At 70.7% G+C, this 112,572-nt stretch carries 101 protein-coding genes and 4 pseudogenes (2 of these 105 cut by a window edge); 43 read left to right on the top strand and 62 right to left on the bottom strand.

Annotated features, from left to right (window positions below):
- A protein-coding gene (locus ABZ906_RS31870) for an amidase (RefSeq protein WP_361388696.1) crosses the window boundary here: on the bottom strand, nt 1-985 show its 5' portion. 416 nt of this gene lie to the left of the window's left edge; 985 of the gene's 1,401 nt are visible here — the first part of the coding sequence; the start codon lies at nt 983-985; its stop codon lies off the left edge, out of view.
- Nucleotides 972-1,199, bottom strand: a complete 228-nt coding sequence (locus ABZ906_RS31865) for a hypothetical protein (protein WP_361388693.1) — start codon at nt 1,197-1,199, stop codon at nt 972-974. Before ABZ906_RS31865 ends, ABZ906_RS31870 begins: the two co-directional genes overlap by 14 nt.
- A gap of 165 nt (nt 1,200-1,364) precedes the next feature.
- Between ABZ906_RS31865 and ABZ906_RS31860 the strand changes: the two genes are divergently transcribed.
- The 4 genes and pseudogenes from ABZ906_RS31860 to ABZ906_RS31845 all read left to right on the top strand — a co-directional run.
- Complete coding sequence (locus ABZ906_RS31860) at nt 1,365-2,282, top strand: MBL fold metallo-hydrolase (RefSeq protein WP_361388690.1); 918 nt, start codon at nt 1,365-1,367, stop codon at nt 2,280-2,282.
- Between the two features lie 63 nt (nt 2,283-2,345).
- Nucleotides 2,346-2,738, top strand: coding sequence for a hypothetical protein (locus ABZ906_RS31855; protein WP_361185053.1), 393 nt, complete (start codon nt 2,346-2,348; stop codon nt 2,736-2,738).
- Nucleotides 2,735-3,913: a hypothetical protein gene (locus ABZ906_RS31850; protein WP_361388687.1), complete on the top strand. Its 1,179-nt coding sequence runs from the start codon at nt 2,735-2,737 to the stop codon at nt 3,911-3,913. The genes ABZ906_RS31855 and ABZ906_RS31850 overlap by 4 nt, the downstream gene beginning before the upstream one ends.
- A 27-nt stretch (nt 3,914-3,940) precedes the next feature.
- Nucleotides 3,941-4,137, top strand: a pseudogene (locus ABZ906_RS31845) (GNAT family N-acetyltransferase); the annotation flags it as partial.
- A gap of 71 nt (nt 4,138-4,208) precedes the next feature.
- On the opposite strand, the gene ABZ906_RS31840 reads toward ABZ906_RS31845, so the two are convergent.
- From ABZ906_RS31840 to ABZ906_RS31800, 9 genes and pseudogenes are all read right to left on the bottom strand, one after another.
- Nucleotides 4,209-4,724 (bottom strand): GNAT family N-acetyltransferase, encoded by a 516-nt coding sequence (locus ABZ906_RS31840; RefSeq protein WP_361184323.1) that lies wholly within the window; start codon nt 4,722-4,724, stop codon nt 4,209-4,211.
- Between the two features lie 221 nt (nt 4,725-4,945).
- Nucleotides 4,946-7,024, bottom strand: coding sequence for an alpha-amylase family glycosyl hydrolase (locus ABZ906_RS31835; protein WP_361388684.1), 2,079 nt, complete (start codon nt 7,022-7,024; stop codon nt 4,946-4,948).
- 99 nt (nt 7,025-7,123) lie between these two features.
- Complete coding sequence (gene pulA / locus ABZ906_RS31830; RefSeq protein ID WP_361388681.1) at nt 7,124-9,829, bottom strand: pullulanase-type alpha-1,6-glucosidase; 2,706 nt, start codon at nt 9,827-9,829, stop codon at nt 7,124-7,126.
- 176 nt (nt 9,830-10,005) lie between these two features.
- Nucleotides 10,006-11,403: pseudogene (locus tag ABZ906_RS31825) on the bottom strand (alpha-amylase family protein); the annotation flags it as partial.
- A 400-nt stretch (nt 11,404-11,803) separates the two neighbouring features.
- Nucleotides 11,804-12,874 carry a LacI family DNA-binding transcriptional regulator gene (locus tag ABZ906_RS31820; protein WP_361388801.1) on the bottom strand — a complete coding sequence of 357 codons (1,071 nt, stop codon included), beginning with the start codon at nt 12,872-12,874 and terminating at the stop codon, nt 11,804-11,806.
- 2 nt (nt 12,875-12,876) lie between these two features.
- Entirely contained in the window at nt 12,877-14,526 is a 1,650-nt protein-coding gene (locus tag ABZ906_RS31815) for a glycoside hydrolase family 13 protein (RefSeq protein WP_361184331.1), read from the bottom strand.
- Between the two features lie 70 nt (nt 14,527-14,596).
- Nucleotides 14,597-15,493: a carbohydrate ABC transporter permease gene (locus tag ABZ906_RS31810; protein ID WP_361388798.1), complete on the bottom strand. Its 897-nt coding sequence runs from the start codon at nt 15,491-15,493 to the stop codon at nt 14,597-14,599.
- A 5-nt stretch (nt 15,494-15,498) separates the two neighbouring features.
- The gene (locus ABZ906_RS31805) at nt 15,499-16,518 is read right to left on the bottom strand and encodes a sugar ABC transporter permease (RefSeq protein ID WP_361388678.1); all 1,020 of its coding nucleotides are present in this window, start codon (nt 16,516-16,518) and stop codon (nt 15,499-15,501) included.
- Nucleotides 16,519-17,790 carry an extracellular solute-binding protein gene (locus ABZ906_RS31800; protein WP_361388675.1) on the bottom strand — a complete coding sequence of 424 codons (1,272 nt, stop codon included), beginning with the start codon at nt 17,788-17,790 and terminating at the stop codon, nt 16,519-16,521. It lies immediately after the preceding gene.
- A 335-nt stretch (nt 17,791-18,125) separates the two neighbouring features.
- On the opposite strand from ABZ906_RS31800, the gene ABZ906_RS31795 reads away from it, so the two are divergent.
- From ABZ906_RS31795 to ABZ906_RS31785, 3 genes are read left to right on the top strand one after another with little or no spacing between them, the layout of a single operon-like run.
- On the top strand, nt 18,126-19,160 hold the full coding sequence (locus ABZ906_RS31795) for a LacI family DNA-binding transcriptional regulator (RefSeq protein ID WP_361184338.1): 1,035 nt from the start codon (nt 18,126-18,128) through the stop codon (nt 19,158-19,160).
- 20 nt (nt 19,161-19,180) lie between these two features.
- Complete coding sequence (locus ABZ906_RS31790; RefSeq protein ID WP_361388672.1) at nt 19,181-20,098, top strand: adenosine kinase; 918 nt, start codon at nt 19,181-19,183, stop codon at nt 20,096-20,098.
- 53 nt (nt 20,099-20,151) lie between these two features.
- The gene (locus ABZ906_RS31785) at nt 20,152-21,096 is read left to right on the top strand and encodes an aldo/keto reductase (protein ID WP_361388669.1); all 945 of its coding nucleotides are present in this window, start codon (nt 20,152-20,154) and stop codon (nt 21,094-21,096) included.
- A gap of 66 nt (nt 21,097-21,162) precedes the next feature.
- Here ABZ906_RS31785 and ABZ906_RS31780 read toward each other — a convergent pair whose 3' ends face one another.
- On the bottom strand, nt 21,163-21,390 hold the full coding sequence (locus ABZ906_RS31780) for a hypothetical protein (RefSeq protein ID WP_361388666.1): 228 nt from the start codon (nt 21,388-21,390) through the stop codon (nt 21,163-21,165).
- Nucleotides 21,391-21,463: 73 nt separating this feature from the next.
- Here ABZ906_RS31780 and ABZ906_RS31775 point away from each other — a divergent pair, with 73 nt between their 5' ends.
- On the top strand, nt 21,464-22,411 hold the full coding sequence (locus tag ABZ906_RS31775) for an aminoglycoside phosphotransferase family protein (RefSeq protein ID WP_361388663.1): 948 nt from the start codon (nt 21,464-21,466) through the stop codon (nt 22,409-22,411).
- 18 nt (nt 22,412-22,429) lie between these two features.
- Here the strand turns inward: ABZ906_RS31775 and ABZ906_RS31770 are convergent, their stop codons facing one another.
- Nucleotides 22,430-23,932 carry an alpha/beta hydrolase gene (locus tag ABZ906_RS31770; RefSeq protein WP_361388660.1) on the bottom strand — a complete coding sequence of 501 codons (1,503 nt, stop codon included), beginning with the start codon at nt 23,930-23,932 and terminating at the stop codon, nt 22,430-22,432.
- 211 nt (nt 23,933-24,143) lie between these two features.
- On the opposite strand from ABZ906_RS31770, the gene ABZ906_RS31765 reads away from it, so the two are divergent.
- Complete coding sequence (locus tag ABZ906_RS31765) at nt 24,144-25,211, top strand: YncE family protein (protein ID WP_361388657.1); 1,068 nt, start codon at nt 24,144-24,146, stop codon at nt 25,209-25,211.
- Nucleotides 25,212-25,263: 52 nt separating this feature from the next.
- Here ABZ906_RS31765 and ABZ906_RS31760 read toward each other — a convergent pair whose 3' ends face one another.
- Nucleotides 25,264-26,487 (bottom strand): MFS transporter, encoded by a 1,224-nt coding sequence (locus ABZ906_RS31760; RefSeq protein ID WP_361388654.1) that lies wholly within the window; start codon nt 26,485-26,487, stop codon nt 25,264-25,266.
- A gap of 144 nt (nt 26,488-26,631) precedes the next feature.
- Between ABZ906_RS31760 and ABZ906_RS31755 the strand changes: the two genes are divergently transcribed.
- Nucleotides 26,632-27,951, top strand: coding sequence for an aminotransferase class I/II-fold pyridoxal phosphate-dependent enzyme (locus ABZ906_RS31755; protein ID WP_361388651.1), 1,320 nt, complete (start codon nt 26,632-26,634; stop codon nt 27,949-27,951).
- A 127-nt stretch (nt 27,952-28,078) separates the two neighbouring features.
- Nucleotides 28,079-28,621: a GNAT family N-acetyltransferase gene (locus ABZ906_RS31750; RefSeq protein WP_361388648.1), complete on the top strand. Its 543-nt coding sequence runs from the start codon at nt 28,079-28,081 to the stop codon at nt 28,619-28,621.
- Nucleotides 28,622-28,695: 74 nt separating this feature from the next.
- Here ABZ906_RS31750 and ABZ906_RS31745 read toward each other — a convergent pair whose 3' ends face one another.
- Entirely contained in the window at nt 28,696-29,550 is an 855-nt protein-coding gene (locus ABZ906_RS31745; protein ID WP_361388645.1) for an aldo/keto reductase, read from the bottom strand.
- 162 nt (nt 29,551-29,712) lie between these two features.
- Here ABZ906_RS31745 and ABZ906_RS31740 point away from each other — a divergent pair, with 162 nt between their 5' ends.
- A complete protein-coding gene (locus tag ABZ906_RS31740; protein ID WP_361388642.1) occupies nt 29,713-30,846 on the top strand; it encodes a hypothetical protein in 1,134 nt (377 codons plus the stop codon).
- A gap of 45 nt (nt 30,847-30,891) precedes the next feature.
- On the opposite strand, the gene ABZ906_RS31735 is transcribed toward ABZ906_RS31740, so the two are convergent.
- The gene (locus ABZ906_RS31735) at nt 30,892-31,701 is read right to left on the bottom strand and encodes an SDR family oxidoreductase (RefSeq protein ID WP_361388639.1); all 810 of its coding nucleotides are present in this window, start codon (nt 31,699-31,701) and stop codon (nt 30,892-30,894) included.
- A gap of 123 nt (nt 31,702-31,824) precedes the next feature.
- Nucleotides 31,825-33,303: an esterase gene (locus tag ABZ906_RS31730; protein ID WP_361388636.1), complete on the bottom strand. Its 1,479-nt coding sequence runs from the start codon at nt 33,301-33,303 to the stop codon at nt 31,825-31,827.
- Nucleotides 33,304-33,638: 335 nt separating this feature from the next.
- Between ABZ906_RS31730 and ABZ906_RS31725 the strand changes: the two genes are divergently transcribed.
- Nucleotides 33,639-33,929, top strand: coding sequence for a hypothetical protein (locus ABZ906_RS31725; RefSeq protein WP_361388633.1), 291 nt, complete (start codon nt 33,639-33,641; stop codon nt 33,927-33,929).
- 464 nt (nt 33,930-34,393) lie between these two features.
- On the opposite strand, the gene ABZ906_RS31720 is transcribed toward ABZ906_RS31725, so the two are convergent.
- Together ABZ906_RS31720 and ABZ906_RS31715 are read right to left on the bottom strand one after the other, a co-directional pair.
- Nucleotides 34,394-36,787: an excinuclease ABC subunit UvrA gene (locus tag ABZ906_RS31720; protein WP_361184374.1), complete on the bottom strand. Its 2,394-nt coding sequence runs from the start codon at nt 36,785-36,787 to the stop codon at nt 34,394-34,396.
- 171 nt (nt 36,788-36,958) lie between these two features.
- Nucleotides 36,959-37,369, bottom strand: a complete 411-nt coding sequence (locus tag ABZ906_RS31715; protein ID WP_361184377.1) for a VOC family protein — start codon at nt 37,367-37,369, stop codon at nt 36,959-36,961.
- Between the two features lie 107 nt (nt 37,370-37,476).
- Here ABZ906_RS31715 and ABZ906_RS31710 point away from each other — a divergent pair.
- Nucleotides 37,477-37,893, top strand: a pseudogene (locus ABZ906_RS31710) (SMI1/KNR4 family protein); the annotation flags it as partial.
- A gap of 344 nt (nt 37,894-38,237) precedes the next feature.
- On the opposite strand, the gene ABZ906_RS31705 reads toward ABZ906_RS31710, so the two are convergent.
- Both ABZ906_RS31705 and ABZ906_RS31700 read right to left on the bottom strand, forming a co-directional pair.
- Nucleotides 38,238-38,876, bottom strand: coding sequence for a cysteine hydrolase family protein (locus ABZ906_RS31705; protein WP_361388630.1), 639 nt, complete (start codon nt 38,874-38,876; stop codon nt 38,238-38,240).
- Between the two features lie 97 nt (nt 38,877-38,973).
- Nucleotides 38,974-39,966 carry a DJ-1/PfpI family protein gene (locus tag ABZ906_RS31700; protein ID WP_361388627.1) on the bottom strand — a complete coding sequence of 331 codons (993 nt, stop codon included), beginning with the start codon at nt 39,964-39,966 and terminating at the stop codon, nt 38,974-38,976.
- 300 nt (nt 39,967-40,266) lie between these two features.
- Here ABZ906_RS31700 and ABZ906_RS31695 point away from each other — a divergent pair, with 300 nt between their 5' ends.
- The 3 genes from ABZ906_RS31695 (at nt 40,267) to ABZ906_RS31685 (ending at nt 42,697) form a co-directional block, all read left to right on the top strand.
- Nucleotides 40,267-40,917: a hypothetical protein gene (locus ABZ906_RS31695; protein ID WP_361388624.1), complete on the top strand. Its 651-nt coding sequence runs from the start codon at nt 40,267-40,269 to the stop codon at nt 40,915-40,917.
- A gap of 150 nt (nt 40,918-41,067) precedes the next feature.
- Nucleotides 41,068-41,310, top strand: coding sequence for a DUF6411 family protein (locus ABZ906_RS31690; RefSeq protein ID WP_361184389.1), 243 nt, complete (start codon nt 41,068-41,070; stop codon nt 41,308-41,310).
- A gap of 184 nt (nt 41,311-41,494) precedes the next feature.
- Nucleotides 41,495-42,697, top strand: a complete 1,203-nt coding sequence (locus ABZ906_RS31685; RefSeq protein WP_361388621.1) for a cytochrome P450 — start codon at nt 41,495-41,497, stop codon at nt 42,695-42,697.
- Here ABZ906_RS31685 and ABZ906_RS31680 read toward each other — a convergent pair whose 3' ends face one another.
- Together ABZ906_RS31680 and ABZ906_RS31675 are read right to left on the bottom strand one after the other, a co-directional pair.
- Complete coding sequence (locus ABZ906_RS31680) at nt 42,698-43,315, bottom strand: TOPRIM nucleotidyl transferase/hydrolase domain-containing protein (RefSeq protein ID WP_361388618.1); 618 nt, start codon at nt 43,313-43,315, stop codon at nt 42,698-42,700.
- Nucleotides 43,316-43,398: 83 nt separating this feature from the next.
- Nucleotides 43,399-44,250 (bottom strand): LysR substrate-binding domain-containing protein, encoded by an 852-nt coding sequence (locus tag ABZ906_RS31675; protein ID WP_361388615.1) that lies wholly within the window; start codon nt 44,248-44,250, stop codon nt 43,399-43,401.
- A gap of 172 nt (nt 44,251-44,422) precedes the next feature.
- Between ABZ906_RS31675 and ABZ906_RS31670 the strand changes: the two genes are divergently transcribed.
- Nucleotides 44,423-44,785, top strand: a complete 363-nt coding sequence (locus ABZ906_RS31670) for a DoxX family protein (RefSeq protein ID WP_361388612.1) — start codon at nt 44,423-44,425, stop codon at nt 44,783-44,785.
- 6 nt (nt 44,786-44,791) lie between these two features.
- Here ABZ906_RS31670 and ABZ906_RS31665 read toward each other — a convergent pair whose 3' ends face one another.
- The 8 genes from ABZ906_RS31665 to ABZ906_RS31630 form a co-directional block, all read right to left on the bottom strand.
- Complete coding sequence (locus tag ABZ906_RS31665) at nt 44,792-45,442, bottom strand: dihydrofolate reductase family protein (protein ID WP_361184402.1); 651 nt, start codon at nt 45,440-45,442, stop codon at nt 44,792-44,794.
- A 55-nt stretch (nt 45,443-45,497) separates the two neighbouring features.
- Nucleotides 45,498-45,893, bottom strand: a complete 396-nt coding sequence (locus ABZ906_RS31660) for a hypothetical protein (RefSeq protein WP_361184404.1) — start codon at nt 45,891-45,893, stop codon at nt 45,498-45,500.
- 194 nt (nt 45,894-46,087) lie between these two features.
- Nucleotides 46,088-48,508, bottom strand: a complete 2,421-nt coding sequence (locus ABZ906_RS31655; RefSeq protein ID WP_361388609.1) for a phosphoketolase family protein — start codon at nt 48,506-48,508, stop codon at nt 46,088-46,090.
- 200 nt (nt 48,509-48,708) lie between these two features.
- Nucleotides 48,709-50,259 (bottom strand): MFS transporter, encoded by a 1,551-nt coding sequence (locus ABZ906_RS31650; RefSeq protein ID WP_361388606.1) that lies wholly within the window; start codon nt 50,257-50,259, stop codon nt 48,709-48,711.
- A 74-nt stretch (nt 50,260-50,333) separates the two neighbouring features.
- Entirely contained in the window at nt 50,334-51,830 is a 1,497-nt protein-coding gene (locus ABZ906_RS31645) for a sialate:H+ symport family MFS transporter (protein ID WP_361184413.1), read from the bottom strand.
- Between the two features lie 61 nt (nt 51,831-51,891).
- Nucleotides 51,892-52,590, bottom strand: coding sequence for a putative N-acetylmannosamine-6-phosphate 2-epimerase (locus ABZ906_RS31640; protein ID WP_361388603.1), 699 nt, complete (start codon nt 52,588-52,590; stop codon nt 51,892-51,894).
- Nucleotides 52,591-52,609: 19 nt separating this feature from the next.
- Nucleotides 52,610-53,566: an ROK family protein gene (locus ABZ906_RS31635; protein WP_361388600.1), complete on the bottom strand. Its 957-nt coding sequence runs from the start codon at nt 53,564-53,566 to the stop codon at nt 52,610-52,612.
- The gene (locus tag ABZ906_RS31630) at nt 53,563-54,522 is read right to left on the bottom strand and encodes a dihydrodipicolinate synthase family protein (protein ID WP_361388597.1); all 960 of its coding nucleotides are present in this window, start codon (nt 54,520-54,522) and stop codon (nt 53,563-53,565) included. The genes ABZ906_RS31635 and ABZ906_RS31630 overlap by 4 nt, the downstream gene beginning before the upstream one ends.
- A gap of 162 nt (nt 54,523-54,684) precedes the next feature.
- On the opposite strand from ABZ906_RS31630, the gene ABZ906_RS31625 reads away from it, so the two are divergent.
- Complete coding sequence (locus ABZ906_RS31625) at nt 54,685-55,377, top strand: FadR/GntR family transcriptional regulator (RefSeq protein ID WP_361388594.1); 693 nt, start codon at nt 54,685-54,687, stop codon at nt 55,375-55,377.
- Here the strand turns inward: ABZ906_RS31625 and ABZ906_RS31620 are convergent.
- From ABZ906_RS31620 to ABZ906_RS31610, 3 genes are all read right to left on the bottom strand, one after another.
- Nucleotides 55,367-56,806: an exo-alpha-sialidase gene (locus ABZ906_RS31620; RefSeq protein ID WP_361388591.1), complete on the bottom strand. Its 1,440-nt coding sequence runs from the start codon at nt 56,804-56,806 to the stop codon at nt 55,367-55,369. The two genes, ABZ906_RS31625 and ABZ906_RS31620, sit on opposite strands and share 11 nt — an antisense overlap.
- A gap of 58 nt (nt 56,807-56,864) precedes the next feature.
- Nucleotides 56,865-57,863 (bottom strand): acetylxylan esterase, encoded by a 999-nt coding sequence (locus tag ABZ906_RS31615; protein ID WP_361388588.1) that lies wholly within the window; start codon nt 57,861-57,863, stop codon nt 56,865-56,867.
- Between the two features lie 173 nt (nt 57,864-58,036).
- Entirely contained in the window at nt 58,037-58,774 is a 738-nt protein-coding gene (locus ABZ906_RS31610) for an FCD domain-containing protein (RefSeq protein ID WP_361184429.1), read from the bottom strand.
- A gap of 197 nt (nt 58,775-58,971) precedes the next feature.
- On the opposite strand from ABZ906_RS31610, the gene ABZ906_RS31605 reads away from it, so the two are divergent.
- The 6 genes from ABZ906_RS31605 to ABZ906_RS31580 all read left to right on the top strand — a co-directional run bounded on the left by ABZ906_RS31605 (nt 58,972) and on the right by ABZ906_RS31580 (nt 66,779).
- Nucleotides 58,972-60,567, top strand: coding sequence for an ABC transporter substrate-binding protein (locus ABZ906_RS31605; protein ID WP_361388585.1), 1,596 nt, complete (start codon nt 58,972-58,974; stop codon nt 60,565-60,567).
- A gap of 81 nt (nt 60,568-60,648) precedes the next feature.
- The gene (locus ABZ906_RS31600; RefSeq protein WP_361184434.1) at nt 60,649-61,599 is read left to right on the top strand and encodes an ABC transporter permease; all 951 of its coding nucleotides are present in this window, start codon (nt 60,649-60,651) and stop codon (nt 61,597-61,599) included.
- A gap of 1 nt (nt 61,600) precedes the next feature.
- On the top strand, nt 61,601-63,568 hold the full coding sequence (locus tag ABZ906_RS31595; protein WP_361388582.1) for a dipeptide/oligopeptide/nickel ABC transporter permease/ATP-binding protein: 1,968 nt from the start codon (nt 61,601-61,603) through the stop codon (nt 63,566-63,568).
- Nucleotides 63,565-64,572, top strand: a complete 1,008-nt coding sequence (locus ABZ906_RS31590; protein WP_361388579.1) for an ABC transporter ATP-binding protein — start codon at nt 63,565-63,567, stop codon at nt 64,570-64,572. The genes ABZ906_RS31595 and ABZ906_RS31590 overlap by 4 nt, the downstream gene beginning before the upstream one ends.
- A complete protein-coding gene (locus ABZ906_RS31585) occupies nt 64,569-65,507 on the top strand; it encodes a dihydrodipicolinate synthase family protein (protein ID WP_361388576.1) in 939 nt (312 codons plus the stop codon). The genes ABZ906_RS31590 and ABZ906_RS31585 overlap by 4 nt, the downstream gene beginning before the upstream one ends.
- A gap of 774 nt (nt 65,508-66,281) precedes the next feature.
- The gene (locus ABZ906_RS31580) at nt 66,282-66,779 is read left to right on the top strand and encodes a MarR family transcriptional regulator (RefSeq protein WP_361184444.1); all 498 of its coding nucleotides are present in this window, start codon (nt 66,282-66,284) and stop codon (nt 66,777-66,779) included.
- Nucleotides 66,780-66,836: 57 nt separating this feature from the next.
- Here ABZ906_RS31580 and ABZ906_RS31575 read toward each other — a convergent pair whose 3' ends face one another.
- Nucleotides 66,837-68,003, bottom strand: coding sequence for a PP2C family protein-serine/threonine phosphatase (locus ABZ906_RS31575; RefSeq protein ID WP_361388573.1), 1,167 nt, complete (start codon nt 68,001-68,003; stop codon nt 66,837-66,839).
- 305 nt (nt 68,004-68,308) lie between these two features.
- Between ABZ906_RS31575 and ABZ906_RS31570 the strand changes: the two genes are divergently transcribed.
- On the top strand, nt 68,309-69,157 hold the full coding sequence (locus ABZ906_RS31570; protein ID WP_361388570.1) for an RNA polymerase sigma factor SigF: 849 nt from the start codon (nt 68,309-68,311) through the stop codon (nt 69,155-69,157).
- On the opposite strand, the gene ABZ906_RS31565 is transcribed toward ABZ906_RS31570, so the two are convergent.
- Nucleotides 69,089-69,430 (bottom strand): EamA family transporter, encoded by a 342-nt coding sequence (locus ABZ906_RS31565; protein WP_361388567.1) that lies wholly within the window; start codon nt 69,428-69,430, stop codon nt 69,089-69,091. The genes ABZ906_RS31570 and ABZ906_RS31565 overlap by 69 nt on opposite strands.
- 68 nt (nt 69,431-69,498) lie before the next feature.
- On the opposite strand from ABZ906_RS31565, the gene ABZ906_RS31560 reads away from it, so the two are divergent.
- The 3 genes from ABZ906_RS31560 to ABZ906_RS31550 all read left to right on the top strand — a co-directional run bounded on the left by ABZ906_RS31560 (nt 69,499) and on the right by ABZ906_RS31550 (nt 70,923).
- A complete protein-coding gene (locus ABZ906_RS31560) occupies nt 69,499-69,651 on the top strand; it encodes a hypothetical protein (protein WP_361184456.1) in 153 nt (50 codons plus the stop codon).
- Nucleotides 69,652-69,751: 100 nt separating this feature from the next.
- Nucleotides 69,752-70,024 carry a DUF5133 domain-containing protein gene (locus ABZ906_RS31555; protein WP_361388564.1) on the top strand — a complete coding sequence of 91 codons (273 nt, stop codon included), beginning with the start codon at nt 69,752-69,754 and terminating at the stop codon, nt 70,022-70,024.
- Nucleotides 70,025-70,029: 5 nt separating this feature from the next.
- Nucleotides 70,030-70,923, top strand: coding sequence for an SDR family oxidoreductase (locus ABZ906_RS31550; RefSeq protein WP_361184462.1), 894 nt, complete (start codon nt 70,030-70,032; stop codon nt 70,921-70,923).
- 246 nt (nt 70,924-71,169) lie between these two features.
- Here the strand turns inward: ABZ906_RS31550 and ABZ906_RS31545 are convergent, their stop codons facing one another.
- Genes ABZ906_RS31545 through fdh form a run of 4 tightly spaced genes read right to left on the bottom strand, consistent with a single transcriptional unit; the run spans nt 71,170 to nt 76,682 of the window.
- The gene (locus tag ABZ906_RS31545) at nt 71,170-71,496 is read right to left on the bottom strand and encodes a plasmid stabilization protein (RefSeq protein WP_361388561.1); all 327 of its coding nucleotides are present in this window, start codon (nt 71,494-71,496) and stop codon (nt 71,170-71,172) included.
- A 31-nt stretch (nt 71,497-71,527) separates the two neighbouring features.
- Nucleotides 71,528-72,520, bottom strand: a complete 993-nt coding sequence (gene nrfD, locus ABZ906_RS31540) for an NrfD/PsrC family molybdoenzyme membrane anchor subunit (protein WP_361388558.1) — start codon at nt 72,518-72,520, stop codon at nt 71,528-71,530.
- Complete coding sequence (locus tag ABZ906_RS31535) at nt 72,517-73,437, bottom strand: 4Fe-4S dicluster domain-containing protein (RefSeq protein ID WP_361388555.1); 921 nt, start codon at nt 73,435-73,437, stop codon at nt 72,517-72,519. The genes nrfD and ABZ906_RS31535 overlap by 4 nt, the downstream gene beginning before the upstream one ends.
- Entirely contained in the window at nt 73,434-76,682 is a 3,249-nt protein-coding gene (fdh, locus tag ABZ906_RS31530) for a formate dehydrogenase (protein ID WP_361388795.1), read from the bottom strand. Before fdh ends, ABZ906_RS31535 begins: the two co-directional genes overlap by 4 nt.
- A gap of 372 nt (nt 76,683-77,054) precedes the next feature.
- Between fdh and ABZ906_RS31525 the strand changes: the two genes are divergently transcribed.
- Both ABZ906_RS31525 and ABZ906_RS31520 read left to right on the top strand, forming a co-directional pair.
- Entirely contained in the window at nt 77,055-77,903 is an 849-nt protein-coding gene (locus ABZ906_RS31525; protein ID WP_361184474.1) for a SigB/SigF/SigG family RNA polymerase sigma factor, read from the top strand.
- A 318-nt stretch (nt 77,904-78,221) separates the two neighbouring features.
- Nucleotides 78,222-78,686 carry a peroxiredoxin gene (locus ABZ906_RS31520; protein WP_361184477.1) on the top strand — a complete coding sequence of 155 codons (465 nt, stop codon included), beginning with the start codon at nt 78,222-78,224 and terminating at the stop codon, nt 78,684-78,686.
- A gap of 61 nt (nt 78,687-78,747) precedes the next feature.
- On the opposite strand, the gene ABZ906_RS31515 is transcribed toward ABZ906_RS31520, so the two are convergent.
- Entirely contained in the window at nt 78,748-79,041 is a 294-nt protein-coding gene (locus ABZ906_RS31515) for an alpha/beta hydrolase (RefSeq protein WP_361388552.1), read from the bottom strand.
- A gap of 263 nt (nt 79,042-79,304) precedes the next feature.
- Between ABZ906_RS31515 and ABZ906_RS31510 the strand changes: the two genes are divergently transcribed.
- The 3 genes from ABZ906_RS31510 (at nt 79,305) to uvrA (ending at nt 82,921) form a co-directional block, all read left to right on the top strand.
- Nucleotides 79,305-79,715 carry an ATP-binding protein gene (locus ABZ906_RS31510; RefSeq protein ID WP_361388549.1) on the top strand — a complete coding sequence of 137 codons (411 nt, stop codon included), beginning with the start codon at nt 79,305-79,307 and terminating at the stop codon, nt 79,713-79,715.
- Between the two features lie 167 nt (nt 79,716-79,882).
- On the top strand, nt 79,883-80,383 hold the full coding sequence (locus ABZ906_RS31505; RefSeq protein ID WP_361388546.1) for a hemerythrin domain-containing protein: 501 nt from the start codon (nt 79,883-79,885) through the stop codon (nt 80,381-80,383).
- A gap of 57 nt (nt 80,384-80,440) precedes the next feature.
- The gene (uvrA, locus tag ABZ906_RS31500) at nt 80,441-82,921 is read left to right on the top strand and encodes an excinuclease ABC subunit UvrA (protein ID WP_361388543.1); all 2,481 of its coding nucleotides are present in this window, start codon (nt 80,441-80,443) and stop codon (nt 82,919-82,921) included.
- A gap of 15 nt (nt 82,922-82,936) precedes the next feature.
- Here the strand turns inward: uvrA and ABZ906_RS31495 are convergent, their stop codons facing one another.
- Nucleotides 82,937-83,623, bottom strand: coding sequence for an NAD(P)-binding domain-containing protein (locus tag ABZ906_RS31495; protein WP_361388540.1), 687 nt, complete (start codon nt 83,621-83,623; stop codon nt 82,937-82,939).
- 40 nt (nt 83,624-83,663) lie between these two features.
- The gene (locus tag ABZ906_RS31490) at nt 83,664-84,500 is read right to left on the bottom strand and encodes an inositol monophosphatase family protein (RefSeq protein WP_361388537.1); all 837 of its coding nucleotides are present in this window, start codon (nt 84,498-84,500) and stop codon (nt 83,664-83,666) included.
- Nucleotides 84,501-84,716: 216 nt separating this feature from the next.
- Between ABZ906_RS31490 and ABZ906_RS31485 the strand changes: the two genes are divergently transcribed.
- Nucleotides 84,717-85,631 carry a LysR family transcriptional regulator gene (locus ABZ906_RS31485; protein ID WP_361388534.1) on the top strand — a complete coding sequence of 305 codons (915 nt, stop codon included), beginning with the start codon at nt 84,717-84,719 and terminating at the stop codon, nt 85,629-85,631.
- 39 nt (nt 85,632-85,670) lie between these two features.
- On the opposite strand, the gene ABZ906_RS31480 is transcribed toward ABZ906_RS31485, so the two are convergent.
- A complete protein-coding gene (locus ABZ906_RS31480; protein WP_361388531.1) occupies nt 85,671-86,378 on the bottom strand; it encodes a TetR/AcrR family transcriptional regulator C-terminal domain-containing protein in 708 nt (235 codons plus the stop codon).
- A gap of 135 nt (nt 86,379-86,513) precedes the next feature.
- Here ABZ906_RS31480 and entS point away from each other — a divergent pair, with 135 nt between their 5' ends.
- On the top strand, nt 86,514-87,800 hold the full coding sequence (gene entS, locus ABZ906_RS31475) for an enterobactin transporter EntS (RefSeq protein ID WP_361388528.1): 1,287 nt from the start codon (nt 86,514-86,516) through the stop codon (nt 87,798-87,800).
- A gap of 70 nt (nt 87,801-87,870) precedes the next feature.
- Nucleotides 87,871-88,449, top strand: a complete 579-nt coding sequence (locus ABZ906_RS31470; RefSeq protein WP_361388525.1) for a dihydrofolate reductase family protein — start codon at nt 87,871-87,873, stop codon at nt 88,447-88,449.
- A 52-nt stretch (nt 88,450-88,501) separates the two neighbouring features.
- Here the strand turns inward: ABZ906_RS31470 and ABZ906_RS31465 are convergent.
- The 3 genes and pseudogenes from ABZ906_RS31465 to ABZ906_RS31455 form a co-directional block, all read right to left on the bottom strand.
- Nucleotides 88,502-88,600, bottom strand: a pseudogene (locus ABZ906_RS31465) (ABC transporter ATP-binding protein); the annotation flags it as partial.
- A gap of 22 nt (nt 88,601-88,622) precedes the next feature.
- A complete protein-coding gene (gene rph, locus ABZ906_RS31460) occupies nt 88,623-91,265 on the bottom strand; it encodes a rifamycin-inactivating phosphotransferase (protein WP_361388522.1) in 2,643 nt (880 codons plus the stop codon).
- 218 nt (nt 91,266-91,483) lie between these two features.
- The gene (locus ABZ906_RS31455) at nt 91,484-92,140 is read right to left on the bottom strand and encodes a hypothetical protein (protein ID WP_361388519.1); all 657 of its coding nucleotides are present in this window, start codon (nt 92,138-92,140) and stop codon (nt 91,484-91,486) included.
- Between the two features lie 312 nt (nt 92,141-92,452).
- Between ABZ906_RS31455 and ABZ906_RS31450 the strand changes: the two genes are divergently transcribed.
- Nucleotides 92,453-93,751, top strand: coding sequence for a phosphatase PAP2 family protein (locus tag ABZ906_RS31450; protein ID WP_361388792.1), 1,299 nt, complete (start codon nt 92,453-92,455; stop codon nt 93,749-93,751).
- A 75-nt stretch (nt 93,752-93,826) separates the two neighbouring features.
- Nucleotides 93,827-94,744 carry an LLM class F420-dependent oxidoreductase gene (locus ABZ906_RS31445; protein ID WP_361388516.1) on the top strand — a complete coding sequence of 306 codons (918 nt, stop codon included), beginning with the start codon at nt 93,827-93,829 and terminating at the stop codon, nt 94,742-94,744.
- Between the two features lie 77 nt (nt 94,745-94,821).
- Here the strand turns inward: ABZ906_RS31445 and ABZ906_RS31440 are convergent, their stop codons facing one another.
- A complete protein-coding gene (locus ABZ906_RS31440) occupies nt 94,822-95,307 on the bottom strand; it encodes a carboxymuconolactone decarboxylase family protein (RefSeq protein WP_361388513.1) in 486 nt (161 codons plus the stop codon).
- 199 nt (nt 95,308-95,506) lie between these two features.
- Here ABZ906_RS31440 and ABZ906_RS31435 point away from each other — a divergent pair, with 199 nt between their 5' ends.
- Entirely contained in the window at nt 95,507-96,448 is a 942-nt protein-coding gene (locus ABZ906_RS31435; RefSeq protein ID WP_361388511.1) for an RNA polymerase sigma-70 factor, read from the top strand.
- An 85-nt stretch (nt 96,449-96,533) separates the two neighbouring features.
- On the opposite strand, the gene ABZ906_RS31430 is transcribed toward ABZ906_RS31435, so the two are convergent.
- From ABZ906_RS31430 to ABZ906_RS31395, 8 genes are all read right to left on the bottom strand, one after another.
- On the bottom strand, nt 96,534-98,633 hold the full coding sequence (locus ABZ906_RS31430) for an ABC transporter substrate-binding protein (protein ID WP_361388508.1): 2,100 nt from the start codon (nt 98,631-98,633) through the stop codon (nt 96,534-96,536).
- A gap of 3 nt (nt 98,634-98,636) precedes the next feature.
- Nucleotides 98,637-99,032: a hypothetical protein gene (locus ABZ906_RS31425; RefSeq protein WP_361388505.1), complete on the bottom strand. Its 396-nt coding sequence runs from the start codon at nt 99,030-99,032 to the stop codon at nt 98,637-98,639.
- 331 nt (nt 99,033-99,363) lie between these two features.
- A complete protein-coding gene (locus ABZ906_RS31420; RefSeq protein WP_361388502.1) occupies nt 99,364-100,038 on the bottom strand; it encodes a class I SAM-dependent methyltransferase in 675 nt (224 codons plus the stop codon).
- Nucleotides 100,039-100,057: 19 nt separating this feature from the next.
- Entirely contained in the window at nt 100,058-100,612 is a 555-nt protein-coding gene (locus ABZ906_RS31415; protein WP_361388499.1) for a GNAT family N-acetyltransferase, read from the bottom strand.
- A gap of 13 nt (nt 100,613-100,625) precedes the next feature.
- Nucleotides 100,626-102,209 carry an asparagine synthase gene (locus ABZ906_RS31410; RefSeq protein WP_361388496.1) on the bottom strand — a complete coding sequence of 528 codons (1,584 nt, stop codon included), beginning with the start codon at nt 102,207-102,209 and terminating at the stop codon, nt 100,626-100,628.
- 85 nt (nt 102,210-102,294) lie between these two features.
- On the bottom strand, nt 102,295-102,477 hold the full coding sequence (locus ABZ906_RS31405; protein WP_361388493.1) for a hypothetical protein: 183 nt from the start codon (nt 102,475-102,477) through the stop codon (nt 102,295-102,297).
- A 125-nt stretch (nt 102,478-102,602) separates the two neighbouring features.
- Nucleotides 102,603-102,743, bottom strand: a complete 141-nt coding sequence (locus ABZ906_RS31400; protein ID WP_361388490.1) for a hypothetical protein — start codon at nt 102,741-102,743, stop codon at nt 102,603-102,605.
- On the bottom strand, nt 102,737-103,099 hold the full coding sequence (locus tag ABZ906_RS31395; protein WP_361388487.1) for a hypothetical protein: 363 nt from the start codon (nt 103,097-103,099) through the stop codon (nt 102,737-102,739). Before ABZ906_RS31395 ends, ABZ906_RS31400 begins: the two co-directional genes overlap by 7 nt.
- A gap of 152 nt (nt 103,100-103,251) precedes the next feature.
- Between ABZ906_RS31395 and ABZ906_RS31390 the strand changes: the two genes are divergently transcribed.
- Entirely contained in the window at nt 103,252-104,601 is a 1,350-nt protein-coding gene (locus ABZ906_RS31390; protein WP_361388484.1) for a hypothetical protein, read from the top strand.
- Nucleotides 104,602-105,726: 1,125 nt separating this feature from the next.
- Here ABZ906_RS31390 and ABZ906_RS31385 read toward each other — a convergent pair.
- Nucleotides 105,727-106,797 (bottom strand): chitinase, encoded by a 1,071-nt coding sequence (locus ABZ906_RS31385; protein WP_361388789.1) that lies wholly within the window; start codon nt 106,795-106,797, stop codon nt 105,727-105,729.
- A 197-nt stretch (nt 106,798-106,994) separates the two neighbouring features.
- Here ABZ906_RS31385 and ABZ906_RS31380 point away from each other — a divergent pair, with 197 nt between their 5' ends.
- The gene (locus tag ABZ906_RS31380; protein WP_361388481.1) at nt 106,995-107,729 is read left to right on the top strand and encodes an ankyrin repeat domain-containing protein; all 735 of its coding nucleotides are present in this window, start codon (nt 106,995-106,997) and stop codon (nt 107,727-107,729) included.
- Nucleotides 107,730-107,753: 24 nt separating this feature from the next.
- On the opposite strand, the gene ABZ906_RS31375 is transcribed toward ABZ906_RS31380, so the two are convergent.
- The 5 genes from ABZ906_RS31375 to ABZ906_RS31355 all read right to left on the bottom strand — a co-directional run bounded on the left by ABZ906_RS31375 (nt 107,754) and on the right by ABZ906_RS31355 (nt 112,379).
- Entirely contained in the window at nt 107,754-108,962 is a 1,209-nt protein-coding gene (locus tag ABZ906_RS31375) for a GDSL-type esterase/lipase family protein (protein ID WP_361388478.1), read from the bottom strand.
- Between the two features lie 20 nt (nt 108,963-108,982).
- A complete protein-coding gene (locus ABZ906_RS31370) occupies nt 108,983-109,564 on the bottom strand; it encodes a TetR-like C-terminal domain-containing protein (RefSeq protein WP_361388475.1) in 582 nt (193 codons plus the stop codon).
- A gap of 216 nt (nt 109,565-109,780) precedes the next feature.
- Nucleotides 109,781-111,310: a DEAD/DEAH box helicase gene (locus tag ABZ906_RS31365; RefSeq protein WP_361388472.1), complete on the bottom strand. Its 1,530-nt coding sequence runs from the start codon at nt 111,308-111,310 to the stop codon at nt 109,781-109,783.
- 161 nt (nt 111,311-111,471) lie between these two features.
- On the bottom strand, nt 111,472-111,675 hold the full coding sequence (locus ABZ906_RS31360) for a cold-shock protein (protein ID WP_361184572.1): 204 nt from the start codon (nt 111,673-111,675) through the stop codon (nt 111,472-111,474).
- A gap of 275 nt (nt 111,676-111,950) precedes the next feature.
- Nucleotides 111,951-112,379, bottom strand: a complete 429-nt coding sequence (locus ABZ906_RS31355) for a MarR family transcriptional regulator (RefSeq protein WP_361388469.1) — start codon at nt 112,377-112,379, stop codon at nt 111,951-111,953.
- 79 nt (nt 112,380-112,458) lie between these two features.
- Here ABZ906_RS31355 and ABZ906_RS31350 point away from each other — a divergent pair, with 79 nt between their 5' ends.
- On the top strand, nt 112,459-112,572 hold the beginning of the coding sequence (locus ABZ906_RS31350; protein WP_361388466.1) for an MBL fold metallo-hydrolase. 801 nt of this gene lie beyond the right edge of the window; the window shows 114 of its 915 coding nt (coding positions 1-114); its start codon is at nt 112,459-112,461; the stop codon falls past the right edge of the window.

Below are 112,572 nucleotides of genomic sequence, written 5' to 3'. Positions count from 1 at the left end.
CCAGCAGGACTCGGACGTCCGCCGCGTACAGATCGGGCGTCGAGCGGAGCGTTCGCTCGTGGTACGAGGTCGCTTCGGGGACCATGTGGCCCCACTGGACGGCCTGGATGTAGCGCGTCATCGGGATCTCGACCTCGACGAGTTCGGCTCCCAGCTCCCGGAGCCGCCCGATGGCCTCGCGCACACTGGCCTCGACCTCCGGGCTGACGCGCTCGAAGTAGTAGTTGCGCGGCACGCCCACCCGCAGCCCCGTCAGGTCACCGGCCTCCGCGGCGGCGCCATCTCCCGGTGCGTGCCGCCGCGGTCCCTCCAGTGCCGCGAGGACGAGCGCCGCGTCCCGCACCGTGCGGGTGACGGGGCCGACGTGGTCCAGGGACCAGGAAAGGGAGGTCACACCCTGCCGGGAGATCAGGTCGTACGTCGGCTTGAGGCCGACCACGCCGTTCAGCGCCGCGGGCACGCGGATCGAACCGCCGGTGTCGGTCCCCAGGGCGAACGTGGCCTCTCCCGCCGCGACGGCGACGGCCGAGCCTCCGCTCGACCCACCGGCGACGCGGCCGTGGTCCCAGGCGTTGTGCGTCTGAGGGGTGGTGAGGCCGTAGGCGAACTCGTGGGTGTGGGTCTTGCCGAGCAGCACCGCACCGGCCGCGGACAGGTGCGCGGCGACGGCGCTGTCGCTTTCGGCGACATGGTCCGCCCTGACGCGGGAGCTCGCCGTGGTGGGCATGCCCTCGGCATCGATCAGGTCTTTCAGGCCCATGGGGATGCCGTGCAGCGGACCGCGCGACCGACCCCGGGCGATCTCCTTCTCGGCCGCGGCGGCGGATGTCCGGGCGGAGTCGGCGGCGACGGTGACGTAGGCGTGCAGGCGCGATTCCACCGCGTCGATGCGATCGAGGACGGAATCGGTCAGTTCGACCGGCGACAGCTCACCCGCGGACACCGCGCGGGCGGCATCGGCGAGCGACAGCTCATACGGCTGCATCGACGGCCTCCTGTCCCGCTGCGTCCGCCGTGCGCGCCGTGTAGGCCATCGCCGGCGGCGTGTCCCCGAAGTCCAGCTCCCGCAGGGTGGCGATGACGGAGTGGATGTGGTTGGCCGTCGCCGCCACCGCCTCGTGACGGTCGTCTTCCAGCGGCAGGCCCGCCCGGAGGGCCCCGCGGGCGGCCTCCTGCGGGGTGAGTTCGGCGGTGTTCATGGGCGCCCTCTCGACTCGGTTCGTCGCGCTGCGCGGGGCGGCGGCCCGCTCTCGGCAGCACTCAAAAGCTAACGGTTTGCTTTAGCGGCACGATAGGCCCTACGTTCGACTTAACGCAAACGCGTTGCTTTTAGACGCGGTAACGCACCACCCGGAGGAGCCCGCATGCCCAGCAACCCCCAGCACGCCAATACCGCCCCGACCTGGGCCGTGGGAGACCTCACCGTCGCCCGCATCGACGAGGTGCACCTGCCCCCGCAGACGGGCCCCTGGCTGCTGCCCGGAGCCACCCCGGAGGTCGTGGCCCGATCCCCCTGGCTGCAACCGGACTTCGCGGACGAGCAGCGCGTCCTGCGACTGGCGAGCCACAGCTTCGCGATCGAGGCCGACGGCTTGCGTGTGCTCGTCGACACCGGCATCGGCAACGGCAAGCAACGGGCCAACCCCGCGTGGCACAACCTGAACACCGACTACCTGACGCGCCTGACGGAGGCCGGCTTCGCACCCGAGACGGTGGACCTCGTCGTCCTCACCCACCTGCACACCGACCACGTCGGCTGGAACACCAGCGTGCAGGACGGCAGTTGGGTGCCCACCTTCCCCAACGCCCGCTACGTCACGACCCGCACCGAGTGGGACTACTGGGCCGGCGCCGACATGGACGAGGCCCGCCGCCAGATGTTCCGGGACTCCGTGCACCCCATCAAGGACGCGGGGCTGCTCGACCTCGTCGACGTGGCTTCCGAGGGCACCGACATCGCCCCCGGTGTCCGCCTGCGTCCCGCTCCGGGCCACACACCCGGCCAGGTGGCGGTGGAACTGACCAGTCGCGGCGAGAGCGCGCTCATCACCGGTGACTGCATCCACCACCCCGTCCAGTTGACCCACCCGGACCTGGGCAGCTGCGTGGACATCGACCCCGCGGCCGCGGCCGGGACCCGCCATGCGCTCCTCGCCTCGCTCTCCGGCACCCGGACCCTGCTCCTCGGCAGCCACTTCCCGCCGCCCACCGCGGGCCACGTGATCCCCGACGGCACCTCCTACCGACTCGTTCCTGCCGCCCCGGGGGCGGCAGTTGCCTAAGCTGAGAGGCGGAGTGCGGATACGGAGAACAGCGGGGAGCTCGTGGATCCTGAGATCGTGACCATGGCCGGAGCGGCCGGCTCTGCCGTGGTGGGCGCACTGGCCGGCGACACCTGGCAGCAGGCCGTCGACGGCGTGATCGCCCTGTGGCGCCGGTTCCGTCCGGAGAACGTCGACGCGGTGGGGCGGGACCTGGAATCGGCCCGCTCGACTCTGCTGCTTGCGGGCGACGGACCGGAGGCCGACAGGACGGCGGAGGCGCTGCGCGTGGCGTGGCAGGGGCAGCTGATGACCGTACTGCTTTCGGACCCGTCCGCCGTGCGGGAGCTGCGCGTCCTGCTCGACGAGCTCTCCCCGCCCGGGACGCCGGGCGCGGAAGTGCACCTGCGGGCGAAGGCCACCGGTCACGGCCGGGTCTACCAGGCGGGCCGGGACCAGCACATCACCGAGGGATGAGCTCCGTGAGCCCGGCCGGTGAGGGCGGTGCACCGCAGATGCGCGCGCAGGCAAGCGACGAGGGGCGGGTCTACCAAGCGGGGCGCGACCAGTACGTGACGGAGAACCACTTCCACTTCGCGGCGCCGGGGACGGGCCCGACGGACGACCCACCGGGCGGAGGAGGAACGGACCGCAGGGGATTCATCCAGCGGGTGGGCGGCCTCGCCGGCGTTCTGATGTCGGACGGAGTCAGCAGGAGCGGCAGCCAGGTCAGGGTCGACCCCGGGCTCATCGGCTCGCTGGCCATGCTGCGCCGGAACCTGGTCACCTCCGAGCGGTCCATGGGCCCCGCCCAGGTGCTGCCGCTGGCCCGCCAGCAGATATCGGTTCTCTCCCTCATGCGCAGGGACACCAGCGACCGGGCCCTCGGCAGGGACATCCTGAAATTGCAGGCCACCTGGATGGATTTCCTGGGCTGGCTCTGGCAGAGCAGCGGCGACTTCGAGACGGCAGGAACGTACGCGGAGAAGTCCGCCACGCTGGCCATGGCGGCCGGTGATCAGGTCCTCGCCGGGTACTTCCACGCCCGCAGGTCGCAGATGGCCACCGACGATTTCGACGCCCACGTCGGGCTCGGTCTCGCCGAGCAGTCCGTCGGCGGCGATCGACCGCCGAGCCGCATGCGGGCCTTCGGACACCAGCAGTGTGCCCATGCCTGGGCGCTGCTCGGAGACGAACGCAGGGCCCTGGCCGCCCTGGACACCGCGCAGCACATGATTCACGAGCCGGAGGCACCACGGGACCCGCTGGGGGTCTCTGCCGGCTTCATGACCGACAACTACCTGCGCGCCCAGCGGGCGGTGATTCTCCTCCGGGTGGGGCGCCTGGAGCAGGCGACGGACGAGATGCGCTCCAGCCTCGACGCCTGGGACACCGGCTTCAACCACGAGATGGGCCTGCACCAGGCCAACCTGGCCCACGCCTACGCCCTCGCCGGGGACACCACCACATCCTTCGAGTACGCCGAGGCAGCGCTGCGCAACGCGCTGGAGACGGGGTCGGGGCGGACCCTGCACGTCCTTGCGGCGGTCGTCCGCGAGCTCTACGACAAGGTGCGCTGGAGCGCGGAGTTCGAGTCGTTCGCACGCCGCGTGGAGTTCGCTCTGCGGCCGCCCGGCACCGTGGACGGTTGAGATGAGCGAAGCGATCTCCTGTGCGGCCTGGGCTGGGTGGGGGCCCGTGACGGTGCCGGTGTCCTGGTCGGCTTCGTGAACGTGGCGTGGGACGGCGCGGCCCACGCCTTCCTGATCGACACGAAAACCCGGGGCTCGAGCCCCACCTGCGCGGCTTCTACTTCGAGGCCTGCGGATTCCGGCCGACGGAAGCAGGTCTGATCCACCTGCCGTCCACGCCGTGACATGGCGGGGCCCCGAAGGCAAGGTGTTGCCTCCGGGGCCCCGGTTGTTCAGCTCAGCTCGTGGTCGGGCCTCACCTCACGGTGGTGAACCTGGCCACGTTCCCTTCGGTGGACTGCCGGTGGAAGCCCGCCTTCTCCAGCACGCGGACCGAGGGCGGGTTCGACAGTTCCACCCCGGCGGACACCGTGTGGACACCCGGTGCGGTCAGGGCGAACTCCACCAGGGCCCTGGTGGCCTCGGAGGCATAGCCCAGACCGCGGCGCGAGGCCACGATCCCGTACCCGATCTCCAGGACGCCCTCGCTGGGCGGCCAGAACAGGCCGATCGAGCCCACCACCAGGCCGCTCTCCCGCTCGATGACCAGACGGTGGCCGTAGACACCGAGCCAGTCGGGGTTCTGCTCGAAGAGGCTCGCGATCACACGGTCGCCTTCGGCGGGAAAGTCGTCCGCCCAGTGCGTGGACCTGGTGTCGCCGAGGACCGCGGCGGCCTCGCCCGGGGTCCAGGGCCGCAGGACGAGACGCTCGGTGCTCACGTCGGCGTGGGCAGGGGTGGATGCGGGTGTGGATGAAGAAGAGGAAGACATGTGTCTCTCCTGGTCGTTCGAAGTGACGACCCGGTCCGCGCTCGGCTAACGCGCGGCCCGGACGAGGGCATGCTGATGACGGCCTGCGGCAGCCATATTCATCAACCTCCCGGTCCGGTGACAGCGCGTCTCTCGCGCCTGCGGGACGATAACAACCGCCCCGCAGGCCGGGCAACACATTTAAAGAGCGCCTGCTCAGAAAGTGACTGCTCGATGAGCGGCTACTTCAGGTACGGGCCGTCCGCGCCGACCTTGCCCGGAGCCGGATTGCCCGGCAGGTCGAGCACATAGGCGCGCAGATTGCCCTTGCCCGGAGCGGCGACGGAGAGCTTGCCGTCGGTGACGGTCTTCGTCTCGCCGGTGACGGCGTCGGTGTAGGTGCCGTCGGGGATGCCGCTGTAGCTCGCCTCGCCGGAGACGGTGACGAGGGCGAAGCTGTCGACGGAGCCCGAGGTGTAGCGGCGCTTGTAGGCCATCGGTCCGGTGATGCCCTCGGTGGAGTACTGGCCCGACTGGAGCGCCGGCACGGCCCTGCGGATCCGGTTGAGTCGCTGCACATGCTTGACCAGAGGCTGGTCCAGGGTCTCGGCGACCTCGCCGCTCGCGCTGTCGACCGTGCCGAACTCCGTGGCGGTGACGCTGCCTTCGAGGTGGTCGCCGTAGTAGGCGCGCCCTGTACCGGCCAGCGGGCACTTGGGGCCGCAGTCGATCTGCTTGCCCTTCTGGAACTCGATCTCCGAGCCGTAGTACAGGGTCGGGATGCCGCGGAAGGTCCACATCAGGGCCATGTTCTCGGCCCAGGCGTCGGTGCCGCCCGCATAACGGGTGGAGGACTTGTTCGGTCCGTAGTCATGACTGTCGACATACACCGCGTTGTACGTGGCGTCGTTGACGGAGTCGTCGGAGTCCTTGCCGTTGTTGTAGGCGTTCGGGGCGTCGCCGAAGTTCATGTGCATGCGCATGTCGATGATGTTCATGCCGGAGAACTTCGTGCGGTCCGGCGCGTGGTAGGTGTTTCCGTCCAGGAAGGCGTTGTTGCTGGTGGGCTGGTTGCCGGTGCCCTGCGCCTGCTCGTACTCATACATTTCGAGGGCGGCCGTCGCGTCGTCGGCGCTGTACTCCTTGCGTTCCTTCCACGTGTAGAACTGTGCGGAGTGGTTGACCGAGCCGCGGTTCCACTTGTCGTTGACGAAGGCCGCGACCTCGCCGAACACATAGAAGTCGTCGGCCTTGTCCGCGCCGTACTTCGCCACCAGCTTGTCGTGCAGCGCGGGCAGGAAGCGGCGGTTCCAGGTGGTGCGCGGGATGTGCACGGCGGTGTCGACGCGGAAGCCGTCCACGCCCATGTCGATGTACTTGTTGTAGGCGTCGATCAGGTATTGCTGCACATCGGCGTTCTCGGTGTTGAAGTCCGCCAGGTCGTCGTGGAGCCAGCAGCTTCGTGAGTCCTCGCCCTCCCAGTTGCCGATCCAGCACTGGTGGTACGTGGCCTTGGGGAACATGCCCGAAGTAGGGCTCGGCCACTGGCAGTTGTAGATCTTCCGGCCGTCCGAGCCGGTGCCCGACTGCTTGCCCCAGTCCTTGCAGGTGTTGCCCGCCGGTTCCGCGGTGGACCAGCGGTCGCCGTTGTAGGGGTTGCCCTGCGCGTCCTCGTCGAGCGGGTCGTACTGCTTGCCCTCGACCTTGTCGTCGTAGTAGTCGCCCCACTCCTCGTCCTGGACGCCGAACGCGGTCGGGGTGAACAGGCCCTTGGCGCCCCAGCGCGAGCTGTGGTTGTAGACGACGTCCTGGTAGATCTTGATGCCCTTGGCGTGGGCCCGGTCGATGAGCTGCTGGTAGGAGACGCCGTCGGACTCCAGGCGCGGGTCGATCTCGTAGAAGTCGTATCCGTGGTAGCCGTGGTAGTCGTAGTCCGACCGGTTCATGACCACCGGGGTGATCCAGATCGCCGAGAAGCCGAGGCCTTTGATGTAGTCCAGCTTCTCGGCGAGTCCCTTGAAGTCGCCGCGGACCATGGGGTCGTCGTTGGCCGCGTTCCCCGACGACGTGTGCTGGTTGCCGCCGCGGTTGTTGGTCGCGTCGCCGTCGCTGAAGCGCGCGGTCATGGCGAAGTAGACGGTGTCCGCGCGCGGGTCCCCGCCGAGCATGCTCGCGGGCTCCGCCTCGGCGGCCACGCTTCGGGTGTCCTCCCCCGCCGCCCTGTCCGCGCCGCTGACGCCGGGGAGCAGTGTCAGGAACAGCGCGGCCAGGACGCCGGCCAGAAGCGCTCTGGGTTCTCCGGTGGCGCTGAGGTGCGTCATGGATCCTCCTGTACGTAGTGGGGTACGCGGGAGGGCCGACGCGCCATCAGCCCGGACGGGTGGAGGGGCCGGTCAGGCCCGTGCTCGCAGTCCCGTGACTCAGCCTCGCTCGAAGACGGCGACGCTCCGTGCGGGGACGTCGAAGGTGCCTGAACTCCTCTCGTACGAGGACGACTTGACCACGGGGTCGCCGCCCTTGGCCTGGACGGGGTGCAGCTTGTACGCGGCGCCCTTGAGGGCCGCGACGCTCTGCTTCTGCGCCTGTGGGGTCGCGTTGAAGACGACCACCAGGTCACCCACCTCCATGGTGATGACGCCGGGGGTCTCCGCGGAGGTGCCCGAGAGCGGGAAGGAGAGCCGGGACTGGACACGCCCGGCCGTGGCCAGGGAGAACGCGGGCTCGGTCGCGCGCAGCTTCACCAGGTCCCGGTAGGCGGCCGAGGTGCCGTTGATCTCCGCGCAGCCGGGGGTCAGGGACGCGGACGTCAGCAGCGGCTTTCCGTACGACCACTTGTCCTTGTTGTCGGCGGCCGGGGGCAGGCCGCGGCCGAAGCCGTTGCCCTCACGGCAGTCCCAGTGCAGGGCGTTGAACCAGTCGCCGCTGTCGTAGGAGTTGCGGTCCAGGGACTTGGAGCGCAGCAGGTCGCTGCCCGCCTGGGAGAGGGACGGGCCCTGCGCCAGGGTGGCGGTCGCCATGGCGAGCACCTGCATGCGGGAGCGCTCGGCGGCCGTGGTGTCCGCGGGCAGCTTGAAGGCGAGCGCGTCGTACAGCGCTTCGTTGTCGTGGGCGTCGGCGTAGGAGAGGGCGTCGCCGGGGGCGGCGGCGTATCCGGCCGGGGCGCCGTTGTAGTCGACCTCGGAGCCCTTGACCTTCTTTCCCGCGGAGTCGGTGAACGTGTAGTCGGCGAGGTTGCCGGTCAGGGCGACCTTGATCAGGTCCTGGTAGTGCAGGAGCCGGGCCTTCTGCTCGGCCGGGGTGCCGTTGGCCTTCGAGGCGTTGGGGTCGGTGAACAGGCCGCTGGCGAAGCCCTGGACGCCGGGGTCCTCGTCGAAGGGGCCGCCGCCGCGCACCGCGTCGCGGCCCCGGTCGGAGAAGGTGGCGATGCCCGTGCCCGCCATGTTCTTCTGGGTGGCCTGGACGAAGCGGGCGTCGTCCGCGATCTCGCCGAAGTTCCAGCCCTCGCCGTACAGGACGATGTTCTTGCCGTCGACGCCGTCCTTCTTGAGGGTCAGCGCGTCCAGCGCCTTGCGGACGGCCAGGATGTTGGCCTTGGGGTGGTGTCCCATCAGGTCGAAGCGGAAGCCGTCGACCTTGTACTCCCTGGCCCAGGTGACCAGGGAGTCCACCACGAGCTTGCCCATCATGGCGTTCTCGGGGGCGGTGTTGGCACAGCAGGTGGAGGTGGCCACCGTGCCGTCGGCGAGCAGCCGCTGGTAGTAACCGGGCACGATCTTGTCGAGGACGGACTTGTCGGCCTGACCGCTGGCGACGGTGTGGTTGTAGACGACGTCCATCACGGTGCGAAGCCCGGAGCCGTTGAGACCCTGGACCATCTCCCGGAACTCGACCGTACGACGGGTCCCGGCCGGGTCGCTCGCGTAGCTGCCCTCGGGCACGGTGTAGTGCAGGGGGTCGTATCCCCAGTTGTAGGCGTCCTTGGCCGCGGTCTTCGTGACGCAGGCCTGCTGCTCGTCGGAGTCCGGGGCGGACGCCGTCAGGTCGCAGTCGGGCTTCGACTGGTCGGCGGCGCGCTCGGGGATGGTGCCGATGTCGAACGCGGGCAGCAGATGCATGTAGGAGGTGCCGGCTTTGGCCAGCTCGCGCAGGTGCTTCATGCCGTCGGACGCCGTGTCGGTGAAGGCCAGGTACTGGCCGGGGTGCTTGGCGGTGCGGTCCTCGACGGAGAAGTCGCGGATGTGCAGTTCCTGGATCTGTGCGTCGCGCAGGGGTGTCGCCCCGGGCTTCCTCAGCTGCCCCCAGCCCTTGGGCGCGAGCTTCGGGTCGTCGAGGTCGACGGCGATGCTGCGCTGCGAGTCGGCGGTGAGCGCGGTGGAGTAGGGGTCGGTGACCTTGTTGGTGACGACCTTCTGGACGCTGGGCGCCCACACCTTCACGACGTACCGGTACTGCTTGCCCGACCAGCTTCTGGCGCCGGTGACGGACCACACGCCGCTGGCGTCGTCGCGCCGCATCGCCACGCGCTTGCCGTCCAGTTCGAGGCTGACGGACTGGGCGGTGGGCGCCCACACGGCCAGGGTGGGGCGGCCGCCGCGGAACTGCGGGCCGAGGGCGGCCTTGGTGGCCCTGGCGCCGTAGAGGTCGTCGAGTATGCCCTGCGTCTGGACGCCGGTGGCGCCGAGCAGGGTGCCGTCGGCGCCGCTGCGGGTGGCGACGAGCTGACCGGTGAGGGCGGTGCGGACGCGGTCCCGGTCGCGTGGGTCGACGGTGAAGGCCGCGTAGCTCTTGAGGTGCGGGTACTTCTTGCGCTGGGCGTCGGTGAGGCCGCCCCCGGCGGGGGTGAGGCGGATGCGCCGTCCCTCGCCGGCGAGTTCGCCGTCCTTGACGGTCAGCTGTCCGTCGCGGGCGTAGACCAGCTCCTGCGACGCGGCGTCGCCCTTGACGTCCCAGGCGAGGGTGTTCTTGTCGATCCACTGCGCCGCGGACTTGGACAGGTCTAGGTCGGCGGGAGCGTCGGCGGCGGCCGGTGCCCGGGGCGCCGCGGTGGCCGAGGACGTCAGGGGCGCGACGGCGGCGAGCAGGGCGAGGGCCGTGGTGACGAGGGTACGGCGGGGGGAGCCGGTCAAGGGGAGCTTCTCCTTGTGTAGTGCGGGGTCAGGGGGTGCGCGCCGGAGGGACAAGAAACAGCCCCTCCGGCGTTCGAGGAGCGGGGTCCGGGGCGGAGCCCCGAGTCGGGTGGGCCGCCCGGCGGCGGGGAAGCGGATGCCGGGCGGCCGGTCAGGCAGGGCGGGGTCTTCGCTCAGCAGCTCCTGGCACCCGCGTGCAGAGCGAGCGCGGTGTTCGGTGCCACGGCGGCCGTGAACTGGCCCGAGCCGTTGACGGTGACGCTCCTGCCGCTCTGGACGTCGCAGTAGCCGCCCGCGGCGAGGGAGGTCTGGAAGGTGCGGTCGACCGTGGAGCCCTCGTGGTTGATGACCACGTAGGCCTTGTCGCCGCGGCCGAACGCGATGGCATCGTTGCCGTTGTCCCACCAGTTGGTCATGCCGGTCCCGCGGGCGGTGTTGCGGAACTTGACCATGCTTCTGATCTCGGGCCAGGCGTGCTGGCACTTCCAGCCGTCGCTGTAGCAGGCGTTCACCTGACCGCCGTTGGGCGGTCCGGCGTCGATGTTGCTGAACTCGTAGCCCGATTGCACGTCGGGGGCGCCGTAGGGCAGGGCCAGCATGAAGACATGGGCGAGGGTGTAGTTCGCGCCGTCCTTGTAGTTGAGGGTCTGGCCGTGCCGCTCGGTGTCGTGGTTGGCGACGAACACGGCGGCCGAGGCGCCGGGCATGTAGCCCCAGCCCTCGCCGTAGTTCTTCAGATAGGCGAGCTTCTCGTCGTTGAAGACGCGCTTGAGGTCCCAGCCGTAGCGGAACTCCTGGGCGTCGCCGGTGGCGGTGTACTCGCTCGGCGATACCGCCTCGCCCGAGCCGTAGATCGTCTCCTGCTTGAAGTAGGCATTGGGGTTGGTCAGCCGGGACTTGATGTTCTTCAGGTCGTCCACGGCGATGTGCTTGGCCGCGTCGACCCGGAAGCCGTCGACGCCGAGGGACAGCAGGTCGTTGAGGTAGGCGGCGATCCTCCCCCGCACGTACTCCTCGCCGGTGTCGAGATCGGCGAGGCCGCCCAGCTCGCAGTTCTGGACGTTCCAGCGGTCCTGGTAGTTGCTGATGCTCGACCGGCAGTTGTCCATGTCGGCGCCCGAGTAGGTGCCCGGGTAGTCGTACTTGGTGAACGTGGAGCCGGCCGAGCCGGTGCCGGAGGCGTTGGTCATGTGGTTGATGACCGCGTCCGCGACGACCTTCACCCCGGCCTTGTGGCAGGTGTCGACCATGTTCTTGAACGCGGTCCGGTCGCCGAGCCGGCTGCCTATCTTGTAGCTGACGGGCTGGTAGGCGGTCCACCATGCCTCGCCCTGGATGCGTTCCTGGGGCGGGGAGACCTGCACGTAGCCGTAACCGTCGGGGCCGAGCTGCTGCGTGCAGGCCTTGGCCACCGAGTCGAACTTCCACTCGAAGAGCACGGCGGTGACGTCCTTGGCTCCGGGCGGGGCCGCCTGCGCCTGCGGGGCTCCGGCGACGATGCTGCCCGCGGCGCCCGCCACCAGGGCGAGGGCGCCGGCGACGGGTCTGCGGACTCTGGTCTTTCGGCCAGCCATGAGGGCCTCCTGCATGAGTGAGGTGTGACCTTGAATGGCAACGCGCCGTGCCCGTCAGGCCGTTGAAGGATGTTGCAGAAACATTTCAACGCCGATTTCAGCCGAGACCGTACGACCCCCGGGAACCGCGGTCAACCCTCCGCGCACACTCTCGCGTCAGATGCGGATTCCCGGGAGTTCATGCGCCGCAAAACCTTTCGCAAGACATTGCGACGGTGTTACGTTCAACCACAACTCCGGTCCGGACGGCCGGGGGACCCGGATAACGGGCCCCACGCGCCCGGCCGTTCGGGCCGGAGGACGGACGGAGAGGCCCCGGAGCCACATCAAGACCCCGCTGCCCCGAACAGGGCCGGCACCGGGCGCCTCTCTCCCGGCCCGGCGACTGCGCGGGCGTGCCTCAGCGCGGCGGCTGCGCCGTCGAGCCGCGCACCACGAGCTCGGGCTGGAAGACGAACTCCGTGTGCTGTACGGGGTTGCCGTGCAGCTCCTCGAGCAGCGCGCCCACCGCGGCGCTCGCCATGGCCTGCACCGGCTGGCGCACCGTGGTCAGCGGCGGGTCCGTGAACGCGATGAGGGGCGAGTCGTCGAAGCCGACCACCGAGACGTCGCCGGGCACCGAGAGGCCGCGCTCGCGCACCGCCCGTACGGCACCGAGCGCCATCATGTCGCTGCCGCAGACCATCGCCGTGCACCCCTGGTCGAGCAGGGCGCTGGCCGCCGCGTGACCGCCCTCGACCGTGAACAGCGTGCGCTGCACGAGCTGTTCGGCCTCCTCCTGCTCCACGCCGAGCAGCGCGTGCAGAGCGGCCTTGAACCCCTCCGCCTTGCGCAGCGAGGGGACATAGCGGGTGGGCCCGATGGCCAGGCCGATCCGCCGGTGGCCCAGGTCGACGAGGTGACGCACCGCCATCCGCGCCGCCGCGCGGTCGTCGGGCGAGACGAAGGACACCGGGATGTGCTCGTTGTAGCCGTTGATGAGCACGAACGGCACACCACGGGCGTGCAGTTCGAGATACCGCGCGGGATCGGCCGTGGTGTCGGCGTGCAGCCCCGAGAGGAAGACGATGCCGCTGACCCGGCGTTCCTCCAACTGCTCGACCAGCTCGTCCTCGCTGGCCCCGTCCGGCATCTGGGTGCACAGCATCGGCGTGTAGCCGTGCCCGGACAGGACCTGCTCGACGACCTGCGCGAAGGCGGGGAAGATCGGGTTGCTGAGCTCGGGGATGACCAGGCCGACCAGACCGGCGCTGTGCCGCTTGATCCGCATCGGCCGTTCGTAGCCGAGCACGTCCAGAGCGGCGAGCACCCGGCGCCGGGTGCCCGCGGCCACCCCCGGTTTGCCGTTGAGCACCCGGCTCGCGGTGGCCTCGCTGACGCCGGCCTGGGCCGCGATGTCCGCGAGGCGCGGGGCTCCCCGGTCCGGCCGGTCCCCCGCGCCTCCCCGGTCGGCGGACCGCGGCAGGGACAGGGTCACACCGCCCACCAGACGGTGGTGTCGGCGGGCAGCTCGACCTTGCCGTCCGCCGTCTCCACCCCGGCGTTGGCGAGCAGGAACCGGCCGGGGGCCGGGATCGTTACCGCCGCGCCCGTGGTGTTGGCCGTGCACACGAAACCCTCGCGACGGAAGGCCAGAACGCCCTCAGGGGCCTCCAGCCACTCCAGCGAGTCGCCCGCGCCGAGCCCGGGCTGCTCCCGTCGTACGGCGAGCGCGCTGCGGTACAGCTCCAGGGTCGAGTCGGGGTCGCCGGTCTGCGCCTCGACACTGAGCTTGCCCCAGCCCGCCGGCTGCGGCAGCCAGCTGCCGCCCGCGCCGAATCCGTAACTGGAGCCCTCGGTGGTCCACGGGATGGGCACCCGGCAGCCGTCGCGGAAGCCGTCCTGGCCGCTCGCGCGGTGGAACGAGGGGTCCTGGCGCACCTCGTCGGGCAGGTCGGTGACGTCGGGCAGGCCCAGTTCCTCGCCCTGGTAGACATACGCGGAGCCGGGCAGCGCCAGCATCAGGAGCGTCGCCGCGCGGGCGCGGCGCAGGCCGAGCTCGCGGTCGCCCGCGGTGCGCAGCTGGGTGCCGAGCCCTGCCGGGTTGGCGAACCGCGTGGCGTGCCGTGTGACGTCGTGGTTGGAGAGCACCCAGGTGGCCGGGGCGCCGACGGGGCGCATGGCGGCCAGCGACACGTCGATGACCTCGCGCAGCTCCGCGGCGTCCCAGTGGGTGCCCAGGTACTGGAAGTTGAAGGCCTGGTGCATCTCGTCCGGGCGGACGTAGGCGGCGGCGCGCTCGACGGTGGGCGTCCACGCCTCGGCGACGAGGATCTTGTCGCCCGCGTACTCGGTGAGGACCTTGCGCCAGCTGCGGTAGATCTCGTGCACGCCGTCCTGGTCGAAGAACGGCATGACATCGTTGCCCAGGAGCTTGAGCTGGTCGTGCATGCCGATGTCGGGCAGACCTTCGGCCTTGACCAGGCCGTGGGCGACGTCGACGCGGAAGCCGTCGACGCCCATGTCGAGCCAGAAGCGCAGGATGGAGCGGAACTCGTCGTGGACGGCGGGGTGTTCCCAGTTGAAGTCGGGCTGCTCGGGCGCGAAGAGGTGCAGGTACCACTCGCCGTCCTCGACCCGGGTCCAGGCGGGGCCGCCGAAGACGGACTCCCAGTCGTTGGGCGGCAGTTCGCCGTTCTCGCCCTTGCCGGCCTTGAAGTGGTAGCGCTCGCGCAGGGGGGAGCCGGGGCCCTCGCGCAGGGCGCGCTGGAACCAGTCGTGCCGGTCCGAGGAGTGGTTGGGCACCAGGTCGACGATGACGCGCAGGCCCAGGTCGTGGGCGTCCCGCAGCAGGGCGTCGGCGTCGAGGAGGTTGCCGAACATCGGGTCGATCGCGCGGTAGTCGGCGACGTCGTAGCCGGCGTCGGCCTGCGGCGAGGAGTAGAAGGGGCTGAGCCAGACGGCGTCGACGCCCAGGTCCCTGAGGTAGGGAAGGCGGGCGCGGATGCCGTCCAGGTCGCCCATTCCGTCACCGTTGCCGTCGGCGAAGCTGCGCGGATAGACCTGGTAGATCACCGCGCCACGCCACCAGTCCGTGTGGGTGCCGGAGGCGGGGGCTGCAGGGGCGGCGAGATGCTGGGTCATGTCTTCCCTGAGATCGAGAGGTCGAGTGCGAGGGGGGTGTGTGCCGCGAACGACGCGGATGTGCGCCGTGTCAGGACTTCGTCGCGCCGGCCGTGAGGCCGCCGACGAGGTGGCGCTGGACGAAGCCGAAGATCACCGCGGCGGGCACCGCGACGATGACGGCGGCGGCCGTCAGCGAGCCCCAGTCGCTGGTGTACTGATTGACGAAGGTCTGCAGGCCGCCCGCCAGGGTGAGGTTCTCCTCGCCGGTCATGAAAGCGGAGGCGTAGGCGACTTCGGCCCAGCCGGTGATGAAGCTGTAGAAGCCGGTGACGGCGAGACCGGGCTTGGCGAGCGGCACGATGAGCCGCCAGAAGGTGCCGAACGGGTTGAGCCCGTCCACGCGCCCCGCTTCGTCGATCTCCACCGGGATGGTGTCGAAGTACCCCTTCATCATCCAGGCGCAGAACGGCACGGCGATCGTCAGATAGGTGACGACCAGGCCGATGGGCTGGTTGAGCAGGCCCAGGCTCGCCAGGAGGTTGTAGAGCGGCACGATGAGCACCGCGACGGGGAACATCTGCGTGATCAGCAGGAGCCACATCAGCGGCCGCATGCCGGGGAACTTGAAGCGGCTGACGGCATAGCCGGTGGTCGCGGAGATGAAGACGCCGATGACGGTGGTCAGTCCCACGACGAGCAGGGAGTTGCCGAGCCAGCTCAGGAACTCGGTGTCGTTGACGACGTGGTCGTAGTTGCGGAACGTGAAGTCCTTGACCAGGTCGGTGGAGAACGCCTCGCTCGTCGGCTTGAACGAGGTGATCAGGAGCCACAGCGGCGGGAGCACCGCGGTGGCGGAGGCGACGAGGAGGCCCACGTGCAGCGCGACGGAGGCGAGCGGCCCGCGTTCGCCGCGCTCCCTGACCTTCTTGGGCCGGGCCGGGGACACGGTCTTCCCCGTCGCCGTCGGGGTGTTCTCGTTGGTCATGGTGGTCACCACACTTCTCCCTGCTTGCGGAGCGCGCGGCGGTAGACGACCGCGAAGAGCGAAAGGAGGGCCAGGATGATGACGCCCCAGGCCGCGGATCCCGCGAAGTCGCGCGGGCTGACGACGAACGAGAGCCGGTAGGCGTACGTCACCAGGATCTCGGTGGCGTCTCCGGGACCGCCCCGGGTGAGCAGGAAGATCACCGGGAACATGTTGAAGGTCCAGATGCTGCTGATCAGGATCACGGTGCTGCTGACGGTGCGCAGGCCGGGCAGGGTGATGTGCCGGAAGCGCTGCCAGGCGTTCGCGCCGTCCATCTCCGCGGCTTCGTAGAGCTCGCCGGGGATGGACTGGAGTCCGCCGAGCATGGCGACCAGCATGAAGGGGACGCCGAGCCAGACGTTGACCGTGATCACCGAGAGCTTGGCCCAGGTGGGGTCGTTGAGCCACGGGATCGCGTCGATGCCGCCGCCGGCGAGGATCTTGTTGAGGATGCCGTTCTTCTCGTTGAAGAGCAGGCGCCAGGTGAAGACGGAGACGAAGGCCGGCACGGCCCAGGGCAGGATCAGTGCCATCCGGTAGAGGGAGCGTCCCGCCAGCTTGCGGTTGAGCATGTTCGCCAGGGCGAGGCCGAGGGCGAAGGAGATGGCGACACAGGAGACGGTCCAGACGATCGTCCAGGTCAGCCGGTCCCAGAAGACGCCGTCGGAGAGGACGGCGGTGTAGTTGTCCAGGCCGACGGACTTGTAGGTCGCCGGGATGTGGTTCATGCCGATGGTGCGCTCGACGTTCGCCTCGTTGGCATCCGTCGTCGACAGGTACAGGCCCCGCACCAGCGGATAGCCGATGATCACGCCGATCACGACCACCACGGGGGCGACCATGCTCCAGGCGTACCAGTGGGTGGACAGCGACCTGCGCAGCCGTCCGGGGGTCTTGCCGGAGTCGCCGGTCCGCCGGCCGCGGCCGCGGGCGCCCGGGGCGTCCGCGGCCTTGGCCAGTGACTGGCTGCTGTCAACAGCCATTTACTTGTAGTCCTTCAGGAGCTTGCGGTAGGCGTCGCCGACACCCTTCGCCCCGCTGTCGGGCGAGGTCTTGCCGCTGAGCACCTTCTCCATCTGCAGCCGGATGGGCTCGAACAGGGCGTTGGCCTCGGGGATCCAGGGCCGCTCGACGGACTTGTCCACGGCCGGCTTGAAGAACTGCACCATCTGGTTGTCCTTGACGGACTTCACGTCGTAGACGGAGGTGCGGGTGGGCAGCAGGCTCAGCTTCTCGGTGGTCTGCTGCTGCACCTTGGCCGAGCTCATGTACTTGATGAACTCGTAGCTCGCGTCGAGGTTCTTGGAGCCCGCGTAGGCCGCGAGGTTCCAGCCGCCCTGCGGCGATGCCTGCCGGTCGCTGCCGCCGGGGACCGGGGCGATGCCGAGGTTGTCCTTGTCGCCCTTGAACTGCTTGCCCTGGAGGGCGCCTTCGATGGACCAGGGTCCGTCGAGGGCCATCGCGACGTCGCCGTCCTTGAAGGCGTTCAGTTGGTTGTTGTAGCCGTCGCTCGCGTCGGTGGTGGCCGCCTTGGAGTCGACCAGGTCCTTCATGACCTTGAAGGCCGCCGCGCCCTCGGGGTCGTCGACGGTGACCTTCTTGCTCTTGGTGTCGAGGAGGTCGCCGCCCTCGCCGTACAGGTACGGGAGGTAGTAGTACGGGTCGTCGCCGCGCAGGTAGAGGCCGGTCTTGCCGGACTTCGACTTGATCTTCTTCGCGGCGCTCTTGACCTCGTCGAAGGACGTGGGCACCTCGACACCGGCCTGCTCGAGCATCTTCTTGTTGTAGAAGAGCGCCAGGGTGTCGATGGTCTGCGGGGCGGCGTAGGTCTTGCCCTTGAACTTGGTACTGGCCGCGGCCTGCGGGAGGTAGTCGTCCGCCTTGTCGAGGGCGGGGGTGCCCTCCAGCGGGGCGAGGTAGCCCAGGTTGGCGAAGTCCGCGACCCAGGCGACCTCGGTGCGCATGACGTCGGGGGCGCCGGAGTTGCCGCCCGCGGCGTTCTTGAACTTGGCGTTGGCCTCGCCGAACGCGACGCTCACGTAGTTGACCTTGACGTCCGGGTGGAGCTTCTCGAAGCCCTTGGCGAGCTTCTCGTAGGTCCCCTTCTCCGCGTCGTTCGAGGTGTCCCAGAAGGTGACGGTGCCGGACAGCTTGCCCGAGCTGTTCTTGCCGCTGTCACCGTCGTCGCCACCGCACGCTGCCGCTGTCAAAACCAGGGCCCCGACCATTGCGGTGGCCGCTATGCCACGCCGCATGTGCACTCCTTCAACTGATCCCGGAACAAGGGGAGGCGAAACCCCCGACAGAGCTGCCTCCTGCGAGCCGCACCGACGCGGCACCGGGTTGCCAGGGAACGTAACAGGATTGAAAAGCGCCCGAAAGACCTTGCGAGAAATTTCTGCAAGGGCTGCTGATCGTTACCGCCGTGTGTCCTTACGGTTGCTCTTGCCGCGCTTGACAGGCGCCTCAGGTGGCGGGCTCACTCCCCTGTCACCACACCGATCCCCCGCAAGGAGCTTGCAAGGCCGGAGCTTTCTGCAAGCTTTCGCAACCGGTGTGCAATCCGGCAGATCACCGGTACAGTCCCTGCATGACCGCACGGCTCGTCGACATCGCAGCGCAGGCGGGGGTGAGCGAAGCCACCGTCAGCCGTGTGCTCAACGGCAAGCCCGGCGTCGCCGCGGCCACCCGCGAATCCGTCCTCGCCGCCCTGGACATGCTCGGCTTCGAACGTCCCACGCGGCTGCGGCAGCGCAGCAGCGCGGGCCTGATCGGCCTGATCACGCCCGAGCTGGACAACCCGATCTTCCCCGCGCTCGCCCAGGTCATCGCCCAGGCCCTGACCCGCCAGGGCTACACACCGGTCCTGGCCACCCAGACGCCCGGCGGCTCCACCGAGGACGAGCTGACCGAGATGCTGGTGGACCGCGGCGTCTCCGGGATCATCTTCGTCTCGGGGCTGCACGCCGACACCACCGCCGACATGGAGCGCTACGAAGTGCTGCGCGGCAAGGGCGTGCCCTTCGTCCTGGTCAACGGCTTCTCCCCCAAGGTGCAGGCCCCCTTCGTCTCCACCGACGACCGGGCCGCGGCGCGCCTCGCCGTCACGCATCTGGCCTCGCTCGGCCACACCCGCATCGGGCTAGCGGTAGGCCCCAAGCGCTTCGTGCCCGTGCTGCGCAAGATCGAGGGCTTCCAGATCGGCATGCGCGAACGCCTGGGGATGTCGCCCGCGGACTCCGAGGAGCTCATCGAGCACTCCCTCTACACCCTGGAGGGCGGCCAGGCCGCGGCGGGCACACTGATCGGCCGGGGCTGCACGGCGATCGTGTGCGCCAGCGACATGATGGCGCTCGGCGCCGTCCGGGCCGCCCGCGAGAGGGACTTGCAGGTCCCGCGCGACATCTCGGTGGTCGGCTACGACGACTCGCCGCTCATCGCCTTCACCGATCCCCCGCTGACCACCATCCGCCAGCCGGTCCAGGCGATGGGCCAGGCCTCGGTCCGCACCCTCCTGGAGGAGATCGGCGGAACCCCCGCCCCGCACAGCGAGTTCCTCTTCATGCCGGAACTGGTGGTCCGCGACTCGACCGCCTCCGGCCGCCCGGAGCAGCGCTCGGCCTAGCCGGGACCCGAGGAGTATCCGTGCCCACTGCCGAGACCGAGATCGACGTCCTGGTGCTCGGCGGCGCCGGTGTGGACTCGATCGTGTACGTCCCCGAGCTTCCGCTCCCCTACGCCGACAGCTACATGGTGCCCGCGATCGACATGCGGGCCGGTCAGACCGGCGACTTCGTGGCGATGGGGGTGCAGGCCCTGGGGCTTCGCACCCATCACGTCGACCTGATCGGCGACGACCACGAGGGCGACCTGGTCCGCGCGCTGCACCGCGAGCGGGGCATCCCGTTCACCGAAGTGCCCCAGCGCGGCGGCACCAAGCGCGCGGTGAACCTCGTCGGCCCCGACGGGCGGCGCCTGTCGCTGTACGACAACAGCCGCTCCCTGGAAGCCGACCGGCTGCCCCCGGCGTTGATCGAATCCCTCGCCGCGGTCAGCCGGCACGCCCATGTGTCCCTGACCTACCCGTGCGCCTACGCCCTGCCCGTGCTCCGCGCGAAGGGCGTGACCATCTCGACCGACCTGCACGACTGGGACGGCGTGGAGACCTACCACGAGGCCTTCGCGTACGAGGCCGACCTCGTCTTCCTCTCCGCCACCGCCCTGAAGGACCCGGAGAAGACCATGCGGCAGATCGCCGCGCGGGGCCGGGCCGGGGCGGTCGTCGCGACGGCCGGAGCCGAAGGGGCCCACCTCCTCGCCGGGGGCGAGCTGACCCACGTGCCGACCGTCACGCCCCCCGCACCGGTGGTGGACTCCAACGGCGCCGGGGACGCCTTCGCGTCGGGCTACCTCTTCGGCTGGCTGGCCGGCGAGTCCCCTCGTACGTGCACCCGCTACGGCGCGATCGCCGGTACGTACGCCTGCACCGTCCCGTCCACCCGCACCGACGTCATCAGCAGGGACCAACTCCTCGCCATGGCCGCCGACACACAACGAGGATGACCGGGTTCGGCACGGCCCGACACATCAGCAGGGCCCGACACGAAGGAGGAGACATGGCATCGCACACCGACGTACAGCCCAGCCGTGTGCTGTACGGGTGCATGGGACTCGGCGGCGCCTGGGACACCTCTCCCCACACCGCCGAGGACATCGCCGCCGCCGAGGCGGCCGTGGAAGCGGCCCTCGACGCGGGCATCACGGTGTTCGACCACGCCGACATCTACCGCCACGGCAAGGCGGAGGCGGTCTTCGGCGAAGTCCTCGCCAGAACACCCGGGCTGCGCGAGCGCATCATCCTTCAGACCAAGTGCGGCATCCGCCTCGCCGAAGGCGAGCGGCCCGGTCTGTACGACCTGCGGGGGCCGAGCATCGTCCGGCGCGTCGAGGAGAGCCTCACGCGGCTGCGGACCGACGTGATCGACGTACTGCTCCTGCACCGGCCCGATCCGCTGACCGGGCCCGAGGAGATCGCCAAGGCCCTGGCCTCGCTGCACGGGCAGGGCCTGGTGCGGCGGTTCGGCGTGTCGAACATGAGCGGCGCGCAGATCGCACACCTCCGGGCGCACCTCGACGTACCGCTGGTCGCCAACCAGCTGGAGATGAGCCTGGAGCGCCGCGACTGGGTCGAGTCCGGCGTCCTGGTGAACACTCCGGCCGCGGCCGACAGCGGCTTCCCGCACGGAACACTGGAGTACTGCACGGCCCACGGCATCCAGGTGCAGGCCTGGGGTTCCCTCGCCCAGGGCCGCTTCACCGACGGCGGCGACTCCCCGGCCGCACGGCTCGTCACCGACCTCGCCGCCCGCAAGCAGACGACACCGGAGACGATCCTGCTGTGGTGGCTGCAACGCCACCCGGCCCGCATCGCCCCGGTCATCGGCACCAGCCGCCCCGAACGCATCCTCGCCTGCCGGGACGCCGTGCACCGCGAACCCGAACTGACCCACGAGGAGTGGTACGACCTGTGGATCACGGCGCGCGGGGCGCCACTGCCCTAGGCGTCCCTACAGCCGCCGGACGATCTGCGCCGCCACCCTCTCCACCGGCGTACGGCTGTAGGTCCTTCAGCCGGGCGTAGTAATGGGCGCTCCACGCTTGTCGATGTCCAAGACGAAGGCGAGGAGTTCGAGCGAGTACTCGTGCGGTTCGACGGCCAGTTCCTCGCGCATGCCGCGTGCGGAGCGTGTGCGCAGCCGGTACAGGCCGTTCTGTAACGGCTGCTGGAACAGCACCGCGAACAGCATCCCCAGTACGGCGCCGACGACTCCGTTGGCCACATCTATCCCGCCCATGTCAGGCAGCCTAGAGGGATGTTGATCACGCCGGGGGCCGATCCCGCCCGTTCCCGGAGCCATAATCGACGCCGTGACCAAAGCGGCCGTCGAAGTGCAGCCCCTCGTACGCCAGAAGGCCCTGAGTCTGGGTGCCGCCGGGGAGCGGTGGCTCGCGGGGCTGCCCGGTCTCGTCGGGGATCTGGAGCGGCGGTGGTCCATTGTTGTCGGGCGGCCGTTGCCCGGCGGGTCCTCCTCGTACGTGGCCCGGGCGCGGACCGGTGACGGCAGGGACGCGGTGCTCAAACTCTCCCTGCCCGCACCGGACTTCGCGGGCCAGGTGCAGACCCTGCGCCTCGCGGAAGGGCGCGGATACGCGCGACTGCTCGCCCACGACCTCCAGCGCCACGCCATGCTCCAGGAGGCCCTCGGGCCGTCCCTCGACCGGCTCGGCCTCACACCGCGGCAGCAGATCGAGACGCTGTGCGCCATGCTGCGCAGTGCCTGGCGCGTGCCCCGCGCTCCGGGGATGGCCGTCGATCCGGCCCGGGAGAAGGCCCGCGCCCTGGGCGAGATGGTCGGGCGGCTGTGGCAGAGCCTCGGCCGGCCCTGCTCGGAGCGGGTCGTGAGCCGGGCGCTGGCGTACGCCGAGCGCCGCGCCGCCGCGTTCGATCCCGGCCGTTGCGTCGTGGTGCACGGCGACCCCCACCCCGGCAACGCGCTGCGGGTCACCGCACCGCGGGCCGGGGCAGGGGCGGGCTTCGTCTTCGTGGATCCCGACGGCTTCCTCGCCGATCCCGCGTATGACGCGGGTGTCGTACTGCGCGACTGGTGCACGGAGTTGCGGGGCCTGGACGCGGCGGCGGGCCGTCGGCTCATCCACTCGTACTGCGCGCTGCTCGCGGAGCTGACCGGGCTGGATCAGCGGGCGATCTGGGAGTGGGGCTTCCTGGAGCGGGTGTCCACCGGGCTGTATGTGCTCGACTTCGGCGCGGAGGAACTGGGCCGGCCGTTCCTGGACACCGCGGAGTTGCTGGCCTGAGGGGGTGGAGGACCCGCTCTAGTCGCAGTACATGTCCTGGTCCGGCCGCTCCCCTGTCGCCAGGTAGTGGGAGACGGTCCGGTCGCCGCACGCGTTGCCGTTGGCGAGGTAGGCGTCGTGGCCGGTCGAGTTCACCGTCACCATGACGGCTCGCCCGCCCAGGGCCGCGCGGAGCCCCCGGGCTCCGGCGAGCGGGGTGGCCGGGTCGCGCTCGTTCTGGACGAGGAGGACGTTGGACGGGCCGTCGTCGGTGATCCGCACGGGGGCCTCCTTCGGCCGGAACGGCCAGGCCGCGCACAGCATCGCGTTCCTCGGCATGCCCGCGGTCAGCGGGTACTTGGCGCGGCTCTCGGCGACCGCCTTCTCGTACGCGTCCGCCGACCCGGGCCACTCGATGTCGTTGCAGAGAACCGCGGAGCCCACCGCGACGGCGTTCTGCAGCGCCGGCTCCGGCGGTGCCTGCGGCGCGGGCGGGACCGTGCCCTTCTGCGCGGCCAGGATCAGCTTCGCCAGGCCGGGGAAGCCGTCGGGGTCGTAGAGCGTGTTCAGGAGGGTCTGGCGCAGGACGTTGCCGTTGAGCTCCTCCGGGTTGGCGCCGGGCCACGGGACCGGCTCGCGGTCGAGCTCAGCGGCCAGCTTCAGGAACAGCGGGCGCACCTCGGCGGCCGTCTCGGCCAGGCGATCCGGATTGCCGGGCGCCGAGGCCCACTCGGCGAACTCCGGGAAGGTGTCCTCGACACCCTGCTCGTGCCCGGCGATCCAGGCGCGCGAGACCCGCGAGGGGTCGGGGTCGTCGTTGCTGTCCAGGACGATGCGGTCGGTGCGGTGCGGGAAGAGTTGGCTGTAGACGGCTCCGACGTACGTTCCGTAGGAGACACCCCACGCGGAGACCTTCCGCTCGCCGAGCGCCGCCCGGATGCGGTCGAGGTCGCGGGCCTGGTTGGCGGTGGTGATGTGGCGGAGCAGGTCGCCGCCGTTGCGTGCGCAGGCGTCCGACGTCCGCCGCGCGGTGGTCATGTTCCCGGTGATGGAGCCGTCGGCGGCGGGCCAGGGGCGCAGTGCGGACGTGGCGAGGTCGCCGTGTTCCAAGCCGCAGCTGACCGGCGACGAGCGGCCGAGGCCGCGGGGGTCGAACCCGATCAGATCATAGGTGTCACGGACGGCCTGCGGCAGCTTCTGGCCCTTGCCCGAGGGGTTGTTGATGCCGGAGCCGCCGGGCCCGCCGGGAATCAGGAGCAGTGCGCCGCGGCGTGCCGCGGGGTTCTCACCGGGAATGCGTGAGACGGCGATGCCGATCTGCTTGCCGCGGGGATGGGCGTAGTCCATCGGGACCTCGACGGTCGCGCACTCCTGGCGGGGGTCGACTCCGCTGCCCTCGCACGGTTTCCAGTCGAGCGGTCGGGCGGTGGACGCAGCCCCGGGGGCGGCGGAAGCCGAGGCCGTGGCGGCCACCGGGGCGGTGAGGGTGAGGACGGCGGCGGAGGCGGCGAGCAGGGCTGCGTTTCGCTTGATCTTCGTCATGGGGAAGAGCTTCGCCGATCTCCTCCGGCGGCCACATCCGGCCAACTGGCCTTTGGCAGAGGGGGTTTGCCCCCCTCTTCCCCCTAGGGGTCATAGAGTCGGATGTGGCGGGCGCCACACAATTAAAGGTGTGTGAGTTAGGTAAGCCTAAGCTAAGTTAGCGAGTGATCGCCTCTCCTGGAGGCGCCTCAGTCAAGGAGATTGACGCAGCATGACCTCACTCACCTGCCGCATCCGCCGTACCGCCGCAGTCGCCGTGGCCCTCGCCGCGGGCAGTGCGCTGGCCCTGACCGGTACCGCGTCCGCGCAGCCCGGCCAGAGCACCGGCAAAGGCTCCGGTTCGACCGTCGAGTCCGCGCCGCTCGTGAAGGGGCTCTACCAGTCCGCGTACTCCGAGCGGAACAACGTGCTGTGGGCCACCTCCGCGGTGGGCCGGCCCCCGGTCACCACGTCCAGCCTCGTGAAGGTCGACCCGCGCACGCTCAAGGTGAAGGCCAGCTATACGCCTCCGGTCACCAACGCCGAGACCGGCGCCGTCGAGGCCGTCTACGGAGTCGCCGTCGACGACGAGCACAACACCGTCTGGACGACGAACACCCGCGACAACTCCGTCGCCGTCTACGACCAGCGCACCGGCAAGCACCTCACCTCGCTGCCCGGCGTGAACCATGCCCGCGAGATCGTCGTGGACGCCAAGCACAACACGGCGTGGGCGAGCAGCTTCGGCGACGGCACCGTCGTCGGCTTCGACACCCGCACCCTCAAGGAGAAGAAGCGCGTCACGGTCGAGGGATCGAGCCCGGCCGGCCTCGCCGTGAACGCCCGGACCGGCGCCGTCTACGCCGCCGACCTGAACGGCGACCGGATCATCGAGATCACCCGCAAAAGCGAGAGCCCCCGCCTGATTCCCACCGGTGACGGCCCCATCTCCGTCGCGCTCTCCAAGGACGGCCGCACCGCCTACACCGCCGACCAGGCGGCAGGCGGCCTCTCGGTCGTCGACCTCAAAAAGGGTGCGGTCACCAAGTCCGTGCCGACCGGCGCGGGCGCCCTGTCCGTCGCCGCAGACCGGCGTTCGGGCAGCGTCCTGGTCGCCAACCGCACCCCCGGCACCGTCACGGTCGTCGACCCCGCCAAGGGCGCCGTCGTCGAGACCCTGGCCACCGGCGCCAACCCCAACCACGTCCAGGTGACGGGCGGCACGGCGTTCGTGGTCGACAAGTCCGGCACCGGACCCGAGGGCCAGGACCAGGCGCACCGCATCCGCATCGGCCGCTGACGCACTGAAGAACTGACGCCCTGAAGAACTGACGCGCTGACGCACCGACGCCTTAACGCCTCCCCGCGTACCGCCCGCCGCGCATCCGTGGCGGGCGGTACTTTGTCGCGGGCCGCAGCCGCCCCCGTACGAGATGGCTCTGCGCCGCGACCGTCGCGATCACGCCCGCGCCGAGCAGCGGCCAGGCGAAGGCGCCCGCAGTGATGACGGCGGTGACCAGGAGCGGCCCTCCGCTGCGCTGGGCGGACGAGGACAGGCCGTGCACGCCGAGGTAGGCGCCCTGGGCGTCGTCGGGGGCGAGCGCGATGGAGAGCTCCCAGGAGGCGATGGCGTGCAGGATCTCCGCGAAGGTGAATCCGATCGCCGCCACCACGAGGGCACCGACGGCGAGCCACGTGCCGCCGGCCACCGAGACGGTCATGGCGGCGCAGCCGACGACGAAGCACGCGGCGAGCGGTACGAGGAGCCTGCGGGCGCCGTCCGGCGTGGCTCCGAAGCGGGACAGCGGGACCTGGCAGCAGACGACGAGCACGCAGTTGAGGACCATAAGGAGCGGCGCGAGGCCGTGCGGGGCATCGGTGGCGTGGACGATCCACAGGGGGAGGCCGACCTGGAGCACCGCGTCGTCCAGGAAGAGCGCCGCCTCGGTGGCGGTGAACAGCAGGTAGGGCCGGTCGCGCCACGGATTGGAGGGCTGCGTCGGGAGGGCGGGAGTCTTCGAATCGGCGATCACCCGCGAGGGGGACGGTGGTTCCGCGCAGCGCAGGGTGAGGAGCGAGGCGACGAGGAAGCTGACCACGTTGCCGATGAGCAGGGCCTGGTAGGCGTGGGCGGTGCCGACGGCGAGCGCGAGCGCACCGGCGAGGCCGCCGATGGCCCAGCCCGCGTTGGAGACGGAGCGCTGCACGGCCTGGTACCTGGTGCGGTCCGGGCCCGCGATGCGGGCGGCGTACAGCTTGGTGAGGACGTTGGCACCGCGGTCGGCGAGGCTGTTGACGGCCGAGTACAGCAGGAGCAGGGAGAAGTTGTCCGTCGTCAGCAGGGCCAACAGGGCGATGGCCTGCTGGAGTTGGGAGCCGATGATGACGCGCGTGACGGGGAAGCGGTCGGCGAGGTGGCCCGCGAGCGGCGCACCCGCGATGCCGACGGCTCCCGAGACCCCCATGAGGATGCCGACCTCGGCGACGGAGAGCCCGGTGACCAGGGTGAAGTAGAGGGCGGCCGCCCCCATCCAGAGTCCCGTGCCCACCTTGTTGATCAGGGCGATCCAGAGCATGCGCCGGCCGTCGAGGCCCCCTGGTATCCGTGCGTACAGTGCGGCCCGCCTGCGACTGAGGCTCACCACTCCCCCTTGCTCCGTGATGCGTCTTCCCGGTATCCCGCTTGACTCTCGAATTTGTACTGATACATACTTGATTACGTGGCAGCACAATATGCGATCAGTGGGACGACCGCCAAGGGCATTACCGCCTCGGTCGAACAGGGCGTGGCCGAGGGCGACTTGGGACCGGGCGACGCGCTGCCTCCGGTGCGCCGCCTCGCCGATGAGCTCGGCGTCAGCGCGGGCACGGTCGCGACGGCCTACAAAGAACTCCGGCAGCGCGGGATCGTCGTGACGCGCGGCCGCGGCGGGACGGTGGTGGCCAGCGCCCCTGCGGTCGGGGCACGCCGCCCCGCGAAGGTGCCGCCGGGAGTGCGCGACCTGGCGGGCGGACACCCGGACCCGGCGCTCCTTCCGGTGCTGCTGCCGCCCGAGCGCGTTGACCCCGTCGGCGGTTCGCACCGCGGCTCACCGCGCCGCGCGGCACTTCAGGAGCTGGCGCGGCAGTGGTTCGCGCGGGACGGGGTGCCGGACGACCGGGTGACCTTCTCGCACGGCGCCCTCGACTGCATGGCACGGCTGCTGTCCACGGAGCTGAAGCCCGGCGACACGGTGGCCGTCGAGGACCCGGGATTCCATCATCTCCTCGATCTGGTACCGGCGTTGGGTCTGCGCATGGTGCCGGTGACGGTGGACGAGGAGGGCATCAGGCCGGAGGCGCTGCGCGGCGCGCTGCGGGCCGGGGCCAGGGCCGTGGTGTGCAGCCCGCGGGCGCAGAACCCGGTGGGCGGCAGCTTCTCGAAGGCCCGGCGCGATGCGTTGCTCGACGTCCTCGGCGGCTTCCCGGAGGTGCTTGTCATCGAGGACGACCACAACGCGGACATCGCGGGGACGCCCTCGTACTCACTGGCGGCCGGCGGACTCGAACGCTGGGCCCAGGTGCGGACCGTGTCCAAGCATCTGGGCATCGACCTGCGATGGGCGGCTCTGGCGTGCGACGCCACCACGCTGGCCCGGCACGAGGGGCGGATGCTGCTCACTTCGGGGTGGGTCAGTCACGTACTGCAGGAGACGCTGGAGCGCACGATGACCGATCCCGCGGCGCGAGCCCTGGTGGGACGGGCCGAGCGGGTCTACACCGAGCGGCGCGAGGCGTTGACCGGGGAGCTCGTGCGGCTCGGGATCGCGGCACACGGCGCGAGCGGGATGAACGTGTGGGTGCCGGTGCGGGACGAGTCCGCGGTGGTCAACGGGCTGCGCTCGCGCGGGTGGTGGGTGGCTGCGGGGTCCCGCTTCCGTATCGCCGCGCCCACGGCGGTGCGGGTCACCACGGCCACGCTCGAGGTGCCGGACGCGGCGGGGTTCGCGGCGGACTTCGCCGCGGTGCTCGGTGAGTCCGAGGCTACGTATGGGGGTTGAGTCCGATGCCAGGTACGGGTGTTGAGTCCGCGCTCGGGGCCTCGTAGGGCGGGACAATGGAGGCAGCTGTCTCCCTCCCCCCGTCCCGCACCGAAGTGAACTCCCCCGATTTGCAGCGAGGTTCATGATGATCAGCTGGCGTCGGCTCACCGAAGCGGACTTCCCCCTGCTCCGGCGGTGGCTGGAGCAGCCGCACGTCGCCCGCTGGTGGAACCACGAGACATCACCCGAGGCGGTGGCCCGCGACTTCGGCCGGGCGGCCCGCGGCGAGGAGCCGTCGGAGGACCTGCTCATGCTGCTTGACGGCGAACCGTTCGGCCTCGTCCAGCGCTCCCGCTTCGCCGACTACCCCGAGTACGGGGACGAGTTGGCCGACCAGGCGGAGATCCCGCGGGGCGCGGTGACCATCGACTACCTGATCGGGGATCCCCTCCGGGTGGGCCGGGGGCTCGGTACCCGCATGATCCGGGCGATCGTCCGGGCCACGTGGGCCGACTATCCCGAGGCCACCGCGATCCTGGTCCCCGTGCACGTGGGCAATCCGGCCTCCTGGCGCGCCCTGGAGAAGGCGGGGCTGCGGCGGGTCGCCGAGGTGTCGCTCGAACCCGACAATCCCCTCGACGACCGCGCCCACTACCTCCTCCGGATCGACCGCCCGGAGGCGGACTGAGGTCAGGCCTCAGCGGCCGGCCGGAACTCCGTGACGGGTCAGGCCTCAGCGGCCCGCCGGGATCCCGTGCTGGGTCAGGCCTCCGCGATCCGGTCCAGACGCCCGCGCTGCTCGTCGCTCAGCCGCAGGCCCGCCGCGGCGACGTTCTCCGCCAGGTGGTCGAGCGAGGCGGTGCCCGGGATCGGCAGCACGACCGGGGAGCGGTCCAGCAGCCAGGCAAGGGCGATCTGCGCTGCGGTGGCGTCGAGCTCGGCCGCCACGGCCGCGATCTCGGCGGTCGCCGTGGAAGCCGCGGGGTGGACCGGACGCCAGGGCAGGAAGGCGATCCCCGCGGCGTCGCAGGCGTCGAGCACGGCCTCGTGCTCGCGGTCGAGCAGGCTGTAGCGGTTCTGCACGCTCGCCACGTCGACGATCTGCCGCGCCTGCGCGAGTTCGTCGACGGTGACCTCGGACAGGCCGATGTGTCCGATCTTCCCGTCGAGCTGGAACTCCCGCAACGTGCCGAGCTGGTCGGCGAGCGGCACCTTCGGGTCGAGCCGGTGCATCTGCAGCAGCCCGATCCGCTCGACGCGCAGCCGCCTCAGCGCCTGCTCGACCTGCTCGCGCAGAAACTCCGGGCGTCCGTTGACCGACGCCTCTTCGCCGGGGGCCGGCTGCTCGATCGCCACCTTCGTCGCGATGAGCAGGTCGTCCGGGTACGGATACAACGCCTCCACGAGGAGTTCCTCGTTGGCGCCCCAGCCGTACATGAACGCCGTGTCGATCAGTGTGATGCCCAGTTCGACGGCTCGCCGGGCCACCGCGACGGAGGCCTCCCTGGGCGCTCCGGCCTCGGTCGGAAGGCGCATCGCCCCGAACCCGATGCGGCGCACCTCGAATTCACCGCCGATACGGAAGGTGCCCGACGTGTTTGGTGTGCTCGATGTCATGTGTTGCGTCCACCCCTCGGTCGACGCGTCACGTTACCGGCGAAGCCGGGGCCTGACACGGAATCGAATTGCGCACCTCCGTGCATTGACGACTCCGCCTGCCCGGTTCAGGGTGTTGACCCCGAAAAGACCGCACGGAACACCTCGAGAAGGGATCCCTTCATGCGAAGACGCGCCTTTGTCCGCGGACTGGCCGTCACCGGGGCCGGGTTGGCCCTGCCCGTACCGTTAGCCAGCGCCGCCACCGCAACCTCAGCCACCACCACCGCCCGGCCCGGGTCAGCCGCCGCCGCGGGTTGGCAGCAAGTCGCGGCACCGGACGGCCTGGCAGCTGCTCACCTGGTCGCGGTCGCCGCCGCGGGCCCCGAACGCGCCTGGGCCGTGGGGGAACAAGGGCGCAGCGGAAGCACCGTCGGCACTCCCCTCGCGCTCAGCTGGAACGGCTCCGCCTGGTCCCTGACCGACGTCTCCCATCTGGCGTACAGCGGCGGCCTGCGTGCGGTCGCCGCCGGTCCGGGCGGCGCGGCCTGGGCCATCGGCACGAACACCGCAGGCCACGACCAGCTGCTCCGGTGGAACGGCACGACCTGGAGTGAGGCCGACTTCCCCGGCCGGGGCGAGCCGGGCACACGGCTGACCGGTGTCGCGTCCGCCCCCGGCGGCCGGTTCTGGGTGTCGGGGCGCCGCGGTGACCGCGCCGGGCTGATGCACGGCAACGACAAGGCGTGGCGCTGGTGCCGGCCGCTGCCCGACGAGGCCGCGCCGACACCGTCCGGCGTACGGGTGACCCCCGGCGGCGAGGTGTGGGTCTACGGCGACATCATCGCCCGCTGGGACGGCGCCTGGACGGTGATCCCCCGCACCCTCGGCATCCGCGCTTCGGTGACCGGACTGCTCCCGGTCGCGCACGACGACATCTGGCTCACCGGATTCGCGTACGGCGTCGGCGGGCCGCCCGGCAAACCCCCCGGTGTCACGCTGCAGCACTGGGACGGCGCCGAGTGGGCCCACGTCCAACCCCCCTTCACCGTAGGGTCGTTGAACGGCATCACGGCCGACGCCACGGGCCGGCCCGACCGGATCGCCGGCTGGGACTTCTGGGACCAGAAACGCGCCCACTATCTGCGCTGGGACGGCGCGGCCTGGGTCAGTGAACGCGGTCCGGAGACACCGTCGACGTATCTGCCCGAGGCCATCGCCCCGATCCCCGGCACGGACGGCGGCTACTGGTCGGTGGGCACGACGTCGTTCTCGCCCTACCCGCCCGCGCAGCTCCGTGTGGAACGCTTCGGCTGACCCATCGGCCGTGCCCTGACACCTGCGGCCTGACACCTACGACACTTACGCGCGCGGTGTGATCCCGAAGCTGAACGCGGACGTTCCGGGGTCCACCGCCGTGACCCCGCCGTCGACGGTCAGCGTCGCGCCGTTGACGAAGGACGCGGCGGGCGAGAGCAGCCAGGCGATCGCCTCCGCGACCTCCCCGGGCTCGCCCGGCCGGCCCGCGGGGACGAGCCGCGTCGCTTCCTCGTACGCCGCGTCGGCGCCGCCGTCCCCGAGGCCGGCCTCCTCGGCGAACCGGGTCATCCGCCGGTCGGCCATCTCGGTCCGCACCCAGCTGGGGCACACGGTGTTGGCGCGAAGCCCCGCCTTGCCGTAGTCGACGGCGAGGGAGCGGCACAGCTGGAGGAGCGCCGCCTTGGACGTGGCGTACGCGGCGTTCGCCACGCCGTTGCGCAGTGCGGCGACCGAGGCGACCGCGACCACCGAGCCGCGCGCCTCGAGGAGATGGGGAAGCGCGGCCCGCAGCAGCAGGAAGGGGCCCGTGAGGTTGGTGCGCAGCACCGCGTCCCAGTCCTCGTCCGAGAGGTCGCCGACTGCTCCGCTGCGCCCGATCCCGGCGTTGAGCACGAGCCCGTCGATGCGGCCGTAGGCCTCGGTGGCCGCCTCGACGAGCCCGGCGACCTCTGCGGGGTCTCCCGTGTCGGCGGGATGGGCAAGGGCCCCGGTCTCCTCGGCGACGCGGCGCAGCGGCTCGGGTCGCCGCCCCGACACGACGACGCGGTGCCCGGCCGCGCGCAACTGGCGGGCCGTGGCGGCGCCGATGCCCGTTCCGCCGCCCGTGACGACGACAACTCGGCTCTCTGTCATGCCTGTTCAGCCTCCGAACGCGGTCGTGAGCACATGGCCGCGATCATACGTAGCCACCCGCGAACCGCTCACGACCGCATCCGGAGGTCCGGCGAAAGGCCCCTCGGGGGCCTGCGCCGGGTTCTACTCGTCGATCGCCGCGCCGAACGCCGCGCCCTTGCCCGGCGCGCCCAGCGACTCCGCGCCGTACGTCCAGGACCCCGAAGCGGTGATGCCGCTCGCTCCCGCCGAGAGGACCCACACGACGCCGTCACCGGCGTTCTCGCCGGGCGCCGCGGCCAGGAGACCGAAGCGGCCGTCGCGGTTGGGGTCCGTCAGGCGCACCTGGCCGCCCCACTTGTCGCCCTTCTCGGGGACGCCGGGGATGTCCGCGGAGTCCTGGTCCCAGGACTTGGCGCCGACCCCGGTCAGACCGGCGTGCGAGCCGCGCAGCACCCAGACCGCTCCGGCGTCGGCGACCGTGCCGATGTCCTCGCCCGGTGCGCCGATCGCGACGTCCGCGTAGCCGTCGCCGTTCGTGTCCGCCACGGACAGATCGGCGCCCCAGCCGTCACCGCGCTCGGCGACACCGGGCACGTCCACGCTGTCCTGCGTCCACCACTTGGCTTCGTCCTTGAGGCCGTCCGCGCCGCCGTAGCGGACGCCCACCAGGCCGCCGGTCAGTGTTTCGCCGCCGTCGTCCGGGGAGTTGGGCTCGCCGGTCACCAGGTCGTCGTAGCCGTCGTGGTCGATGTCGCCGGACGCGGCCACGGGCCCGCCGCGCAGGTCGTGCTCGTACTTGAGTCCGTCGGCGTTGCCCGAGAAGTACGCGGACCAGCCGTGCCCCGGCTCGTCGCCCACGGTCACGCCGGACACGACGAGGTCGGCGTAGCCGTTGTCGTCGTAGTCGCCGGTGGTGAGCGACTTCGGTGTGATGTCGCGCTCCTCGGCCGCCGCGGAAAGCCGCTCGGTGGCCTGTCGGCGCAGCGGCGCCTGCCCGTCGGCCTGCGGTGCGGCGTCGTAGGCGAAGAGTTCCAGGTCGTCCCGGTCGAGTACGGCGAGGATGTCGCCCGGCGTCTCGCCGGTGAGGTGCGCGGCGGCGAGATTCAGGCCGAACTGCTCGCCCTTGGTGGGCTCCTGGGTCTCCAGCCAGTCGCTGTTGGCGCCGCTGAGGCCCTGCTTGGAGCCCCACAGGATCGCGACACCACCGGCGTCGGCGGTGTCGCCGATGTCCTCGCCGGGGATGCCGACGATCGCGTCGTCGAATCCGTCGGCGTCCAGGTCGCCGGTGGCGACGGCCTTGCCGAAGCCGTCGCCCGCCTCGGCGGCGCCCGCGACACCGGCCGTCGACTGGCTGAACCGGGCGACGGAGGTGGTGTTCATGCCTCTGGACGAGCCGTACTGCGCCGTGACGAGACCGGCGCCCTTCTGACCGCTGACCGTCGCCCCCGGGGCTCCGACCAGCACGTCCTCGTATCCGTCGCCGTTGAAGTCACTGTTGCGGTCATCGGCGTGCGTACCCCCGGGGGTGCCGGCGACAGCGGACGGGGCGGCGGCGATGCCCGCCCCGGTCAGAAGGAGGAATGAGGCCGCGGCGAGGGCGGCCGAACGGTTCTTGCGCACGAGCGGCTCCTGTAAAGGAAAGTGGCCGGGCAAGCGCGAGGGTGTCCGGAAAGGGCCCGTTCCTTGTCCGGCGCCCTGTTCGACACCGGATGGGTCACAAGGGTTGTACGCGCCCTTCGTTTCTCTGGTTTTCGATCCTCTGCCTGTCGGTGACTGGCGGGCTCTCCCGCACGCCGGCCCGGCAACTCAGGTGCTCTGCGCGGGCAGTTGATATGGCCCCCGGCGCCCGGCGATTAGCGCATTCGGGTGGCTCGGCGGTCCCGGTGCAACCGGCGGAGGGCCCGCCCGCCTCCTGACCGACACAGGCATTGCCCGCACGTCGTGAGGAAGCCGCCATGACCGCACCTGCCACCATCTCGCCGGCCGTCGACTGGGACGCGGAGGCGGACGTCATGCTTCCGCCGCCCGACCCGACACAGCGCCTCGACATGGCGCCCCCGGCTCTCCTCACGCCCCGCGACCGCCACCGTCTGAGCCTGTACGCCACGCTCACCACGGCCGGTATTCCGCCCCACCCCGACGACGCCCGGGCCATCGACGCGCTGAGCACGCTCGACGACACGGTCGCCCTCGCGATCTGCCGCTGGCTCAGCACCCATGCCCACCCCGCGATGCCGCTCACGTGACGCGACGCGGACGCGCGCCGCGCTTCTCCGCACGGCGACGGCATCCGGTCAGCCCCGGTGGAACAGGTCCTGCGGGTCGACACGTTCCCAGCGCGAGCGTGAGCGCGGGGCGGGCGGGCGCGGCACCTCCCGGTCCTGCTCGAGCCACTCGCGCACCAGCGCGTCGTAAATGGGGGATTGCGAAGGAGCGCCCCCGCCACCGGCCCGTGTCTCGGCACGGGGCGGCCGCGGTGAAGGAACCCCGCTCCCCGCATCGCTCATGCCCAGTACAACGATCCTCTCTGATCTCGGCAACGCCGCTTTACGGCATGAAGCCCGTGGCATGCGCATGCCACGGGCTTTATGGCCCAGCAAATGCAGGCTACTGACTCGGTGGATCGCCTGCGGGCAATCTGCGAATTCGTACCCAAACGAGAGAATCCGGGCGGCAGTCCTGGTATCACCCCCGCCCGGAGATGCCTCGCTCAGGCGCCGACGTACGCCGAAAGATGCTCGCCGGTGAGAGTGGAGCGGTCCGCCACGAGGTCTGCGGGAGTGCCCTCGAAGACGATCTTTCCGCCGTCGTGACCCGCGCCGGGACCGAGGTCGATGATCCAGTCCGCGTGCGCCATGACCGCCTGGTGGTGCTCGATGACGATGACCGACTTGCCGGAGTCCACGAGCCGGTCGAGCAGGCCGAGCAGCTGCTCGACGTCGGCCAGGTGCAGGCCGGTGGTCGGCTCGTCCAGGACGTAGACACCGCCCTTGTCTCCCATGTGGGTGGCCAGCTTGAGCCGTTGGCGCTCGCCGCCGGACAGCGTGGTCAGGGGCTGGCCGAGGCTGATGTAGCCGAGCCCGACGTCGGAGAGCCGGTCGAGGATCTTGTGCGCGGCCGGCGTGTGCGCCTCGCCCACGCCGAAGAACTCCGCGGCCTCGGCCACCGACATCGCGAGGACCTCGCTGATGTCGCGGCCCCCGAAGGTGTATTCGAGGACCGAGGGCTGGAACCGCTTCCCCTCGCAGTCCTCGCAGGTGCTCTCGACCCCGGCCATCATCCCCAGGTCGCTGTAGATGACACCGGCGCCGTTGCACTCGGGGCATGCACCCTCGGAATTCGCGCTGAACAGCGCCGGCTTCACGTCGTTGGCCTTGGCGAACGCCTTGCGGATCGGGTCGAGCAGTCCGGTGTACGTCGCCGGGTTGCTGCGCCGCGAGCCCTTGATCGGCGCCTGGTCGACCGCGATGACGCCCTCGGACGCGGGGACGGAGCCGTGGATCAGCGAGCTCTTGCCGGAGCCCGCGACGCCGGTGACGACGCAGAGCACTCCCAGCGGGACGTCGACGTCGACACCCCGCAGGTTGTGGCGGGTGGCCCCGCGGATCTCCAGCGTGCCGGTGGACTCGCGCACCTTCTCCTTGAGCGCGGCCCGGTCGTCGAGGTGGCGCCCCGTGACGGTGTCGCTGCCCCGCAGTCCTTCGACGGTGCCCTCGAAGCAGACGGCGCCGCCCGCCGTACCGGCGCCGGGGCCCAGGTCGACGACGTGATCGGCGATCGCGATGGCCTCGGGCTTGTGCTCGACGACCAGGACGGTGTTGCCCTTGTCGCGCAGCCGCAGCAGGAGGTTGTTCATGCGCTCGATGTCGTGGGGGTGCAGCCCGATGGTGGGCTCGTCGAAGACGTACGTGACATCGGTGAGGGAGGAGCCGAGGTGGCGGATCATCTTGACGCGCTGCGCCTCGCCGCCCGACAGCGTGCCCGCGGGGCGGTCGAGCGAGAGGTAGCCGAGGCCGATCTCCACGAACGAGTCGAGGGTCTGCTGAAGCGCGGTCAGGAGCGGCGCCACCGACGGCTCCTCGATGCCGCGGACCCACTCGGCGAGGTCGCGGATCTCCATCGCGCAGGCGTCGGCGATGCTGATCCGCTTGATCTTCGAGGTCCTGGCGCCTTCGCTGAGGCGGGTGCCCTCGCACTCGGGGCAGGTGGTGAAGGTGACCGCACGCTCCACGAAGGCCCGGATGTGCGGCTGCATCGCCTCCTTGTCCTTGGACAGGAACGACTTCTGGATCTTGGGGATCAGCCCCTCATAGGTGAGGTTGACGCCGTTGACCTTGACCTTGACCGGCTCTCCGTAGAGGAAGCTCTGCAGTTCCTTCTTGGTGTAGCGGCGGATCGGCTTGTCGGGGTCGACGAAACCGGACTGGGCGTAGACCTGCACGGTCCACTGGCTGTCGGACTTCCAGCCAGGGATGGTGAACGCGCCCTCGGCGAGCGACTTGGAGTCGTCGTAGAGCTGGGTGAGGTCGATGTCGGAGACCGAGCCGCGGCCCTCGCAGCGATTACACATGCCGCCGGTGCGGTTGAAGGTCGCCTTCTGTGCCTTGGTCTTGTTGCCGCGCTCGACGGTGATCGCGCCGCTCGCCCTGACCGACGCGGTGTTGAAGGAGTACGCGCTGGGCGGGCCGATGTGCGGCTTGCCGAGCCGGCTGAAGAGGATGCGCAGCATCGCGTTGGCGTCGGTGGCGGTGCCGACCGTGGAGCGCGGGTCGGCTCCCATCCGCTGCTGGTCGACGATGATCGCGGTCGTCAGACCGTCGAGTACGTCGACCTCGGGGCGCGCCAGCGTCGGCATGAAGCCCTGCACGAAGGCGCTGTACGTTTCGTTGATCATCCGCTGGGACTCCGCGGCGATCGTGCTGAACACCAGCGAGCTCTTGCCCGACCCGGAGACACCGGTGAACACCGTCAGACGGCGCTTGGGAATCTCGATGCTGACGTCCTTGAGGTTGTTCACGCGCGCGCCGTGCACGCGGATCAAGTCGTGGCTGTCGGCGGCGTGGAGCACAGGCGACTGCGTGGTCTTCCTCTTGGCCGTACTCATGGTCTCTCCATCTGTCGGGCGGAGCCGTCTGCGCGGTCTCCGTCGTTGTCGCCTGGCCCGATGTGATCAGCATCGAGCGGTACGTCAGGTTTTACTTCGTTCGGCGCGCATACGGCAACGCTTCGCCGATATCCGTGGCCGCGGGCCGCTGGAGTGGCCGCGGCCGGCGGCTCAGCGCAGTTCCTGGATGCGGAGCAGGTTGCCCGCGGGGTCGCGGACGGCGCAGTCGCGCACGCCGTACGGCTGCTCGGTCGGCTGCTGGACGATCTCGGCGTCCTTGGCCCGGAGGCGTTCGAAGGTGCCGTCGAGGTCGGCGGTGGCCAGCAGGATCCCGGCGTAGGTGCCCTTGGCCATCATCTCGGTGATGGTGCGGCGCTCGGCGTCGGTGATGCCGGGGTCCACGGCGGGCGGCTGCAGGACGAGGGAGAAGCCGGGCCGGTCGGCGGGGCCGACCGTGATCCAGCGCATCCCGTCGTATCCGACGTCGGCGCGGACCTCGAAGCCGAGGGTGTCGCGGTAGAAGGCCAGGGAGGCGTCGGGGTCGCTGTGCGGCAGGAAGCTCGCGTAAAGGGTGACGTCCATGGCCATCACGCTAGAACCGGCCCCGGGGCTTGCGCTTCTCGATTCCTGACCGGTCCCGCCTCGGCACCGGCGGCACGATGAGCGGACGCTCGGCTTAGGCTCGGCGCATGACGGAGCCGCCTCTCTGTGAGGCCGACATAGCCGAGGCCGAGCGGGAACTCGGCGTGTCCTTCCCCAAGGGGTACCGGACCTATCTGCGCACGGTGAGCGCAGGCGGGGCGCTGGCCCGGCTGCGGCGGACCGAACGCGGGTGGTGGTGGGAAGGGAACGACGAGGAGCGGCGCGCGCTGCTGACCGTGCCGTTTCCGCATCCCGATTCGTACGTCGAGGCCGACGACGCGCTGGCGGACCGCGAACCGCGGCGGGAGGCGTTCGCCGATGAGGCCGCCTACCGTGCCGCGTGGCAGGTCTGGGACGACGAGGCGGGTCGGTTCGAGGACTGGAAGACGGCCGGCGCTGTCGTCGTCCAGGACCAGGGCTGCGGCTTCTACACCCTGCTGGTGCTCACCGGCCCGCTGGCCGACACGGTGTGGTGGGACGGACGGGCGACCTGCGAACTGATCGTCCCGCTCTCCGGCACGGAAGCCCCCGTGGAACGCCTCGGGGGCGGCACCGCATGGTGCCGCCCCCGATTGCCACGCCCGTCCTCAGGACTGGGGGCGGCTGCCGTGGTTCGCGCCGTTCTTGCGGCGGGCCTTCTTCTTGCGACGTCGCTTCGAGGACATGGATACCTCCGTTGTTCCGGTGTTGCTTCCCGGGCACTGACCCAGGCGATCATGCCGCGCTTACCCAGAACAAACCCTCGCCATGACGTGTCCTACGTCACCATGAGCGCCGCCCGTGGCATCCCGCGCCCCGGGAGCCGGGCTCAGGCAGGTAGCGCGTCGACGGTGGGGACGACGATGCCGAACAGGTCGATGATGCTGGTCAGAGCGGCGGACTGGAGCGCGGCCGCGGGCAGGACGGTGCCGTCGGGAGCAGTGAGGGCACGGGTGGCGGTGGCTTCGGCGACGACCGTCGGCCGGTAGCCCAAATTGAAGGCACCCTGCGTCGTGTAGTTGACGCACATGTGTGTCATAAAGCCCGCGACGATCAGATCCTTTCCGCTCCCGGAGGCAAAGCCCAGGTCACCCAGCGTCTTCTCCAGGTCGGTGGCGTGGAAGGCGTTGGGGAACTGCTTGACCACGACCGCCTCGCCGTCCACCGGGGCGACCTCGTCGCTGATGGCCCCGATGTGGGCGCGGATGTCGTACGGAGTGTTCTCGCCGCCGTCGTTGAGGATGTGGACGACCGGGATGCCCGCCGTACGGGCGCGCTCCAGGAGGCGGGCGCCCGCCTCGAGCGCCGGCTCGGCGCCGTCCAGGGCCATGACGCCGCTGCGGTAGGTGTTCTGGAAGTCGATCATGATCAAGGCGGATTCGCTCAGCCGGGGCGGCCGGCTGTCCAGGCCGATCACGTCTCGCAGGGTCGTGGAGGGCTGGTCCGAGGTGTGGGTGTGCGTGCTCATGGTGTGCCTTTCGTGATTCCTGATGGATGACGGCATGCGGCATGGCGAAGCCGCGGGGCTCGCCCGCATGCCGGGAGGTGTGGAAGGAGGTGAAGGGTCAGGGAGTCTGGATGCGGAAGCGGCGGCGGTAGGCCGCGGGGGTGGTGGCGAGCTGCCGGTTGAAGGCCCGGTGGAGTGTTTCGACCGAGCCGAGCCCGGCGGCACGCGCGACCTGGTCGAGCGGGCTGTCGGTGGTCTCGAGGAGGCGGCGGGCCGCCTCGACGCGGGCGGCTTCGACGTAATCGGCCGGGCTGGTGCCGGTCTCCTGCTTGAACACCCGGGCGAAATGCCGCTCGCTCAGGCACATCCGTGCCGCCAGTGCCGCCGCCGACAGGTCGTCGTCGAGATGCTCGGCGATCCACAGCCGCAGTTCGTCGATGTCGCGGCGGGCGGAGGCGGGGCGGCTGAGCGGCACCGAGAACTGGCTCTGGCCGCCCTGGCGCTTGAGGTACATCACCAGATGCCGGGCCACCGAAAGGGCCACGTCCTCGCCCTGGTCCTCGGCCACGAGCGCCAGGGCGAGATCCAGGCAGGCGCTGATCCCGGCCCCGGTCCACAACCGGCCCCGGTCGGTGCGTACGAAGATGGGGTCCGGGTCGACCGTGACGGTCGGGTGCTCGGCCGCGAGCTGGGCGGCGGTCGACCAGTGGGTGGTCGCCGTCTTCCCGTCGAGGAGTCCGGCCGCGGCAAGGACGTGCGCGCCCACGCACACCGACGCCACACGGCGGGCCTGCGGAGCCGTGGACCTCACCCACTCCACGACGTCGGTGTCGATGCGGGCGACGGGGCCCTCCTCGGTCATGTCGACCGCGCCGGGCACCAGCAGGGTGTCCACCTGGCCGCCGACCTCGTCGAAGCCCAGATCGGCCATGATCCGCACCCCCGCCGAGGTACGGACCTCACCGGCGACCGGTCCGGCGAGGCGGACCCGGTAGCCGGCGCGGCCCGCGGTCTCGCGGTTGGCCAGCGCGAAGACCTCGGCCGGTCCTGTGACGTCGAGGAGGTCGACATCGGGGAAGACCGCGATGACGACACGGTGCGGAGTGGGCATGCACCCATCCTCGGCGCCGCCGCCGATGGCCGCAATGACGATTCCCTGTCACATCCAGACACGCGCACACGGGGTCCTGTGGCCCGGCGAGCGACTCCTCTCCACCTCGCGGAGAACATTCGTCCAAGGTGACCCCGCTGCCGCGGGCGGAGCCGTTCTGCCTCATCGAGGCAACAGCGGGATGAGGGCGCCCTCTTGGCTCTGATCCATCACAACCTGATCACACATTCCATTATTCAACCGCATGTGGCTTAGCGTGTTCCGCCTAGCTCAACCTTAGGGGGACATATGCGCGTTCGCGTGACTACGGCCACGACTACGGCTGTGGCGGCCGTGCTGCTGGCCGCTCTGACCGCTTGCGGCGGCAGCGGCGACAACGGCGGCGACAAGACCGACGCGAAGTCGTCGGGCGGCTCGAAGGGCTCGGCGTCGAAAGAGGTCGACTGCGGCGACAGCGACATCAGTCAGGCCGACTGGATGAAGCACTGCTCCGACGAGGGCGCCGAAAGCGACGCGGACGGGGCCGAGAAGAAGGCCACGGGCCTGAAGTTCGGCGGGTCCTACACCTGGCCGGACGGCCTGAAGGTGTCCGTCACCGAGGCGAAGGTGTTCACGGACTACGACTCCGAGCTCCTGGAGTCCGCCAAGCCCGGCAACACCGACTTCCGCGTGAAACTGAAGCTGACGAACTCCGGCAAGTCCGCCGTCGCGCTCGATGACCTCTCCCTCATCATCGAGGGCGCGACGAACGGCGGCGAGGCCGCGCAGACCGCGTTCGAGAAGGGGGCCTCACCGCTCGAAGGGCGCCTGGCTCCCGGCGTGTCCGCGACGAAGACCAACGACAACGTGCTCGAGACGAAGTACGGCAAGAAGATCGTCGTCACGGTGCAGCGCGGCAGCGAGAACTTCGACCTGGACTTCCCGGAGTTCACCGGAGCCATCACCAAGTGACGCATCCTCACCGGTGACTTTCCGGCGCCGTCCCGGCCGGGGCGCCGGGGCTGGCCGCACAGGGCCCCGGCGGTCCGGCGGCCGGGGCCCGGCGCATACACCTCGCCCGACAGGGCACCCGGCTGTCACGCCTCGACACAGGGAGCTCTCGTGATCATTGTCGGCATAGTCGCTGTCTGCATAGTCCTGGCCGTCCTCGCCTTTTTCGTGCCCCGTCTTTCGCGGCACCCCGAGCGCGGCACCCAGCGAACCCTCGGCGCCGGTTCGCGCGCCGGCAGCAAGGCCCCCGGCATTCTGGGCCGGATCTTCAGCAAGCCCTTCCGCAGCAGCTCGAAGGCCGTGAGCCGCAGCGGCTCGGCCGGTCGGCGCACGCGCGCCCGCATGCCCTTCTGATACGGGCCGTTCCCGTACGGGCCTTTCCCGTACGGGCCTTTCCCGTTTCCGGTTCCCCAGCGAACCCTTGTGAGCCCGCCGAGGCTCCCGGACTCCGAAGCGGGGAGCCCTCCCCGCTTCATGTTAGGGTCGCCCCTTGACGCGTAAACGGGGAGTGATCCCCACTTATGTCCGGGAGCCGTCCATGCGCACGCAGCACGCCACCGTCCAACTCGCCGATCACACCGACGACTTCACCGTCGACCCTTACTCCGCCTTTGCCGCCCTGCGCTCCCGCGGGTCGGTTCATTTCGCGCGCTTCCCCACCGGCGACGAGTCGTGGCTGGTCATCGGGCACGAGGAGGTGCGCGCCGCGTTCGCCGATCCGCGGCTGCGCAACGACGTGCGGCACTCTGCCGAATTCGACGACGACGGGCTGTACGCCGTGGGCAGCAACATGCTCCAGGTCGACCCGCCCGATCACACCCGCCTGCGGACGCTGGTGGCCCGCGAGTTCACCGCCCGCCGCGTCCAGGCGCTGCGGCCCCGCATCCAGGAGGCGGCCGACACGCTCCTGGACGCCGTGGCCGCCGACGGCCGTGCCGACCTCGTGGCCTCGTACGCCTATCCGTTGCCGCTGACCATCATCTGCGAGCTGCTCGGCGTGCCGGAAGCGGACCGGGCCGCGTTCCGGACGTGGTCCACGCAGGTCGTGTCCCTCGATGACCCGGAGCAGTCCGCCCGCGCCTCGCAGGAGATGGCCGTCTACCTCGCGGGCCTCGCGGAGGAGAAGCGGCAGCTGCCGGACGCGGCGGAGAGCGACCTGCTGCACGCCCTGGTCCGCGCCCATGACGGGGACGGCGACCGGCTCGCACCGGAGGAACTGATCGGCATGGCCTTCCTGTTGCTGGTCGCGGGGCACGAGACCACCGTCAACCTCATCGCCAGCGCCGTACACCTGCTGCTCCGCCATCCCGAGCAGCTTGCCGCCCTCCGCGCCGCCCCCGGGCTGGTGCAGGGCGCCGTGGAGGAGACGCTGCGCTTCGAGTCGCCCGCGCCCGCGGGTACGTACCGCTACGCCGCCGAACCGGTCGAACTCGGCGGTGTGCGGATACCGGCGGGCGCGCGCGTCGTGCTCTCCATCGCCGCCGCGAACCGCGACCCCGCCCGCTTCCCCGACCCCGAACGGTTCGACATCCGCCGCGATCCAGCCGTGACCCGCGCCCATCTCGCCTTCGGGCACGGGCTGCACCACTGCCTGGGCGCCCCGCTGGCCCGCCTGGAGGCGACCCTGGCCCTGGGCATCCTGCTGGACCGCTTCCCCCGCCTGGACTTCGAGGGAGACGGCACACCACAGTGGCGCACCAGTCTCATGCGGAGCCTGCGCGAGCTGCCGGTGCGGTGGTAGTCACAGGCTCGCGAGGAGGTCGTCGAGCGGGGCCGGGGTCAGGGAGGGGTCGAGAGCCTCGACGAGGAGATGGCCGTAGCGGATCTTGCGGCCCTTCTTCGTGCCGAGGAAGCGGCGCAGCTGCTGCTGCCGGGGTCTGCCGTGCTGTGCGGGCTGGCGCAGGAAGGTCTGCCAGGCCCGCAGATCGCCCTCGGCCCGTACGGCCTCCTCGACCCTGGCGGTGCCGAGCGCGCGGATGAGTTCGTCCTCCAGGTCCGACACGCACACGAAGAAGTCCCGGTGCGGTGCCCGTGCCCGCTCCAGGCCGCGGTCGTAGAAACGCTGCTCGCTCTCGTCGCAGAGTCCCGCCAGGCGCAAGCCGAGGCCGGGCGGCCCGAGGAGTTCGGCGTAGCGGGCGATGCTCATCGCGCCGCCCATCGACACGACGCACACGCCCTCGGCGGCCAGGTCCCGGCCGCGGCGTGCGGCCAGCGTCTCGACGGCCGCGAGGTCGCTGGGGCCTTCGAGAAGCACCACCGTGCGCACCCCCACCCGTTCGGCCAGCTCGCTCGCCGGTCCGCCGGGGCCGCCGGCCGCCCAGCCGGTGACCGCGTCCCGGAACGCCCGCATGTCCGCCATGCAGCGAGTCTGCACTTTCGGCGACGGCAGGGCACGGCATTATTCGACGACCCCGCTCGACACGCCTGTGCGCGGCTGCCGGCTCAGGGGCGGTAGGCGGCGATCGCGGTCCGGACGAACGAGCGGATCAGCGGATTCATGTCGCCTTCCCTCCATGCCGCCACCACACGGCTCGCGGGCATGTCGAGCAACGGCACCACCCGGAGCCCGTCTCCCGGCTCGTGGTCCAGGAGGGTCATGCCGACGGTGCCGTTCCAGAGCACTGCTTGCCGGCACTCCACGACGGCGCGCACCACCGGGCCCTCGCGGGACGCTCCGCCGTTCCAGTACGACTGCCACAGCGGGTCGGTCCCTTCGGGGAAGACGAACCAGCGGCGGTCGGCCAGGTCCGCCAGCTTCAGGGTGTCGCGGCGCGCCAGCGGATCGTCGGTGCGCAGCAGCGCGCCCACGGGATCGGTGCGCAGTTCTCGCACGGTCAGGCCCGTCTCGTCGAACGGCCCCCGAGTCAGGGCGACATCGACGAGGCCGGCGTGCAGTCCGCAGGTCGGGTCGGTCAGGTCGGTCTCGCGGACGCGGATCTCGACCCGGGGGTGCTGACGGCGGAAGGCATCCGCGAGGCGCGTCGCGCCCGGATCAGCGCTGTCGCCCAGGATGCCGACCGTGAGGGTCGCGGCGCCGGCCGCGGCTCTTACGCGCTCGCGCACCCGGTCGGCGTGGTCGAGCAGGGCGCGCGCCTCGTCGAGGAGCACCGCGCCCACCGCGGTAAGCGCGACGCCCGTCGGCGACCGGTCGAAGAGCGTGGCGCCGATCCCGGTCTCCAGCTGCTTGATCGCCCGGCTCAGCGGCGGCTGGCTCATGTGCAGCCGGGCCGCGGCCCGCCCGAAGTGGAGTTCCTCGGCCACCGCCACGAAATAGCGCAGCGCACGTAGCTCCATGCTGCGACGATACCCGTTCGGTATCGGGGTCGCGGAACAGGTCTTGGACGGTTGTGGTGCCCCGGCGGTGGGATCGGAGCATGAGTGACAAACCAATGACGGGTGAGCCGATCACCCACCCCGCCGTATCAGTGGTCGCGCCCGTCACCGACTTCGCCGGTGGGCGCACGTCATGACCATCGCCTACTGGATTCTCGCGGGCCCGCTGTCCCTGTTCTACCTCTACGGCGGCGGGGTCAAGCTGGTGCGGAGCCGTGAGCGGCTGCGGCCCATGATGGCCTGGGTGGACAGCACGCCGATGCCCGCCGTCAGGACGATCGGGCTGATCGAAGTGCTCGGGGCGGCCGGTCTGGTCCTGCCGCCGCTGACCGGCATCGCGCCCTGGCTGGCCCTGGTCGCCGCCGTCGGGTTCGTGGCCTTGCAGATCGGCGCGACCAGGGTTCACCTCCGCCGGGGCGACCGTCAGATCGCCCTCAACATCACGCTCCTCCTCGCCGCGTGCGTGACCGTCTGGCCGGCGACAACATGGCTTTGAGCGGGGTCACTTGTGCCAGAACAGGTGATGCGTCACGCCGCTCGGGCTGGGCACGACGTCGAGGTGGAACCGGTCGAGCAGTTCGTCGGGAGACTCCCAGAGCCGCAGCCCGGACCCGAGCTTCACCGGCGAGACCGCCACATGCAGGGTGTCGACCAGATCGGCGTCGAGGAACTCCCGCACGGTGCTGACCCCGCCGCCGAGGCGCACGTCCTTGCCCTGCGCCGCCTCGCGGGCCTGCCCCAGGACCGTGGCGGGGTCGGCGTCGACGAAGTGGAACGTGGTGTCGGCAAGCGTGAACGACGGCCGCGTGTGGTGCGTCATGACGAACACCGGAGTACGGAACGGGGGCTCGTCGCCCCACCAGCCGCGCCACTCGTGGTCGTTCCAGGGCCCGCGCTGGTAGCCGAACTTGTTGCGGCCCATGATCTCGGCGCCGATGTTGCGGGGGTAGTCCCGCGTCAGATAGTCGTCCAGGCCCCGGCTGCCCCCGGGGTCGGTGCGCATGGGCCAGCTCGCCGTGGCTCCGGCCCAGGCGAACAGCCTCCCGGCGTCGGCGATTCCGAAGGGGTTCTCGAAGCTCTGGTCCTGGTCCGCGCCGGCGCCGATTCCGTCGCTCGAGACATTGAAGTTCTGGACCCGCAGCAGTTGAGTCATGTCGTCCTCCTGTGTCGTCGACAACGAAGGAGAAGACTCTGCGGGCCCGGAAAACTCATCGCTGCCCGCCGCCGGCCGTCCTCCGGCGGTGCCAGTACACCACGCCCGCGCCGGCGGCGAGGACCGCTGCTCCGGCGGCCAGTTCGACGGGGTCGGAGCTGCCCTGCGATCCGCCCGAACCGGCGTGCACACCGCCCCTGACGGCCGGGTCCGTGGAGTCGCAGATCCGCTGTGCGGTGGAGGCGGCCATGTTGGCCTCGTCCTCGGCGGCCTTCTTCTCCTCCGGGGTGGCGTTCGGGTCGGCCTTGACCGTGTCGGCGTTCTTCTGCGTGATCTCCGCGTCGTCCAGGGCCCGCTGGCAACCCGGCGTCACGGCCTGCGCGTTGGGGGCGGTGATCGCCAGCGCGGCGCCCGCAACGGCAAGACCGGTCAGCACTCGGATGGAACGCATGTGTGTACCTCCAGAACGGACACGGCCCCCCGAAGCTCTCGCGCTCCGGAATGTGTTGCCGGCGTCGACCGCGCCCGTACCAAAAGGCCTGCCGCCCTGCGGCGTGCGGCTACCGGCGACACGCCGCATGTCCCCCGCACGGCCCACACACACCCACCCGTCCGGCCGGGCGGCGGGGCCGTGCCCGGTGCGGTTCAGTCCTGCCAGGACCAGTCCCGTACCTCCGGCAGGTCGACGCCGTGGGTACGCACATAGGCGTGGTGTCGCAGCCGCTTGTCCTCCATTGCCTGACGCACCTCGACCGCGCGGACGCCCAGGCCCGGCACCCGGTCGACGACGTCCATGACGAGGCGGAAGCGATCCAGGTCGTTGGCGACCACCATGTCGAAGGGCGTGGTGGTCGTGCCGCGTTCCTTGTATCCGCGGACATGGATGTGCGGGTGGACCGCGCGCCGGTAGGCGAGGCGGTGCACCAGCCACGGGTAGCCGTGGAAGCCGAAGATGACCGGCTTGTCGCGGGTGAACAGCGCGTCGAACTCGGCGTCGGGCATGCCGTGCGGGTGCTCCCCCTCCGGCATAAGGCGCGCGATGTCCACGACGTTGACCACGCGCACCGCGAGCTCCGGCAGGTAGGTGCGCAGCAGGAGTGCGGCGGCGAGCACTTCCAGGGTGGGCACGTCACCGGCGCAGGCCAGTACGACGTCCGGTTCCCGTTCGCGGGTCTCGCTGCCCGCCCACGTCCACACCCCGGCGCCCCGCGCGCAGTGCTCGCGTGCCTCGTCCAGGCTCAGCCAGTCGAAGCCGGGTTGTTTGCCGGCCACGATCACATTGACGTAGTCGCGTGAGGCGAGGCAGTGCTCGGCGGTGGAGAGCAGCGTGTTGGTGTCCGGCGGCAGGTAGACCCGTACGGCCTCGGGGCTCTTGTTGAGGACGTGTCCGATGAAGCCGGGGTCCTGGTGGGAGAAGCCGTTGTGGTCCTGCCGCCACACATGGGAGGTCAGCAGGTAGTTCAGGGAGGCGATCGGCGCGCGCCAGGGCAGTTCGCGGGTGGTGCGCAGCCATTTGATGTGCTGGTTGACCATGGAGTCGACGATGTGCACGAACGCCTCGTAGCAGGAGAAGAACCCGTGACGCCCCGTCAGGAGATAGCCCTCGAGCCAGCCCTGGCAGGTGTGTTCGGAGAGGATCTCCATCACACGGCCGTGCCGGGAGAGGTGTTCGTCCACGTCGTGGATGTCCTCCTGCCAGGCTTTCCCGGAGGCTCCGTAGACCGCGTCGAGCCGGTTGGAGGCGGTCTCGTCCGGGCCCACGAGCCGGAAGTCGCGCCGTTCGGCGGTGTCGGCCATCACCTGTCGCAGGTAGCCGCCGAGGACCCGGGTCGGCTCGTTGACGCTGCCGCCGGGCTTGTCCACGTCGACCGCGAACTCCTCCAGCGGCCGCAGCGGCAGCGAGCGCAGCAGCAGCCCGCCGTTGGCGTGCGGGTTGGCGCCCAGGCGCAGGGTGCCCTGCGGGGCGATGTCGAGGAGCCCGGGCACCGGACGGCCCTGCTCGTCGAAGAGTTCGTCGGGCCGGTAGGAGCGCAGCCAGTCCTCCAGCTGGCGCCGGTGTTCGGCGCTCTCGCGGACGTTGGCGAGCGGCACCTGGTGGGACCGCCATGTGCCCTCCACCGGTTTGCCGTCGACCGTCTTGGGGCCGGTCCAGCCCTTGGGGGTGCGCAGCACGATCATGGGCCAGCGCGGTGCGGGGGCGTCCTTGCCGCGCTCTGCGTCCCCGGCGGCCGCGTCGGCCCTGGCCGTGCGCTGGATCTCGGCGATGGCGTCGAGGCAGCGGTCGAGGGCGAGGGCGAAGTCCCGGTGAACCGTCATGGGGTCGTCGCCGGTGACATGCACGGGCTCGTAGCCGTATCCGCGCATCAGCTCGTCCAGCTGGCTCTCGGGCAGCCGGGCCGGGATCGTCGGGTTGGCGATCTTGTAGCCGTTCAGGTGCAGGACGGGAAGGACCGCGCCGTCGTGCACCGGGTCCAGGAAGGTGTTGGAGTGCCAGGAGGCGGCCAGCGGCCCGGTCTCGGACTCTCCGTCGCCGATGACGCACACCGAGAGCAGATCCGGGTTGTCGAAGGCGGCGCCGTACGCGTGCGAGAGGGAGTAGCCGAGCTCGCCGCCCTCGTGGATCGAGCCGGGTGTCTCGGGGGCGACATGGCTGGGCACTCCGCCGGGGAACGAGAACCGGCGGAACAGCCGGGCCATTCCCTCGCCGTCACGGGTGACGTCGGGATAGGTCTCGGTGTACGTGCCGTCCAGCCAGGAGTTGGCCAGGACCGCGGGCCCGCCATGGCCGGGGCCCCAGATGCAGATCGTGTCCAGGTTCCGCGCCTTGATGACCCGGTTGAGGTGTGCGTGCACCAGGTTGAGTCCGGGTGAGGTGCCGAAGTGGCCGAGCAGCCGCGGCTTGATGTCCTCGACTTCCAGGGGCCGCCGCAGCAGGGCGTTGTCCATGAGGTAGATCTGGCCCACGGAGAGATAGTTGGCCGCCCGCCAATACCGTTCGAGGGCCTGGAGCTCGGCATCGGAGGGTGGTTCGGCGGCTGCGGCCGGGGTCACCGCGGGGTCGCCCATGGCTGCTCCTTACGAGGGGGACGGCCGGCCCGGAGGCGCACGGCACCAGCGGACGAATGACGGATCACGTTCAACGTAAAGGCGCACCGGATCACCCGCCTCCCGGGTCGGCCGGACGCATGGTTCGCGTCACCGGGTGCCCGCCGGGAGCCCGCCGAACCGCGAAGACGGCAGCAGACACTCAAGGCCCTGTGAGCCCGTCAGACCGCCGTCACCTCGGGCGTCCCGGCATCGTCCTGGCGGTGGCGCGGCGCGGGGGCGTTGACCAGCAGGAAGGCGACCGCGGAGGCCGCGAGCATGATCAGGGCCGCCCATCCGATGGCCACGGTGAAGCCGTGCACCACTCCGGAGTCGACGATCTGGGCCTTGCGCTCGGGCGTCAGCCGGCCGGTACGGGCCGGTCCCGCCAGGTGCGACGTGAGGTACGTGGCGGTGCTCGTCGTCGCGATGGTGTTCAGGAGCGCCGTACCGATGGAACCGCCCACCTGCTGGGCGGTGTTGACCGTCGCGGAGGTGACGCCCGCGTCCCTGGGCGCGACCCCGGCGGTGGCGGTCGCCATCACCGGCATGAAGGTGAGACCGAGGCCGAGACCCAGCATCAGCAGGCCGGGCAGGATGTGCCCGGCGTAGCTGGATTCCGTGCCGAGGAACGTCAGCGTGAACAGACCCGCCGCGCCGAGCAGCAGGCCGGGCCCCATCAGGAGCCGCGGAGGGACGTGGTGCAGCAGCCGGGCCGAGATCTGCGTCGAACCGATGATGATGGCGAGCGACATGGGGAAGAAGGCGAAGCCGGTCTTCACCGGTGAATAGCCGAGGATGCTCTGCAGGTAGTACGTCATGAAGAGGAACACGCCGAACATGCCGATCGTGGCGAGCCCCATGGTCAGCATCGAGCCGCCGCGGTTGCGGTCCTTCACGATGTGCAGCGGCAGCAGGGGGCGCGTCGTCCGCGTCTGCCACCATGCGAACACCGCGAGGAGCGCGACGCCGCCGATCAGCAGGCCGAGGACCATCGCGGAGGTCCAGCCGCGGGATTCGGCCTCGCTCAGGCCGTACACGACGGCGATGAGCCCTCCGCATCCCAGGATCACACCGGGGACGTCCAGGCGGGCTTCCTTGTGTCCCACGCGGTCCTCGAGCAGGGAGACCGCGCCGAAGACGGCGAGCACGGCGATGGGAACGTTGACGTACAGGCACCAGCGCCAGTCCAGGTACTCCGTCAGGATGCCGCCGAGGAGAAGGCCGAGCGCGCCGCCCGCGCCGGCGATGGCGCCGTAGATCCCGAACGCCTTGGCGCGCTCCTTGCCGTCGGTGAAGGTGGTGGTCAGCAGGGAGAGCGCGGAGGGGGCGAGGACCGCGGCGAAGATGCCCTGCAGCGCGCGGGACGCGAAGAGCATGGCCGGTCCGGTGGCGGCGCCGCCGAGCGCCGAGGCCAGGGCGAATCCGACGAGCCCGATGATGAAGGTGCGCTTGCGGCCGAGGAGGTCGGCGATGCGGCCGCCGAGGAGCAGCAGACCGCCGAAGGCCAGGGTGTAGGCGGTGATGACCCATTGGCGGTTGCCGTTGGTCAGGCCCAGCTCGCGCTGTGCGGACGGCAGCGCGATGTTCACGATGGTCGCGTCAAGGACCACCATGAGCTGGGCGAGCGCGATCACGGCCAGGGCCCACCAGCGACGGCTGGAGTGGGGCTCGGCCGCGGGAGCGCCGCGGCTCGCCCCGCTCAGGTCTGTCTGCTCCTCGGGACTGCTCATAGGAACCAGAACACCACGCATCGCGTGCTCCCGCCGCCGGGAAATGGCCGAGATGCGGGCGCCGGGCGCCGGTGTCAGGTGCGGGCGGTGTCCCCGGGCGCCGACGCCTTCTCCTGCGCTTCCTGCGAGGGCTCGGACAGCAGGGCCGCCTCGTCCGCCAGGTGGTCCCTCTCCCCCTCCGGGTCCATGAGCCGGTTGAGCCGGGCCGGGACGTCGAAGCCCACGAGCAGCACCACGATCACCGTGCCCGCGAACGTCAGCACGGCAAGGGACTGGCCCAGGTCCATGCCGGAGGCGAGATGCGCCCCGAGGACCGGCGCGACGGCGCCGCCCAGCGCGCCCACGTTGTAGGTGAAGCCGAGCGCCGCGCCCCGGCTCTCCGTGGGGAAGTGGCCGCCGATGTAGCGCGGGAGCAGACCGGAGATGCCGAAGCTGGTCGCCTGGAGCAGGAACAGCAGAATGCCGAGGAGCAGCAGGTTGTCGTCCACGGCGAACACGGGGTAGACGAAGGCGAGCGAGGCAAGGAGCGTCAGCGCGTACGCCTTCTTCGCGCCGATCCGGTCGCCGAGGAATCCCGCGGTCCAGCAGCCCACCATGGTGCCGAAGCCGGCGAAGTAGAGGACGTCGGTGACCTGGTCGGTGCTGTAGCCGAGGTCGGTCTTGAGATACGTGGGCAGCAGCGCCTGGATGGGCCAGGAGTAGAGGAACGCGAAGAACAGCGTGACGATCATCGACAGGTACAGGGCCCAGCCGCGCTTGCCGCCGAGCTGGACGGCGAAGGCGGCCAGCGAGAGGCCCGCGACCACGGAGAGCACCGGCACCATGCCCGCACCGCCGGGCGTGAAGACCAGGAAGAGGGAGAGCGTCGCGACCACGGTCAGGGCCGTGTTGGCGGCCGCCTTGCCGCGGGTCGCGAAGAGCGGGCGGAACGGGTTGGGCTTGGCGCCCTTCTCGGCGACCGTCTCGCTCCACTCCGCCGCTTCCGGCAGCGCGCGCCGCATCCACAGCGCGACGACGATCGGGATCAGACCGAGGTAGAACATCCACCGCCAGCCGAGCGAGGGCACCACCCAGTTGTAGACCTGCGCGGCGAGCACCGAACCGACCGAGAAGCCGGAGATGAGGAAGCCGCTGGCCCGGCTGCGCAGCTTCGCCGGCCAGCTCTCCATGACGTACGTGGCGCTTGCGCTGTACTCCCCGGCCATGCCCATGCCGATGGCGAGCCGCGCGGCGAAGAGGCTGTGGTAGTTCCAGGCGAATCCGCAGGCGAACGTGCCCAGGGAGTAGAGCAGGATGCTCAGCACCATGGAGGCCTTGCGGCCGTACCGGTCGCCGAGGGCGCCCAGGACCGCGCCGCCCAGCCAGCGCGTGATGAACGCGCCGGAGATGAGGCTGGCCGCCTGCACGGTGCTCAGGTCGAACTCGTCGCTGATCTCGGTGAGGACCAGCGTGATCAGGACGAAGTCGAAGCCGTCGAGGACGTATCCGATCCAGGCGGCGAAGAACGACTTCCACTGGCTGCCGCTGATCTCGCGGTACCAGCGGGGCTTGGCGGGTGATGAGGTCTGCACGGTGACTCCATGATGCGGGGCGGTGCTCGTCCTTGAGCGGCCGGTCGCCTAGAGGGACAGGTCAGTGCTGGGTGAGGGCCGCGACGAAGCGGGCGGTCAGGGCCGTGGGCGCGGTGATGGCGGTGCCGACGACGACGCAGTGCGCGCCGTGTTCCAGGGCCGCGGCGGCGTCCTCGGGGGTGTTGATGCGGCCTTCGGCGACGACCGGGACGTCGATCGCGGCGGCGAGGGCGGCGACCAGATCGAGGTCGGGGCCGCTGTGCCGCGGCGTTCCGGGGACATAGCCGGACAGGGTGGTGGAGACGAAGTCGGCGCCCTGCGCGGCGGCGGCGATGCCTTCGTCGAGCGTGGAGACGTCGGCCATGACGAGCGCGCCTGCCGCGTGGACCGCGGTGACGAGTTCGGCGAAGGCGGAGCCGTCGGGGCGCGGCCGGTCGGTGGCGTCGGCGGCGACGACGGCCGCTCCGGCCTCCGCGATCGCCAGGGCGTGCCGGACGGTCGGGGTGATGTAGACGCCGGTGTCGCCGTCCTTCCACAGGCCGATGACGGGCAGGTCGACGGCGGCGGCGATCGCGGCGACGACGTCGGGTTCATTGGCGCGGATGGCGGCGCCGCCCCCGGCCGCTCCCGACCGCGCGAGCCGTACGAGGGTGCCGGTCTCCCGCATCGGGTCACCGGGCGGCGCCTGGCAGGAGACGATCAGGCTGCCCCGGAGCGCGGCGGCCAGTTCGGGCGCGGTCCATATCTGCTGCGTGGTCATCGCAGGGCTCCTTGTGTGGTCATCGGAGGGCTCCGGGGTGGTGGAGGGGCAGGCTTGCGGTGAGGGCGACGGCGCCGAGCACCGCCGCGTCGGCGCCGAACAGCGGGGCCCGTGGGGTCAGGCCGCGCAGGGGCGGCATCAGTTCCGCGGCGAAGGCGGCGGCCAGGGCGTCCGTGTACAGGGCGCCGATGCGGGGGACGCCGCCGCCGACGACGACCCGGTCGGGGCCGAGCGTGTTGGCGAGTCCGCCGAGCGCCTGTCCGGCCGCGACGGCGCCGGTGGTGATCGCGTGGACGGCGTCCGCGTCGCCCTGCGCGGCCCGCACGGCGACGGTCTCCAGGCGGTCCGCCGCGGTGCCGGTGAGCCGCTCGTAGTGGGCGGTGATCGCGGGCCCCGACGCGATGACTTCGAGGTGTCCGGTGGCGCCGCAGGTGCAGGGAAGACCGGCCGCCTGCGGGCTCGGCACATGGCCGAGGTGGCCCGCGATGCCGGCGGCGCCGTGCAGCATGCGCCCGTCGACGGCGACGGCGCCTCCGACGCCGGTGCCGATCGCGGCGAACAGCAGCGAACCGTGCTCCGCGTTTAGCGCCGCGAGCTCCGGGCCTGCCGTGGCCCGTACGTCGTTGTCGCAGGCCACCGGCAGTCCGGTGCGGTCCGCGAGCCCGGCGCCCAGAGCCGTGCCCGTCCAGCCGCCGATGGAGTCGGTGGCGCTGGTGACCCGCCCGGTGCGGGGGTCGATGACCCCGGCGGCCGCGATGCCGAGGGCCGAGGCGCGGCGGCCGGGGTCGACCTCGGCGGCGGCCGCGGCCAGCGCGTCGAGCACGGCATCGGCGCCGCTGCCGGCCGGCGTGGGCCGGGTGTGCCGGGCCAGCACACCGCCGTCGGCGCCGACCAGCGCGGCAGCGATCTTCGTGCCGCCGAGGTCGAGGCCTATGAGCGGGTCGCCGGCGGAGCCCGGCAGGGAGGCGGAGTTCATCGGACCGGCGGCAGGCCGGCGGCGCACAGCCGCTGTGCGACCAGGGCGACCGACTCGGCGGACAGCTGGATCTGCGGGAAGGCGGTGTCCCCGCACTCGATGATGCCGAGCAGCCGGAGGGCGGCCTTGAAGGAGCCGAGCGCGGAGGAGCTGCGGCCCATGTCCGCCTCGGGACCGACGTCGACCATGCCGAACAGCTCGACGAGCTGCTCCTGCTCCTTGGCGGCGAGCGCCCAGTCCCCGGCCCGCGCGGCCTCGTACAGGCGCACGTATCCGGCGGGGTCGACGTTGCCGATGCCCGGCACGACGCCGTCGACACCGGCCAGGAGGACGGCGTCCACGGTCAGTTCGGACCCGGTGAGCACGCTGAAGAGCGGGGCGGGGCCCTGTGCGCGTCCTTCGCGGCCGCCGAGTTCGACGATCAGGCGGCGCAGTCCGCCCTCGTCGCCGCTGCTGTCCTTGAGCCCGGCCAGCGTGCCGTCCTCGGCCAGGGCGCGCACCAGGCCGGTCGAGAGCTTGCTGTGGACGGCCACGGGGATGTCGTAGGCGAACAGCGGCAGGTCCACGCTCGCGCGCAGGCGGCGGAAGTGCCCGGCGATCTCCTTCTCGTGGGTGCGGGTGTAGAAGGGCGCGGTCGCGACGAGGCCGTCCGCCCCGAGGGCGGCGGCTGCCTTGGCGTGTTCGACGACGCGTGCGGTCGTCGTGTCGATGACTCCGGCGAGGACCGGGACCCGGCCGTCGGCGGCGTTGACCACGGTCTCAAGGACGGTGGCGCGCTGCTCGTCGGTGAGGTAGGCGACCTCGCTGGTGGATCCGAGGGCGAACAGGCCGTGCACTCCCCCGTCGACGAGGTGGTCGACGAGCCGGGCGAGGGACGTGGTGTCGACCTCTCCGCGGGTGTCGAGCGGGGTGCAGACCGGCGGGACGACGCCGCGCAGCGGTGCGGACAGAGACATGGTGAGGGCTCCAGCTCGGGTGAAGACATCGGTCCGCCGCTCGTGGCGATGGCCACGGCGACAGGACCGGAAGATGGGACGTAAGATGTCCTACGTCTTGCCTCACCTTAAACAGATGCTCCCGCCACCGGTCAAGGGGCAATCGCACCTCAGGAGGATGTTGTGGCTCGCCCGACCACGGCCCAGGACACCGAGCGCCAGCTGAAGGAGCTGATCCTGGAACGCAGGCTGGCCCCCGGCGACCCGCTGCCCACGGAGACCGAGCTGACCGAGCTCTTCGGGGTCGGCCGGGTCTCCGTGCGCGAGGCGCTCAAGGCGCTCCAGGCCGTCAACGTCGTCGAGATCCGCCGGGGCTCCGGCACCTTCGTCGGCTCGCTCTCCCTGACGCCCTTCGCCGAGGGCCTGGCCTTCCGGGCCGCCGTCCGGCACCGCCTGGGCGAGCCGGGGCTCCTTGAGCTGATGAAGGTGCGCGAGGCCCTGGAGGCGGGCCTGGTCGGCGCGGTCTCCGCCGGGATACCGGCGGAGGACCTCGCCGTGCTGCGCGCCCTCGTCGGCGAGATGGAGAGCGAGGCGCGCGAGGGCCGGGTGGCGCGCGCCACCGACCGCGCCTTCCATCTCGCGCTCTACGCCTCGCTCGACAGCCATCTGCTCAGCGAGGTCCTCGACGCGTTCTGGGCCGCCATGGACCGCGTACGCGAAGACCTCGACGACGGCCACCAGGACCCGGCCGTCACCTGCGCGCAGCACCGCGAGATCGTCGACGCGGTCGCGGCGGGCGACGGCGAGCGCGCGGTGCGGGCCATGCGGACCCACTTCGACGGCATCCGCACCCGCCTGGAACCGGCTACGAAGTGATCGCCACCGTCGCACTGCCCGAGGCCCGCTTGCCGCCCGTCTGGTAGGTGGCGGTGAGTTTGACGCTGCCCGAGGCGTCCGGCGCCACGGTGACCGGGACCCTGACGGTGGCCCCCTCGCCCGGATCGAGCGCGGGCACGGTGACCTGACGCGTCGTCCACCCGTCGGGCACGGCGAGATCGACGGTGCCCTGAGCGCGGCGCTTGTCCATCCGGTTGACCACCCGGACCTCGGCTTCCGCGCTCGCGCCCGCCTTCAGGGCCGTGGGCGGCGCGATCGTGATGTCGGCGCAGGTGCCGCCGAGCCAGTCCAGGTCGAAGGAGGCGTACGTGATGTGGGCGTAGTCGCCGCGCTCGTAGAGCAGTCCGACGCGTCCGTCCGGCAGCTTCGTCAGGGTCGAGTAGGCCGCGCTGCCGGGGTCGACGACCTTCCTGATCGGCCAGGTCTCGCCGTTGTCGCAGGACATCTTCACCGTGAGGTTGCGCCGCGTCGCCGCGTCCTCGGTGTTGCTGAAGAGCAGCCACGAGGACTGCGGGTTCGAGGCGGGGGCCCCGGGGTTGTACCGCATGACCGAGGCGTTGTTGGCGGGGTCGGTGAGCTCGGTGTCCTGCTTGAACGGGGTGTAGGTGACCCCGCCGTCGGACGAGTACGCGATCGTCCGGTAGGGCTTCGAGCGGTTGTTGAGCATGACCGTGCCGTCGGACAGCTCGACGGTCTTGTTCTCGTCGCCGCCGGGGCCTACCGGCTTGCCCATCTTCCAGGTGGCGCCGTGGTCGTCGCTGTAGGCGCTGGCCGCGTAGTTGGCGCCGTTGATGCGGACCGCGTACTGCTGGATCAGCCGGCCCTTGTGCGGGCCGTGCCGCAGCTGGATGCCCTCGCCCGACGCCGCGAACATGCCTGCCCAGGCGGGGTCCTTGATCTGCTTGGTGATGCGGCGGTGGGTCCAGGTGACCCCGTCGTCGTCCGAGTAGCTGTAGTCGGCCTGGAGGATGTCCGGGTCGTTCTCGTCGTTGCCGGTGCCCGAGCCCGCGAAGCCCTGGTTCACCGAGGAGGCGTAGAACACGAAGATCCGGCCGGTCGTGCGGTCGACGAGCAGGCTCGGGTCGCCGTGGCCCTTGGGCGCGGCGTCCTTGCGCACCACCTGCTGTTCCTTCCACGTCTTGCCGCCGTCGGTGCTCCGGCGCAGTACGACGCCGAGGTTGCCCGGCAGGTCGCCGAGGGTGGGCCTGGCGTCGTAGGCGGCGAGCAGCGTGCCCTTGGTCGAGGTGGTCAGCGCGGGGATGCGGTAGTAGGGCGAGCCCACTCCGTTGGCGGTGAGGTCCTGCGTGGTCAGGTCGCCCGTGGCGGCGGGGGCGCCGTGGGCGGTGCCGGTCGCGGTGATGACGAGGGCGGCGACAGAAAGCAGGGCGAAAGGGACTCTTCGCTGCATGGAGGATCTCTCTCTTCTCGGAGGACTCGTAGATCAGGGGGGATCGGTATGGCGCCGGTCAGGCGCGGTCGGCCCGTCCCGCGAGCAGGGAACGCACCCGTGCCAGCTGCTCTCGCTGGTGGAATGCCGCGTCGCCCTCGTGCCCGTTGAAGGCGTAGACCCGCACGTCCTTGGGGCCCGCGTAGTGGTTGTAGGCGGTGAAGCAGGTGGAGGGCGGACAGATCTCGTCCATCATCGCGATCGAGAACAGCGCGGGAGCGGTGGCGCGAGCGGCGAACAGGGCGGCGTCGAAGTACGACAGGGTCGCGAACACCTCATCGGTGCGGTCACGGTGGAGCCGCAGATACTCGGCGATCTCCGTGTACGGGGGCACCCCCGCCGTCTCCGCGCCCCGCCGGATGTTGCAGAGGAAGGGCACGTCGGGCAGCACGCCCGCGAGCCCGGGCACGAGCCCCGCCACGGCCAGCGCGATGCCGCCGCCCTGGCTGACCCCGGTGACGACGATCCGGTCCGCGTCGATCTCGGGATGCTCGCGGATCGCCTCGACGCAGCGCACCGCGTCGGTGAACACCCGCCGGTAGTAGTACGTTTCGGGGCTCTCGATGCCACGGGTGAGGAAGCCCGGCACGGCGCCCGCCGCACCGGCGTCGGTGTCGGGGGTGGCGCCGCCCGCGGCCGACCAGCCCTGGCCGCGGGTGTCCATGACCAGGTGGGCGTATCCGGCGGATGCCCAGAACAGATGCTCGTGGGGCAGCCCGCGGCCCCGGCCGTAGCCGACGAACTCCACGACACAGCCGAGCAGTTCGTCGGCTCCGACCGGCAGTTGCAGCCAGCCGCGGACCGGCGCTCCACCGAAGCCGGGCACGGTCGCCTCATACGTACGGAGCTGCGTGAGCCCGGTGTCGACTGCGGTGAACACGGGCTTGTCCGGCGGACTTCCGCCCGCCGCGGGGGCCTCACCCAGGGTGCGGGCCCAGAAGGCGTCGAAGTCGGGGGGCTGAGGCAGTTCGGGCCGGTAGGCGCGGCAGTCCGCGAGCGAGAGGTCCGTCAGCGGCATGGAGGTGCCCTCCTGGGATGGGACCGGGACGGTGAACACCGGACGACCAGACAGAAGACGTCTGATGTCCTGGCGGCAGACGGGACCCTAGGCAGCGCCCGCGACGGCCGTCAAGGGCCCCGCTCCGCCGGTGCGGCGCCCCGGCGGAGTCATCAGGAGGAGGGAAGGCCAGGTCAGGCCTGTGCGGCGTCGCGGGCGCGGGCCTCGGAGATCCGGCGCCGCACCGGCGCGTAGTGCTCGCTCAGCGACTGCATGAAGGCGGCGGCGTCACCGGCCCGCGCGGCGTCCACGATGTTCTGGTGCGCGGTGATGGTCTCGGCCTCGTCGGCGTGCGTGAATCCGTCCAGGTGCGGCGCGACGATCGCGTACACGTCCCAGAAGGCCATCGAGAGCTGCTCGACGAGCTCATTGCCGAGCGGCTGAACGAGCAGGGCGTGAAAGGCCCGGTCCGCCTCCACGAAGCCGCGCCCCTCCCCCGCGCCCTGCTCGCGCATGTCGGCCACGAGGCTCTGCAGCGTGTCGAGTTGACCGGAGTCGAGCGCCGTGACGATGCGGTCGGCCATCCCGCGCTCGACGAGCTCACGCACGTCCACGAGATCGGCGAGCACCTGGAAGTCGTCGCCCGGCGAGAGCAGACCGCGGAAGGTCAGGCTCTCCACCAGGGCCGACAGGCTCAGCCTGCCGACGTAGGTGCCGTGGCCGTGGCGGACCTCGACGATGTCCAGGGCGTTGAGGATCTTGACGGCCTCGCGGACGCTGGAGCGGCTCGCGCCCAGCGCCTCGCACAGGGCCGGCTCGGTGGGCAGCGGGTCCCCGGGGCGCAGCCGCTCCTCCAGGATGTAGCGCTTGATGCCCTCGACGACTTCCTGCCGCAGCAGTTGCCGTCCGGGTTTCGCACCGGACGCTGGCATCGCGCCGGGCATGGGTGAACTCCCCACCTCTTGACCCCTTTCGATTGTCAAGCTACGTTCCCACGCTATCAAGGCATCAGACATCTGACGTCTTATGCCTGAGGTTGCACGGTCCTCGTGATCCTGCGTTTCCCTCGGCTGTTTCCCCGCCCCGAGTTCCCCCTTTACCGAGCTTTGTCGACGTCCCTGGAGGACCCGTGCCCGAGCTGAGATCAGCCGGTGTCGAACGCCGCACCTTCCTGCGCTACACCACCGCCATCGGTACCGCGGCGGCCATCACGACGAGTCTTTCCGCCTGCGGCGGGCCCTCGTCGAACACCGACGGCGGGGCGGACGAGACAAGCGGCAGCGGCCTGATCGAGGCCGGCCTCTCCTATCCGCTGTCGACCGGCTTCGACCCGATGATCACCTCGGGTGCGACGCCGTACGCGGCCAACATGCACATCTTCGAGGGCCTGGTGGACCTCGATCCGGCCACGCTCCAGGCGCGGCCCGCGCTCGCCACCGAGATGCCGAAGAAGATCAACGCCACCACCTATCGGGCCACCCTGCGCAAGGGGGCGACCTTCCACGACGGTTCGGCGGTCACCGCCGAGGACGTGGTGTTCAGCTTCGAACGCATCCTGGATCCGGCGAACGCCTCGCTGATGGCGCAGTTCGTGCCCTTCATCGACACGGTGAAGGCGGTGGACGCCCGTACGGTCGAGTTCAAGCTCAAGCACCCCTTCGCGCTCTTCCCCTCCCGCATCGCGGTGGCCCGCGTCGTCCCGAAGAAGATCGTCGAGCCGGACCCCAAGGCGTTCGACGCCAAGCCGGTCGGCTCCGGTCCCTACAAGTTCGTCGAGGCGGTCCGCGAGGACAAGATCGTCTTCGAGGCGTACGAGAAGTACAACGGCGAGCACCCGGCCAAGGCCAAGAAGATGGTCTGGCGCCTGATGTCGGACCCCTCGGCCCGCGTCAGCGCCATGGAGTCCGGCCGCGTCCAGGCGATCGAGGACGTCCCCTATATCGACGTCAAGCGCCTGGCGGGCTCGGCGAAGACGCAGTCCGTGCAGTCCTTCGGCCTGCTCTTCCTGATGTTCAACACCGCCGACGAACGCTTCGCCGACAAGCGCGTGCGCCAGGCCCTGCACTACGCCCTGGACACCAAGAAGATCATCTCGACCGCGATGGTCGGCAACGCCGAACCGGCCACCGGATACGTCCCCGCCACGCACCCGGACTACCACCGCGCCGCCACCGTCTACACCCACGACACCGCCGAGGCGAAGAAGCTGCTCGCCGCGGCCGGGGTCAAGAACCTCTCCTTCACCGTCCTGACCACCGACACGGGCTGGGTCAAGGACATCGCCCCGCTGCTCAAGGAGAGCTGGGAGGCCGCCGGCGTCAAGGTCACCCTCAGCATCGCCCAGTCCCCGGCGCAGTACGCGAAGATCGACAAGGGTGACTTCGACGTCCTGGTGGCCCCCGGCGACCCGTCCGTCTTCGGCAACGACGCCGACCTCCTGCTGCGCTGGTTCTACTACGGGTTCTGGCCCGAGAAGCGCTACGGCTGGGCCAAGTCCGCCGCGTACAAGAAGGTCAGGCAGACCCTGGACAAGGCCGCGAGCACCGCGGGCGAACAGCGGCGCAAGGAGCTGTGGGGCGAGGTCACCGACCTGGTGGCCGACGAGGCCGCGCTCTACCCGATCCTGCACCGCAAGCTGCCCACGGCCTGGACCGACAAGGCGCTGCCGGGCTTCGCGCCGCTGCCCACCACCGGTCTGTCCTTCCTGGACGTCGGCCGCGCCTGACGCCGCCGAGCCCGTGTTCAGCGGGCCGGGGCCCGCGCAAGGAGCCCCGGCCCCGTCCGCCCGACCGCAAGGAACCCGACGATGGTTGCTTTTCTCCGGCTCGCGCTGCGTCGCGTCGCGATGATGCCGGTGATGATCCTCGGCATCGCGCTGCTGGTCTTCGTGGTGCTGCAGTTCTCGCCGGCCGACCCGGCCTTCAACGCGCTCGGGGAGAGCGCGAGTCCCGAGGCCCGCGCGGCCTTCGCCGAAGCCAATGGCCTCAATGACCCGCTGCCCGTGCGGTACTTCGACTTCCTCGGCCAATTGCTCCGCTTCGACCTCGGAGTGACGGTCCCGCCGAGCCAGCCCGTCGCCGACCGGATCAGCACCGCCTTCCCGCTCACCCTCCAGCTGACCTTCCTGGGTCTGCTCCTCGCCGTCGTCCTCGCCGTCGTCTCCGGTGTCCTGGGTGCGATGTACCGGGACCGCTGGCCCGACCAGCTCTTCCGGGTGTTCTCCATGGCGGGCGTGGCCATCCCCTCGTTCTGGCTCGGGGTGCTGCTCATCCAGCAGTTCGCGCTGAACGTGCGGATCTTCCCGACCGGCGGATACACCAACCCCGCCGACTCGTTCGGCGGGTGGCTCACCAGCATGGCGCTGCCCGCGTTCTCGCTCGCCGTGCCGGTCGCGGCCTCGCTGGCCCGCCTCGTGCGGACCTCGATGGTCGCCGAACTCGACCGGGACTACGTCCGCACCGCGCGCGGCAACGGCCTGCCGGTGTTCCTCGTGATCCGCTCGGTGCTTCGCAACGCCCTCGTCACGCCGCTCACCGTGCTCGGCGTCAAGGTCGGCTACCTGCTCAGCGGCGCCGTCGTCATCGAAGCGATCTTCGACCTGCCCGGCATGGGCAAGCTCATCCTCGAAGGTGTCACCGGCGGCGATGTCGCCCTGGTCCAGGGCACCGTACTGACCATCGCCATCGCATTCCTGGTGGTCAACGTCATCGTCGACCTGCTCTATCTGCTGGTCAACCCGCGCATCAGGACGGTGTGACATGTTCGCCACCGGCACCCTCGCCAAGAAGCTCTCCCGGCCCGGCATCGCGTTCCGCGCCCTCCCGCTCACCTCCCGCATCGCGCTCGGCGTACTGATCGCCGTCATCCTCGCGGCCGTTCTCGCCCCGCTGATCGCCCGGGACCCGCTGGCCACCGGCACACCGGTCCAAGGCCCGAGCGGCGCCCACTGGTTCGGCACCGACCGGGCCGGACGCGACGTCTTCGCCCGGGTCGTGCACGGCTCGCGCTACTCCCTGCTCATCGGGCTCGGCGCGACCGCCGTCGCCCTGGTCGCCGGCGCGCTGCTCGGAGCGCTCGCCGCCACCTCGCGCAAGCTGGGCGACGAGTCCGTGATGCGCACCCTCGACGTCGTGATGTCCTTCCCGCCGATCGCGCTGGCCGCCGTGCTCGTCGCGGTCTTCGGCACCAGCGTCCCGGTCATCATCTTCACCATCGCCTTCGTCTACACCCCGTCCCTGGCCCGCGTGGTGCGCGCCAACGTCCTCTCCCAGTACGGCGAGGACTACGTGGCTGCCGAGAAGGTCATCGGCGCCCGGCGCGCCTACATCGTGCTGCGCCATGTCGCCGTCAACTGCATGGCCCCGGTCATGGTGTTCGCCACCGTCATGGTCGCCGAGGCGATCATCTTCGAGGCCAGCCTCTCCTTCATCGGCGCCGGAGTGCAGGACCCCGACCCCAGCTGGGGCAGCGTCCTGGCCTACGGGCGCCAGATCCTCCTCGCGGGCGGCTGGTGGGCCACCTTCTTCCCCGGCCTCGCCCTGCTGATCACCGTCCTCGCGCTGAACATCCTCTCCGAGGGCCTGACCGACGCCTCCGCAGCACCGAAGAACGCACGGACCGCGGGCGATACGGCGCCGGCCGACGCCCCCGAGCCCGTCGAGGCCCACTCCCCCGTGGACATCGACGCCGCCCTGGCCAAGCTCGCCCGCCGCATCCACGCCACCGAGCCCGCCATCACGCCGGTACGCGACGACGACGCCGAACTCCTCGTCGTACGTGACCTCGCGATCCGCTTCCCCGACCGCTACGGGAACATCCCCGTCGTCGACGCCCTGGACTTCACCGTCCACGAGGGCGAGACCCTGGGCCTGGTCGGCGAGTCCGGCTGCGGCAAGTCCATCACCAGCCTCGCCGTCATGGGCCTGCTCGCCCGCAACGCCGAGGTCAGCGGCGAGATCCGCTACCGCGGCCGGGACCTGCTCACACTCCCGCCCAAGGAACGCCGTGCCCTGATGGGCCCGGAGATCGCGATGGTCTACCAGGACGCGCTGTCCTCCCTCAATCCGTCCGTCCTCGTCGGCACCCAGCTGAAGCAACTCACCTCGCGCGGCGGCACGAAGAGCCCGGCCGAGCTCCTGGAACTCGTCGGGCTCTCCCCCGAACGCACCCTGCGCAGCTACCCCCACGAGCTCTCCGGCGGCCAGCGCCAGCGCGTCCTCATCGCCATGGCGCTCTCCCGCGACCCGCGCCTGCTGATCGCGGACGAGCCGACCACCGCCCTCGACGTCACCGTGCAGGCCCAGGTCGTCGAACTCCTCGTCCGGCTGCGCGACGAACTCGGCTTCGCGATGGTCCTCGTCTCGCACGACCTGGCCCTCGTCGGCGACCTCTCGCACCGCGTCGCCGTGATGTACGCGGGCCGCCTCGCCGAGATCGGCGGCACCCGTTCCGTGCTCACCGACCCCACCCACCACTACAGCCGCGGTCTGCTCGGCTCGGTGGTCTCCCTGGAGGCCGGCGCCGACCGGCTGCACCAGATCCGCGGCGTCGTCCCCGCGCCGCAGGGCTTCGGTGCGGGCTGCCGGTTCGCCTCGCGCTGCGCCGCGGCCGACGAACTGTGCCGCACCACCGCGCCCGCACTCACCGCCCGCACCGCCGCGCAGGACCACGGCTTCGCCTGCCACCACCCGGCGCGGACCGCACAGTTGGAAGGGAGCGCCCTGTGATCAGGCTCGACGGCGTCCACGTACGCCACAAGGCACGCAGCGGAGGCGTCTTCCGGCGCGACGCCGTGCACGCGCTCACCGACGCGACACTGGAGATCGGACGCGGCGAGATCGTCGGCCTGGTCGGCGAGTCGGGCTGCGGCAAATCCACCCTCGCCCGCGTCCTGACCGGGCTCCAAAAACCCACCGAGGGCCGGGTCAGCTTCCACGGCACCGACCTGTGGGAGATGTCGGCGACGCAGCGGCGTGACGACTTCGGCTCGGCGGTCGGTGTCGTCTTCCAGGATCCGTCCACCGCGCTCAACCCGCGACTGACCGTCCGCCAGATCCTGCGCGACCCGCTCGACGTGCACCGGCGCGGCACCCGTACGCAGCGGGAGGCCCGCGTCAGGGAACTCATCGACCTGGTCGGCCTGCCGGGCCACACCCTGGCCGCCCTGCCGGGACAGCTCTCCGGCGGCCAGCGCCAGCGCGTGGCCATCGCCCGCGCGCTCGCCCTCGAACCGGAGCTGATCGTCGCCGACGAACCGACCTCCGCGCTCGACGTCTCCGTACGCGCCCAGGTCCTCAACCTCCTCGTCGACCTGCGCGAACGCCTCGGCCTCGCCATGGTGTTCATCTCGCACGACATCCAGACCGTGCGCTATCTCGCCGACCGTATCGCCGTGCTGTATCTGGGCCGCGTCGTCGAGGAGGGCCGGGCCGCCGATGTGGCGGGCTCCCCCGCCCACCCGTACACCGAGGCACTGCTCTCGGCGACCCCGGGGCTCCTTGAGGCGACCGAGCGCATCGTGCTGACGGGACCGGTCCCCTCGGCCACCAACCCGCCCTCCGGCTGTCCCTTCCGCACCCGGTGCTGGAAGGCCGACGACGCCTGCGCCACCGCCTTCCCCGCCCGGAGCACGGGCGCGCAGGACCACCGCTGGCACTGCGTCCACCCGCAGACACCCCTCGCCCCCGCCGGTGACCCGGCCCCCGTACCGTCCGCAAGGAGCACCGCGTGACCGCCCGCACCCCCCGCTACTGCGGTGTGATCCCGCCCGTCGTCACCCCGCTCGGCGCCGACGGAGAGATCGACCGGCCCTCCCTCGAGCGGGTCGTCGACCACCTCCTCGACGCGGGCATCAGCGGGCTTTTCGCCCTGGGCAGCTCGGGCGAGACCGCGTATCTGACGCCCGCGCAGCAGGACGAGGTCATCAAGGTGATCACGGCCGCGTCGGCGGGCCAGGTGCCCGTCCTCGTCGGAGCGATCGAGACCACCACCAACCGGGCGATCGAGCGGGCCCGCGCCGCGGCCGGTCTCGGCGCCGCAGCGATCGTGGCCACCGCTCCCTTCTACACGCGCACCCACGCCTCGGAGATCGACCGGCACTTCCGGGACATCGCCGCCGCGGTCGACCTGCCGCTCCTGGCGTACGACGTACCGGTCTGCGTGCACAGCAAGCTGGACCCGGAGCTGCTGCTGCCGCTGGCCGCGGACGGCGTGCTCGCCGGGGTGAAGGACTCGAGCGGCGACGACGGCTCGTTCCGCCGTCTTGCCCTGGGGGCAACAGAGCTGGCGGAGTTCTCCGTGCTCACCGGCCATGAGCTGGTCGTCGACGCGATGATGCTGGCCGGCGCCGACGGCTCGGTGCCCGGCCTCGCCAACGTCGACCCGCACGGCTATGTGCGCCTGCACGAGGCGGCCGTACGCGGTGACTGGGCCGCGGCGAAGTCCGAGCAGGACCGCCTGGTGGCGCTCTTCGACATCGTGCGCGCCGTCCGGCCCGGCACGGCGTCCGCGACGGCCGCCGGACTCGGCGCGTTCAAGACGGCCCTGATGTTGCGCGGCATCATCACCACGCAGGTCATGAGCCCTCCGATGCGGTCCCTCGACACGGCCGAGACAGCGGCTGTCGCGCACAGCCTGGACCGTGCGGGGCTGTCCCGGACCCGGTGATCTCGCGGGGCGCCGTCCGGGCCGGTCCGTCGGGGAGTCCGGCCGGGGCGGCCCGCCCGATCAGGTCCGATCCGGCCAGGCTGGTGATCCAGCCCACCACCGTCAGCAGAGAGGCCGGCACCGGCGCCGCCGAGTGCGACGAGCAGCCAGAAGCCCGGGACCACCGGGAGCGCGGCGCTGAAGAGGAGGGCGGGGAATTACGCCACGGAGCGGAGAAATTCCCCCACCCCGCCACCCCCTTCGCCCCCCGCAGCGGCTCGGGTCCCGGTGCCGGAGCCCGCTCGCGCGGCCCGGCACCGGAACCTCGCCCCCCCGTTCCTGCCACGACCATCCTGGTTCGCGGGCCGGTCCCGGCGCACTGCCGCACTCCGGCAGTCTTGACGCGTTGTTGATGCCGGGCGCCCCGCGCCGGCGGAGCGGGATCGCCGCCCGGGAGGGCGCGGCCCGCCCGCCGCGGGCTCCCGGCGGTCTCGAATCCCCGACCGGTCGGCGAAGACCGGACCGGTTTCCACTATGCTTCCTGCCACCACCGTCGGCGCCGAGATGCGATCCGGTGTTGCGTGCACCATCTGCGCTCTCGTCGCACCGTGCCCCGTCAGCGGAGAGAAGTCCGGCGGGGTCGCCTCGCGTTCTCGGGGCTGCCGCACGTCGTAAGCACGGTCTTCGCTCCCCGCGACCCGCGTGTCCTTGTCGGCCGACCGGGTCTCGGTGTGTGGATCGTGCCCCGGTGGCAAGATGTACGAGAGAGACGACGTCGATCGGAGTGTCATCGATATGGGTCTGAGTCCCGAACCCGATCGCAGGTCCCGGGATGCGGCCCAGGCGGGATCCGAGTTCGTCGAGCTGCTCGAGGTCATGTGGGAGCAGGGACGTGAGGCCGTTCCGACCGGACCCGTGTCCCCGTCCCAGTTGCGCGTCCTGTACGCACTGGACCGCGAGGAGGGCATCAACCTGCGGATGCTCGCCGAGGCCCTGAAGTCGGCGCCGCCATCGGTGAGCCGCCTGTGCGACCGGCTGCAGGCCACGGGCCTGATCGAGCGCACGCCCAGTCCGGTCAGCAGACGAGAGCTGGAGCTGCGCCTGACCAGCCTCGGCCGGGCCTACCTCACCGACCTGCGCAAGCGCCGCGAGGGCATTCTGATGGCCACCATCGACGCCATGCCGCCCAAGGCGCGGCGCGCGCTGCTCGAAGGGCTCAGAGCCTTTCGTGACGTCGCCTCCGCGTCCGGGCAGGACGGCGACAGCGCCAGAACCTGGCGCTCGGTGGGCTAGCGGGACCGCCGCCGAGCGCCGGTCCCACCCTCCCCCGCCAGGCCCGTCACCGACGCGTCATACCCGCCCGAACCAGTCGAGGCAGACCACCAGGGCGTCGTCCTCCAGCGGCACCTCGCCCCGGTACTCCCCGAGATCGCGCAGTACCGCCTGCGGCACCTGCGAGGCCGGAAGGAGGCGGTGCGCGGAGAGGGACCGGGCGAGGGCCCGCTCGCCGTACCGCTCCCCCGCCCCCGAGACGGCGTCGAAGACCCCGTCGCTGCCGATCAGGAGGCGGTCGCCCGGTTCGATCCGAAGGCGCTCGGCGACGTAGGCCGTCTCCTCGAACATCCCGAGGGGAAGCTGCGCGTCGAAGTCGACGGACTCGACCGACCGGCCCCGGAGCCTCCACATACGGGGGGACCCGGCATCGACGGCCTCCACCTCGCCGGTGGCGAGATCGAAGCGCAGCAGCAGGACGGAGGCGTGCAGCTCACCGCGGTACTGCGCGTAGACGGCCTGGTCGGCCAGGCTCGCCTGGCCGGGCAGGTCGAGTCCGGCGCGGCGGGCGTTGCGCAGCGCGTTCACCAGGAGGTTGCTGAGGAGCGCCGCTTCCATCCCCTGCCCCATGCCGTTGGTGACGGTGAGCGTGAGGTGGTGGGCCGAGACCGACCAGTCGAAGTTGTCGCCGTAGATCGCGTACGCGGGTTCCAGCTGGGCGCCGAGGGAGAACTCGGGACGCGACACCGAGCGCCCCGGCAGCAGCTGCCACTGCATCTCGGCGGCGAGTGTCAGGCGGTTGGCCCGGCGCGCGAGGAGGTACAGGTCGGTGTCGCGTTCGGCGACCAGGATCTCGTGGCCAAGGGCCTCGCAGATGCCCTGCATGTCCGCGAGGTGCGCGCGGGAGCAGTGCTCCTCGGGGAGGGTGACGGTGAGAACGCCCATCCGGTCTCCCCGGACCGTCACGGGCAGGTGCACGGTCGCCGTGCCCTGTACGGCCTTCGGCTCGACGTAGGGCTCCTGGGAACCGAAGGCCCGGCCCTGCGGGCTGTCGTGCAGCGACACCGGTTCGGTGGTGAACGGCACGTCCTCTACCCTCTGAAGGGTGGTCAAGCCGTAGTCGGCGAGCCGCAGTTCCACCCGCTCGACCTCGTACTGTTCCCGCAACGCCCCCGTCACGACATCGAGCAGCAAATGGGGAGCCGCGTTGCGCAGCGCCCGCCCGACGGCAGCGAATCTGTCCACGTGATCCTGCTTCTCGTTAAGCCACACCGAAGTTGGAGCCCGGCCGACGGCCCCCGGTCGGCCGTTTTCCGGCGTAGGGGGCCTGCACCCAGTCCAACACGAGGCGCTCGAGTAGTCACACCGGCGGCTGGAGCTGTCAGGCAAGGGCGAATGCCTGGCTCAAGCCGGGCAACCTCCCACATCGTACGATGCAGTGAGACAACTATTTCCCCGCAGCAAGAAAATTTGGGTCAACGCACATGCCTGCCATATGCCGGGGCAGGGGCGGTACGAGGAAGCGATGAACCACCAGGGGAGGTAGAGACATGACACTGATCTCTGAACAGGCAGTCGGCACCGCCGAGGAAGCACTGCCTTGGATCGAGGACACGGACAAGGTGGCACCCAAGGATGCCCGGGCCCTGTCGAAGATGTTCTTCGACAGGCTCCAGACCTTGGAAGAGGGCACGCACGAATATCAGTACGCACGTAACACCCTTATCGAGATGAACCTGACCCTCGTGCAGTTCGCGGCCCGCCGCTTCCGCAACCGGGGCAACGGCGACATGGAAGAGATCGTTCAGGTCGGCACGATCGGCCTGATCAAGGCCATCGACCGGTTCGACCTCAGCCGTGAGGTCGAATTCGCCACCTTTGCCATCCCGTACATCGTCGGCGAGATCAAGCGGTTCTTCCGGGACACCACCTGGGCCGTGCACGTTCCGCGACGGCTCCAGGAGCTGCGCGTGGAGCTCGCCAGGGCGAAGGAGGAGCTGTCCGGCCGTCTGGACCACGAGCCGACCGTCAAGGAGCTCGCCGATCATCTGTCCATCACCGAGGACGAGGTCATAGACGGTCTCGTCGCCTCGAACGGTTACACCGCCGGTTCCCTGGAGTCGCCCACCGACGGCGGCGAGAGCGCGGCCGCGCCGACGCGCACCCTTGCCGATGTGATGGGCGGTCCGGACCCGGCGATGGAGGCGGTGGAGAACCTGCATGCCCTGGCGCCGCTCCTCGACGAGCTCGACGAGCGGGAGCGCCGCATTCTCGAGCTGCGCTTCGGCCAGGAGATGACACAGTCGCAGATCGGCGCCGAGCTGGGCGTCTCACAGATGCATATCTCGCGCCTTCTCACCGGCACCCTGACCAAGCTGCGCCACGGCATGCTGGCCTGACCCCGGCTCCCCCGGCGGTCTGCCGGAACAACCTCCCCGGCGCGGCGAGCGCGGGCCCACGGCCCCGGCGCTCGCCGCGCCGACGCATGCCGGCGCCACCCACCGCACGAGGCCCAGCTCCTCGCCGAGGACCAGTACGCCCACGAGCCCCGCGCTCGCGGGTTCCAGGCTGGTCAGGACGGACACCGTCCGTACGGGCAGCCTCCGCAGGGCCGCCAGCTCCAGGGAGTAGGGAACGACCGCCGACAGCACGGCGAGGGCGGTGCCGAGCATCGGCACCGGGGGGCGAGGAGCCCGGTGCCGCGGTCCGCCAGGCCCAGCGGGAGGCCGACGCGCTGCGGGTGCAGTGGGAGGCGGCCCGCGCGGAGTTGGCCCTCCAGGGGTCGGGCGCCCGGGGCACGCTGCGGCTGTGCGGGGTGTCATCGGCCCTTGCCGTCCTCGGCGCTCCGGCCGCCGCCCGGCTGCGGGAAACCCACCCGCTGGCGGAGTCCTGAACGAGCCGGCGTGAGCGTTGTCTCACCGCGGATTGATCTTCGTCGCCAGGGGCACTCGGGCGAAGCGATGGCCGCATCGCACGACCCGAAGGGATTCTCAATGCTGCTGGCCCACCCCGTGGTCCTGGACGACCTGATGGAGCGTTACAAGGCCCTGGCCGTCCTGCGGGCCGACCAGGGAAGCCCCGAGAGCCGTCAGGAGTACGAGGACGTCGCCTACAGCCTGTGCCTGGCCACCGGCACCAGCGACATAGACGCCGCCCTGGTGGCCGCGAGCCACCAGCTGCCCGGCGCCCGCCCCGCCGACGACTCGCTCCTTTCGGGCGACGCCCTCGCCACGAGTGGCGGCCGCGGAGGAGTCGACGGAGTGTGAGGAGCGTGGCCAACAACGAAGCCCGCAGCACCCAGGACCCGACCACCGCCCATCCCCGCCCGGACTTCCCCGACCAGAGCCAGGACCATCCGGGGTGGACGGGCCCGATGGACCCGCCGCCCGACCACGGCGAGGACTCCTACCGGGGCAGCGGCCTCCTGAAGGACGCCAAGGCGGTGCTGACCGGCGGCGACTCCGGGATCGGCCGCGCGGTGGCGCTCGCCTACGCCCGTGAGGGCGCCGACGTGCTCTTCACCCATCTGCCCGAAGAGGCGGACGACGCCCGTGAGACGGTCCGCCTCGTCGAAGAGGCGGGGCGCACCGCGATCGCCTTCCCCTGCGACATCCGCGAGGAGGAGCGGTGCCGCGAGGTGGTGGGCCGCGCGGTGAACGAGTTCGGGCGCATCGACGTCCTGGTCAACAACGCCGCGTACCAGATGTCCCAACCGGACGGGATCGGCGCCATCACCACCGAGCAGTTCGACCGCGTCATGCGCACCAACCTGTACGCCATGTTCTGGCTCTGCAAACTGGCGGCGCCGCACATCCCGGCGGGCGGCTCGATCATCAACACCACGTCGGTGCAGGCCTATAAGCCGAGCCCTCATCTGCTCGACTACGCCATGACCAAGGGGGCCATCGTCACCTTCACGCAGGGGCTCGCCCAGATGCTGGTGGACGACGGGATCCGGGTCAACGCCGTGGCGCCGGGGCCCGTATGGACGCCCCTGATCCCGGCGACGCTGCCGGACACCGCGGAGTTCGGCAAGCAGGCGCCGATGGGGCGCCCTGCCCAGCCCGCCGAGATGGCGCCCGCGTACGTGTTCCTGGCGTCACGGCACGCCAGTTTCATCACCGCCGAGATCATGAATGCCACGGGCGGCACTCCCCTGCCGTAGCGACGCGAGCGGCGTGAGCGACGTGACAGCGGCCTGACAGCAGCCTCACGGAGAAGGCGTCGGCCGACCGCACCCCAATGCGGCCGGCCGACGAAGCCAAGCGCCTGAAGCCGTTCCGACGCTTCGCTCCGCACCCCGCGCCACGGGTGCCCCATCCGTATCCCGGCATGCACACCCCATCGGGTGAATCGCCGGATCAGCCTGTGCGGCGCTTCAGCGACATGCGAGCCACATGCGAGCCACAGATCAGCGGCCGAGAGCCTTCTTGAGTTCCTGCTTGTTCATGGACGAGCGGCCGTCGATGTTCTTCTTCTTGGCCTCCGCGTACAGCTGGTCCTTGGTCGGTCCCTGCGCGCCGCTGTGCGAGCGCTCACCGCCCCGCTCGTACGCCGACTTCTTGTCCCGCGTGGAGGTCTTGCTGGCCGTCTTCGACTCCCCCGAACGGGCCCGTTCCTTGTTGACCGTCCGGGAGGCGATCTCCTTGGCGCGCTTGGTCGAGCCCCCGCGGTCCTCGACGCTCTCCTTGATGTGCTCGTACTGGCGTTCACGCTTCTTGTTCGATCCGGCAGGCATGTGCTGCCCCTTCCTCGTCGGTGGGTCGATCTCATGATTCGTGGTGGTCGCGGGGGTCGCACGTCGGAGACTCGGCACCGCTCTTCGCCCGTTGCGGGACCACCGTGTACTTCGGGTCCTCGGCCGAAGCGATACCGGCCGCGAAGATGCCGAAGCGCGTGCAGGCCGATCCGGCGAGCATCGCAAGACCGCCGGCCACCGCCACCGGTCGGCTGCGCCCGCCGAGCACCGCGGCCCCCGCGGCACCGGCCGCCGTCAACCACCGCGCGCAGCGCATCAGTTGTCCGGCGCGGCCCTGCCGGTAGGTCTCGGCGACCATGCCGAGCCGTTCCTCCGCCGCCCGCACCGCCGCGGCCTCGGCCGTCGCCGCCACCACCGCGGCACAGCGGGCCGGAGCAGATTCGTGCAGGGGGCCTGTCACCAGGGCCATGCCCGCGGCGGCGGCCGTGGCGGACGCGGTGAAGACGTAGGGCAGTTCGCGGTGGGCCCCGTGCCAGGCGGGCACCGCGGTGTCGGCAGCCAGAACGGCGGTGTAGGACGCCACGGCCGGGCCGAACACGGCAGCCGCGCCGGTCGCCGCCGCGCCGATACGGGGCAGGCGGCCGGTGGTCGCACAGACGGCCGCCGCTCCGGCGGCGGGACCGTAGGCGGCCAGGAGCCAGGACCCGACGCTCATCGGTGATGTCGGCTTGAGGACCCGCAGCATGTTCGGGAAGCGGCTCGGCACGCCGAGATCGTGGATGAGGGCCGCCGCGGCAAGGGACACGGCGCCCAGCGAGGACACCTTCATGGCGGTGGCCGTGCTCGCACGGCCCGTCAGGTGGGCGCCGGCCGCGAGGACGGAGCCCGCGCCCGCGAGACCGCCCAGGAAGAAGTATCCGGCGATGTCCGTGGCGGACCAGGACGGTGCCTTGATGATCGGCCGTCCGTAGTACGAGGCGAACTCGGCTTCCGGCACCATGAGTTGTTCGCCCCGGCGTCCGCGGCGCCCCCGTCGCCCCTGGCGTCCTCGTCGCTCGCTCATCGCGTCCCCCTCCTTCGCGCGAGAGCGGGCAGGGCGAAGGACAAGGCGAATCCGCCGAGCAGGGACGCGGCGGCCGCTCCCGCGTGCTTCCACATGGCGGGCAGGTCGCGGGTGGTCACCACGGGGTCGGGCGGCAGCCCGTACACCTCGGGTTTGTCGAGGAGCAGGAAGAACGCGCCGTCGCCGCCGACTCCGTCCTCGGGGTCGTCGCCGTAGAGGTGGGCGCCGCTCACGCCCGCCTCGTGCAGTTGGCCGACGCGCAGCGCGGCCCGCTCCCGCAGCTCGTCCAGGGGCCCGAACTGGATGGATTCGGTGGGGCATGCCTTGGCGCAGGCGGGTTCCTGCCCGGCGCCGAGCCGGTCGTAACACATGGTGCACTTGAACGCCCGCCCGTCCGAGGGGCGCTGTTCGATGACGCCGTAGGGGCAGGCGGGCACGCAGTAGCCGCAGCCGTTGCAGATGTCCTCCTGGACGACGACCGTGCCGAACTCCGTACGGAAGAGCGAGCCGGTGGGGCAGACGTCCAGGCATGCCGCGTGGGTGCAGTGTTTGCACACGTCGGACGACATCAGCCAGCGGGTGCTCTCCCCCGCTTCCTGCGGCGGGGCCGCCTGCGCCGCGCCGTCCACGAGCGGGAGCCGGGTGCGCCCCTGCGGCTCGGGCACCGTCTGTTCGATGAAGGCGACGTGCCGCCAGGTGGAGGCGCCGAGCCCTTGGGTGTTGTCGTAGCTCATCCCGGTGAGGGAGAGCCCGTCCTCCGGGATCGCGTTCCACTCCTTGCACGCCACCTCGCAGGCCTTGCAGCCGATGCATACGGAGGTGTCGGTGAAGAAACCGACCCGCGGGGGCGGCTCGGGGTGACCGGCGTCGCGGGCCGGGTCGGGCTCGGCCCCGCTCAGCAGATGGCGCTCCGTCATGTCTTGGTCTCCGTACCCGTGGTCTCGGTGATGCCCGCGCGCCGTCGGTAGTCGGCGACCAGCTCGGGCAGGTCGGGGCCGCGGGGGCGCCGGCCCGGCCGGATGTCCGCGGTGAGGGCCTTGTCCTCCTGGATGTGGGCGTTGGGGTCGAGGGCGATGGCCATCAGCTCGTTGGCCGCGTCGCCGGTGGTCACGCCGTTGGGGCCCCAGTGGAAGGGCAGGCCGATCTGATGGACGGTGCGCCCGTGCACGGTGAGGGGCTTGATCCGTGCGGTGACCATGACGCGGGCCTCGACGGCGTTGCGGGCCGTGATGATGGTGGCCCAGCCGGTGTGCTCGAGGCCGCACTCCTCGGCGAGCTGCGGCGAGACCTCGCAGAAGAACTCCGGCTGCAGTTCGGAGAGGTAGGGCGACCAGCGGCTCATGCCGCCCGCCGTGAAGTGCTCGGTGAGGCGGTGGGTGGTGACGATGTACGGATAGACCTCGCTGCCGGGCTCGTCGCCGCTGGGGTGGTAGCGGTTGCCCTCGCGCGGCATCAGCTTGCGGACGGGAGAGCGCGACCTCGACGGGTAGAGGGCGTTGGGGAAGGGCGAGTCCTGGGGTTCGTAGTGCGTGGGCAGCGGACCGTCCTCCAGGCCCGCGGGTGCGTACAGCCATCCCTTGCCGTCGGCCTGCATGATGAAGGCGTCGTCGCCGCGCAGCGCGTCGGGCCCGGTCGCGCCCTTGGGCGGCACATGGTCCGGGGCGCGGTCCGGCACGAAGTCCGGCACGTCGTGCCCGGTCCATCTGCCGGCGCTCTCGTCCCACCACACATAGGCCTTGCGGTCGCTCCACGGGGTGCCGTCGGGGGCGGCCGATGCCCGGTTGTAGAGGATGCGGCGGTTGGCGGGCCATGCCCAGGCCCACTCGGCGGCCACCCAGTCCTGCTCCTTGCCGGGTTTGCGGCGGGCGGCCTGGTTGACGCCGTCCGCGTACACCCCGCAGTAGATCCAGCAGCCGCACCGCGTCGAACCGTCGTCCTTCAGCTCGGTGTAGGCCGAGAGCGGGCCCCCGTCGGCGCCATGGCCGTTGATCTCGGCGAGCACCGCGTCCGCCACCGGCTCCCGCAGCGGCCCCTCCTCCGGGTAGTCCCAGGTCAGGTCGTGCACGGGCTGGTCCATCGGGTCGTCGGAGGCGGCCAGCTTCTCCTTGATGCGCCGGCCCAGGTGGTAGGTGAACCACAGGTCGCTGCGCGCGTCGCCGCGGGGCTCGACGGCCGCGTGGTGCCACTGCACCCAGCGGTTGGTGTTGGTGAACGAACCGGACTTCTCCGTGTGCGCGGCGGCGGGGAAGAAGAACACCTCGGTGGCGATGTCCTCGGTGCTCATCTCGCCCGTCTCGATCTCCGGGCCGTCCTGCCACCAGGTGGCCGACTCGATCAGCGAGAAGTCACGTACGACCAGCCATTCGAGGTTGGCCATGCCCAGGCGCTGCAACCGGGTGTTGGCGGAGCCGACCGCCGGGTTCTCCCCCATCAGGAAGTAGCCCTTGCACACGCCGTCCAGCTGCGCCATGACCGTCTCGTACGTCGAGTGCGAGCCCGTGAGGCGTGGCAGGTGGTCGAAGCAGAAGTCGTTGTCGGCGGTGGCCGCCTCGCCGTAATAGGCCTTGAGCAGGCTCACGAAGTAGGCCCGCATGTTCGCCCAGAAGCCCTTGTCCGTGCGGCTGGCCTCGATGAACGCGTCCAGGGTCTCGTGCGCGTGGGCGTTGGGCATCGGCAGGTAGCCGGGCAGCAGGTTGAACAGCGTGGGGATGTCGCTGGAGCCCTGGATGGAGGCGTGCCCGCGCAGCGCCTGGATGCCGCCTCCGGGCCGGCCGATGTTGCCCAGGAGCAGCTGCAGGACGCTGGCCGCGCGGATGTACTGCGAGCCGACCGAGTGCTGGGTCCAGCCCACCGCGTAGGCGAAGGCGCTGGTCCGCTCCGGGCCCGAGTTCGAGGTCAGCGCCTCGCACACCTCGAGGAACGTCTCGCGGGGCACTCCGCAGCTCTCCTCGACCAGCTCAGGGGTGTAGCGCGCGTAGTGCCGTTTGAGGACCTGGTACACGCACCGCGGGTGGGTCAGGGTCTCGTCGCGGGGCGGCGCGCTCTCCGTCTGCGCCCCTCCGGAACCGTGTGTCTCCGCCTCGCCGGTCTCGCGTGCGCGCTGCTCGTACTGTTCGTCGACGTCACCGGCGGGCGCCTGCACGTCGACGCCCTCGTACTGCCAGCTGCGCTGGTCGTAGTGGTGCTTCTCCTCGTCCAGGCCGGAGAAGACGCCGTCGAGGTCCTCGGTGTCGCGGAAGTCCTCGCCGACGAGCGTGGCGGCATTGGTGTAGGCGAGGACGTACTCCCTGAAGTCCTTCTCCTCGCTCAGGACGTGGTTGATGATCCCGCCGAGGAAGGCGATGTCGCTGCCGGCCCGGATCGGTACGTGCAGGTCGGCGAGGGCGCTGGTGCGGGTGTAGCGCGGGTCGACGTGGATGATGCGGGCGCCGCGTGCCTTGGCCTCCATCACCCACTGGAAGCCCACCGGGTGGGCCTCGGCGAAGTTGGACCCCTGGATGACGATGCAGTCCGCGTGCTGGAGGTCCTGCATGAAGGTGGTCGCGCCGCCGCGTCCGAACGAGGTACCGAGGCCCGCGACCGTGGAGCTGTGGCAGACGCGGGCCTGGTTCTCCACCTGCACCACGCCGAGCCCCGTGAGGAGCTTCTTGATGAGGTAGTTCTCCTCGTTGTCCAGGGTCGCGCCGCCGAGGCTGGCGATGCCCAGGGTGCGCGCGGTGCGCAGTCCCTCCTCGTTCTGCCACTCCCAGGTGCCGCGCCGCGTCTCGATCACCCGGTCGGCGACCATGTCCATGGCCGTTTCGAGGTCGAGCGGCTCCCAGTCATCGGCGTAGGGGCGCCGGTAGAGCACCTGGTGGTGGCGGGCGTCTCCGGTGGTGAGCTGCAGGGTCGCCGAGCCCTTGGGGCACAACCGGCCTCGGCTGACGGGCGAGTTCGGGTCGCCCTCGATCTGGACCACCGCCTCGTCCTTGACGTAGATCTCCTGTCCGCAGCCGACCGCGCAGTAGGGGCACACCGAGGAGACGACCCGATCAGCCGAATCGGTACGCGGCCGCAGGCCTGCCGTGTGCCCGGACATCGCGGCCCGTCCCCGGCCCAGCGGGTCTCCCTCGGTGAACTGCCGGTACGCGGGCCACCGGCTGATCCGCCTGCGCATGCCCATGGCACGTCCTTCCCTGCGTCCGCGGGGCCCGCCCTCGGCGGCGGGCACCTCCTCCAGGCTCACCCGGGCGGGCTTGCGCAGCGAGCGGGGCGGCTTGGCGGTGCGGCGGCCAGGTACCCGGGAAGTGGCGGGTGATGCGTCGGCCGCACGGTGTGCGATCGGCGCTCCTCTGATCTTGCTGATCGGGCGCTCCGGGAAATCCACCCGGCCGATCGTTGTTTCCCCTCCGAGTCGAGGGGCAGGCGTACATCGTGCTTCGGACCGGAGGCGCATCCGCGGGGAGCGGTGTATCCACTCCCGCTGGATGTCCGGCTCCGGGCCATCCCGTTTCTCGCGGTCATCTGTTCGCCCACCGTTGAGGAGCGTTTTTCGATGCTTACCGATGCCACCGCACCTTCCGCCCGTCGCCGCAAGGGACGCCCCCACGACGACGCCCCCGACACCAAGGCGGCTGCCGCCCATCTCGCCACGCTCGACAGCGGCCCCGAGCACGACCTGCTCTGCGAGGAGATCGTGACGGCGTGGCTGCCCATGGCGAACCGCCTCGCCGGCCGGTTCCGCAACAAGGGCGAGAACCTCGAGGACCTGCGGCAGGTCGCCGCGATGGGCCTGATCAAGGCGGTCAACCGGTACGAGCCGGAGCGCGGGGCCTTCGAGAGCTACGCCGTGCCCACCATCACCGGGGAACTGCGCAGGCATTTCCGCGACCGCATGTGGGACGTTCGGGTGCCCCGGCGCGTGCAGGAGCTGCGCAACAAGGTGCGGGTCGCGCGCCGCGACATCATGGAACAGCCGGGCAGGGACGCCGAGCCGACCATCGCGGACCTGGCCGAGCACACCGGCCTCACCGAGGCCGAGGTCCATGACGGTCTTGAGGCCCTGACCAGCTACAGCGCCCTGTCGCTCGATGCGGAGATCTCCGCGGACCCCGACGGATTCAGCCTTGCGGACACCCTGGGCGCGTCCGATCCCGCCTACGACTTCATCACCGACCGGGAGGCCGCCAAGGACGGTCTGCGGCGGCTGCCGGAGCGTGAGCGCACCATCTTGTACCTGCGTTTCTTCGAGGACATGACGCAGAGCAAGATCGCCGAGGAGCTCGGCATCTCGCAGATGCACGTGTCCCGTCTGATCACCACCAGCTGTGCCCGGGTCCGCGCGGAGGCCGTCCGCGGCGACGAGAGCGCGGAGCGCGACAGCGGGCACGTCAAGGCGGCGTGATCGACGGCAGGTCTCGTGTGCGCCTCGTGCGCACGCGGCTGATCGGCCCCTGGGGCACCAGGGCGGCTCCAGGGGCTCCGACGTGGTGTCCGCGGCGAACCAGGCTGCGGGCACTGCTGCTTACCGCCGAGTAGTATCGCGGGGCAGAGCAGGCGCTGATGCCGGCCGATGCCGGTGTCAGCGCCCGTGCTCGTGCCCGTCGCTCGTGCCTTGTTCCGCCGCGCCCCGAGGAGACCCCGTGCCCGTCCACCCCCCTCGTCCGCCTCTCGCTTCCGCTCCGCCTGTCGGCGTCATCCGCCCCGGCCGAGGAGTGAAGCGATGACCCGCATCCAAGTCGGCTCCCTCGTGGAGGACTTCACGCTGCCCGACGAGACGGGCACGCCCACGACTCTCTCGTCGCTGCTGTCCGAGGGCCCGGTGGTGGTGTTCTTCTACCCGGCGGCGATGACACCGGGCTGCACCGCCGAGGCGTGCCACTTCCGGGATCTGGCAGCGGAGTTCGCGGCGGTGGGCGCCCGGCCGGTGGGGATCAGCTCGGACCCCGTCGAGCGCCAGCGCGAGTTCGCGGGACGGAACACACTCGGCTTCCCGCTCCTGTCGGACCCGGAGGGCGTGGTGCGCGGTCAGTTCGGCGTGGCCCGCGGCTTCGGTCCCCTGCCGACCAAGCGGGCCACCTTCGTCATCGGACCCGACCGGCGCGTCCTGGAGGTGGTGCGCAGCGAGTTCCGCATGAGCGCCCACGCGGACCGCGCCCTGGCGGCCCTACGGTCCACCGCCGGCTAGAGCCCGCCGTGACAGCCGCTGGCCGGATCGGCGATGAAGCGCGGCGATGGGGCGCGCAGGATCAGGCCGGCGAAGGTCTCCGGCTGCCGGGGTCGCGGCGAAGGGCGCCCGTCATCGCGTTCACCGCGTGCCCGACGAACGTCGCCGGGCCGAGGTCCAGCTGACGGCAGAGCTCCAGCACGTCCTGCGTGTAGCCCCGTCCAGCGGCGCATCGTGCCCCTCGCTCCACGCCGGGCAGGTCCGAGCGCCCGGCACCCACCTGGTCGAACGGCGCCACGGTGAAGTCGTTCTCCGGAAGCGGCACCGCCAGGCGCCAGAGGTACTGGTCACAGCCGAACCCGGGCGCCGGTATCACCGCGCCTGCCGTATGGGCGGTCGCTCCGGGCGAAGGTCTGACACCATGTTCTCGACTGGACCCGTCGGCGCGGTACGGGGCGGGCAGACACCGCGGACCTGCCCTACGTGACGGACGGGTTCACTCGAACGGATTATCGATACGAGCCAGACCTGTATGTACCGCGCCCAGCAGGGTAGGGGAGCGCAGACAACGGGGATGAAGGTGGAGAGGAAATGGAGTCAGCCGGCATTGACGGCGACGGGCCGTCAGTAACTCACACCATGAGTGTCGCCGTCCCATTGAACGGCGGGGACTCCTCCATCGCTGAGGCACGCCACCTCGCGGTCGACTTCCTCACGCGCGCCCGGGCGGACCAGGATGTCCATGTCTCCGCCCGCGCGATGGACCTCACCCAGCTGGTGGTCAGCGAGCTGGTCACCAACGCCTGCAAGTACGCGCCCGGGCCGATGCTGATGGAGCTGTGCATCGTGGACGCCACGGTGGCGGTGACCGTGCACGACAGCGCCGCTGCCCGGCCCGTCGCCCGCTCCGAGGACCCGCTCAGGATCGGCGGGCACGGTCTGGAGATCGTCATGGCCGTCGCCCAGAATTTCGACGTCCACCCCGAACCGGCCGGCAAACGCATCACCGCCCGCATCGCCCTGTCCGGCGAACCCGGCAGCGCCCGCTGAGCGCGCTCCGGTCATACGTACGCCGCGCTTCGGTAGGCCGCAGGAGTGACACACGCGACGGCCGGGTACCCGGCGCACCGCGTGGGAGCGGTGCGCACGTTACGTATCTGTACGGAGGCGCTCACCGCACCGCGCCCCTGTGCCCCCTGCCGAGAAGGAGCCCCAGCATGCCGGAGAAGGCAGCGTCGACCGACGTCGTAGAGCTGATCCTCGACGATCACCGGCGGATGGAGGAGCTGTTCCGCCGGATGCGCAGCGTGGAAGCCGAACGGGCCGAGGCGCTGCGGGAGTTCGCCGGCCTGCTCATCGCGCACGCGCTCGCGGAGGAGAGGGACGTCTATCCCTCGCTCAAGCGTTACCGGGACATCGACAACGACGAGGTCGAACACGGCGTCGAGGAGCACGAGGAGGGCAACAAGGCTCTGCTGGCCCTCCTGGAGGTCGAGGACGTCGGCTCCGACGACTGGGACGACAAGCTGGAGAAGCTCGTCGAGGCGGTGACCCACCACACCGACGAGGAGGAGCGGACGATCCTCAACAGCGCACGCGAGAACGTGGCCATGGAGCGCCGCGAGGAACTGGGCACCGCTTTCACCGAGGAGCGCGCCAAGCAGCTCGGGGCGGGCTGCGGAGACATCGACAACGTCCGCCGTATCGTGCGGGCCTGACCGTCTTTCATTCGCGTGGCGGCCAAGCCCGGCAGCGCGAACGGTTAAAGACATGGCATGGAAGATTCTGCGGCTGAGCACTGCGTGCGTGTCCTGGGCGCCAACGAGCACAACCTGAGCAACGTGGACGTGGACATTCCACGCAACGCGCTGGTCGCCTTCACCGGCATCTCCGGTTCGGGCAAGTCCTCCCTCGCCTTCGGCACGCTCTACGCCGAGGCCCAGCGCCGCTACTTCGAGTCCGTGGCGCCGTACGCCCGCCGGCTGCTGCAACAGGTCGGCGCCCCGCACGTGCAGGAGATCACCGGGCTGCCGCCCGCCGTGGCCCTGCAACAGCGGCGCGGGGCGCCCAGTTCACGCTCGACGGTCGGCACCCTCACCACGCTGTCCAACCTGCTGCGCATCCTCTACTCACGCGCCGGGACCTATCCGCCGAATGCCGAACGCCTTGAGGCGGAGGCGTTCTCGCCCAACACCTCGGCCGGCGCCTGCCCCCTGTGCCACGGCCTGGGCGCCGTGCTCGACGTCGCCGGGGAACTGCTCGTCCCGGACCCTTCGCTGAGCATCCGGGACGGCGCGATCGCGGCCTGGCCCGGTGCCTGGCAGGGCGCCAACCTGCGCAGCATCGTGAGCGGTCTCGGCATCGACATCGACCGACCGTGGCGCAGGCTCAGGAAGAAGGACAGGGAGTGGCTGCTCTACACCGACGAACAGCCCTCCGTGCTCATCGAGCCCGAGCCGGGCCGTGTCGACTACGGCTACGAAGGCAAGTTCTGGAGCGCCCGTGCGCACGTCATGCACGTTCTCGCCGACTCCAAGAGCCAGCGGATGCGCGAGCGCGCGCTGCGGTTCGTGCGGAGCGTGCCGTGCCGCGCGTGCCAGGGCAGCGGCCTGCGGCCCGAAGCGCTCGCGGTCACCTTCGCGGGCCGCTCCCTCGCCGAGGTCAACGCGCTGCCGCTGACCGGGGTAGCGGCCCTGCTGCGGCCCGTGGCGGAGCTGCCGGACGCGTCGGCCGCCACGTCGACGGCCCGGTCCGGGGAGAGCACCGAGGTGGCGGTGCGGATCTGCGCCGACGTGGTCGCTCGTATCGAGGTACTGCTCGGCCTGGGCCTCGGCTACCTCAGTCTCGGCCGCCGCTCGACGACGCTCTCGCCCGGCGAGGCACAGCGCCTGCGGATCGCCACCCAGCTGCGCTCCGGGCTCTTCGGCGTGGTCTACGTGCTCGACGAACCGTCCGCCGGCCTGCACCCCGCCGACGCGGAGCCCCTGCTCGACGTCCTCGACCAGCTCAAGGCGTCGGGCAACTCGCTGTTCGTCGTGGAGCACGACATGGACGTCGTACGCCGGGCCGACTGGGTCGTCGACATCGGACCCGGCGCCGGGGAAACAGGCGGGCGGGTGTTGTACAGCGGTCCGGTCGCCGGCCTCGAAGCGGTCGAGGAGTCGGCCACCGGCCGCCATCTGTTCGGACGTGCCCGGCCCGCCGCCCGCCGCCCCCGCAAGCCGCAGGGCTGGCTGCACCTGAGCGGCGTCTCGCGCCACAATCTGCGCGACGTGTCCGTCGACGTGCCGCTGGGCGTACTGACGGCGGTGACCGGAGTGTCCGGCTCCGGGAAGTCGACCCTGGTGACGCAGGTGCTCGCCGAGGTCGTACGCGGCCACCTCGGGCTTGAGCCGGAAGAGCCCTCCGAGGAGGACGAGGGAACGGAGTTCGAGATCGAGGTGCGGGACACGGCCGGGGTCGAATCCTTCGACCGGCTCGTACGAGTCGACCAGCGGCCCATCGGCCGCACCCCCCGCTCCAATCTGGCCACCTACACAGGGATGTTCGACGCCGTACGCAAGCTGTACGCGGCGACGGACGAGGCGAAGGCGCGCGGCTACACGCCCGGCCGCTTCTCCTTCAACGTGCCCGACGGGCGGTGCGAGACGTGCCAGGGCGAGGGGTTCGTCGCGGTCGAACTGCTGTTCCTGCCCGGCACCTACGCCCCGTGCCCGACGTGCGGGGGCGCGCGGTACAACGCCGAGACCCTCGAAGTGACGTATCGCGGCAAGACCATCGCGGAGGTTCTCGGGATGTCCGTCGACGAGGCCGCGACGTTCCTCGCCGAGGTCCCCGCCGCGTCCCGAAGCCTCGAAACGCTCCGGGAGGTGGGGCTCGGATACCTGCGCCTCGGCCAGCCCGCGACGGAACTCAGCGGCGGCGAGGCCCAGCGCATCAAGCTCGCCACCGAACTGCAGCGAGCCCGGCGCGGCCACGCGCTCTACCTCCTCGACGAGCCGACGGCGGGCCTGCACCCCGCGGACATCGCACTGCTGCTGCGACAGCTGCACCAACTCGTCGACGCCGACAACACGGTCGTCCTGGTCGAGCACGACCTGGACACGATCGCCACCGCCGACTGGGTCATCGACCTCGGCCCCGGCGGCGGCGACGCGGGCGGCCGGGTGGTCGCCACCGGCACACCCGCGAAGGTCGCCCGATCGAAGCGCAGCGCCACCGCGCCCTATCTGGCGCCGCGCCTCGCGGGGTCCTGAGCCGGACCCGCCCGCTCAGCGTGCGAGGGAGACGGCGAACGGCCGGAAGCCGCCCCGGCGCAGCACGTGCGGGACGAGCAGGACAAGTGCTTCGGTGGCACGGGCCGTGGTGACGTCGCCGAGGTCTTCGATCCATCCGGGTTGCCAGCCGAGGTCGTCGAGGAGTCCCGCGGCGACGGACTTGGCGTGTGCGTCGTCGCCGGACAGGTAGGCGGTGGGAGGGGTGGACAGGGAAGCGGGGGCGGTCACGACCGGGAAGAGCATGGTGTTGAGCGTCTTGACGACCCGGGTCGCGGGCAGGGCCTGCTGGAGTTGCTCGGCGAGGCTGCTGCCGGGGTAGCAGAGGTCCGCGGGCAGCCCGTCGGGGCTGTGTCGGGTGGCGTTGGAGACGTCGATGAGGATCTTGCCGGTCAGTTCGGTGGCCAGGGCGGACAGGCGTGCCAGGGCGGTGTCGCCCGGGGTCGCGTTGATCACGATGTCCGCGGTGGCGGCGGTGAGGCGCTGGTCGGCGAGGCGGATCTGATGCTCGGCCGGGCTGTTCGCGCCGGTCTCTGCCTGTTCCGGTGCCGGTTCCGATGCCGGTTCGGAGGCCTGCTCGGGCGGCTGTCGGTGGCCGAGGGTGACGTCGTGGCCGGCGGCGGCCAGTGCGCGGGCGAGGCTGCTGCCGACGCGGCCGGTGCCGAGGATGCCGATGCTGGTCATGCTGCTGTGCTCCTTGCGGACAGGAAGAGGAGACGGGTGATCAGGCGATCGGGGACAGGACCGAGACGGCCGCGGCGTGGATGCCGGGGGCGGCTGCCAGGAAGTCGGGGCTGGCCAGGCTCCACGGGTTGCCGTTGATGTCGGTGACCGTGCCTCCCGCCTCGGCGGCAAGGAGCGCGCCGGCCACCAGACCCGAACGCACGTCGGAGAACTGCCAGAAGGCGTCCATACGGCCCGCGGCGACCTGGATCAACTGAAGGGTGGCGGGCACGGAGACGCGTACGACGAGGCCGTTGATCAGCATCTGTGTGACGGACGAGCCGATCCGGCGGAACGTGTGCTCGTCCTCGCCGGGCCGCGCCTGGCCCGTGCCGGTCAGCGCCGCGCCCAGATCGGTCTTGGCGGACACGCGCAGCGGAGCGCCGTTCAGGTGGGCTCCGCGTCCGGCCACCGCGGTGTAGTCGTCACCGGTCAGCGGAAGATGGACCACCGTGAGAACCGGCTTGTCGTCCCGTACGAGGGTGGCGGTCACGGCCCAGTCGGGCATGCCGTGGACGTGGTTGATGTTGCCCTCGGCCGGGTCGACGATCCACCACTCCCCCGGCGGCAGCGCGCCGCCGTCGAGTTCGTCCTCGGCCCACCCGGCGCCCGGCCGGGCAGCGAGCAGGGGCGCCTTCAGGATGTCGAGCACGGCCTCGTCGTTGGCGTGGATCTCCGTGACGATCTCCTCGCCACTGGTGCCGCGGGCCTGCGGTGTGAAGCGCTCGCGCAGCCGGTCACCCGCCGCGCGGACGGCGGCGGTGACCTGGTCGAGCAGGGCGTCGTCGAAGTCGGAGCCCGTGCTGGTGACGGTGGGCCGGCTGGTGTCAGCGGACATGAAGCGCTCCCGGAGGTCTCAGCGAAGTGGAGGACGGCGAGAGGGCGAGAGGTATCGCGCCGATGCTCTGCCGCGCCGTCGTTGATGCGGTCGGCATGCGGTGCGTCGCCGTCCGTTGATGCGGTCGGCATGCGGTGCGTCGCCGTCCGTGACTCGAAGGTAGGCAGCCCGCGAATTAACAGCAAGTGCATGTTTGTAAGCTCTAGGATTACTCTCATGCAACTGGACCTGAATCTGCTCACCGCCCTGGACGCACTCCTGGAGGAAGGCAGCGTGGCCGGCGCGGCCGCCCGTCTGCACGTCACGTCCCCGGCGATGAGCCGGACCCTCGGACGGATCCGCCAGACCACCGGCGACCAGATCCTGGTCCGCACCGGCCGGACGATGGTCCCCACCCCGCACGCCCTCGAGATCCGCGCGCAGGTCCACGACCTGGTCCACCAGGCTCACCAACTCCTCAGCCGGGAAAGGGAACTGGACCTGGCCACCCTGGAGCGGACCTTCACCGTCCGCTGGCACGACGCGCTGGCTTCGGCGTGCGGCCCCGCCCTGCTCGCCGCCGTCCACCGGCAGGCTCCGGGCGTACGGTTGCGCCTGGTCGCGGAGTCGAACTCCGACACCCCGGAGCTGCGCCGCGGCGAGGTCGACCTGGAATCGAGTTCCGCCGAGCCTTCGGTGCCCGACATCCGCCACCAACTCGTCGGCGAGGACCGCCTCGTCGCGGCGGTCCGCCCCGGGCACCCCCTGACCGACGGGCCCCTCACCCCCGAGCGTTACGCCGCGGCCGGACATCTCACCGTCTCCCGGCGCGGGCGCCTGCGCGACCCGGTCGACGACGCCCTGGCCGCCCTCGGTCTCGAACGCCGGGTCATCGCCGCGACACCGAGCGCCTCAGCAGCGCTTCCGCTCGTCCTCGACACCGACCTCGTCGTCACCGTGCCGGAAGCCGTCACCGACTCCGCCCTGCGCGGTCTCGGCCTGCGGACGCTGCCCCTGCCGTTCGCGATGCCGCCGATCCCCCTGTACCTGGTCTGGCACCAACGCCACGACAACGACCGCGCCCACGCCTGGCTGCGCACACAGGCCGGTTCGGCCCTGGAGGCTCTGCTCGACGGCAGCAGGTCCGACTGAAATCGCCCCCCTGAACTCGCTCCGTGCCGCGATGAGTTCCTAGGGGCGCAGGCGGGCCGCGATGCCCTCGATGAAGGTGTCCAGGGAGAAGTCGAACAGCGTGTCCGGAGTACTGGGCTCCAGGTCGCTGACGCGGCTCAGGTGCGGCAGTTCCGCCTCCGTCGCCGACTGGAGCCAGGGCGGGGGCAGTCGGTCGAGGTCGGCGGGGTCCAGGTGTGCCGGTGGCCGGTCGTACAGGGCGTCCTGGAACTCCACGAAGCCCACGACGAGCCGGATCGCCTCCATGCAGGCGCGGTAGGCGTCCGCCAGGGGCAGCCCCACGCCCTCGAAGAACCCGATCATCGTGTCCACGTTCCGCAGCATCGCCGGATGCCGCGCCATGGTGACGTTCTCGCGCAGGGCCAGCGTCGTCATGCCGGGGTGGCGCCGGTAGTGCGCGCGCAGGTCGCGGCAGAGGCCCCGCAGGCTCCCCCGCCACCGGTCCGGGTCCGCGTCCAACTCCGGCGGACGCCAGTCGGCCTCGAACAACTCGGCGGCCAGCGTGATCAGATCGCGCCGGTCCTCGACGTAGTTGTAGAGCGCGCGGGGCGAGACGCCCAGGTCGAGGGCGAGCGAGCGCATCGTCAGCTCGGCAGGACCCCGGCTTCCCAGGAAGTCCAGTGCCGCCCGCCCGACCGACTCGCGGGTGAGCGTGGCGCGGCCCTTGCGGTGGGTCGGCCGCCGCCGGGCCGGAGTGTCGCTGCTCATCGCCCTGAAGGCTAGCAAGCACCGAGCGCCCGTGAACCGGTCGGGCGCACTGAACTTCACACATGTTGACTTTAAGGATTCCGGACGCCAGGGTTTCCCCGGTAAGGCTCGCCTAACTCCCCCCTGGAGTCGCCCGTGCGCCCGTCCCGTATCGCCATGGACCTCACCCCGCTCCGCGACAGCCGCGACTTCCGTCTGCTCTTCGCGGGATTCATCGCCGCCCTGTTCGGCACGCTCATGACCAGCGTGGCGGTGGCCGTGCAGATCTACGACCTCACCGGTTCGGCATCCCACATCGGCCTGGTCAGCCTCGCCCGTGCGTTACCGATGGTGGTCGGCGTCCTTGCGGGCGGCGTACTGGCGGACCGCTGCGACCGGCGGCTGCTGATGCTGGCGACCCGGCTCCCGCTGCCGCTCGTCGCGGCCTCGCTGGCCCTCAACGCACTGCTGCCGCAGCCGCATCTGTGGCTCATCTACGTTGCCGCCGGCCTGACCGGTCTCCTTGCGGGCCTCGGCGGCCCGGCCCTCCTCGCGGCCATCCCGGCCCTCGTCGGCACCGAACGCCTGGCCTCCGCGGGCGCGTTGACCTCCGCCGCCGCCCAGCTGTCGGCCCTCCTCGCGCCGGCCGTCGGCGGCGTGCTCGTCGCGGGTCCGGGGCTCGCCGCCTGCTTCGCGGTCGACGCGGTCGGCCTGTCGGTCTTCTCCGTGGCCCTGGTGTTCGTACGGCCGCTGCCGCCCGCCAACTCCCCCGGCACCCAGGGCGTCCGTCAGGCCTTCACCGCGGTCACCGACGGGATGCGCTACGTCCGGGGCCACCGGCTCGTCGTCGGCCTGCTGCTCATCGACGCCGCGGCCATGGTCTTCACCATGCCGCAGGCCCTCTACCCCGTCCTGGCGGACCAGCAGTTCGGGGGCGGCCCCGGCGTGGTGGGGCTGCTCTACGCGGCCCCCGCGCTCGGCGCCCTCATCGGTGCGCTGACCAGCGGCTGGACGGGCCGGGCCGGCGGTCACGCCCTGATCGGCGCGGTCCTGCTGTGGGGTCTTTCGCTGACCGGCTTCGGCGCGACGTCACTGCTGCCGGTGGCCCTGGTGCTGCTCGCCCTCGCCGGGCTGGGCGACCTGATCTCCGAGACCCTGCGCTCGGCCCTCCTCCAGCACGGCACGCCCGACGAACTGCGCGGCCGGGTCAGCAGCCTGTGGATGGTCCAGGCGACCGTCTCACCGGCCCTGGGCAACGCCGCGGTCGGGTTCCTGGCCGAACTCACCAGCGCCCGTACGGCAGTGATCACCGGTGGTCTCGTCTGCGTCGCCGCCACCCTCGCGGTCGCCGCCGCGTTCCCCGCCCTGCGCCGCGCCCGTCTGCCCGGACCGCAGGACTCGCCCGCTCCCGCGCCTGCGGACGCGCGGGTCCACGAGCGATGAGTCCGGCCGCGGCCGGCGGTCTGTATCTCCGACGGCCGGCACACCGGCACCCGCGTACGAGGAGAGCATCATGACCGCCACTTACACCTTCGACGTCTTCTCCAGCCTCGACGGCTTCGGCGCCGCCGGCGGGAAGTGGACCGGCTACTGGGGCAAGCAGGGCCCCGAGCTCCTCGACCACCGTCTCGCCCTGTACGACGAGGAGCAGCGGATGGTGTTCGGAGCCCACACCTATCGGGCGTTCGCGCGGATGCTGGCGTCGAGCACCGAGACGTCCGATGTGCGTGACCCGTGGGTCACACGGATGAGGAACCTGCCGGCGACGGTGGTGTCGAACACGCTGGTGGGCCCCATCGACTGGCCGCACGGGACCGTCGCGAAGGGCGATGCCGTGGACGTCGTCGCCCGGCTCAAGGAGGAGTCGGAAGTGCCGTTGCGCTCGCACGGCAGTCTGTCGATGAACCGGGCGCTGATGGCCGCCGGTCTGGTCGACCGGGTCCAGGTGACGCTCTTCCCGGTGATCACCGGTGAGACCGGCCTCGACCCGATCTTCAAGGGCGCGGCCGACTTCGACCTCGAACTGATCGAACAGACGACGCTGGACGGCCACATCCAGGAGCTCGTCTACCGGCCCGCCCTGCACGTCTGAGCCGCCACGCCGTCAGGCGCGTGGGAAGCCGCCGGGCGCCCTCGCCGGTGATGCGGGCGAGTTCCTTCGCGGGTAGCTGGTGCACTTCCTTCCCGTCCAGGACGACACGGCCCGCGCGCGGCGCGAGCAGCCGGCTGACCTCCCTGCTCACGTCGCGCCTCTCTCCTGGCTGTTCACGACAGGAACTCGATGTACCCGTCGGTTCCGTGCACGCGGATCCGCTGCCCGTCCTGGATCAGGCGGGTCGCCTCCGCCACTCCTACGACGGCGGGCAAGCCGTACTCCCGTGCGATCACCGCGCCATGGGTCATCAGGCCGCCCACCTCCGTGACCAGGCCCGTGATGCCGACGAACAGGGGTGACCAGCTGGGGTCGGTGTAGGCCGTGACCAGGATGTCACCCTCCTCGAGGTCGGCCTCCGCCATGTCGAGGATGACGCGGGCCCTGCCCTCGATCGTCCCGGCGGAGACCGGGAGGCCGACCAGGGCACTTTCCGGCACGTCCTCGCGCCGGTACGACCCGGCGACGGCCTCGCCGTCCGACGTGAGGACCCGGGGCACCGTGAGCGCCTGGTACGAGCGGAACGCTTCCTTGCGCCGCTGGATGAGCCCGGCGTCCGCCTGCTCCGAGCGCACGACGTCGTGGAACTCCTGGAACGTGAGGTAGAAGACGTCCTCCTTCTCCGGCAGCACACCGGCCCGCACGAGGCGCTCGGCCTCCCGCATCAAGGCCTGCTTGTAGACGAAGGAGCGGCTGACGATGCCGTACTTCGGGTACTCGCGGTAGCCGACGAAGGTCCGCAGCCGGTCGATCGTCTCCTTGGTCTCGGCGGCCTTGCGCTCCCCGTCCGGCAGGGCCCGCAGGCGGGTCAGCACGTCCTGTTCCTTCTTCCGCGCCTCCTGCCGCCCTTCCTCGAAACGCCGTGCGGCGGCGCCCGGTTCGAAGATCCTGACGTTGTCGAGGATCACCGGCAGCAGCGTGCCGGGGCGCTCGCGCCAGCGCGGCCTCGTGATGTCGATCTCGCCGACGCAGCGCATGCCGTAGCGGTCGAGGTAGGCCTCGATGGCCTCGCGCGCCTCGGTGCCGCCCGCGAGTTTGGGCAGCTCGTCCAGGAAGCTGTCGTCCTCGACGCCCTGGAGGAACGCGACCACCTCCGGATGCGGGCGGATCACGTCAGCGACATCGAGGAGCGCGAGCCCCATCTCCGAGGTGATGTTGTCGGGGGCGCTCAGCGTGAGCGTGTCGGCGGCGTTCTTCTCGCCCAGCCATTCCTGGAGGTTGTCGTTGAGCCACCACGTGGCCTCCATCCCCGCCATGATCGCCTGCATGCTCAGCCGGTCACCGAGGACCCTCTTGTGCTCCGCGAAGGCCTCGAGGAGGAAGTCGAACAGCTCCGGTCCGGTCTTCGTCCGGATGTCGCGTTCCAGGGCGGCGATCGACGTCCGGCTGCGCTCGATCAGCTCGGTGACGATGGCCGGATCGGTGGCGATCGGGGCGGGTGCGCCACCGGCAGGAGCGCCACCGGCAGATGTGCCGCCGGCCGGTGCCCCGCCCGGCGGCGGGCCGGTGGGAGCCGCGTCCGGGAGCGCCGGGACGAAGTCGCTGCGGTCGAGGACGGTCTCGAGCGCGTCCCTGAACAGCGGATCGCCCTTCCCCACCATGTCCAGGAGACCGGCGCGGCTCGCGGGCGAGGCCAGGCGCCGGGTGACGTCGACGAACAGCCTCCCGCCCGCCTCGTGCATCTCCACCATGGCCGTCAGCTGCCACACGGAGATCCCGAGGGGCTTCATGGCGTCGGTCATCATCTGCTGATGGCCGACGGAGAGGTAGACGTGGTTCTCCTGGTCGTCGGCCGCGGGGACGGGGAACAGCGTCGTGATCGGGCGGCTCTGCACGATCCGGAAGTCGTCGTCGACCAGACACCATTCGATGTCCTGCGGGCGGCCGAAGTGCGCTTCGATCTGCCGCCCGAGCTGCACAAGCCGTACGACCTGGGCGTGCGTCAGCGCCGGCTGCTCCTGCCGCTCCGGGTCGACGGTCACTTGCCGCGTGCCGCCCGCGGGCAGGGCGTGAATGGCGCGCTGCTTGGCGGCGATCACCTCGGCGATGATCTCGCCGTCGCGCACCTTGAAGACGTCCGGGTTCACCAGGCCCGAGACCAGGGCCTCGCCGAGTCCGAAGCCCGCGTCCACGGTGGCGACCTTCCGGTTGCCGGTGACGGGGTCGGCCGTGAACAGGATGCCGGACGCGTACGGGAGGACCATCTGCTGCACCACCACGGCCATGTGGATCGCGCGGTGGTCGAAGCCGTTGCGCAGCCGGTAGGTCACGGCCCGCTCGGTGAACAGCGAGGCCCAGCAGCGGCTGACGTGCCTGAGGACCTCCTGCGGCCCCACGACGTTCAGGTACGTGTCCTGCTGGCCGGCGAAGGAGGCCGTCGGCAGGTCCTCCGCCGTCGCGCTGGACCGGACGGCGTAGGCGGCCTGCTCGCCGAGCCGGGTGACCGCCCCGGTGACCGCGGCCGCGAGATCGCCGGGGACGGTGATCTCTTCGATGCTCCGGCGGACCTCCGCGCTGAGCGTGCGGATCCCCTCGCGGTCATCGGGGTTCAGGCGCGACAGCTCGAGGAGCCGGTCGTCGATCGAGGGCTCTTGCGCCATGACCCGCCGGAAGGCGTCCGTCGTCACGCAGAATCCGCCCGGCACGCGGACACCCTCGATCCGCGACAGCTCCCCCAGGTGTGCGCCCTTGCCGCCGACGACGGCAGACTGCGTCCCGTCGACCTCGTGGAGATCCAACACGTACTGCTCGCTCACTGCGCTACCTCCGTGGCCTCCGGCCGGGCGCGTCGTGCGCCCCGTTTCCGCAGGTTGTGGCCTCGGCCGAAGATTCTGCGCCACCCCCCGGGCCTTGCCGCAAGCCCCCAAGTGAGCTATAGGTTAGGAGTGGCGAGGAGAGCGATCTCCTTGCCTTTTCCTTTTGGCGGCCATTTTCGCCACGGCACCTGCACTGAACCGGCAGGCGCAGGCTCCGTCTACCCGACGCGCTCGATGCGTGCCTTGCGGATCAGGAACTTTCCGGGCTCGCGGACTTCCTCGAACGCTTCGTTGTTGAGGAGTACGCAGCTGCCCGACGTCGAGGTGACCTCCACCGTGGTGGACTTGGCGTTGTCCAGGTTCGTCACCTTCAGCTGCGTACCGACGGGGAACTCGTTGCTGGAGGCGGCCGGTGCTCCGCCCTCGCCGGACAGCGTGACGGTGGAACCGGCGCAGACGACCTCGCCTTCCGCTCCCGCGTCCGAGCCGCCGTCCGCGGGCGGGGCCGTGGTGGGGGCCATGGTCGTGGCTTCGTCGCCCGGTTCCTCGGCCGGGGGCTGCGCAACGTCCCCACCGGCGCCCGGCCCGGCCTCCGCGTCCCCACCCCCCTCGCAGCCCGACGCCGCCTGCTTCCGCCTGATCTCCTCGATCACCGCTTCCCGGTTGGCGATCCGCGCCGCCGACTGCGCATCGGGGTTCGCCCGCTGGCCCGCGATGAATTCCTCGTTGTTGGTCAGCGCGGTGGCCAGGCCGTCACACGCCACCGAGGCCTGGCTCGTGCCGGTCATCACCACGGCGGTGCCCGCCACCAGGGCGGCGGCTCCCACCAGGAGAGCAACCTTTTTCCTGCGGCTGAGGGTCTTCTTGCGCGACACGTGCGACTCCTGTCCCCGGCGGTGTACGCCGGCGCCGGATGGGTTTCCGTGTGCCGTCACGTACGCGCAGCAGTCCCATTCGTCTCAACCGCCCCATCGACAACTGCGGAGCTACCTCAATGGCATGATCGACCTCGCGACGGGGGCGCCCCATCACCTTCCTTCACCGGAAACCACGTCACGCAACACGAAGGGGCATCTATCTGAACATCACCTACCAAATCGGTTAAGTAATTGATACCTACAGCTTCGCGGGTGTTCTCACGCATAGACCGCACCATCAAGTCCGGCGCATGGCGTCAGCCACGGGTGATCCTGTGGACCGCGGCGTGCCTGGTGGCCCTCGGTTTCCTCGTCGCACTGGAGATCGCCGCGCGCCGCTACGGCGGCATGCCGGGCCCGATCACCAACCAGGCGCGGGAGGTGCTGCTCCCGCCCAAACCGGGCCCGCTGTACGGCGGCCTGGCGCTGATGATGGTGGTGCTCACCTGGCGGCAGCGGTTCATCGCGGCCGGTGCCGCGATCGCCATCGACCTCGTCTTCGTGCTGGTGCGGTGGGCGATCGACGCTGACGTGCCCGAGGGCCAGTTCTTCGGCAACGGCGCGTTGTGGGTGATGCTGGGCTGCGCGTTCATCGCGATCACGCGCCGCACCGGCAAGGAACGGACCCTGCTCCTCAAGGGCGTCGGCCTGGGGCTGCTCCTCGTGGCAGGACGCAAGACCGGTGACACCTGGCTGCTCATCACGGCGAAGACCCGCCCGACCGTGCTCGACCCGTACGTGGCGATCGCCGATCACGCCCTGGGCAGCCCGTCATGGCTGGCGGGCCGACTGCTCAGGGCCAGCGGCCCGGTCACCACCCATGTCCTCGACCTGGTCTACGCCCAGCTCGCGGTGGCCGCGATCGCCGTCGCCCTCTACCAACTGCGCAACGTGGCGTCCGAGGGCCGCTTCCCGCGCCACCACCTGGTGCGTACGTTCCTGGTGATCGGCCTCATCGGACCGGCCTTCTACATGATCTTCCCGGTGGTCGGGCCGATCTTCGCCTACGGCCCCGGCACCTCGGGCACCGGCGGCGTGGAGTGGGCGACGGCCAACCTGTGGCCGCACACACCTCTGCCGATCACCGTCCCGCACCCGGTGCCGTACGACGGACTGACCCCGCGCAACTGCATGCCCAGCCTGCACACGGCGTGGGCCACCGCGATCTTCATCCACTCCCGCAAGGGCCCGCGTCTTCTGCGGTACGCGGGTACGTTCTGGCTCGTCGCCACACTCAGCGCGACCCTGGGCTTCGGCTACCACTACGGCGTGGATCTCCTGGCCGGCATCGTGTTCACGCTCACCGTCGAGGCGGCGCTGCGCTCACTGGACCGCGGCTGGAACCGGCAGAGCATTCAGCTGGTCGCCTACGGCTCGACGGTGTTCGCCGCGCTCCTGGTCTCGTACCGCTATCTCCCGATGGAGATGGCCGCGCACCCCGCGATATTCGGCCCGCTGCTCATCCTGGTGACCGCCTCGGTGATCTACGGCTACGTACGCACCACCAGACAATGGGACCCGAAAACCGCACCGGCACTACGGCCGGAGCCACAACCCGAACCGGTGTGAGCCGTTACGAAGCCGCCATGAGCTTGTCATAGACGAGCCGGAATGGCGGGCGCGCGACCGGCGGTTGCCGTGAGTATGACCATTGGAGTAGCGCTCTCACTTCAGGACCGAGTCGACGGCACGGTGCACCTCGCGCGGGAGGCCCACGAGGCCGGACTGCGCTCCGCGTGGTTCGGCCAGACCTTCTCGTACGACTCCCCCACGCTCGCCGCGATCGTCGGCCGGGAGGTGCCGGGACTGCATGTCGGCACCTCGGCGATCCCGGTCTTCGGCCGTCACCCCCTGCTTGTCTCCAGCCAGGCCCAGACGGCGCAGGCCGCGACCGGCGGCCGCTACCACCTGGGCCTCGCGCTCGGCACGAAGAAGCTGACCGAAGAGGCCTTCGGCATCCCCCACGAGCGTCCCATCGGCCGCCTGCGCGAATTCCTCACCGCCATCCGCCAGTTGCTGGAGACGGGCACCTCCGACTTCCATGGCGAGCTGCTCACCGCCACCACGCCCCTGCCCGCGCGGGTGCCCGGCGCCGAGCCGCAGGTGCCGCTCCTGGTGGCCGCGATGGCTCCGCAGGCACTGCGCGTCTCGGGTGAACTCGCGGACGGCATCCTGCCGTTGCTGGCCGGTCCGCGCGCGCTGTCCGAGCACATCGTCCCGGCCGTCACCGCCGCGGCCGAGGCGGCGGGCCGCCCCGCGCCCCGGATCGTGGCCTTCGTGCCCGGCGTCGTCACGGCCGACGCCGAGAGGGTACGGGAGACCGCGACCGAGGCCCTCGCGTTCTACGAGCAGTTCCCCTCCTACCAGCGCGTCATCGCCCTCTCCGGCGCCACCCGGGCCGCCGACCTGGCCGTCATCGGCGACGAGGAGACCGTCGCCGCCGAGGTACGCCGGTATCAGGAAGCCGGGGCGACGGAGGTGGTGTTCACCTCGACGGAACTCGCCGGCGACGCGGACCGCCGCCGCACCTGGAAACTGCTCGGAGAGCTGGCGAACGGCTGAGCTGATGTGATGTGCACCGGGTCGCCCCGCGAAGGCGTGTGACAGGGAACGGGGCGGCCCGGCGCTGCGGGTGGTGGTCAGCCGGCGACGGTGGCGAGGTTGCCGGGCTCGTAGGCGCCGCCCTGGTTGTTGAGGATGACGCCGAGGCGGTTGGTCGCGTTGATCATGGCGATCAGGGCGACAAGGGCGATGGTCTGGTCCTCGTCGTAGTGCTTGCGGACGCGGGCCCAGGTCTCGTCACGGACGCCTTCGTGGCCGTCGTTGATGCGGGTGCCCTCTTCCGTGAGGGCCAGCGCGGCCTGCTCGGGCTCGGTGAACACGGTGGAGTGGCGCCAGGTGGCGACCAGGTTCAGGCGGGCCGCGCTCTCGCCTGCCGCTGCGGCGTCCTTGCCGTGGATGTCGACGCAGAAGCCGCAGCCGTTGATCTGGCTGGCGCGCAGCTGCACCAGCTCCCGGGTGGCCTTGGGCAGCGTCGACTCGTGGATCACCTGGCTGACGGCGTAGATCCGCTTGCCGATCTTGGCGCCGGTCTCGTTCGCGAACAGGTTCATACGGGGTTCCATCAGAATGTCCTCGCTCGTGGGATCGTGTGCCGCGCGGATCGTCCGTGCGGCGTCCTGATGCCCATGAGTCGCCGGCGGCCCCGGCCCTGTGACAGCACCCCGATGTGACGCACGCCACCTGGCCCGGGTGTCACAGGAGGGCGGCGAGCGGCGACTTGTGGGTGACACGCACATGAGGCGCGACGGGCGGGAGCCGACGATGGACGAGCGCACGGAGCAGGAGCAGCGCACCCGGCAGGAGACCGGCGTGGGCGGGCACGACTCCCGCGCCGGGGGCACGGACGCGGCCACCGAGGCGTTCGTCGCCCATCGCAACCTGCTGTTCACCGTCGCCTACGAGATGCTCGGCTCCGCGTCCGACGCCGAGGACGTGCTCCAGGAGACGTGGCTGCGCTGGGCGGACATCGACCAGGAAACGGTGCGCGACCGGCGTGCCTTCCTGGTGCGCATCACCACGCGCCAGGCCCTGACCCGGCTGCGCACGCTGCGTCGGCGCAAGGAGACCTACGTCGGCCCCTGGCTGCCCGAACCCCTGCTCACCGCGCCCGATGTCGCCGAGGACATCGAGCTGGCCGACAGCGTCTCCATGGCGATGCTGCTCGTCCTGGAAACCCTCGCCCCGACCGAACGGGCCGTGTTCGTGCTGCGCGACGTCTTCGATCTCGGGTACGACGAGATCGCGCAGGCCGTCGACAAGACCCCCGCCGCGGTCCGCCAGATCGCCCACCGCGCACGAACCCACGTCGCGGCGCGCCGCCCCCGCGAGGTCGTCTCACCGGCCCAGTCACGCAGTGCGCTCACCGCCTTCCAACAGGCCGTCGAGACGGGCGACTTGCGGCGCCTGCTCGACTTGATCGCCCCGGACGTCGTCCTGCTGACCGACGGCGGCGGAGTCGTACGGGCCGCGCTGGAGCCCGTCGTGGGCGCCGAGAAGGTGACCGCCGTACTCGGCAGGCTCGCCTCCGCGAGCCTGCACCCGGCGCAGGTCAACGGCTGCCCCGCGTTGATCCTGCGCACGGGCGGCGCGATCGACTCCGTGTTGGCGGTCCGCCTGGAAGGCGGCCTCATCACCGGGCTCTACGCCGTCCGCAACCCGCAGAAGCTGTCCCGCGTCGATCGGGAGACGGCGGTGGGCCGCTGATTCCGGGAGGACAGACCACCGAACGTGGGCGACCCCGCATCGGGGGCGCGCCACCGCCGACCGCGCACGAGCACGTACGAGCACGTCAGAAGTTGCTTCGTGAGTACTGTTCCAGGGACCTCTTGGCGACGTCCCACTGGCCTGCTCGGATCGTGTACACGGCGAAACTCTGGTCGTTCACGTCCCCGTACGGGTCGAAGGAGATGCGGCCCATCGCCCCGGTGAGGGAGACCCCTTGCAGGGCCTCGACGACTTTGGCGCGCGGGTTCTCCGGCAGCTTGCCGCCTCTCTCCGCCACCTTGCCGACCGCGTGGATGATCGCCCGGGTCGCGTCGTAGGAGTAGCCGCCCAGGAGGCCGTAGCTCTCCTTGTAGTCGGCTTTCTTGTAGTCCTTCACGAACTTCTTGCCGTGGACCAGGCCATCCGGGCTCGGCCGGACGGTGATGTAGGCGCCCTCGGCGCCTTTGCGGGCGGTCGTCCTGAACTCGTCGCCGAAGAGGAGATCGCCCCCGGCGAGCACCACATCGGCTCCCTCCTTTTCCAGCTGGGCCCCCAGCCGCCCCGCCGCGGGTGCCTCGCCCCCGTAATAGACGACGTCGGCACCGGAGTTCTTCACCCTGGCCACGACGGCGGAGAAGTCCTCGTCCTGCGCGTGGACGTGGTCGGCGCCGACCACTTTGCCGCCCAGCTTTCTGAACTCGGTCTCGAATCCGGCCGCGAGGCTGGCTCCGTAGTTCCCCGTGTCGTGGATGACGTAGGCCTTGGACTTCTTGGCCTCACGGTGCAGGAAGCGCGCGCCGACGTACCCCTGGACGGCGTTCGTGGGCACCGTCCGGAAGAAGGACCCGGCGGGACGGTCCGGCTCGGCGCTCTGCCACTTGACTCCCCGTGTCAGCGACTCGGCGGTGGCGCCGGGGGACACGAGCGCCAGATGCGCCGCGTCCAGCGGCTTCTGCATCGCTGCGGCGGTCTTGTCCCCCATCGGACCGACGACTCCGATGATGTCCTTGTCCTTCACCAGATCAGCGGCGTTCCGCCGTCCTTCGGAGGACTGGCTCTTGCTGTCGTACACCTTGATCTTGAAGGTGACGCCGTCCACGGCTTCGTCCTTGTTGGCCTGTCTGACGGCAAGGTCGGCGGAGTTCTTGATGCCGCTCGCGTAGGGGGCGAATTTTCCGGTGATGGGGACGTCCACGCCGATGGTGACGACCGTCTTTGCTCCCGCTCCGCCCGAGGAAGAGTCGTTCGACCCGTTGGCGTCCTTGTCGCGGAGGCTGAGCGCGGCCGCCACGGATGTCGTGGCGACGACAGCTCCAAGTACCGCAAGGGACACGGCCGTACGTTTCCTGCTGATGCGGCGGCGCATTGGGGCGGGCGGGCTCCCCCGCGTGGCTTCCGGGGCGGTCGGGGCGGCCGGGGCTTCCGGGGAGGGCTCCTCCGGTGGAGCGGGGGCCACGTTGCGGGCCAGGGCGATCAGGCCGCCGGTGTTGCGGTTGCGCTGCTGGGGCAGCGGCCGGGACTTCTGCGCCAGCTCACGGCGCAGATGCCGGTACAGGCTCTCCATGTCGAGCGGATCGGGCGCCCCGGGCACGCCCTCGGTAAGGGCGGTGATCAGCTCGCCCGTGAACGCCGTGTACTTCTCGCCCGGCGGCGAGAGCGCCACGCTGGTTTCGGCGGAGGCCGTCAGCAGGCAGCTGCCCTCGACCAGTGCCTGGTCGGCGAGGTGCCCGCTCGCGCTCATCCGGCCGATCAGCGCGCGCCCGCTGTAGCAGCAGTCCAGGATCACCACGGTGCGGCGGGCCCGGGACTGCGGGGCGAGGACCGCACGGCGCAGGTACTCGTAGCGCAGTGATGTGTACTCGCGTTCGACGTCGGAGTCGGGCAGCGCGAGGTAGAGCTCGTCGGTGTGGGGGTCGGTCAGGCCGTGGCCCGCGAAGTAGACGACCAGGGTGTCCTCGGCCCGGCGGGCGGCCCGCTGCACGGTGTCGAGGACCGTCTGGGCGCTGTCCGGCTGGTCGAGCACGGTACAGCGGTCGCCGGGCAGGCCCCAGATCCCGGGGTCCTTCAGTGCCCGCGCCAGACCCTTGAGGTTCTGCTTGACCGCCGGGAGCGGAGGGAGCGTCGTGTACGCGTGTACGCCCACAAGGACCGCCACCGAGCGGCTCGGGTCGGCGAGTTCGGCCACGCGCTACTCCGTGTCTCTGTGGTCGTCCCCTGCTCCCAACGCCCGCAGAACCCGCTCCACCGTCTCCGCCGAGCCGTCCTCCACGGTGACCGTCACTCCGTCGCGTTCCACCCGCACCTGCGGCGCCCGCGGGCGTGAGCCGCGCCAGGCGGCCACCGCGACCAGCAGGTTGCCCAGGGCGATGGTGTTGGCGAGGACGACCTCGATCACGTCCTGGGCGCCGCCCATGTGCCCGCGCCCCGGCACGGCGGCCGCCAACGAGACCTCGGCACGCCCGCGCAGTTCCCCGTCCGCGATCAGCCAGCGGTACAGCGAAGACGCGCGGTCGCCGCCACCGCCGTCCCCGTCCCCGTCCCCGTCCCCGTCCCCGAAGGCGAGCCGGACTTGCATCCGCCCCATTTCCCCCCCGCCTCTCCCTCTGCCTCTACCTCTACCGGCACAGATCCGCAGTGCTGCACATGGTAGAGATCCGGCGACGCCCCCGTGGCCTATCCGCACGAAGCACACCGACCCTGCGCACTTCCCCGGCACGCACACAGAATCGGGGCCTCACTCGGAAGAGTGCGACCCCAACTCACGCGTACATGAGCCTAGTTAGGTGTGGCGCGCTAGAAGAGCCGCTTCACGTTGTCGCCGAACAGAGACATCACCGGGTCCGGAGCAGCATGGCCCGCCCCTCACGGGCGCCGATGTACGCGACGCCCAATTCCGAGAGCACCGCGCGGCGAGATCACCGGGCGGTGTGGGCGACGAATACGGTGCTGCGGACGCGTTGGTTGCGCGGGTCGTGGGACTGGTCGACCCGGTCGACGCGGTACCCGTCTTCGGTCAAAATCCGTAGCCAGCCCTGGATCGAGTACATCCATCGCACAACGGGGACGCGGCCGGTGGCCGGGGTGTAGACGATCATCTGGCGGCGGCCTTCGGGAGCGCCGGGGGCTCGGGTCATGCAGGAGAAGACGAGCCGCCCGCCGGGCTTGAGTCGTTGGCGCAGGGCGGGCAGGAGTTGGTGGGGGTCGGCGAACCAGAGTCCGCCGAACACGGAGAACACGGCATCCAACGGCGGCAGGTGGGGGGTGATGCGGATGGCGTCCCCGAGCCACCACTCCAGCCGTTCTTGGCCGGCGTACTGGGTGGCGGCCTGGTGGATGCGCACGGGCGAGACGTCGTTACCGATCCCGCGAGCGACCCCGTGCTGGGCAATGTGGGCGAGGTGGCTGCCGTTGCCGCACCCCAGTTCCGCGATGGTCGCGCCCGCCAGGGAGCCCAGGAGCTCGACGCCTGGCCCCGGCGCGTCGCGAAAGTGCCAGTACAGGAACGGTTCTTGGCCGGTGCGGGTGGCGGCGAGGGTGTCCCAGGCTTTGCGGTTGAACGCGGCGTCCTGCTCGGTGACGGTGCTGGGCATACGTGCGGCTCCCGGGGAGTCAGGTGAAGGTGCCGGCGGAGTCGGTGGTGACGGGCAGGTGGTTGAGCTCTTCGGCCTTGCGGGCCAGGAGGTAGGCAGGGTGGCCTCCTCGCTCGGTTTCGTGGATGAGGTCGAAGCCCTGGTGGTCGCGGTAGTAGCGCACGAGTCCCGGGTGTCCGCAGCCGCGCCGCACCCAGAGCTTCCCGGCGCGGGCTGCATGAGCCAGAGCCCACCAGGCCATCAGGGTGCCCGGCTTGGCGGCCCGGTGGTCGGGATGGGTAAAGGTGGTGGCCAGGAAGAGCGCGGGCTCGGCGCGCTCGCTATCGGTCCATCCCCATGCGGGGGTCTGGTCGTAGAGGCTGGTGAAGCCGATGCTCTCTCCCTCGGGGGCGAGCAGGGCCCAGACAGGGGTGTGGCCGTTCCCGGCCTGCGCGGCGATCTGTTCAGCCCGGCCGTCTTCGAGGAGGTCCGCACCGCCGATCTTGCCCGTGCGCAGCATCCAGGCGGCGCGGGCGCGGATCAGGTCGGCGTAGGCGGTGCGGTCGTGGGCGGTGGCGGGGCGCATCACGTACATGTCTTTGAGGCTCTCAGTGGTGGGCGGCGCGGTGGGCGAGGTCGGCGGCGACGACGTCGGCGAGGCGATCGTCCGTGGCGCGGATGTCGCCGGATTCGATGCGCGTCAGGGCTTGGGTGAGGGTGTCGGCGTCGACGAGCTTGGCGTCGATGAGGGGAGATCCCTGATCGAGAAGGCGCCACACCTGTGCGGGCAGAGTGGTGCGGATCGCAGTGTTCATGACGTCGGTGAAGTTCTCCGGCAGGGGTGGCTCGACGACCAGTTCGGACAGGCCCAGGGCGGCCAGCCTGCGGCGGTGCAGGCTCTTGCGGGAGCGCCAGGAGCGGGGCAGCCACTCGCCGAAGCGGATCATGTCCGGATCAGCGAAGGGGTGCAGCGGCCAGATCCCGGCCTCCAGCAGCAGCGGCGCGGCAGATGCCATGGCGAGCAGGGTCATTTCGTTGACGACGGCGGGCGGACAGGTGTCCCCGTCCACGTCCATCAGAGCCTCGCGGGCGGCGGGGCCCAGCCACTCGGTCATCGCGTGCCCCGGGCCCACGGGTTGGTGCGGGGCTTCCTGCGGAGTGAGGGCGACCATCTCGTCTCCACCGATCCCGGTGACCACGGTACGGATGCCGGCCCCGGCCAGTTGGTAGACGAGGGCGGCGGTGGACTCGTGGTAGGGCTCCTCGTAGGGGTAGACGTATCCGCTCAGGGCGCGGCGTCCATCTGGGTGCAGGGGTGGCAGGGCCGGCGTGGTGATGTCTGTGCCAAAGCGCCCGGTGCGGAGCATCTCGGCGCGACGTGTGCGCTGTTGCCTTCCCATGGGTCCCGGGAGCAGCATGGCCGAAGCGGTGATCCTTCCGGGGTGGCACAGGGACAGGTGGGTGCCGGTGATGGCCGAGTCGAAGCCGCCTGAAAGGTGCGCGCTGGTGGTGTCCGGGTCGTAAAGGTGCCGGTCGAGCACCGCATCGAGCATCCTGCCGTAGGCGGTCAGTACATCGGCATCGTCGGCGAGAGTGCGAGCCTTAGAGTGCAGCGCCGGGGCAGGCTGTTCGAAGCGGATCGGTCCATGGCCGTCGTAGCGGGCGGTTGTGCGCTCGGTCAGCCGGTACAGGCCGGTGAAACAGGTGTGGTGGCTGTAGCGGAACCACAGGCTGAGCAGTCGCGCCGTCTCGGCGACATGGAAGTCCACGCGAGGCATGCGCTTGACGAGGTCGGCGGTGGTCCACGACCCGTGCAGCACACCGTCGGCGGCGGTCAGATACAGCGGGGCGGTGCCGCGTTCACCGGCCCTGACGCTGACCGTGCCGTCGGGCGCAAGATCGATGGCGATGAAGTTCAGGGGCCAGGCCAAGAGCTCCGCGCGAAGCTGGCGGAAGGTGGTTGTGGTCAGCTCCACGACGGCACGTCGGGCATCGCCCGCGCGGTGGGCGTCTCGCTCGCGGACATGGACAAGCGCCTGCCCGGTGTCGCGGTCGGTAAGGGCGATCGCATCCAGGGACGGATGATCGAGCGGGGCGACCCACGACGGGCCGCACTGAAGGCGGGTGTTGTTCCACGCCCAGCCGTCGGCCTGGCGGCTCATCGGGGCGGGTTGGATGCGCAGTTTGAGCACGGGTCCTCCAAGAGGCGCGGTGCAGGGCCCGGCCGGGCGAGGTCTGGGCCTGACCGGGCCCTGCAAGCACGGGCGCTGGGGCGGGTCAGACCTTGAGGCTGTCGTACTCGTGGTTGGTGTCCGAGGAACCTGCTTCCTTCTTGTAGGCGAAGCGGGTTGCAAGATCAGGGATGTCGAACTGGGCGCGGTCGGTGAACATCTGACCCAGATCGATGCCGCCGAGGGTGGTGGCCTGCAGGCTGGTGGACTGGTCCAGGCGTTGCTTCACGGTGGGTTCCTTTCGTCGGTGGTGCTTCGGTGGCGGGCGGATCTGCCCGCAGGACCCCGTACCGGGCCGCCTCGCAGCAGAGCGAGGGCGGCTGGTCAGGCCCGGCACGGGAGTTGGAGAAGGCGTCAGGCGCCCGCCACGGTGTGGATGAGGAGCATGCTGAAGGCGATCACGACCATCGAGGCCAGCGCTGTGGTGATGACCGTCTCGGCCACCGTCGAGCGCACCGGGCGCCGAGATCGGTAGGCCTCCCAGTGGTTCACCACGTCGGCACCATCGCGTTCTTGAGCAGACGGCACGCTCCGGCGAGGAGGTAGAGCCGGGCGGCGGGGTTGGTGAAGGCGCCGGTCTGCTGGTCGTGATGAACGGATCTGGCGTGGCTGATGCTGTCGGCGAGGACATCGCGAGCGCGTTGCTCGGCAGGGCTGCGCCCCGGCATGCGGCCCAGGTGGTACTCGGCGGGCGTGATCAACGCGGCCAGGTAGATGGCCAGTTCGGCGGCCACGGCGTCGGCGAGGCGGCTGCTGGGGTCAGCGACGGCGAGTCCTTCGGCGCGGTGGACGGCGTTGTCGACGAGAGCCAGGTCCACGGGGTCGCTGGTCTGGTGGTGAGGGGTGGTCATGGCGGTCACCGTGGGCTCCCTGGGGTGGACGAGATGGTTCCGTCTGGTTCCTGACGTACAGCCAACTACCGGTCACGCTGCGCGGGTACCGTGAAGGAATAGCGCGGACGTAAACGCCGTAAAAGCTGTCGGAGCTGGCGGGAGAATCACTCATGGCAGGCACCACGCGTACGCCGAACACCAGGCTGGCCAACCTTCTTGACCAGGGGCAATGCCAGCGCGAGGAGCTCGCCCGCGCCGTGAACCGCATCGGCGCCCTCGCCGGGATGCCGCTGACCTACAGCGGCCAGTCCGTTTCGATGTGGCTGCGCGGGCACCAGCCAAAACAACAGGTCAGGGCGATTGTGGTGGCCGCCCTGGCTGAGAAACTCGGCAGGCCCATCACGCACGAGGAAGCGGGCATGGCCCTCCCCACGTCCGCCGACGGCTCGCAACGCCTCGACACTGTGGAGGAGTTGATCGACCTGGGAAGGGCGGACATGGATCCCTCTCGACGCGGCGTTCTCGCCGCGGGTGTATTCAGCGCGGCGCTGGCCGTGCCCGTCTTCGGCACGGCGGCGGCGCACGCCAGCGATCCGGTCTCACCGGGCAAGGCCACCACCCGGATCGGCGGCTCGCAGGTCGCCTCGGTGCGGCGCACCACCGTCAGGATCGCCGACATCCTGGACGAGGACGGTGCAGGCCACGCACGGCCGATGGCGGCCGCATTTCTGGTGAATACAGTCGGGCCGTGGATGAAGGCCCAGGCCTCGGGCCCCGTCGCAGCCGACATGAAGGCCGCAGCCTCGGACCTGACGTACCTGACCGGCTGGATGGCTATGTACGAAAAGGACCACGCCGCCGCCCAGCGCTGGTATCTCAAAGCCCTCTCACTCGCCGACGAGGCCGGGGATCACGTGACGTACTGCCGCACACTGCGGGGCATGTCGTTGCAGATGACGAGCCTTCGGCACGGCCGCAAGGGGCTGGAATTCGCCGACAGCGCCGCCGAGGCCGCACCGCAGGCCGGCCCCCGCCTGGTGGCCTTCCTGCGCGGCCAGCAGGCCCACGCCGCATCCATGGTCAAGGACCGCAAACAGGCCCACACCCGGCTGAGCGAGGCCGAGGCCGCGCTGTCGAAGGCCGACAACCGGCGTGACGCGGTGGGCGGATACGACCGCACTGCCTGGCTCTTCCACCTCTCGCACGTCCTGTACGAAGAGCGGGACCTGCCCGGAAGCATCAAAGCACTGCAGGACTCCATCAAGGTCCAACCGGCCCAGGAGCGGCAGGGCCGCGTGCACTCCTACGCCTTGCTGGCCCAGCGGCAGCTCGCCCACGGACATCTGGATGCGGCGTGCGCCTCCTGGAATCGATTCCTGGACGAATACGAACTCGTCTCCTCCGCACGCGGCGACGAGCATTTCGGGACGATGCGCCGGGAGATGCGGGCTCATGCCGGGGCTCGGCCGGTGAAGGAACTGGGGGGGCGGGCGCGGCAAGTCGCAGCCCTCAAAGCTTAGAGACTGGAAGACGAGAAACGGACGCATTGCCACTAGGAAGCTGGAAACCGAGGCGCAGATCCTGAAGCCGATCTCACGCTTCTCGCCGAGCAGTGTGAGAACAGCTTAATGAGCCAGGCCGCCGACTTCACCGACCCGAATTCCGGGACACCCTCGCGTCGGCGGGGAGGACCCGAGCCGGTCGGTGAGCTGCTCGCGCAGCTGCGGAACACCCCCGCGTCCGTGGGGCGGTTCACCTCCACCCGCTCGCCCAGAACTCCGAGCAGTACCTCGTGCCGCGCCTCGCCGAGGCCGTCGCCGCGGATCCACCGCCCTCGGACCGGTACGCCGGCGAGCATGCCATGCCGAGCTGGTGCTCCTCGCGGCTGAAAGCACGATCCATCGCCTTCTCGGCCGCAGGCCCCACCCGGCTGGCAGCCCCCTAACCCCTGAACTCCAGGAACGGAAGGTCGACCACGAATCCCCCTTCCGGGGCCGGGTCGGCCACGCGGCGCGGTTCGGGCCGGGGGACACGGAATTGCCCAGGGCCTCGCGTCTCCTGGCACATCGATCTATCTCGCGGGTCCACCACCACACCCTCGACCCCAGATGGCCAGTGTCCGGGCAGCCAAGCATCTGCCCCGTCCAGTCCCGCTCGCCCCCAATCGCTCGCACTGCAGCCGCAGCATGCCCCGAATCGGCGCCGCCAGACCAAGATCCGGACCATTTCCGGACCAGCCCTCGACCGAAGGCTGCACCAACTACCCTTTTGCCTGATCAGCGTGGGTTCTACTGCTGTACCGCCAGCAGACGAAGAACACGCTGCCCCCGTTTGCCCGAGGGGGCACGATGTCGGTGGGCCCTCATTCTTCGGATTCAGCGCAGGGCCGCGGCCCGTGCCGTGAACCCCCATGGCCCACCCGGCAGCGCTCCCGCGAACAACACCCCTAACCGGGCTGTTCGGTGAACAGCCGCCCACTCCCCTTCCAACCCCCATCCAGCACGGTACGGATAACCAGGGTTGATGACGGGTGACGACAGGTCAGAAAATCCAGCACCAATCCAGCACGGCCACAGATTCGGGGTCGCACCCCGAAGGGCACGACCCCAACTGACCTGCAAGTAAGCCTAGTTCGAAAAACTAAGCTATAGCAGCCGCTTCACATTGTCCCCGAACGTCCACCCCTTCGAGCCGTCCCAGTTGATGGACCAGGTCATCAGGCCCTTCAGTGCGCCGTTGTAGTGGTTCCAGGCCTGGGTCACCAGGCTCGGGGGCATGTGGCCGCCGCCCGCGCCCGGTTGGGCGGGGAGGCCGGGGACCTGTTTGTCGTAGGGGACCTTGATCGTGGTGCCCTGGATGACCAGGCCCTTGTTCAGGCAGTCCGTCTGCGCGACGAAGCCCTGGACGGTTCCGGCGGAGTAGGAGTCGCCGGAGCAGCCGTACATGGACCCGTTGTAGTACTGCATGTTCAGCCACCACAGGCGGCCGTTGTCCGCGTACTTCTTCACGATGGGAAGGTACGCGCCCCAGATCGAGCCGTAGGTCACGCTGCCTCCGGTGACGTACGCCGTCTCGGGTGCCATCGTCAGGCCGAAGTTGGACGGCATGCGGGCGAGGACGCCGTCGATGATGCGGATGAGGTTGGCCTGCGAGGCGGAGAGCTGGTTGATGTTTCCGCTGCCCACGAGGCCGGTCTCGATGTCGATGTCTATGCCGTCGAAGTTGTACTTCTTCAGGATCGGCACGATGGTCTCGACGAAGCGGTCGGCGACCGTGCTGGAGTTGAGGTCGATGCCCGCGGTCGCGCCGCCGATGGACATCAGGATCGTGGCGCCGTTCGCCTTCGCCTGGCACATCTCGGCCGGAGTGGCGACCTTCACCGTCGAGTCCATGCCGTCCTCCCACAGGACGGTGCCGTCGGAGCGGATGACGGGGAACGCGGCGTTGATGACGTTGTAGCCGTGGTCGCGGATGCGGGTGTCGGTGATCGGGGTCCAACCGAACGGCGGATGAACGCCGTTGGCGGCTCCGTCCCAGTTCTCCCAGTAGCCCTGGAGCACCTTGCCGGCGGGCTTCGACTTGACCGCGCAGGTCTCGGCGGCCGGGGCCGCCGGGGCGCCGGCGGCTGCCGAGGCGGCCCGGGTGATGTCCTGGCGGTCCGGCGACGACGCCCGGTCGGGCGCGGCCCCGACGAGCAGCGGCACGGCGAAGGCCATCGCCAGACCGACCGCCAGAAGACGGGAGGGGGCGCGGCGCGATGCGGGGGCGTGGGGAGAGGTTCGGGATGACACGCTTACCTCCTGGACTGTGGTGCCTGGAGACGTAAGGGGTGCGACGGCCCACACCGTAAAGTGGTCCAGACCTGCCGTCAATAGGTCTGGACCAGACCGATCGAGCAGGAGGCCTCGCCCGCATGGACATCCTCGACTCCCGCGATCCGCTGGCCCTTTCGGTGACCGCGGCGATCCGGACGGGTGACCTCCCCGCTCTCCGTCAGCTCCTGGCCGACCACCCCGCTCTGGCCACCGGCGCCATCAGCCAGGACGGTCCCGCCGCGGGTCGGCGCAGCCTCCTGCACATCGCGACCGACTGGCCCGGGCATTACCCCCGCGCCGAAGAGGTCATCGCCGCCCTCGTCGCGGCAGGCGCCGACCCCGACGCCCGCTTCATCGGCGCCCATTCCGAGACGCCTCTGCACTGGGCCGCCAGCAATGACGATGTCACCGCGCTCGATGCCCTCATCGAGGCGGGCGCCGACATCGAGGCGCCTGGAGCCGTCATCGGCGGCGGCACCCCGCTCGCCGACGCGCGCGGCTTCGGCCAGTGGCGGGCCGCCCGCAGGCTCCTGGAGCACGGAGCCCGCGCGGACTTGCAGGACGCGGCCACCCTCGGCCTGCTCGAACAAGTCGAAGGCTTCCTCGCCTCGCCTGACTCCCCCGCCGAGTCCGAGATCACCAGCGCCTTCTGGGGTGCCTGCCACGGCGGCCAACTGTCGGTAGTAAAGCGCCTGTTGGAGCATGGTGCGGACGTGAACTGGATCGGCTACGACGACCTGCCGCCTCTGGACATCGCCCGCGCGCAGAACGCCGACGACGTCGTGGAGTGGCTGCTTGCCCAAGGCGCGAAGGGTCGCGCGGACTTGGGGTGACGCACGTGCGAGGGGGCCTCCGTCTCAGGAGTCCCGGTCCGCGAAGGCGCCCTCTTCCGTGAAGGCCAGCTTCGCGAAGCGTTCGCCCATACGGCGGTGAGCGGCGGCGTCCGGATGGATCTGGTCCGGCAGCGGCAGCTCGGCGAAGTCCGAACCCCCGTACAGCTCACGGCCGTCCAGGTAGGAGAGGTGCGGATCCTCGGCCGACCGCTGCTCCACGATCCGGGCCAGCTCCTCGCGGATGATGCTCAGGGTCAGCTTGCCGCCCGCGCGCTCCGCCGGGTCGCCCATGGCGATGAACTGCAGCCGTCCGGAACTCAGATCGCCGAAGTCCGGCGCGCTCGGTCCCGGCGTGTCCTCATGGATCGGGCACAGGACGGGCGAGACGACGAGGAGCGGCGTGGTGGGGTGACCTTCGCGGATCGTGTCGAGAAAGCCGTGGACGGCGGGGCCGAAGGCACGCAGGCGCATCAGGTCCGCGTTGACGACGTTGATGCCGATCTTGACGCTGATCAGGTCGGCGGGTGTGTCCCGCATGGCGCGGGCGGTGAACGGGTCGAGCAGGGCGCCGCCGCCGAAGCCGAGGTTGATCAGCTCCACACCGCCGAGGGAGGCGGCGAGTACGGGCCAGGTGGTGGTGGGGCTCGCCGCGTCGGAGCCGTGGCTGATCGAACTGCCGTGGTGCAGCCACACCTTGCGGCCGCTGCCCGGTGCGGGCTCGACGGGAGCGTCGGTGCGCAGCGCGACGAGTTCGGTGGTCTCGTTGTGCGGCAGCCAGATCTCGATGTCCTTGGCGCGGTCCGGCAGATCGGTGAACCGCAGGGTGCCGATCGGGCCGGACCGGCGCTCGAAGGTTCCTGCGGTCATGTCGATGGTCAGGACGTTGCCGCCGCTCACCGCGGCCTGACCGGCCAGGCGGCCGTCGACGAGCAGGTCGTACAGGCCCTCCGGCCGGGGCGGGGCGCCGACGTAGTCGCGTTTGGTGGGCAGTGTGTCCAGCTCGATGACGGTGGCCCGGGTGCGAAAGGCAAGGCGTACGCCGGAGGGCTGGGACTCTGCCATGGCCAGCTGGCCGTCGGAGCACTGGGCGCGGGCCCGTGCGGGCAGCCGGTGCGGCAGGACGCCGTGCTCGGTCTGCTCCAGGTCGAGGGCGCCGCGCAGGATGTCCGCGGTGATGGGCGTGGTGATCCAGCCCTGCCCGGCGTCGGGGGTGGTGTCTGTGTCGGTGTGCATGGTCGGTCTCCGCCTGCTGATCAAGAGGTCTGTTGGGGCGCGGGCCAGTTCCGCAGCAGCGCGTCGAGGGCGTCCAGGACGCGCGACCACGATTCCTGCGAGTCGGGTCGGCTGTGGCTGAAGCCTCCCGCCATCTCCAGGCTGACGTAGCCGTGGAAGACGCTGCCCAGCATCCGGACCGCGTGGGTCTGGTCGGGCTCGGTCAGGTCGTAGCCGCGCAGGATCGCCCGCGTCATCTGCGCGTGCCGGACGCCGGCGCTGGCGGCGGCGGTCTGCGGGTCGAGCCGCAGCTGGGCCGCGGCGTAGCGGCCCGGGTGCTCGCGGGCATAGTCGCGGTAGACGTCGGCGAACGCGGTCAGGGCGTCCTTCCCGGCCCGTCCGGCGAGAGCGGCGGCACCGCGGTCGGCGAGCTCCTCCAGGGCGAGGAGAGCGATCCTCGTCTTGAGGTCGTGGGAGTTCTTCAGGTGCGAGTAGAGACTCGCGACCTTGACGTCGAACCGCCGGGCGAGCGCCGAGACGGTCACGTGCTCGAAGCCGACCTCATCGGCGAGCTCGGCCCCGGCACGCGTCAGGCGCTCCGCGGTCAGTCCTGCGCGAACCATGCCCTTCCCTTCCGTTGGCATAACCGATTCTGCACTTACCTAAAGCCTTTAGGCAAATCGACATGCCCTGAAGGATGCGAGCGCGATCCAGATCCGCGATTTTGGAACGTACGGTTCAGAAATTGGGCAGACCTCGGCCTGGCCGTCGCGGCGGCGTCACGCTCGCTCGGACAGACCAGGCCGTTCCTGACCCTCGAACAGAAGACTCAGGCAGACTCAGGCCGCGCGACGCACCCGCGCCGCCTTGCGCGCCTCTGCCATCTCACGCGACTCGGCGCTGCGGCGCGAGCCTCCGCCGGAGCGGCCGGGCTGGCCCGGGCGTGTGCCCATTCCGCGGAAGGGGGCGCCGCCGCGCTTGGGGCGCTCCGTGCTGGGCGCGCTGCCGGCGATCGGCACGCCGGAGGGCGCCTTCGCACCGGTGATGCGGCTCAGCTCGGCCTCGCCGGAGCGGACCTGGGTGATCGTCGGCCGGATTCCGGCGGCGGACATGAGGCGGCTCATGTCGCGCCGCTGGTTGGGCGTCACCAGGGTGACGACGCTGCCGGACTCACCGGCGCGGGCCGTACGGCCGCCGCGGTGGAGGTAGTCCTTGTGGTCGGTGGGCGGGTCGACGTTCACGACCAGGTCGAGGTTGTCGACGTGAATGCCGCGGGCCGCGACGTTGGTCGCCACCAGGACCGTCACCGCGCCGGTCTTGAACTGGGCGAGGGTGCGGGTGCGCTGGGGCTGGGACTTTCCGCCGTGCAGCGCGGCGGCGCGGACGCCGCTGCCCATCAGGTGTTTGGTGAACTGGTCGACGGCGTGCTTGGTGTCCAGGAACATGATCACCCGGCCCTCGCGCGCCGCGATCTCGGTGGCGGTCGCCATCTTGTCGGCGCCGTGCACGTGCAGTTCGTGGTGCTCCATCGTGGTGACGGCGCCCTTGGAGGGGTCGACCGAGTGGACCACCGGGTCGTGGAGGTAGCTGCGGACCAGGAGGTCGACGTTGCGGTCGAGCGTGGCGGAGAACAGCATCCGCTGGCCGTCGGGGCGCACCTGGTCGAGCAGTTCGGTGACCTGGGGCATGAAGCCCATGTCGGCCATCTGGTCGGCCTCGTCGAGGACGGTGATGCTCACCCGGTCCAGGCGGCAGTCCTTGCGCTCTATGAGGTCCTTGAGGCGCCCGGGCGTCGCGACGAGCACTTCGGCCCCGGAGCGCAGCGCACCGGCCTGCCGGCCGATGGACATGCCGCCGACCACCGTGGCGATCTTCAGCTTCAGGGCGCGGGCGTACGGCGTGAGGGCCTCGGTCACCTGCTGGGCGAGCTCGCGCGTGGGAACCAGGACCAGGGCCAGGGGCCGCTTCGACTCGGCGCGCTGACCTGCGGTGCGCACGAGGAGCGGGAGCCCGAAGGCGAGGGTCTTGCCGGATCCGGTGCGGCCGCGGCCCAGTACGTCCCGGCCCGCGAGGGCGTTCGGCAGGGTGGCCGCCTGGATCGGGAACGGCTCGGTCACGCCGAGACCGGTGAGCGTCTTGAGCAGCACGGCGGGCATGTCGAGCTCGGCGAAGGTCTCCACCGCCGGGAGGCCCGGAGTGATGGTGACCGGCAGTGCGAACTCGCCCTGCGGTGCGGAAGGACGACGTCCCTGGCCGCCGGAGCGGTAGCCGGGACGGGGTCCGCCGCCCTTGCGGGCGCCGGCGCCGCGGGGGCCGCCGCTGTTACGGGGATTGGAATAGCGGTCATTCGTGCGAGCTGAACGGTTCATGGAGAACCTTCCTCGATATGGCACGCATCGAGGAATTCTCGGTGAATTTCAACCGAACGAATTGCAAGCACGAGCCGAAAAAAGAAAAACTTCTGCAAACAGCAACGAGCTGGTGCCCGCGCCGTGAGGCGCGGACACCAGCGTCGTCTTACGCTTCAGCGTCAGGCGGGAACGATGTTCTCGGCCTGCGGGCCCTTCTGGCCCTGCGTGACGTCGAAGTTCACCTTCTGGCCTTCCTGAAGCTCACGGAAGCCCGAGGTGGCGATGTTCGAGTAGTGGGCGAAGACGTCGGGGCCGCCACCCTCCTGCTCGATGAAGCCGAAGCCCTTTTCCGAGTTGAACCACTTCACGGTGCCAGTAGCCATACTTAAATCTCCATTCGGGGCAAGCCCGGGATCCACACTGTGCGAAACCCGGCGTCGCCACGTTGATTGCCCCGTCCGGAAAACTTCTCCGGAAATACAAAAGTGCCCGGCAGGAATAAACCTGCCAAAGGCACTTGAAGTCTTATGGGAACCACAACTGCAACTACGATCAACAGTAGCACGAGACGAGCATCACGGCACGGGCAAGCTCTACATATTTCGCCCGACCGGCCGCGTGTCCGCACCACATTGCGGAAATTTTCGGACCTCTGGTCTCACCGGGGGCGGGAAATGGCGCGCTGGAGCAGGTCCCGCAGGGCCTCCTGCTCTTTTTCCGTGAGGCCGGCGAGGGGCGAATCCTCGCCGAGGAGCTCCAGAAGCCGCTCCCGCAGCGCGACGCCCTCGGGAGTGAGCACCAGCTGCTTGGCGCGGCGGTCCGAGGGGTGCGGGCGGCGTTCGATCAGGGCCTGCTTCTCCAGCTTGTCCACGACGAAGGTGGCGTTGGAGGGCTCGCAGCTCATGCGCTCGGCCAGTTCGCGCATGGTCATGGGCCCCGCGAGTTCCCGCAGCGCGGTCGCCTGCGGCGCGGTGAGCCCCAGCCTGACGGCCCGCTGTCGCACATGCTCCGCGATCTGGTCCGCCATCCCGTTCACCAGGCCGCACAGCTGCCGCTCGGCGATGACCTGCGCTTCGGGGTTCGTCATGCGGCCCAGCCTAGCTGGTACATCCAGTCTGGATATTGCGAGCTTGAATGATTCAAGCTTGATGCATATGGTTGCCCCCATGACCACCGACACCCGGCTCCACTCCACGTCCGCACGGCTGCACCGGCCGTCCGGCATCCGTTCCCTGCAACTCGGCGAGACGAAGGTGACGTACGTACCCGACGGAGCCGTC

The organism is Streptomyces sp. NPDC046925, assembly GCF_040644915.1.
In the GTDB taxonomy this organism is placed as follows: Bacteria; Actinomycetota; Actinomycetes; order Streptomycetales; family Streptomycetaceae; genus Streptomyces.
This window is presented reverse-complemented; position numbering and strand designations above follow the sequence as displayed.

Bases quoted from the DNA above. Each gene is read 5' to 3' on its own strand.
- ABZ906_RS31865 (WP_361388693.1), bottom strand. From the start codon at position 1,199: ATGAACACCGCCGAACTCACCCCGCAGGAGGCCGCCCGCGGGGCCCTC.
- ABZ906_RS31860 (WP_361388690.1), top strand. From the start codon at position 1,365: ATGCCCAGCAACCCCCAGCACGCCAATACCGCCCCGACCTGGGCCGTG.
- ABZ906_RS31855 (WP_361185053.1), top strand. From the start codon at position 2,346: ATGGCCGGAGCGGCCGGCTCTGCCGTGGTGGGCGCACTGGCCGGCGAC.
- ABZ906_RS31850 (WP_361388687.1), top strand. From the start codon at position 2,735: ATGAGCTCCGTGAGCCCGGCCGGTGAGGGCGGTGCACCGCAGATGCGC.
- ABZ906_RS31840 (WP_361184323.1), bottom strand. From the start codon at position 4,724: ATGTCTTCCTCTTCTTCATCCACACCCGCATCCACCCCTGCCCACGCC.
- ABZ906_RS31835 (WP_361388684.1), bottom strand. From the start codon at position 7,024: ATGACGCACCTCAGCGCCACCGGAGAACCCAGAGCGCTTCTGGCCGGC.
- ABZ906_RS31815 (WP_361184331.1), bottom strand. From the start codon at position 14,526: ATGACCCAGCATCTCGCCGCCCCTGCAGCCCCCGCCTCCGGCACCCAC.
- ABZ906_RS31810 (WP_361388798.1), bottom strand. From the start codon at position 15,493: ATGACCAACGAGAACACCCCGACGGCGACGGGGAAGACCGTGTCCCCG.
- ABZ906_RS31805 (WP_361388678.1), bottom strand. From the start codon at position 16,518: ATGGCTGTTGACAGCAGCCAGTCACTGGCCAAGGCCGCGGACGCCCCG.
- ABZ906_RS31800 (WP_361388675.1), bottom strand. From the start codon at position 17,790: ATGCGGCGTGGCATAGCGGCCACCGCAATGGTCGGGGCCCTGGTTTTG.
- ABZ906_RS31795 (WP_361184338.1), top strand. From the start codon at position 18,126: ATGACCGCACGGCTCGTCGACATCGCAGCGCAGGCGGGGGTGAGCGAA.
- ABZ906_RS31785 (WP_361388669.1), top strand. From the start codon at position 20,152: ATGGCATCGCACACCGACGTACAGCCCAGCCGTGTGCTGTACGGGTGC.
- ABZ906_RS31780 (WP_361388666.1), bottom strand. From the start codon at position 21,390: ATGGGCGGGATAGATGTGGCCAACGGAGTCGTCGGCGCCGTACTGGGG.
- ABZ906_RS31770 (WP_361388660.1), bottom strand. From the start codon at position 23,932: ATGACGAAGATCAAGCGAAACGCAGCCCTGCTCGCCGCCTCCGCCGCC.
- ABZ906_RS31765 (WP_361388657.1), top strand. From the start codon at position 24,144: ATGACCTCACTCACCTGCCGCATCCGCCGTACCGCCGCAGTCGCCGTG.
- ABZ906_RS31760 (WP_361388654.1), bottom strand. From the start codon at position 26,487: ATGCTCTGGATCGCCCTGATCAACAAGGTGGGCACGGGACTCTGGATG.
- ABZ906_RS31750 (WP_361388648.1), top strand. From the start codon at position 28,079: ATGATCAGCTGGCGTCGGCTCACCGAAGCGGACTTCCCCCTGCTCCGG.
- ABZ906_RS31745 (WP_361388645.1), bottom strand. From the start codon at position 29,550: ATGACATCGAGCACACCAAACACGTCGGGCACCTTCCGTATCGGCGGT.
- ABZ906_RS31740 (WP_361388642.1), top strand. From the start codon at position 29,713: ATGCGAAGACGCGCCTTTGTCCGCGGACTGGCCGTCACCGGGGCCGGG.
- ABZ906_RS31735 (WP_361388639.1), bottom strand. From the start codon at position 31,701: ATGACAGAGAGCCGAGTTGTCGTCGTCACGGGCGGCGGAACGGGCATC.
- ABZ906_RS31725 (WP_361388633.1), top strand. From the start codon at position 33,639: ATGACCGCACCTGCCACCATCTCGCCGGCCGTCGACTGGGACGCGGAG.
- ABZ906_RS31720 (WP_361184374.1), bottom strand. From the start codon at position 36,787: ATGAGTACGGCCAAGAGGAAGACCACGCAGTCGCCTGTGCTCCACGCC.
- ABZ906_RS31715 (WP_361184377.1), bottom strand. From the start codon at position 37,369: ATGGACGTCACCCTTTACGCGAGCTTCCTGCCGCACAGCGACCCCGAC.
- ABZ906_RS31705 (WP_361388630.1), bottom strand. From the start codon at position 38,876: ATGAGCACGCACACCCACACCTCGGACCAGCCCTCCACGACCCTGCGA.
- ABZ906_RS31700 (WP_361388627.1), bottom strand. From the start codon at position 39,966: ATGCCCACTCCGCACCGTGTCGTCATCGCGGTCTTCCCCGATGTCGAC.
- ABZ906_RS31685 (WP_361388621.1), top strand. From the start codon at position 41,495: ATGCGCACGCAGCACGCCACCGTCCAACTCGCCGATCACACCGACGAC.
- ABZ906_RS31680 (WP_361388618.1), bottom strand. From the start codon at position 43,315: ATGGCGGACATGCGGGCGTTCCGGGACGCGGTCACCGGCTGGGCGGCC.
- ABZ906_RS31675 (WP_361388615.1), bottom strand. From the start codon at position 44,250: ATGGAGCTACGTGCGCTGCGCTATTTCGTGGCGGTGGCCGAGGAACTC.
- ABZ906_RS31670 (WP_361388612.1), top strand. From the start codon at position 44,423: ATGACCATCGCCTACTGGATTCTCGCGGGCCCGCTGTCCCTGTTCTAC.
- ABZ906_RS31665 (WP_361184402.1), bottom strand. From the start codon at position 45,442: ATGACTCAACTGCTGCGGGTCCAGAACTTCAATGTCTCGAGCGACGGA.
- ABZ906_RS31660 (WP_361184404.1), bottom strand. From the start codon at position 45,893: ATGCGTTCCATCCGAGTGCTGACCGGTCTTGCCGTTGCGGGCGCCGCG.
- ABZ906_RS31655 (WP_361388609.1), bottom strand. From the start codon at position 48,508: ATGGGCGACCCCGCGGTGACCCCGGCCGCAGCCGCCGAACCACCCTCC.
- ABZ906_RS31650 (WP_361388606.1), bottom strand. From the start codon at position 50,259: ATGAGCAGTCCCGAGGAGCAGACAGACCTGAGCGGGGCGAGCCGCGGC.
- ABZ906_RS31640 (WP_361388603.1), bottom strand. From the start codon at position 52,590: ATGACCACGCAGCAGATATGGACCGCGCCCGAACTGGCCGCCGCGCTC.
- ABZ906_RS31635 (WP_361388600.1), bottom strand. From the start codon at position 53,566: ATGAACTCCGCCTCCCTGCCGGGCTCCGCCGGCGACCCGCTCATAGGC.
- ABZ906_RS31630 (WP_361388597.1), bottom strand. From the start codon at position 54,522: ATGTCTCTGTCCGCACCGCTGCGCGGCGTCGTCCCGCCGGTCTGCACC.
- ABZ906_RS31620 (WP_361388591.1), bottom strand. From the start codon at position 56,806: ATGCAGCGAAGAGTCCCTTTCGCCCTGCTTTCTGTCGCCGCCCTCGTC.
- ABZ906_RS31615 (WP_361388588.1), bottom strand. From the start codon at position 57,863: ATGCCGCTGACGGACCTCTCGCTCGCGGACTGCCGCGCCTACCGGCCC.
- ABZ906_RS31610 (WP_361184429.1), bottom strand. From the start codon at position 58,774: ATGCCAGCGTCCGGTGCGAAACCCGGACGGCAACTGCTGCGGCAGGAA.
- ABZ906_RS31600 (WP_361184434.1), top strand. From the start codon at position 60,649: ATGGTTGCTTTTCTCCGGCTCGCGCTGCGTCGCGTCGCGATGATGCCG.
- ABZ906_RS31595 (WP_361388582.1), top strand. From the start codon at position 61,601: ATGTTCGCCACCGGCACCCTCGCCAAGAAGCTCTCCCGGCCCGGCATC.
- ABZ906_RS31580 (WP_361184444.1), top strand. From the start codon at position 66,282: ATGGGTCTGAGTCCCGAACCCGATCGCAGGTCCCGGGATGCGGCCCAG.
- ABZ906_RS31570 (WP_361388570.1), top strand. From the start codon at position 68,309: ATGACACTGATCTCTGAACAGGCAGTCGGCACCGCCGAGGAAGCACTG.
- ABZ906_RS31565 (WP_361388567.1), bottom strand. From the start codon at position 69,430: ATGCTCGGCACCGCCCTCGCCGTGCTGTCGGCGGTCGTTCCCTACTCC.
- ABZ906_RS31555 (WP_361388564.1), top strand. From the start codon at position 69,752: ATGCTGCTGGCCCACCCCGTGGTCCTGGACGACCTGATGGAGCGTTAC.
- ABZ906_RS31545 (WP_361388561.1), bottom strand. From the start codon at position 71,496: ATGCCTGCCGGATCGAACAAGAAGCGTGAACGCCAGTACGAGCACATC.
- nrfD (WP_361388558.1), bottom strand. From the start codon at position 72,520: ATGAGCGAGCGACGAGGACGCCAGGGGCGACGGGGGCGCCGCGGACGC.
- ABZ906_RS31535 (WP_361388555.1), bottom strand. From the start codon at position 73,437: ATGACGGAGCGCCATCTGCTGAGCGGGGCCGAGCCCGACCCGGCCCGC.
- fdh (WP_361388795.1), bottom strand. From the start codon at position 76,682: ATGGGCATGCGCAGGCGGATCAGCCGGTGGCCCGCGTACCGGCAGTTC.
- ABZ906_RS31525 (WP_361184474.1), top strand. From the start codon at position 77,055: ATGCTTACCGATGCCACCGCACCTTCCGCCCGTCGCCGCAAGGGACGC.
- ABZ906_RS31520 (WP_361184477.1), top strand. From the start codon at position 78,222: ATGACCCGCATCCAAGTCGGCTCCCTCGTGGAGGACTTCACGCTGCCC.
- ABZ906_RS31510 (WP_361388549.1), top strand. From the start codon at position 79,305: ATGAGTGTCGCCGTCCCATTGAACGGCGGGGACTCCTCCATCGCTGAG.
- ABZ906_RS31505 (WP_361388546.1), top strand. From the start codon at position 79,883: ATGCCGGAGAAGGCAGCGTCGACCGACGTCGTAGAGCTGATCCTCGAC.
- uvrA (WP_361388543.1), top strand. From the start codon at position 80,441: ATGGAAGATTCTGCGGCTGAGCACTGCGTGCGTGTCCTGGGCGCCAAC.
- ABZ906_RS31495 (WP_361388540.1), bottom strand. From the start codon at position 83,623: ATGACCAGCATCGGCATCCTCGGCACCGGCCGCGTCGGCAGCAGCCTC.
- ABZ906_RS31490 (WP_361388537.1), bottom strand. From the start codon at position 84,500: ATGTCCGCTGACACCAGCCGGCCCACCGTCACCAGCACGGGCTCCGAC.
- ABZ906_RS31485 (WP_361388534.1), top strand. From the start codon at position 84,717: ATGCAACTGGACCTGAATCTGCTCACCGCCCTGGACGCACTCCTGGAG.
- ABZ906_RS31480 (WP_361388531.1), bottom strand. From the start codon at position 86,378: ATGAGCAGCGACACTCCGGCCCGGCGGCGGCCGACCCACCGCAAGGGC.
- ABZ906_RS31470 (WP_361388525.1), top strand. From the start codon at position 87,871: ATGACCGCCACTTACACCTTCGACGTCTTCTCCAGCCTCGACGGCTTC.
- ABZ906_RS31445 (WP_361388516.1), top strand. From the start codon at position 93,827: ATGACCATTGGAGTAGCGCTCTCACTTCAGGACCGAGTCGACGGCACG.
- ABZ906_RS31440 (WP_361388513.1), bottom strand. From the start codon at position 95,307: ATGGAACCCCGTATGAACCTGTTCGCGAACGAGACCGGCGCCAAGATC.
- ABZ906_RS31435 (WP_361388511.1), top strand. From the start codon at position 95,507: ATGGACGAGCGCACGGAGCAGGAGCAGCGCACCCGGCAGGAGACCGGC.
- ABZ906_RS31425 (WP_361388505.1), bottom strand. From the start codon at position 99,032: ATGGGGCGGATGCAAGTCCGGCTCGCCTTCGGGGACGGGGACGGGGAC.
- ABZ906_RS31420 (WP_361388502.1), bottom strand. From the start codon at position 100,038: ATGCCCAGCACCGTCACCGAGCAGGACGCCGCGTTCAACCGCAAAGCC.
- ABZ906_RS31415 (WP_361388499.1), bottom strand. From the start codon at position 100,612: ATGTACGTGATGCGCCCCGCCACCGCCCACGACCGCACCGCCTACGCC.
- ABZ906_RS31395 (WP_361388487.1), bottom strand. From the start codon at position 103,099: ATGACCACCCCTCACCACCAGACCAGCGACCCCGTGGACCTGGCTCTC.
- ABZ906_RS31390 (WP_361388484.1), top strand. From the start codon at position 103,252: ATGGCAGGCACCACGCGTACGCCGAACACCAGGCTGGCCAACCTTCTT.
- ABZ906_RS31385 (WP_361388789.1), bottom strand. From the start codon at position 106,797: ATGGCCTTCGCCGTGCCGCTGCTCGTCGGGGCCGCGCCCGACCGGGCG.
- ABZ906_RS31380 (WP_361388481.1), top strand. From the start codon at position 106,995: ATGGACATCCTCGACTCCCGCGATCCGCTGGCCCTTTCGGTGACCGCG.
- ABZ906_RS31375 (WP_361388478.1), bottom strand. From the start codon at position 108,962: ATGCACACCGACACAGACACCACCCCCGACGCCGGGCAGGGCTGGATC.
- ABZ906_RS31370 (WP_361388475.1), bottom strand. From the start codon at position 109,564: ATGGTTCGCGCAGGACTGACCGCGGAGCGCCTGACGCGTGCCGGGGCC.
- ABZ906_RS31365 (WP_361388472.1), bottom strand. From the start codon at position 111,310: ATGAACCGTTCAGCTCGCACGAATGACCGCTATTCCAATCCCCGTAAC.
- ABZ906_RS31360 (WP_361184572.1), bottom strand. From the start codon at position 111,675: ATGGCTACTGGCACCGTGAAGTGGTTCAACTCGGAAAAGGGCTTCGGC.
- ABZ906_RS31355 (WP_361388469.1), bottom strand. From the start codon at position 112,379: ATGACGAACCCCGAAGCGCAGGTCATCGCCGAGCGGCAGCTGTGCGGC.